100 protein-coding genes, 1 other RNA gene, 2 pseudogenes and 1 riboswitch (1 of these 104 running past the window's edge) are annotated in these 115,343 nt (G+C 52.7%); of the genes and pseudogenes, 76 read left to right on the forward strand and 27 right to left on the reverse strand.

Translation table 11 applies throughout. The features are described from left to right. Nucleotides 1-305: 305 nt before the first annotated feature. Nucleotides 306-686 (reverse strand): annotated as a pseudogene (locus tag CX651_RS01400) (transposase); the annotation flags it as partial. A gap of 609 nt (nucleotides 687-1,295) precedes the next feature. Here CX651_RS01400 and CX651_RS01405 point away from each other — a divergent pair. From CX651_RS01405 to CX651_RS01415, 3 genes are read left to right on the forward strand one after another with little or no spacing between them, the layout of a single operon-like run. After that, on the forward strand, nucleotides 1,296-2,513 hold the full coding sequence (locus CX651_RS01405) for a DNA cytosine methyltransferase (protein ID WP_101052915.1): 1,218 nt from the start codon (nucleotides 1,296-1,298) through the stop codon (nucleotides 2,511-2,513). After that, a complete protein-coding gene (locus CX651_RS01410; protein WP_101052917.1) occupies nucleotides 2,510-3,565 on the forward strand; it encodes a DNA cytosine methyltransferase in 1,056 nt (351 codons plus the stop codon). Before CX651_RS01405 ends, CX651_RS01410 begins: the two co-directional genes overlap by 4 nt. Next, entirely contained in the window at nucleotides 3,555-6,749 is a 3,195-nt protein-coding gene (locus tag CX651_RS01415) for a type ISP restriction/modification enzyme (RefSeq protein WP_101052919.1), read from the forward strand. Before CX651_RS01410 ends, CX651_RS01415 begins: the two co-directional genes overlap by 11 nt. Nucleotides 6,750-6,839: 90 nt before the next feature. Here CX651_RS01415 and CX651_RS01420 read toward each other — a convergent pair whose 3' ends face one another. The 3 genes from CX651_RS01420 to smpB all read right to left on the reverse strand — a co-directional run bounded on the left by CX651_RS01420 (nucleotide 6,840) and on the right by smpB (nucleotide 9,440). Next, entirely contained in the window at nucleotides 6,840-8,090 is a 1,251-nt protein-coding gene (locus CX651_RS01420; protein WP_101052921.1) for a site-specific integrase, read from the reverse strand. A gap of 394 nt (nucleotides 8,091-8,484) precedes the next feature. Beyond that, nucleotides 8,485-8,839: a transfer-messenger RNA gene (gene ssrA, locus CX651_RS01425) on the reverse strand. A gap of 115 nt (nucleotides 8,840-8,954) precedes the next feature. Continuing rightward, entirely contained in the window at nucleotides 8,955-9,440 is a 486-nt protein-coding gene (smpB, locus tag CX651_RS01430; RefSeq protein ID WP_025009743.1) for an SsrA-binding protein SmpB, read from the reverse strand. A 208-nt stretch (nucleotides 9,441-9,648) separates the two neighbouring features. Here smpB and CX651_RS01435 point away from each other — a divergent pair, with 208 nt between their 5' ends. Both CX651_RS01435 and CX651_RS01440 read left to right on the forward strand, forming a co-directional pair. Next, entirely contained in the window at nucleotides 9,649-10,086 is a 438-nt protein-coding gene (locus CX651_RS01435; RefSeq protein ID WP_101053103.1) for an SRPBCC family protein, read from the forward strand. Then, nucleotides 10,076-10,411 (forward strand): RnfH family protein, encoded by a 336-nt coding sequence (locus CX651_RS01440; protein ID WP_100145313.1) that lies wholly within the window; start codon nucleotides 10,076-10,078, stop codon nucleotides 10,409-10,411. The genes CX651_RS01435 and CX651_RS01440 overlap by 11 nt, the downstream gene beginning before the upstream one ends. An 83-nt stretch (nucleotides 10,412-10,494) precedes the next feature. On the opposite strand, the gene CX651_RS01445 is transcribed toward CX651_RS01440, so the two are convergent. Next, entirely contained in the window at nucleotides 10,495-10,992 is a 498-nt protein-coding gene (locus CX651_RS01445; protein ID WP_101052923.1) for an outer membrane protein assembly factor BamE, read from the reverse strand. Between the two features lie 483 nt (nucleotides 10,993-11,475). On the opposite strand from CX651_RS01445, the gene CX651_RS01450 reads away from it, so the two are divergent. Further along, nucleotides 11,476-13,245, forward strand: coding sequence for a monovalent cation:proton antiporter-2 (CPA2) family protein (locus CX651_RS01450; RefSeq protein WP_101052925.1), 1,770 nt, complete (start codon nucleotides 11,476-11,478; stop codon nucleotides 13,243-13,245). A gap of 386 nt (nucleotides 13,246-13,631) precedes the next feature. Here the strand turns inward: CX651_RS01450 and CX651_RS01455 are convergent, their stop codons facing one another. Continuing rightward, nucleotides 13,632-14,918, reverse strand: coding sequence for a citrate synthase (locus tag CX651_RS01455; protein ID WP_101052927.1), 1,287 nt, complete (start codon nucleotides 14,916-14,918; stop codon nucleotides 13,632-13,634). Nucleotides 14,919-15,330: 412 nt separating this feature from the next. On the opposite strand from CX651_RS01455, the gene sdhC reads away from it, so the two are divergent. The 10 genes from sdhC to CX651_RS01505 all read left to right on the forward strand — a co-directional run bounded on the left by sdhC (nucleotide 15,331) and on the right by CX651_RS01505 (nucleotide 26,202). Continuing rightward, nucleotides 15,331-15,726 carry a succinate dehydrogenase cytochrome b556 subunit gene (gene sdhC / locus CX651_RS01460; protein ID WP_025011017.1) on the forward strand — a complete coding sequence of 132 codons (396 nt, stop codon included), beginning with the start codon at nucleotides 15,331-15,333 and terminating at the stop codon, nucleotides 15,724-15,726. Next, complete coding sequence (sdhD, locus tag CX651_RS01465; RefSeq protein WP_025011016.1) at nucleotides 15,720-16,067, forward strand: succinate dehydrogenase, hydrophobic membrane anchor protein; 348 nt, start codon at nucleotides 15,720-15,722, stop codon at nucleotides 16,065-16,067. Before sdhC ends, sdhD begins: the two co-directional genes overlap by 7 nt. After that, on the forward strand, nucleotides 16,068-17,834 hold the full coding sequence (gene sdhA, locus CX651_RS01470) for a succinate dehydrogenase flavoprotein subunit (protein ID WP_101052930.1): 1,767 nt from the start codon (nucleotides 16,068-16,070) through the stop codon (nucleotides 17,832-17,834). It begins immediately after the preceding gene. Between the two features lie 12 nt (nucleotides 17,835-17,846). Further along, on the forward strand, nucleotides 17,847-18,554 hold the full coding sequence (locus tag CX651_RS01475; protein WP_101052932.1) for a succinate dehydrogenase iron-sulfur subunit: 708 nt from the start codon (nucleotides 17,847-17,849) through the stop codon (nucleotides 18,552-18,554). Between the two features lie 193 nt (nucleotides 18,555-18,747). After that, the gene (gene sucA, locus CX651_RS01480) at nucleotides 18,748-21,570 is read left to right on the forward strand and encodes a 2-oxoglutarate dehydrogenase E1 component (protein ID WP_101052934.1); all 2,823 of its coding nucleotides are present in this window, start codon (nucleotides 18,748-18,750) and stop codon (nucleotides 21,568-21,570) included. A gap of 30 nt (nucleotides 21,571-21,600) precedes the next feature. Next, the gene (odhB, locus tag CX651_RS01485) at nucleotides 21,601-22,794 is read left to right on the forward strand and encodes a 2-oxoglutarate dehydrogenase complex dihydrolipoyllysine-residue succinyltransferase (protein ID WP_101052936.1); all 1,194 of its coding nucleotides are present in this window, start codon (nucleotides 21,601-21,603) and stop codon (nucleotides 22,792-22,794) included. A 77-nt stretch (nucleotides 22,795-22,871) separates the two neighbouring features. Further along, the gene (gene sucC, locus CX651_RS01490; protein ID WP_025888715.1) at nucleotides 22,872-24,038 is read left to right on the forward strand and encodes an ADP-forming succinate--CoA ligase subunit beta; all 1,167 of its coding nucleotides are present in this window, start codon (nucleotides 22,872-22,874) and stop codon (nucleotides 24,036-24,038) included. After that, nucleotides 24,038-24,910, forward strand: a complete 873-nt coding sequence (gene sucD / locus CX651_RS01495; RefSeq protein WP_025011011.1) for a succinate--CoA ligase subunit alpha — start codon at nucleotides 24,038-24,040, stop codon at nucleotides 24,908-24,910. Before sucC ends, sucD begins: the two co-directional genes overlap by 1 nt. A 505-nt stretch (nucleotides 24,911-25,415) precedes the next feature. After that, entirely contained in the window at nucleotides 25,416-25,829 is a 414-nt protein-coding gene (rnk, locus tag CX651_RS01500; protein ID WP_039032728.1) for a nucleoside diphosphate kinase regulator, read from the forward strand. Nucleotides 25,830-25,920: 91 nt separating this feature from the next. After that, nucleotides 25,921-26,202 (forward strand): hypothetical protein, encoded by a 282-nt coding sequence (locus CX651_RS01505; RefSeq protein ID WP_101052938.1) that lies wholly within the window; start codon nucleotides 25,921-25,923, stop codon nucleotides 26,200-26,202. Between the two features lie 54 nt (nucleotides 26,203-26,256). On the opposite strand, the gene fur is transcribed toward CX651_RS01505, so the two are convergent. Then, nucleotides 26,257-26,688 carry a ferric iron uptake transcriptional regulator gene (gene fur, locus CX651_RS01510; protein WP_025011008.1) on the reverse strand — a complete coding sequence of 144 codons (432 nt, stop codon included), beginning with the start codon at nucleotides 26,686-26,688 and terminating at the stop codon, nucleotides 26,257-26,259. A gap of 260 nt (nucleotides 26,689-26,948) precedes the next feature. Here fur and cobB point away from each other — a divergent pair, with 260 nt between their 5' ends. The 3 genes from cobB (at nucleotide 26,949) to CX651_RS01525 (ending at nucleotide 30,548) form a co-directional block, all read left to right on the forward strand. Further along, nucleotides 26,949-27,683, forward strand: a complete 735-nt coding sequence (gene cobB, locus CX651_RS01515) for a Sir2 family NAD+-dependent deacetylase (RefSeq protein WP_101052940.1) — start codon at nucleotides 26,949-26,951, stop codon at nucleotides 27,681-27,683. Next, nucleotides 27,683-28,162, forward strand: coding sequence for an AAA family ATPase (locus CX651_RS01520; protein ID WP_101052942.1), 480 nt, complete (start codon nucleotides 27,683-27,685; stop codon nucleotides 28,160-28,162). Before cobB ends, CX651_RS01520 begins: the two co-directional genes overlap by 1 nt. Before the next feature lie 352 nt (nucleotides 28,163-28,514). Beyond that, entirely contained in the window at nucleotides 28,515-30,548 is a 2,034-nt protein-coding gene (locus CX651_RS01525; RefSeq protein ID WP_101052944.1) for a multiheme c-type cytochrome, read from the forward strand. A 112-nt stretch (nucleotides 30,549-30,660) separates the two neighbouring features. Here the strand turns inward: CX651_RS01525 and bioA are convergent, their stop codons facing one another. After that, nucleotides 30,661-31,977: an adenosylmethionine--8-amino-7-oxononanoate transaminase gene (bioA, locus tag CX651_RS01530; protein ID WP_101052946.1), complete on the reverse strand. Its 1,317-nt coding sequence runs from the start codon at nucleotides 31,975-31,977 to the stop codon at nucleotides 30,661-30,663. Nucleotides 31,978-32,152: 175 nt separating this feature from the next. Here bioA and bioB point away from each other — a divergent pair, with 175 nt between their 5' ends. The 4 genes from bioB to bioD are packed head-to-tail and all read left to right on the forward strand — an operon-like array spanning nucleotide 32,153 to nucleotide 35,879. After that, nucleotides 32,153-33,217 carry a biotin synthase BioB gene (gene bioB / locus CX651_RS01535; protein ID WP_101052948.1) on the forward strand — a complete coding sequence of 355 codons (1,065 nt, stop codon included), beginning with the start codon at nucleotides 32,153-32,155 and terminating at the stop codon, nucleotides 33,215-33,217. A 1-nt stretch (nucleotide 33,218) separates the two neighbouring features. Further along, nucleotides 33,219-34,364, forward strand: coding sequence for an aminotransferase class I/II-fold pyridoxal phosphate-dependent enzyme (locus CX651_RS01540; protein WP_229839738.1), 1,146 nt, complete (start codon nucleotides 33,219-33,221; stop codon nucleotides 34,362-34,364). Beyond that, complete coding sequence (locus CX651_RS01545) at nucleotides 34,361-35,152, forward strand: methyltransferase domain-containing protein (RefSeq protein WP_101052950.1); 792 nt, start codon at nucleotides 34,361-34,363, stop codon at nucleotides 35,150-35,152. Before CX651_RS01540 ends, CX651_RS01545 begins: the two co-directional genes overlap by 4 nt. A 37-nt stretch (nucleotides 35,153-35,189) precedes the next feature. Continuing rightward, nucleotides 35,190-35,879, forward strand: coding sequence for a dethiobiotin synthase (bioD, locus tag CX651_RS01550; RefSeq protein ID WP_101053107.1), 690 nt, complete (start codon nucleotides 35,190-35,192; stop codon nucleotides 35,877-35,879). A gap of 47 nt (nucleotides 35,880-35,926) precedes the next feature. Here the strand turns inward: bioD and pepE are convergent, their stop codons facing one another. After that, nucleotides 35,927-36,637 carry a dipeptidase PepE gene (gene pepE, locus CX651_RS01555; protein WP_101052952.1) on the reverse strand — a complete coding sequence of 237 codons (711 nt, stop codon included), beginning with the start codon at nucleotides 36,635-36,637 and terminating at the stop codon, nucleotides 35,927-35,929. Between the two features lie 287 nt (nucleotides 36,638-36,924). Between pepE and htpX the strand changes: the two genes are divergently transcribed. Further along, entirely contained in the window at nucleotides 36,925-37,791 is an 867-nt protein-coding gene (htpX, locus tag CX651_RS01560) for a protease HtpX (RefSeq protein WP_039032737.1), read from the forward strand. A 304-nt stretch (nucleotides 37,792-38,095) separates the two neighbouring features. Next, nucleotides 38,096-38,443: a tetraheme c-type cytochrome CctA gene (cctA, locus tag CX651_RS01565; protein ID WP_039032738.1), complete on the forward strand. Its 348-nt coding sequence runs from the start codon at nucleotides 38,096-38,098 to the stop codon at nucleotides 38,441-38,443. A gap of 100 nt (nucleotides 38,444-38,543) precedes the next feature. Here the strand turns inward: cctA and CX651_RS01570 are convergent, their stop codons facing one another. Then, a complete protein-coding gene (locus CX651_RS01570) occupies nucleotides 38,544-39,284 on the reverse strand; it encodes a cytochrome b/b6 domain-containing protein (protein WP_101052954.1) in 741 nt (246 codons plus the stop codon). 374 nt (nucleotides 39,285-39,658) lie between these two features. Here CX651_RS01570 and CX651_RS20060 point away from each other — a divergent pair, with 374 nt between their 5' ends. Further along, complete coding sequence (locus tag CX651_RS20060; protein ID WP_224868273.1) at nucleotides 39,659-39,790, forward strand: helix-turn-helix domain-containing protein; 132 nt, start codon at nucleotides 39,659-39,661, stop codon at nucleotides 39,788-39,790. Here the strand turns inward: CX651_RS20060 and CX651_RS01575 are convergent. Further along, nucleotides 39,787-41,541, reverse strand: coding sequence for a M61 family metallopeptidase (locus CX651_RS01575; RefSeq protein ID WP_101052956.1), 1,755 nt, complete (start codon nucleotides 41,539-41,541; stop codon nucleotides 39,787-39,789). The two genes, CX651_RS20060 and CX651_RS01575, sit on opposite strands and share 4 nt — an antisense overlap. Nucleotides 41,542-41,780: 239 nt before the next feature. Here CX651_RS01575 and hinT point away from each other — a divergent pair, with 239 nt between their 5' ends. The 11 genes from hinT to CX651_RS01630 all read left to right on the forward strand — a co-directional run bounded on the left by hinT (nucleotide 41,781) and on the right by CX651_RS01630 (nucleotide 50,409). Then, nucleotides 41,781-42,137, forward strand: a complete 357-nt coding sequence (hinT, locus tag CX651_RS01580; protein ID WP_101052958.1) for a purine nucleoside phosphoramidase — start codon at nucleotides 41,781-41,783, stop codon at nucleotides 42,135-42,137. Continuing rightward, the gene (locus tag CX651_RS01585) at nucleotides 42,134-42,634 is read left to right on the forward strand and encodes a PaaI family thioesterase (RefSeq protein WP_028780462.1); all 501 of its coding nucleotides are present in this window, start codon (nucleotides 42,134-42,136) and stop codon (nucleotides 42,632-42,634) included. The genes hinT and CX651_RS01585 overlap by 4 nt, the downstream gene beginning before the upstream one ends. Then, complete coding sequence (locus CX651_RS01590) at nucleotides 42,631-43,083, forward strand: PaaI family thioesterase (protein ID WP_039032743.1); 453 nt, start codon at nucleotides 42,631-42,633, stop codon at nucleotides 43,081-43,083. Before CX651_RS01585 ends, CX651_RS01590 begins: the two co-directional genes overlap by 4 nt. Nucleotides 43,084-43,100: 17 nt before the next feature. Next, complete coding sequence (locus tag CX651_RS01595) at nucleotides 43,101-43,490, forward strand: YcfL family protein (RefSeq protein WP_093983145.1); 390 nt, start codon at nucleotides 43,101-43,103, stop codon at nucleotides 43,488-43,490. Nucleotides 43,491-43,637: 147 nt separating this feature from the next. Further along, a riboswitch (TPP riboswitch) is annotated at nucleotides 43,638-43,747 on the forward strand. 55 nt (nucleotides 43,748-43,802) lie between these two features. Then, the gene (locus CX651_RS01600; RefSeq protein WP_101052960.1) at nucleotides 43,803-45,959 is read left to right on the forward strand and encodes a TonB-dependent receptor; all 2,157 of its coding nucleotides are present in this window, start codon (nucleotides 43,803-43,805) and stop codon (nucleotides 45,957-45,959) included. A 63-nt stretch (nucleotides 45,960-46,022) separates the two neighbouring features. Further along, the gene (locus tag CX651_RS01605) at nucleotides 46,023-46,283 is read left to right on the forward strand and encodes a hypothetical protein (protein ID WP_025887126.1); all 261 of its coding nucleotides are present in this window, start codon (nucleotides 46,023-46,025) and stop codon (nucleotides 46,281-46,283) included. Nucleotides 46,284-46,286: 3 nt separating this feature from the next. Next, entirely contained in the window at nucleotides 46,287-46,937 is a 651-nt protein-coding gene (gene pnuC / locus CX651_RS01610) for a nicotinamide riboside transporter PnuC (protein ID WP_025011200.1), read from the forward strand. Further along, a complete protein-coding gene (locus CX651_RS01615) occupies nucleotides 46,934-48,040 on the forward strand; it encodes a phosphotransferase (RefSeq protein WP_101052962.1) in 1,107 nt (368 codons plus the stop codon). The genes pnuC and CX651_RS01615 overlap by 4 nt, the downstream gene beginning before the upstream one ends. 52 nt (nucleotides 48,041-48,092) lie before the next feature. After that, on the forward strand, nucleotides 48,093-48,932 hold the full coding sequence (locus CX651_RS01620; protein ID WP_101052964.1) for a DUF6279 family lipoprotein: 840 nt from the start codon (nucleotides 48,093-48,095) through the stop codon (nucleotides 48,930-48,932). Between the two features lie 216 nt (nucleotides 48,933-49,148). Next, a complete protein-coding gene (locus tag CX651_RS01625) occupies nucleotides 49,149-49,760 on the forward strand; it encodes an HvfX family Cu-binding RiPP maturation protein (protein WP_101052966.1) in 612 nt (203 codons plus the stop codon). A gap of 100 nt (nucleotides 49,761-49,860) precedes the next feature. Continuing rightward, complete coding sequence (locus CX651_RS01630; protein ID WP_101052968.1) at nucleotides 49,861-50,409, forward strand: NAD(P)H nitroreductase; 549 nt, start codon at nucleotides 49,861-49,863, stop codon at nucleotides 50,407-50,409. A gap of 67 nt (nucleotides 50,410-50,476) precedes the next feature. On the opposite strand, the gene CX651_RS01635 is transcribed toward CX651_RS01630, so the two are convergent. Both CX651_RS01635 and CX651_RS01640 read right to left on the reverse strand, forming a co-directional pair. After that, nucleotides 50,477-51,214, reverse strand: coding sequence for an oxygen-binding di-iron domain-containing protein (locus CX651_RS01635; protein WP_101052970.1), 738 nt, complete (start codon nucleotides 51,212-51,214; stop codon nucleotides 50,477-50,479). 12 nt (nucleotides 51,215-51,226) lie between these two features. Beyond that, nucleotides 51,227-51,835 (reverse strand): chemotaxis protein, encoded by a 609-nt coding sequence (locus CX651_RS01640; protein ID WP_101052972.1) that lies wholly within the window; start codon nucleotides 51,833-51,835, stop codon nucleotides 51,227-51,229. Nucleotides 51,836-52,174: 339 nt separating this feature from the next. On the opposite strand from CX651_RS01640, the gene CX651_RS01645 reads away from it, so the two are divergent. After that, entirely contained in the window at nucleotides 52,175-52,798 is a 624-nt protein-coding gene (locus CX651_RS01645) for a 2OG-Fe(II) oxygenase (RefSeq protein WP_101052974.1), read from the forward strand. Between the two features lie 81 nt (nucleotides 52,799-52,879). Here the strand turns inward: CX651_RS01645 and CX651_RS01650 are convergent, their stop codons facing one another. Continuing rightward, on the reverse strand, nucleotides 52,880-53,767 hold the full coding sequence (locus CX651_RS01650; RefSeq protein WP_101052976.1) for a LysR family transcriptional regulator: 888 nt from the start codon (nucleotides 53,765-53,767) through the stop codon (nucleotides 52,880-52,882). A 251-nt stretch (nucleotides 53,768-54,018) separates the two neighbouring features. Here CX651_RS01650 and CX651_RS01655 point away from each other — a divergent pair, with 251 nt between their 5' ends. The 13 genes from CX651_RS01655 (at nucleotide 54,019) to CX651_RS01715 (ending at nucleotide 69,300) form a co-directional block, all read left to right on the forward strand. After that, complete coding sequence (locus CX651_RS01655; RefSeq protein ID WP_101052978.1) at nucleotides 54,019-55,275, forward strand: adenylosuccinate synthetase; 1,257 nt, start codon at nucleotides 54,019-54,021, stop codon at nucleotides 55,273-55,275. A gap of 310 nt (nucleotides 55,276-55,585) precedes the next feature. After that, nucleotides 55,586-56,200 (forward strand): GNAT family N-acetyltransferase, encoded by a 615-nt coding sequence (locus CX651_RS01660; RefSeq protein ID WP_101052981.1) that lies wholly within the window; start codon nucleotides 55,586-55,588, stop codon nucleotides 56,198-56,200. A gap of 44 nt (nucleotides 56,201-56,244) precedes the next feature. Beyond that, nucleotides 56,245-56,700, forward strand: a complete 456-nt coding sequence (locus CX651_RS01665; protein ID WP_101052983.1) for a GNAT family N-acetyltransferase — start codon at nucleotides 56,245-56,247, stop codon at nucleotides 56,698-56,700. 55 nt (nucleotides 56,701-56,755) lie between these two features. Then, nucleotides 56,756-57,160, forward strand: coding sequence for a hypothetical protein (locus CX651_RS01670; protein WP_101052985.1), 405 nt, complete (start codon nucleotides 56,756-56,758; stop codon nucleotides 57,158-57,160). A 50-nt stretch (nucleotides 57,161-57,210) separates the two neighbouring features. Further along, complete coding sequence (locus CX651_RS01675; protein ID WP_101052987.1) at nucleotides 57,211-57,618, forward strand: hypothetical protein; 408 nt, start codon at nucleotides 57,211-57,213, stop codon at nucleotides 57,616-57,618. A gap of 271 nt (nucleotides 57,619-57,889) precedes the next feature. Further along, nucleotides 57,890-58,570, forward strand: a complete 681-nt coding sequence (locus CX651_RS01680; RefSeq protein ID WP_025887136.1) for an ABC transporter ATP-binding protein — start codon at nucleotides 57,890-57,892, stop codon at nucleotides 58,568-58,570. Then, on the forward strand, nucleotides 58,560-59,633 hold the full coding sequence (locus CX651_RS01685) for an HlyD family secretion protein (RefSeq protein ID WP_101052989.1): 1,074 nt from the start codon (nucleotides 58,560-58,562) through the stop codon (nucleotides 59,631-59,633). Before CX651_RS01680 ends, CX651_RS01685 begins: the two co-directional genes overlap by 11 nt. Then, the gene (locus tag CX651_RS01690) at nucleotides 59,620-60,783 is read left to right on the forward strand and encodes an efflux RND transporter periplasmic adaptor subunit (protein ID WP_028780452.1); all 1,164 of its coding nucleotides are present in this window, start codon (nucleotides 59,620-59,622) and stop codon (nucleotides 60,781-60,783) included. Before CX651_RS01685 ends, CX651_RS01690 begins: the two co-directional genes overlap by 14 nt. Continuing rightward, a complete protein-coding gene (locus CX651_RS01695) occupies nucleotides 60,780-62,000 on the forward strand; it encodes an efflux RND transporter periplasmic adaptor subunit (RefSeq protein ID WP_101052991.1) in 1,221 nt (406 codons plus the stop codon). The genes CX651_RS01690 and CX651_RS01695 overlap by 4 nt, the downstream gene beginning before the upstream one ends. Beyond that, nucleotides 61,997-63,244: an ABC transporter permease gene (locus tag CX651_RS01700; RefSeq protein ID WP_101052993.1), complete on the forward strand. Its 1,248-nt coding sequence runs from the start codon at nucleotides 61,997-61,999 to the stop codon at nucleotides 63,242-63,244. Before CX651_RS01695 ends, CX651_RS01700 begins: the two co-directional genes overlap by 4 nt. A gap of 232 nt (nucleotides 63,245-63,476) precedes the next feature. Next, complete coding sequence (locus CX651_RS01705) at nucleotides 63,477-65,690, forward strand: DUF2157 domain-containing protein (RefSeq protein WP_101052995.1); 2,214 nt, start codon at nucleotides 63,477-63,479, stop codon at nucleotides 65,688-65,690. Next, nucleotides 65,690-66,208: a GDYXXLXY domain-containing protein gene (locus CX651_RS01710; RefSeq protein WP_198552036.1), complete on the forward strand. Its 519-nt coding sequence runs from the start codon at nucleotides 65,690-65,692 to the stop codon at nucleotides 66,206-66,208. The genes CX651_RS01705 and CX651_RS01710 overlap by 1 nt, the downstream gene beginning before the upstream one ends. Nucleotides 66,209-66,462: 254 nt before the next feature. Then, entirely contained in the window at nucleotides 66,463-69,300 is a 2,838-nt protein-coding gene (locus CX651_RS01715) for an ExeM/NucH family extracellular endonuclease (protein WP_101052997.1), read from the forward strand. A gap of 81 nt (nucleotides 69,301-69,381) precedes the next feature. Here CX651_RS01715 and CX651_RS01720 read toward each other — a convergent pair whose 3' ends face one another. Both CX651_RS01720 and folX read right to left on the reverse strand, forming a co-directional pair. Then, nucleotides 69,382-70,281, reverse strand: coding sequence for a TIGR01777 family oxidoreductase (locus CX651_RS01720; protein WP_101052999.1), 900 nt, complete (start codon nucleotides 70,279-70,281; stop codon nucleotides 69,382-69,384). A 46-nt stretch (nucleotides 70,282-70,327) separates the two neighbouring features. Further along, nucleotides 70,328-70,696, reverse strand: coding sequence for a dihydroneopterin triphosphate 2'-epimerase (gene folX, locus CX651_RS01725; protein WP_096141612.1), 369 nt, complete (start codon nucleotides 70,694-70,696; stop codon nucleotides 70,328-70,330). A gap of 67 nt (nucleotides 70,697-70,763) precedes the next feature. Between folX and CX651_RS01730 the strand changes: the two genes are divergently transcribed. Both CX651_RS01730 and CX651_RS01735 read left to right on the forward strand, forming a co-directional pair. Further along, nucleotides 70,764-71,843 carry an AI-2E family transporter gene (locus CX651_RS01730; RefSeq protein ID WP_101053001.1) on the forward strand — a complete coding sequence of 360 codons (1,080 nt, stop codon included), beginning with the start codon at nucleotides 70,764-70,766 and terminating at the stop codon, nucleotides 71,841-71,843. 27 nt (nucleotides 71,844-71,870) lie between these two features. Beyond that, nucleotides 71,871-72,797, forward strand: a complete 927-nt coding sequence (locus tag CX651_RS01735; RefSeq protein WP_025886757.1) for a class I SAM-dependent methyltransferase — start codon at nucleotides 71,871-71,873, stop codon at nucleotides 72,795-72,797. Here the strand turns inward: CX651_RS01735 and CX651_RS01740 are convergent. Together CX651_RS01740 and CX651_RS01745 are read right to left on the reverse strand one after the other, a co-directional pair. Continuing rightward, nucleotides 72,791-73,015 (reverse strand): hypothetical protein, encoded by a 225-nt coding sequence (locus CX651_RS01740; protein ID WP_025886758.1) that lies wholly within the window; start codon nucleotides 73,013-73,015, stop codon nucleotides 72,791-72,793. The genes CX651_RS01735 and CX651_RS01740 overlap by 7 nt on opposite strands. A gap of 562 nt (nucleotides 73,016-73,577) precedes the next feature. Further along, nucleotides 73,578-74,648 (reverse strand): alpha/beta hydrolase, encoded by a 1,071-nt coding sequence (locus CX651_RS01745; RefSeq protein ID WP_101053003.1) that lies wholly within the window; start codon nucleotides 74,646-74,648, stop codon nucleotides 73,578-73,580. 235 nt (nucleotides 74,649-74,883) lie between these two features. Here CX651_RS01745 and CX651_RS01750 point away from each other — a divergent pair, with 235 nt between their 5' ends. Continuing rightward, nucleotides 74,884-76,797, forward strand: coding sequence for a TonB-dependent receptor domain-containing protein (locus CX651_RS01750; protein ID WP_101053005.1), 1,914 nt, complete (start codon nucleotides 74,884-74,886; stop codon nucleotides 76,795-76,797). A 351-nt stretch (nucleotides 76,798-77,148) separates the two neighbouring features. After that, entirely contained in the window at nucleotides 77,149-77,661 is a 513-nt protein-coding gene (gene tadA / locus CX651_RS01755; RefSeq protein ID WP_101053007.1) for a tRNA adenosine(34) deaminase TadA, read from the forward strand. A 235-nt stretch (nucleotides 77,662-77,896) separates the two neighbouring features. Here tadA and mltF read toward each other — a convergent pair whose 3' ends face one another. Then, nucleotides 77,897-79,345 carry a membrane-bound lytic murein transglycosylase MltF gene (gene mltF, locus CX651_RS01760; protein WP_101053009.1) on the reverse strand — a complete coding sequence of 483 codons (1,449 nt, stop codon included), beginning with the start codon at nucleotides 79,343-79,345 and terminating at the stop codon, nucleotides 77,897-77,899. A gap of 290 nt (nucleotides 79,346-79,635) precedes the next feature. Here mltF and purL point away from each other — a divergent pair, with 290 nt between their 5' ends. The 6 genes from purL (at nucleotide 79,636) to ompW (ending at nucleotide 89,405) form a co-directional block, all read left to right on the forward strand. Beyond that, a complete protein-coding gene (gene purL, locus CX651_RS01765; RefSeq protein WP_101053011.1) occupies nucleotides 79,636-83,517 on the forward strand; it encodes a phosphoribosylformylglycinamidine synthase in 3,882 nt (1,293 codons plus the stop codon). A gap of 1,177 nt (nucleotides 83,518-84,694) precedes the next feature. After that, a complete protein-coding gene (locus CX651_RS01770; RefSeq protein WP_101053013.1) occupies nucleotides 84,695-86,269 on the forward strand; it encodes a cytochrome ubiquinol oxidase subunit I in 1,575 nt (524 codons plus the stop codon). A 16-nt stretch (nucleotides 86,270-86,285) separates the two neighbouring features. After that, nucleotides 86,286-87,425: a cytochrome d ubiquinol oxidase subunit II gene (cydB, locus tag CX651_RS01775; protein ID WP_101053015.1), complete on the forward strand. Its 1,140-nt coding sequence runs from the start codon at nucleotides 86,286-86,288 to the stop codon at nucleotides 87,423-87,425. 12 nt (nucleotides 87,426-87,437) lie between these two features. Further along, entirely contained in the window at nucleotides 87,438-87,551 is a 114-nt protein-coding gene (gene cydX / locus CX651_RS01780; protein WP_039032771.1) for a cytochrome bd-I oxidase subunit CydX, read from the forward strand. A gap of 61 nt (nucleotides 87,552-87,612) precedes the next feature. After that, nucleotides 87,613-88,227 (forward strand): nucleotidyltransferase family protein, encoded by a 615-nt coding sequence (locus CX651_RS01785; RefSeq protein WP_101053016.1) that lies wholly within the window; start codon nucleotides 87,613-87,615, stop codon nucleotides 88,225-88,227. Between the two features lie 497 nt (nucleotides 88,228-88,724). Further along, nucleotides 88,725-89,405 carry an outer membrane protein OmpW gene (gene ompW / locus CX651_RS01790; RefSeq protein WP_071475960.1) on the forward strand — a complete coding sequence of 227 codons (681 nt, stop codon included), beginning with the start codon at nucleotides 88,725-88,727 and terminating at the stop codon, nucleotides 89,403-89,405. A 100-nt stretch (nucleotides 89,406-89,505) separates the two neighbouring features. Here ompW and CX651_RS01795 read toward each other — a convergent pair whose 3' ends face one another. Further along, on the reverse strand, nucleotides 89,506-90,252 hold the full coding sequence (locus CX651_RS01795; protein ID WP_101053020.1) for an SDR family NAD(P)-dependent oxidoreductase: 747 nt from the start codon (nucleotides 90,250-90,252) through the stop codon (nucleotides 89,506-89,508). Nucleotides 90,253-90,369: 117 nt separating this feature from the next. Here CX651_RS01795 and CX651_RS01800 point away from each other — a divergent pair, with 117 nt between their 5' ends. The 11 genes from CX651_RS01800 to CX651_RS01850 all read left to right on the forward strand — a co-directional run bounded on the left by CX651_RS01800 (nucleotide 90,370) and on the right by CX651_RS01850 (nucleotide 102,868). Then, on the forward strand, nucleotides 90,370-90,783 hold the full coding sequence (locus CX651_RS01800) for a YbaY family lipoprotein (RefSeq protein WP_101053022.1): 414 nt from the start codon (nucleotides 90,370-90,372) through the stop codon (nucleotides 90,781-90,783). A 51-nt stretch (nucleotides 90,784-90,834) separates the two neighbouring features. Next, the gene (gene metA / locus CX651_RS01805; protein WP_101053024.1) at nucleotides 90,835-91,779 is read left to right on the forward strand and encodes a homoserine O-acetyltransferase MetA; all 945 of its coding nucleotides are present in this window, start codon (nucleotides 90,835-90,837) and stop codon (nucleotides 91,777-91,779) included. 634 nt (nucleotides 91,780-92,413) lie between these two features. After that, nucleotides 92,414-93,595 carry a thiolase family protein gene (locus CX651_RS01810; protein WP_101053026.1) on the forward strand — a complete coding sequence of 394 codons (1,182 nt, stop codon included), beginning with the start codon at nucleotides 92,414-92,416 and terminating at the stop codon, nucleotides 93,593-93,595. Between the two features lie 124 nt (nucleotides 93,596-93,719). After that, entirely contained in the window at nucleotides 93,720-95,213 is a 1,494-nt protein-coding gene (locus CX651_RS01815) for a CoA-acylating methylmalonate-semialdehyde dehydrogenase (RefSeq protein ID WP_101053028.1), read from the forward strand. Between the two features lie 123 nt (nucleotides 95,214-95,336). Then, nucleotides 95,337-96,494 carry an acyl-CoA dehydrogenase family protein gene (locus tag CX651_RS01820; protein ID WP_101053030.1) on the forward strand — a complete coding sequence of 386 codons (1,158 nt, stop codon included), beginning with the start codon at nucleotides 95,337-95,339 and terminating at the stop codon, nucleotides 96,492-96,494. 37 nt (nucleotides 96,495-96,531) lie between these two features. Further along, nucleotides 96,532-97,305: an enoyl-CoA hydratase gene (locus CX651_RS01825; RefSeq protein WP_071475957.1), complete on the forward strand. Its 774-nt coding sequence runs from the start codon at nucleotides 96,532-96,534 to the stop codon at nucleotides 97,303-97,305. A gap of 13 nt (nucleotides 97,306-97,318) precedes the next feature. Next, nucleotides 97,319-98,431 carry an enoyl-CoA hydratase/isomerase family protein gene (locus CX651_RS01830; RefSeq protein ID WP_096141349.1) on the forward strand — a complete coding sequence of 371 codons (1,113 nt, stop codon included), beginning with the start codon at nucleotides 97,319-97,321 and terminating at the stop codon, nucleotides 98,429-98,431. 41 nt (nucleotides 98,432-98,472) lie between these two features. Continuing rightward, entirely contained in the window at nucleotides 98,473-99,372 is a 900-nt protein-coding gene (mmsB, locus tag CX651_RS01835) for a 3-hydroxyisobutyrate dehydrogenase (protein WP_101053032.1), read from the forward strand. Between the two features lie 10 nt (nucleotides 99,373-99,382). Further along, nucleotides 99,383-100,138 (forward strand): SDR family oxidoreductase, encoded by a 756-nt coding sequence (locus CX651_RS01840; protein ID WP_025009790.1) that lies wholly within the window; start codon nucleotides 99,383-99,385, stop codon nucleotides 100,136-100,138. A gap of 370 nt (nucleotides 100,139-100,508) precedes the next feature. After that, on the forward strand, nucleotides 100,509-100,742 hold the full coding sequence (locus CX651_RS20065) for a hypothetical protein (protein WP_101053034.1): 234 nt from the start codon (nucleotides 100,509-100,511) through the stop codon (nucleotides 100,740-100,742). A gap of 68 nt (nucleotides 100,743-100,810) precedes the next feature. Next, a complete protein-coding gene (locus CX651_RS01850; protein ID WP_373296781.1) occupies nucleotides 100,811-102,868 on the forward strand; it encodes a S9 family peptidase in 2,058 nt (685 codons plus the stop codon). Between the two features lie 5 nt (nucleotides 102,869-102,873). On the opposite strand, the gene CX651_RS01855 is transcribed toward CX651_RS01850, so the two are convergent. Beyond that, nucleotides 102,874-103,272, reverse strand: a complete 399-nt coding sequence (locus tag CX651_RS01855; protein WP_101053036.1) for a MerR family DNA-binding protein — start codon at nucleotides 103,270-103,272, stop codon at nucleotides 102,874-102,876. Between the two features lie 190 nt (nucleotides 103,273-103,462). Here CX651_RS01855 and CX651_RS20070 point away from each other — a divergent pair. The 4 genes and pseudogenes from CX651_RS20070 to CX651_RS01870 all read left to right on the forward strand — a co-directional run. Next, a pseudogene (locus CX651_RS20070) lies at nucleotides 103,463-104,104 on the forward strand (heavy-metal-associated domain-containing protein); the annotation flags it as partial. 201 nt (nucleotides 104,105-104,305) lie between these two features. Then, the gene (locus CX651_RS01860; RefSeq protein ID WP_332871555.1) at nucleotides 104,306-106,513 is read left to right on the forward strand and encodes a heavy metal translocating P-type ATPase; all 2,208 of its coding nucleotides are present in this window, start codon (nucleotides 104,306-104,308) and stop codon (nucleotides 106,511-106,513) included. A gap of 279 nt (nucleotides 106,514-106,792) precedes the next feature. Further along, nucleotides 106,793-107,179: a hypothetical protein gene (locus tag CX651_RS01865; protein WP_101053040.1), complete on the forward strand. Its 387-nt coding sequence runs from the start codon at nucleotides 106,793-106,795 to the stop codon at nucleotides 107,177-107,179. 204 nt (nucleotides 107,180-107,383) lie between these two features. Further along, entirely contained in the window at nucleotides 107,384-108,976 is a 1,593-nt protein-coding gene (locus tag CX651_RS01870; protein WP_101053042.1) for an ABC-F family ATPase, read from the forward strand. Between the two features lie 412 nt (nucleotides 108,977-109,388). Here CX651_RS01870 and fhuF read toward each other — a convergent pair whose 3' ends face one another. The 6 genes from fhuF to CX651_RS01900 form a co-directional block, all read right to left on the reverse strand. Further along, nucleotides 109,389-110,216: a siderophore-iron reductase FhuF gene (fhuF, locus tag CX651_RS01875; RefSeq protein WP_101053044.1), complete on the reverse strand. Its 828-nt coding sequence runs from the start codon at nucleotides 110,214-110,216 to the stop codon at nucleotides 109,389-109,391. Continuing rightward, nucleotides 110,207-111,082 carry an ABC transporter ATP-binding protein gene (locus CX651_RS01880; RefSeq protein ID WP_101053046.1) on the reverse strand — a complete coding sequence of 292 codons (876 nt, stop codon included), beginning with the start codon at nucleotides 111,080-111,082 and terminating at the stop codon, nucleotides 110,207-110,209. Before CX651_RS01880 ends, fhuF begins: the two co-directional genes overlap by 10 nt. Beyond that, nucleotides 111,079-112,140, reverse strand: a complete 1,062-nt coding sequence (locus CX651_RS01885) for a FecCD family ABC transporter permease (RefSeq protein ID WP_101053048.1) — start codon at nucleotides 112,138-112,140, stop codon at nucleotides 111,079-111,081. The genes CX651_RS01880 and CX651_RS01885 overlap by 4 nt, the downstream gene beginning before the upstream one ends. Next, complete coding sequence (locus tag CX651_RS01890) at nucleotides 112,137-113,186, reverse strand: FecCD family ABC transporter permease (RefSeq protein ID WP_101053050.1); 1,050 nt, start codon at nucleotides 113,184-113,186, stop codon at nucleotides 112,137-112,139. The genes CX651_RS01885 and CX651_RS01890 overlap by 4 nt, the downstream gene beginning before the upstream one ends. After that, nucleotides 113,183-114,283: an iron-siderophore ABC transporter substrate-binding protein gene (locus CX651_RS01895; RefSeq protein WP_101053052.1), complete on the reverse strand. Its 1,101-nt coding sequence runs from the start codon at nucleotides 114,281-114,283 to the stop codon at nucleotides 113,183-113,185. Before CX651_RS01895 ends, CX651_RS01890 begins: the two co-directional genes overlap by 4 nt. Before the next feature lie 65 nt (nucleotides 114,284-114,348). Then, a protein-coding gene (locus CX651_RS01900) for a TonB-dependent siderophore receptor (protein WP_373296782.1) crosses the window boundary here: on the reverse strand, nucleotides 114,349-115,343 show its 3' end. Its footprint extends 1,162 nt past the window's final position; 995 of the gene's 2,157 nt are visible here — the last part of the coding sequence; its start codon lies beyond the right edge, outside the window — the gene reads right to left on this strand; the stop codon is at nucleotides 114,349-114,351.

The raw sequence follows: 115,343 nt of genomic DNA on the forward strand, positions 1-115,343 counted from the left end.
ACAGTGGCATGAGTGGCCGATGGGATGCCATGTGTGCGATGAAGGCCAAATATGGCGGTAAATGGTGCCGAGGTAAGCAACAAAGCCAAGCAATACATCCTCATTAACCTTAAACCCTTGGTGATTTTGCAGAAACAGGCTTAAGCCTGCCGCAGCCATGCCTGGCAACCGCAGTTTTTGTATGAAGCACGCAGATTACTCGTCTCAGAGAGCCTACTTCCAAAAATCCGTCGTTATTTATCAGAGACTGCCCCCTGCAACGAGCTTCTTTGCAGCTCAGAAAGTGTTTAGGATGTCCTGTATATCATGTTCAAGCCTGTGGCATCGATAACGACATGGGCAATCGGGCCATGACTCGGCGTTCGATAGGCAATTTTCACGGTTTTAGCTCGCTTGCTGAGGCAACTATAGTCCGGTGAGGTCAAGGGAACATCCATCAGCTCAAACAAGGAATTAATGACCCCCTCTGTGGCGCGCAACGACAAGCCAAAAACGCTTTTCAGCATCAGAGCGACTTCAATCGCATGGTCAGTAAACTGAAAACCGCGCCCCCGACCACCATGATGCTGATGGCATAACCAGCCCTTAATGGCTGCGTCATCCATCCAAAAGGTCAATGAACCGCGATTGCGCAAACTCTGGTTGTACTCAGGCCAGTTAATGATTTTGTGCTTGGCTTTACCCATGATGATGACTCTGTCAGTCTGTGCTGAAAGATCTGATCACCGGCGGCTGAAATGGTTCAAAAAGATTTAATCAACAACGCCCTCGGAGGTTACCAAAGGTCGCATAGTGGTCTGTCACACTGGATTCACTAGCTTCTCTCTGCGGATAGTTTTTCGGGTTGAACGACATGGTGAGCTCAGTTGGCTGTCGATTCTTGTTACGTCCTTGCATTTATCTTTCACAAAGCCATGATGGCCTATGCCCTGAATCAAAATGTATCGAGGGCTAATACTGGATTGTATCTGTGGGAGTGCCCTAATTTGTTGTGTTCACTCGCGTGCATTGCGCACTTTTAAGTTGACTAGACCGCTTATCAGAGGCACTATCCTGTCCGCACAAGTACGCACTTTTACTCACTGTATATATAAACAGATATGAATACTAAAAACAGAAAAATAACCGTTTTACTTGAAGAGTCACAATTTGAAAGGTTTGACTCTTATTGTGATAAAAATGGTTATAAAAAGAGCACCTTGATTTGCAAGCTCATAGGTGACTTTTTAGAAGCTAAAGACACAAATGGAAATCTCAAATCATCAATGCAGAAATCCTAAAGCAGAGCCAATTAAATGAAAGAAAAACAATACTTTGATGATGCGAAAAAGTGCTTGGAAAAGTGGAAACCTCTAAGTTCTTCTAATGACGAACATGAGATACAAGTTATAGATCTATTTTGTGGCGCAGGTGGCATGTCACTTGGGTTTGCTGCTCTAGCTCAAACAGAGGGCGTATTTAAAGTTATTGGAGGTGGGGATATCAATAAGGTTTCCTTGTCAACCTATAGCCACAACTTTAATGTGCCAGGGGTCGAAATTGATGTTCAGGAACTAGCATCAAGTGAAAATAAGTTAGAACTATTTCTTGAACAGTTAGATGGATATGACCCCTCAAAGAAAACAGTTTTAATAGGATGCGCTCCCTGCCAAGGATTTAGCGCTCATAGAAAGAAAAACTGGGACAATCCAGATGACAGAAACGGTTTAGTTGAGGCATTCGCAGAAGTTTGCAAGATGATACAACCGGATTGCGTAATAATGGAAAATGTACCTGAACTGCTATCTGGAAGATATTGGCACCACTTCGAAAATTTTCGAGATAAATTAACATCTCAAAACTATATTGTTAAGCAGGCAATTCATAATGCTGCTGCTCAAGGTGTTCCCCAAGAACGCTTTAGAGCGATCGTGATGGCTATGAAGTCTGATTTTTCATTACCTACAGACAAGCTAGCTCGGGGGAAATTTAAAACTGTTAGATCTGCTATCGGCCAATTACCGAGAGTAGAGGCTGGTAAGCCATGTGAAAAAGACTCTATGCATAAAAGCGCTTCACATAGGAACTCTACAATTGAAGTCATAAAGGCTGTGCCATTAGACGGTGGAAGTAGACCGAATGGAGTGGGTCCTAAATGTCTCCAGGATTTTAAGGGTTTTGCAGATGTCTATGGACGGCTTAGCTGGGACAAACCGGCAATTACAATCACCCATTACGCCAGAAATCCCGCTAGTGGAAGATTTGTTCACCCAGACCAGCATAGAGGTCTAACAGCACGAGAGGCGGCTCGCTTACAAAGCTTTCCTGATGGATTTGAATTCAAAGGTGGATTCGACGATATATTTAGGCAAATTGGAGAGGCTGTGCCTCCCCTGCTTTCGCTAAGCGTAGCATCCGTAACTCTAGCTAATTTCAGACGAGAAACATCACCTAGCAAAGATAACATTGTTGAACTGCCAGTTAACGACTCCTTTGCAGGCGTAATAGCCGGAATAAAAAACGGAACAAAATGAAAAAGTTTACTGCTATTGACGCTTTCTGCGGAGCTGGGGGGCTTTCCCTGGGACTTAAAAATGCTGGTTTTGAAATTTTGTTCAGCTTTGACAGTGACCCTCTCTGCATTGAAACACTAAAAGAAAACAAAAAGTATCATGATCATAAATGCTATTCTTTAGATGTAAAGGATTCACTAAATGATCGGGTTCTTAAAATTGTAAACCTCAAGAGAGGGGATCTAGACCTTTTAGCTGGAGGCCCACCATGCCAAGGATTTAGTATTCAAAGGACGGTGGGAGGTGATTTTGATGATCGAAATTTACTCGTGGACGATTACGGCGATTTAATAATTGAAGTATATCCAAAGTTTTTCTTACTTGAGAATGTAACAGGGATCGGTGGAAAACGCGGGCGTGAAATTCTGGAAAAGTTTAAAAAAAGAATGGAGAGCCATGACTATATATGCCATGAAAGAATTCTGGATGCTAAGGACTACGGCGTTCCTCAACGTAGGAAGAGGTATATTTTGGTTGGCGAGAGAACATCTTCAGATTCACACTTTTGTTGGCCGAAAGCAAATCAGATAAAAGTTAAAACAGTACGAGATGCAATTGCTCATTTACCACCTATTCCAAGTGATGGTAAGCCGCACCCTGATATTCCTATGCATAGAGCTGATAAGCTATCAGATAAAAATTTGGAGCGAATAAGGGCAATTAGTTCCGGTCAAGCTAGAGAGCACCTACCAAATGAGTTGCTGGCTGAATGTCATAAATTAAGTGCTGATAAAATAGGGCATAGAAATGTTTATGGAAGAATGGAATGGGACCTTGTGGCACCTACAATAACAGCCAAGTTTGACTCATTTACCAGAGGAAAGTTTGGTCATCCAGTTCAAGATCGGAGTATATCACTGCTTGAAGGAGCTTTGCTTCAAACATTTCCAGAAGATTATGTTTTTTTAGGAAATAAAATTCAGGCAGCAAGACAAATCGGAAATGCTGTCCCTCCATTATTGGCCGAGGTCATTGGTAAGGAAATAATAAGAGCACTAAAAAATGAGTTTTGACAAAATTACAGAAAGCTACTTAAAGAGCTTCCAAGAAGTCTGCAAGGCGACATATTCTTCTGGGGTTAACTCAATTGAGCTTGCATCACGACCAGTAGTTCATCGCTATATCGAATCGCTAATCAATCTATTTAAATCAGATTTCTCCGAGATCGTCATACATCATGATGTTAACTATACAAAGCATGATCGTCCTGATTGGAGACTGGAAGATCCAAGTACATTTGGCATTTATTGTTTTGGAGACCATAAATCTCTTTCGATCGACAAAGAGTTTTCACTAACTAAGTCTGAAAAAAAACAAATTGAGAGATACATAAGTCTTGGCAGACCTGTTTTTGTTTTTGATGGCCTGGAATTTTTGTTTTTTGAAAAAGATATAGAAAACCCAAAGAGAGAGCAGCTGATACCCAAACCTGCCAATTTAAGTTCTGACTGGGACAAGATATCTGCAAACCCTTCTGTTGAAATTGAATTTCGTAATCTGATTAACAACCCTGGCTATAGGCGGTGGACGGAATCACAATTAATCGAGCAGCTCGCTGTAAGAGCTAGAACGCTATCAGAAGAGTTAAAAGACCTACTGTGCGCACCAATAGGAAGTGGAGCATCGACTGCCGAAGAACATCTAATTGTAGCGTTACATAGCCTAAAAGGTATTATAGAAAAACATCATGACCCATCACTTTCAGATATAAACTCATGTTCCGATTTTATTGCTCAAGTACTAACCTTTGGCCTTTTCTATGCACATACAAGAAATCCGATTAATGAATCATCACCAAAGGAAAGAAGGGTTGCAATAGGCGAGTTTTGGAACTCATCAGCTACTGATGACGCGGCGTCTAAGCTACGCCCGTTTAAGTCAATAATTGACGAGCTATCGGGTGTAGTCAAAGGTCAAAATATACTATCTGATTGGTATGCAGAAGTATTAGGGGTTTTGGCTCATGCTGAATTCATGGGGACGGAAAAAACAGAACTTGACTTTCACGCTCTATTTGAGACATTCCTTGATAAGTTTGATTCAAGAACTAGATTTGACCGAGGAGCATTTTACACTCCATCAGTTCTCTCAAATTGGACTGTAGAGTTTACAAAGCAATTGTGCGAAAAACACTTTTCCGGCAACATCTTTGAAATTGCAGACAAAATAATTGACCCTTGCTGTGGTACTGGTAGCTTTTTAGAAGCTTTATTTCGCGAAAATAAGGAAGAATCTAACTGCAAATTAGTCGGTTTGGAAATACTTCCTGCACCCTACGCATTAGCTCACTATAGAATGTTCGAGGTTGAGAAACAGTTAAGCAGCAAATTAAATATTGAAATACTTCTTACAGATACGCTGTCAGACTATATATTGGACAGCGCCACTAGTATAGATGAAGGCTTTTCAAAAGAAAGAGAGCGAGCTGCAAGTAGCTGCAAACCTCCAATAAAGATTGTAATTGGAAACCCTCCATCATCTAATCATCCAGCCAATAGCGCTCCGAGAACTAAAATTGATTCCTTACTGAATGACTTCAGACCACCTAAGTCTGAAATAAGTGATAGACAAAATATTCAAAAAGCACTAAATAACGAAGCATTTCGCTTCCTTCGCTGGTGCTGCGAAAGAATACTTGAAAATGGTGAAGGTATAGTTTCATTAATCCTACCCGGAGCATTTACAAGAGCAATATCTTTTAAATATGCTAGAAAATGGATCGCTGAACAATTTGACCATATTTATGTTTTTGAAATTGATGGAGATGCGCGAACGAACGACGCAATCCAATCAATTTTTTCAGTATTACAAGGAAGAATGGTTTTGTTCTGTGTCAAAACCTCTGAGTCAGCAAACTTCAATTTGATTCATTACAAAGATATCACCGAAAAATCAAAAGGTGATAAGCTGCGTTTTTTACAATCAACTCTGGATATTGATACGTTAGATGTATTTAATGTATCAGAAGAAAGCTATGCCTTTGCCCCGTCAAAAAAATACCCCAAGGAGAAGTGGGCTAAATATTGGCCGTTGACTAAAACTTCATGCTCTGAAGGTATTTTCAAAGTCAAATGCTCTGCTGTCAAACTCGCTCCAAGTGCTATGCTCTTTCATACTTCGGAACCAATGCTTCTTAGAAGAACGCAAGAACTAGGAAATGCTAAAATTTCAAATAGTGTTCTTATTAAAAAATGGTTTTCCGGTCAAAAACGACCTCCCTCTTCAGCCAAATTAACCGTAGACGTGAAAAGCAAACTACTTAAAGCAGCACAGAACAAAGTTGTCAGTAGTTATAACTTTCGTCCATTTGTTTATGGAAAAGTATTAAATGATGACGATCTGTTTTCTGCGTTATCTGCAGCACCTGGTGGTGGTACTAGAGCTCGGCCTGAAGTAAGAAAAGCATTTATGGAAGGAGCTGTAGGAATCTCTTTTTCACCCTCTACAATCGACCTCGGTTCTACATTAACAAGGTTTTCTAGCTTCTCTTGGGCGCTTCCAGATAATGACATCGTAGCTCGAGGCAATGCTATGATATATTGCGACCAATTTTCATTTAGAACTAAAAGCGGTGACCTTGAAGTTTCATCAAATTTAAATCCGCGTGTAGAGTCTTTGTTTTATTTTTCAGAGAACGTCCAAAGATCAGCGCTTTACTATATATATGCTGTTTCAAGCTCATCTAGTTACTTAGATTCATTTGAGGGTGTACTTTATGGACCATCAAATCCTGTGTCACCACCAAGAATTCCAATTGCATCAGATTTACAGATTCGAAAGATGCTGACTATGCTGGGTGAAGAGCTCGCACTACTCGAGAATCCAGATTATTGTCCCGAACATTCAAGGACTTTGTCTCCTGTGCAGCCTATTCCTGCTAATTTTAGATTAAATAGGCATTCATATGATGCAAGCACAAACTCTTTGTTACTGATTGGAGAGCAAGGAACAATAACGATAGATAATGTTCCTGAATTTATTTTTGGTTTAAAAATTTCAGGTCATAATGTCGTTGACAAGTGGCTAAGAGAAAAAAATACCAACTACTTCCGTAAAGACTTTGGAAATATTGAATTAGAGGAGCTCATTAGTTTGCTTAACAGAGTTGAACTACAGTTTGGAGTTTTAAGTAAGATAGATCCAATTGTTGAAAAAATGATTTTGGATGACAATGTCATCACTTCAAGTCCACTTTGAAGTGTGAGACTGTGGAAGTAAACTTTTGTCCTTACACCTCGGTCAGGGCAACTTCGGCATCGTCTTTGTCTTCGTAAGTGTTGAGAAGTTTCATAAAGATTTCGGTACTGGATTCTTTGGAAGCGGACATAGAGCATCCCTAAAGTTCTTGATGAACCATTCACTGGGTTTGTTGCTGTAGTTTCCTTGTATGAGTTTGATGTTGTTGAAAAGGCGTTTACCACCTTTGGAGCGGATGTAGTCGACAAAGTCGAGGAATCCTATACGAAGTAGCTCATTATGGATAGGGATGGCTCGTACTGCGTTTGGTGTCTTTATGTATTGGTCATCGGTAGAGCGTTCAACCACAAAGCAATTTATCCCGCTTATTTGGCGTATGTTGCTTACTTGAAGTTGAGATATCTCCCCCAAACGCATACCACTATAGGCCGCGATAAGAGGTAGCCAGAAGTGGCTGGCATGTTGGATTTGTTTAGTCTTAACCCCTCTCTGCTCAACAAACAGCCGGTGTGAAAATATCTGCTTAGCTTCATGGTCTGTTATCGGGTCACGCTTAGCTATCTTTGCTGATTTAGGTGCCGGCAAGTTGTCATCCGGTAGCGGATTGCGTTCAATAAATCCCATGGATTCACACCAACGGAAGAACTCCCTGAGGCGATTCATATGATTGTTGGCTGTGGTTACCGAGATCCGGTGTGCGTCATTGTCTGTGAGGCAAGCCATCAAGCCTTTTGCTGTGATATCAGCTTGTGTTTTGCCTTTGGCTAACCGTACCAGTGTAGCCCTGAGTTCACGGCCCTGAGTGCGATTCAGGCTGCTTACTGGACCATCACCCAGGTGGTGAAGTGCGATGAACAACGAGTGTTCGTACTGTTTGATTGTTCTCATTTTCCAGCCTTTCAGCTGGTTTTCCGACAGGTAAGCGTCCATAAGCTCAGAGAGCACTTTTTCGGACGCCGGTTCAGTTCCCTGTTTGGGAGTTGGTTCTGCTACCTGTAGTAGTTCCTCAATGGATTCCAGTGGTTTGTTGTTCAATAATGCCTGATAGATGGAAGGCACCAAGTCACAAACTTTCCTTACTAGCTTATCGAGAGTAGGGGGAGACGGTGGAGAGCTGGTGGTATCTTCGAAGTAATCCTGAACCAACTGTTGAGACTGTGTCAGGTCATTGAGCCTAGACGCTTCTATTGCTTGGCTTTTGAAAAGATGTAGCAGATCTATCCATAATTCATATTCACTCATGGTTCTTGGCCTTGATTGCCAATCGGCCAGTTCCATACTGTGGTAATGATGGATTATCTTTCTAGCTTGATTTTTGATCGTTTCATAAGTAGATACCATCTGAGATTCCTCATGTGTTGACTTTGGGATGGTCTCAGGTCCCGAGAAGTAGTCATTGGGTTCAGTAGGCCCAGTAACTCCACCTAATGCGGTGGCAACATGATGTGTTCTCAAACAGTTACCGATCAAATCGGCAGTTCGTCTGCGAATGAAACTATTGAGTAGTACTGCCAACGTTCTAGCCTCTGTAACATCGGCAGTTCGAAGGGAAACTCTCAACGTCCTATTTATACGCCTATTCGGGAGTCGTTGTCTATACCACCAGATTGCATTTCTTTGATAAAGATAGGTGGGGAAAAGGGAAGCCATGTAGCACACTCCTGTAGCACAGAGGTGTCAGGCTTAGATAAGAAAAAAGGACTGAAACCTTAACGGAATCAGTCCTTTTGAGAGTTGGTGGAGGCGGCGGGACTTGAACCCGCGTCCGAAAAACCTACGCTCAAGGCGCTACATGCTTAGTCTCTCTTTTATTTAACCGGTTGAACTCCGAAAGACAGGATTCCAAACGGTGAGCCTGGTACTGTTTCGCGGTTCACCCCCAGACAAGGTTCCCTCGCTAGCACTATGTAAGGTGACCATCAAATCCACTGCCCATGTGCGAGACCTGTGGTAGATGGCTAGCGGCCTTAAGCTGCTAGAGCGTAGTTATCGTCGTTTGCAACTATAACTGTGCGGCTTTTTACGAGGCCAACCGCCCCTCGGCATGCTCCCGGAGTTTCGCGAATCCCGTCGAATCCAGAATCGCCCCCGTGATGTGTTGATTGTAACCTCTTTGCCACCTGCTTACCAAGGCTTTAATTAGCAAAGGACAATCACTTGCTGGTTATCCGTACAATTGGTGTGCGAAATAACAACAAATATCAGTTACTTGCTCTTCATGACCCGGGCTTTTTCGATAGCCCAGTCACGTTGTTTAATATCGTCGCGCTTATCGTGGGCTTTCTTGCCCTTACCCAAGCCTATCTCAACCTTGACCCAGGCACCTTTGCGCCAGTACATGGAGATGGGCACTATGGCGTAACCCTGCCTTTCAACCAAGCCGGCCAGACGGTCCAGCTCACGGCGATTGAGCAGTAGTTTACGCATGCGGGTTGGGTCGCAGACCACATGAGTGGATGCCGCACTGAGTGGGGTGATATTACAGTTGTGCAGGAAGGCTTCGCCATTTTTCAGCATGACAAAGCTTTCCGACAGATTCACCTTGCCGGCGCGGATGGATTTGACCTCCCATCCCATTAGGGACAGACCCGCTTCGAATTTTTCATCAAAGCGATATTCAAAGGTCGCACGCTTGTTCCGGGCAATGGTTGCCGGAGCGTTTGCGGATTTTTTTGCATTCTTCTTAGCCATAGGCTGGCTATTATACGCAGCAGCAGCCAATTTGGAATTGGCCTGGAAGAATATTTTGAGTTGTGGGCAGTAGCTTAGGGTTTTGTTGCTGGCTTTTTGAGCGCTTACAGAGGCAGGACTCATTGCGATGGAACAAAGGATGCGTTTTTTGACCGGCATGCTAAAATCCGGGTCTGTTTTTGAGTCAGCCAAGAGTATCAACCAACGGATGCCACAGATTTCCCGCAGTGTTCTGGTGCGTTACAGTGCGAAGCAGATGTACCAGCTAGTCAATGATGTTGAGTCTTATAAAGAGTTTCTCCCTGGTTGCGTTGGCGGCAAGGTGTTGGAGTTTGATGGTAAAACCATGCTGGCGTCGGTAGATATCAGTAAGGCTGGGATCAGCAAGACCTTTACCACACGTAATCAGGTGGTGGAGGGGAGGAGTATTGAGCTGCAACTGGAGAATGGTCCTTTCAAGCATTTGACCGGTCATTGGTATTTTACCGAATTGGCCGAAGATGCATGTAAGGTGGAGTTTGAGTTGAATTTTGAGTTCTCCAGCACTTTGGTGGGTATGGCATTCGGCAAGGTATTCAAAGAGCTGGTTACCTCTATGGTTACGGCTTTTACTCAAAGGGCGAAGGAAGTATACAGTGGCAAGTGAACAGGAAAAATTCAGTGTCGATGTCATTTATGCCTTACCGACACAACAGAAGGTGATCAGTGTTTCCGTGACGCCGGGTACCAGTTTTATCGAGGCTGTACGTCAGAGTAACATCCAGGCTTTTTTCCCTGAGATTGACTTGGAAACGGTGAAACTCGGAACCTTCAGTCGTCAGGTCAAACATGATGACGAAGTTGAACCCGGGCAGAGAATTGAAATCTATCGTCCTTTGATTGCCGACCCCAAAGAGGTTCGCCGTAAGCGTGCCGAGAAGGCTGCGGAAGAAGGGCGGATAAATAAAGTAACCGGCGCCAAAATAAGCTGAGTTACTTTGCTGAACCCAAGATCTTAAAAAAGCGCCTGTTGGCGCTTTTTTAAGATCTTGGGTTCAAGCTTAGGCCTAAGCCGTTACTTACGGTCCTGTTCGTGCTTGTTCATCTTGGTTGGATCCTGCTCTTCAACCAAAGGTTTTTCATCGCCGCGCTGCTGAGGGATCTGCGGCGTTAGCTCAGGGCTGTTGGCCATTGGCAGGCTACTTTGTTCCAGCGGGGTATTGAATTCATTGCTTAGTTCGTAATCCCCAGTGACCTTGGTCAATTGATCGCCGCTAAAGTGCAGGATCAGTTCTTTGTGGGTAATGCTGGCATCACGACCACTCTTGTAATGGTATACATAGTACCAGGTATCATCCTTGAAGCTGTCCCGCAGTACAGGACGCCCAAGCACAAATTCCACCTGTTCCTTGGTCATGTCGATGCGCAGCTTTTCCACTTGCTGAGGCTCCATATAGTTGCCCTGTGGAATATCAGGCTTGTACACCAGCCAGTCAAAGACACTGCAGGCACTGAGTGAGAGGGTGAGCGCACTGACGCTCAGCAGGGTAAGACTTTGCTTTTTAATTGACATTGAATGTGCTACTTCATGAAAAACTGTCGGCCATAATACCCAAGCCCAGCCCGTGCTGACAAGGGCTATTGACTTGGCGCTTGAGGCTTCGACAACATAAAAGTGACTTGGTTCGTCTCTCTGTTGCCAAATTGTTGTCTTGGTTCAAATTAACTCCCGGCAAATAGAATAAGTTGGGGCGGCGGCTGATTTTAGTTGTTTCAGTTAAATGGGTTCCAGTTAGACTGCCAAGAAATTTGAAATCGTTTTGCCGGCTTGCAATAAGCCTGCTGCATCATTGAAAACCATTTGTATTTAAAAGACTTATTTTTAAATAGGTTCAAAATTTCGGTTATCAAGGCCTATAAAGCTGGCTATACTGAAACTCCCGTGATAGGCCCGAGTCAAACTTGCTTTGGGCCATTTAGATCATCCATGCCTTTTATCCCTGTATATAAGTGTGGCAAACAACAGCCTTCTATTGCTATTTGTTAAGGAGTCTCGATGGAACAGGCCGGCATTTTTACCTCTGTGCTCATGTTTTTGCTCGCTGCCGTGGTGTTGGTTCCACTTGGCAAGCGCTTTGGTATAGGCCCCATACTTTCTTACCTCGCCGCCGGAGTATTGCTTGGACCGGGCGGTGTTGCTGTGGTTTCCGAGCCGGCTGCTGTGCTTCATTTTGCCGAGCTTGGGGTGATCCTCATGCTGTTTGTCATGGGGCTGGAGTTGACCCCAGGCAAACTCTGGGAACTTCGCAGTGCCATATTTGGCCTAGGCAGTGGTCAGTTACTGCTGTCCTGGGCAGCGGTCAGCGCTTTGGCATTCGGTGTCGGGCTTTCCATTGAAGCCGCTATCATTGTCGGTGCAGCTCTGTCGCTGTCTTCTACAGCATTTGCGGTGCAATTAATGAATGAGCAGCGACTGCTCACTACACCAGTGGGGCGTGATGCCTTTGGGGTATTGCTGATGCAGGATCTGGCGGTGATCCCCATGATGCTGCTGATTGCTTATCTGTCGCCAAGCGGCGCCGATCCGGCTCATCATGCCGTACCCTGGTATTGGACCTGTGTAGCTTTATTGGGATTTTTGCTGGTGGGTAAATATCTGCTTCCCAAAGTATTGCAGTTGGTGGCGGCCAGTGGGGTGCGCGAAGTGCTGACGGCGTTTTCGCTATTGCTTGTGATGGGCAGTGCGGCGTTAATGGCCTGGCTCGGGCTGTCGGCCGGTATGGGGGCGTTTTTGGCCGGTATCATGCTGGCCAACTCGGGTTATCGCCATCAGCTTGAAACCGATATTGAACCTTTCAAGGGTTTGCTGTTGGGGCTGTTTTTCATGGCCGTAGGCATGACCATGGATCTTGGCTTACTGCTGAAGGAGCCTTTGGCGTTGTTGGGGATCCTCTTTGGCATGCTGGCGGTGAAGACTTTGGTACTTATGTTGCTTGGGAAGTTTAGACACCATACCTGGCGCAGTGCCATGGTGTTGGGGTTGATCCTGGCCGAAGGCGGTGAATTTGCTTTTGTACTGCTTTCCCAAGCGCAGTTGTCAGGGCTTTTATCCGAAAAAATCAGCCAGATGTTGGTGTTGGCTATAGGTTTGTCGATGGCGATAACGCCTTATTTGTTGAAATTGTTCAGGCTGCTAGGCAAACCGGCAGAAGCGAGCCGTTTACCTGATGTGATAGAAGCGTCAGAAAGCGAGGTGGTCATCGCCGGTTTTGGCCGCATGGGACAGATAACCGGCCGTATTTTGGCATCCTCGGGGATCCCGTTTGTGGCGCTGGATAAAGATGCCCGCCATGTGGATGTGGTGCGCCAGTTTGGGGGGGAAGTGTATTTTGGTGATGCCAAGCGGCTCGATATGCTGTTTTCGGCCGGTTTGCCCAAGGCGCGGGTGATCCTGGTAGCGGTCAACAATGTGGAAGATTCATTGCAGATAGTGACTCAGGTGAAGACGCACTTTCCCCATGTAGCCGTGGTCGCCAGGGCCCGTGACCGTAACCATGCTTATCGTTTGATGAGTCTTGGAGTGACGTCGGTATTTCGGGAAACCTTCGGCTCGGCCCTCAGTGCCAGTGAAAGTGTGTTGCAAACACTGGGACTCAGTCAGGTACAAGCCAATGAGCGGGTGAAGATATTTGCCGAGCACGACAAGGCACAGGTTGAAGCCGGAGCCAAGCACAAGGACGATCTTAAGGAGCTTATTCGCTTGTCCAATAAGGGCAGGGCAGAGCTGGAGTCCTTGATGCGAGCTGATAAAGACAAGGGGCTATAATGGAAGGAGCGAACAAGTCCCATGTGTGGTCTGGGGCGGCTTACTAACCGGCAAGCTAAGCTCTACAACAGAGAACACCACGGGGAATTATTCGCATCTTTTTAAGCGTGGTCGGATAAATGAGAGCTTGTCTTACGTTTCTTGCTTGGATGTTTGATCTAGGTTTTGGGCAGTTTTTATTCGGCTTATGGTGAGTTTAGCTTTATAAGCCAGGTTCTATACCCAATCATCATTATCTCAAGCCTTATAGGAGTGACTGTTTCAAGCGCACAACAGGAAATTGAAGTGGTTGCAGTTTGCTGAGGATAAAGGGCTGATAGATATTAAAGAGGTACAAAAAATCCGATGACCAGAGGTCATCGGATTTGGACTTTAAACACTTAGATTTAACGCTTGTCCAGTTCCACGAAGTCGCGGGAAGTCGCGCCTGTGTAGAGCTGACGTGGACGGCTGATCTTGTGACCAGGCTGATCCAGCATCTCTTTCCAGTGGGCAATCCAGCCAACGGTGCGGGCCAGGGCAAAGATAACGGTAAACATGGAGGTTGGAATACCAATCGCCTTCATGATGATACCTGAGTAGAAGTCGACGTTTGGATAGAGCTTCTTGGAGATGAAGTATTCATCTTCCAGGGCGATACGCTCAAGTTCCATGGCAACATCCAGCAGAGGGTCGTTAACCTTGAGTTCGGCCAGCACTTCGTGACAGGTTTCACGCATCACTTTGGCGCGTGGATCGAAGTTTTTGTAAACCCTGTGACCGAAGCCCATCAGACGGAAAGGATCATCCTTGTCTTTGGCGCGTTCGATAAACTCAGGGATGCGATCCACAGTACCGATTTCTTCCAGCATACGCAGACAAGCTTCGTTGGCACCACCATGGGCAGGTCCCCACAGCGAAGCGATACCGGCAGCGATACAGGCAAATGGGTTAGCACCTGAAGAGCCCGCCAGACGCACGGTTGAGGTTGAAGCGTTCTGCTCGTGATCGGCGTGCAGGATAAAGATGCGATCCATGGCACGTTCCACAATCGGGTTCACCTTGTATTCTTCACAAGGTACAGCGAACATCATCGACAGGAAGTTACCGGCATAGCTCAGGTCGTTGCGTGGGTACACGAACGGCTGTCCTATGGAGTACTTGTAGCACATGGCGGCAATGGTTGGCATCTTGGAAACCAGGCGGAAGGCTGCAATTTCACGATGACGGGCATCGTTGACATCCAAAGAGTCCTGATAGAAAGAAGACAAAGCGCCTGTCACGCCACAAAGCATGGCCATTGGGTGAGCGTCACGACGGAAGCCTCTGAAAAAGAAGGCCAACTGCTCATGCACCATGGTATGAGTTTTAACTGTGTAGGCGAATTTTTCATACTCTGCCTTACTTGGCAGCTCGCCGTACAACAGTAGGTAACAGAGATCCAGGTAGTCGGATTCTGTCGCCAGTTGATCTATCGGATAGCCACGGTGTAACAATACACCCTGCGCACCATCGATATAGGTAATTGCAGATTCACAGGAGGCCGTCGCGAGAAATCCTGGATCAAAGGTAAAGTAGCCTTTACTGCCGAGTTTACTGATATCGATTACGTCGAAACCAGCAGTTCCTTGTTTCACTGGCAGTTCAATCGAGTCGTTCCCTGGTAATTCCAATTTGGCTTTTAAATCAGCCATACCCCGTTCTCCTTACTTCATTCTTATGTGAGTGCGGCATGTCAAACGGCCATTACTTTACAGCCAATCCAGATCACATTTCAATTTAAATAAGCGTTTAAATTCGTTAGACCATGGTATAGGTAAGACCAATTTCCCTGATAACACCAGCACTTATCCTGTAAAAAGGGCAAAAAAACAAAATTTGGATAATGTGATGTTTGTATTTGACATTTACGACGAGTATACTTGCTGCGGCTCGCAAGAGCTACAAACGGCGGGCTTGGTTAGCATATCACTAATTAACTAATTTTGTGTGTTGTCAACAAGTTAGCTTTTTGTTTCAACCTTCTATTGTGAAACCCTTCTCTGTGACTTCAGTCACAGAACTGTGTAAGAGCAAAATCGGTTCACATAACAAAAAAAATGCTCAATGGAGCTGAGTGAGCAGAACGTGAAAAAGCAAAGACCTGTCCATTTAGATCTGCAGACCATTCGCTTCCCGGCGACTGCAATTGTGTCCATTCTACACCGGGTATCCGGTGTCATCATGCTGTTCGCTGTTGGTATACTTCTCTGGTTGCTGAATGCCTCGCTGGCGTCGGCCGAGAGTTTCCAAGGCGTACAATCTCTGTTAGACAACTTCGTGGTGAAGTTTATCCTGTGGGGCATTCTGACCGCACTGGCTTATCATTTGCTGGGCGGCTTGCGTCACCTGGTAATGGATACCGGTCGTTGGGAAGAGTTACCTTCGGGTAAGGCATCGGCCAAGGCAGTATTTGTCCTGACCGCAGTGTTTTCTGTATTAGCGGGGATCTGGGTATGGTAACCAATGCAGCGAGTTTTGGACGCAGTGGTGTTCATGACTTCATCCTATTACGCGCAAGTGCTGTCATTCTGGCCGTTTACACTATATTCCTGGTCGGATTCGCAGCTTGCAGTTCACCTCTCACCTACGACGTCTGGCATGGGCTGTTTGCTTCACTGCCGATGAAAGTCTTTACTCTGCTGGCGCTGATTGCGTTGCTGATCCATGCCTGGATCGGTATCTGGCAGGTACTGACTGACTACGTCAAAAACGTAGCACTGCGTGGGGTTTTACAGTTTGTCTTTGTCGTGACCGCCTTTGCTTATCTGGCGTCGGGCATAGTAATAGTGTGGGGTGTTTAAGTGGCTATTCCAGTACGCGAGTTTGACGCTGTCGTGATTGGTGCCGGTGGTGCCGGCATGCGCGCAGCACTGCAGATTTCTCAAGAGGGCAAGAGCTGTGCGCTCCTGTCCAAGGTTTTTCCTACACGTTCTCACACGGTTTCGGCTCAGGGCGGGATCACTGTTGCTCTGGGTAATGCCCACGAGGACAACTGGGAACACCATATGTACGACACGGTAAAAGGTTCCGACTTCATCGGTGACCAGGATGCCATCGAGTACATGTGTCAGACTGGCCCCGAAGCGGTTATCGAGCTGGAGCAGATGGGTCTGCCATTCTCCCGCTTTGAAAACGGCACTATTTATCAGCGTCCTTTCGGCGGTCAATCCAAGAATTTCGGTGGTGAGCAGGCGGCCCGTACCGCGGCTGCTGCTGACCGTACCGGCCACGCTCTGCTGCACTGCTTGTACCAGCAGAACGTCAAGAACAAGACTCAGGTATTTTCCGAGTGGTATGCCTTGGATCTGGTTAAAAACGAAGACGGTGCCATCGTAGGTTGTACTGCAATCGAAATTGAAACCGGTGAAATTGTTTACTTCAAAGCCAAGGCCACAGTGTTGGCTACTGGCGGCGCCGGTCGTATCTTTGCTTCTACTACCAATGCTCACATCAACACAGGTGATGGTGTTGGTATGGCTGCCCGTGCCGGGGTTCAGCTGCAGGACATGGAAATGTGGCAGTTCCACCCAACCGGGATTGCCGGTGCCGGTGTTCTGGTGACTGAAGGTTGTCGTGGTGAGGGCGGTTACCTGCTCAATAAAGACGGCGAACGCTTCATGGAGCGCTATGCACCCAACGCCAAAGACCTGGCATCCCGTGACGTGGTTGCCCGCTCCATGATGACAGAGATTCGTGAAGGCCGCGGTTGTGAAGGTCCTATGGGCCCACACCTGAAGCTGAAGCTGGACCATCTGGGCAAAGAAACCCTGGAAGCGCGTCTGCCTGGTGTATGTGAACTGTCCCGTACCTTTGCTCACATAGACCCCGCCGATGGCCCAATTCCGGTTATCCCGACCTGTCACTATATGATGGGTGGTCTGCCAACCAAGGTATCCGGTCAGGTGATCCACAAGAACGCCGATGGTACTGAAGAAGATATCAAGGGTCTGTTCGCCGTGGGCGAAATTGCTTGTGTATCTGTTCACGGTGCCAACCGTCTGGGTGGTAACTCACTGCTCGACTTGGTAGTGTTTGGTCGTGCAGCCGGTCAACACCTGGGTAAAGCGCTGGATGAAACCGCAGATCCCAAAGCTGCGACTGAAGCCGATATTCAGAAGTCTCTCGAGCGCCTGAATCGTTGGGAAAGCAATAAAGACGGCGAAGATCCGGCGGTTATCCGTAAAGATCTGCAGATGTGTATGCAGCTGAACTTCTCGGTATTCCGTAGCGGTGATGCCATGGCCGAAGGCCTGAAAGAACTGCAGAAAATCCGTGAGCGTTTGGCCAATGCCAAGCTATCTGACAACTCCAGAGAGTTCAACACTCAGCGTATCGAGTGTCTGGAACTGGATAATCTGATGGCGACAGCTATCGCATCTGCTTACGCAGCCAACTTCCGTACCGAGAGCCGCGGTGCTCACAGTCGTGAAGACTTCCCTGAGCGTGATGACGCCAACTGGCTGTGCCACAGCCTGTTTGATCCAGTTAAGGAAACCATGTCCACCCGTGAAGTGAACATGGCGCCCAAGACACGTGAAGCCTTCCCGCCGAAGAAGCGTACCTACTAAGGAGTTGCGAAGATGAAATTGGATATTGCAGTTTATCGCTACAATCCTGATGTAGATACTAAACCCTACATGCAGGATTACAGCCTGGAAGTGACTGAAGGCACCGATATGATGGTGTTGGATGCCTTGCTCAAGCTTAAAGAGCAGGACCCAAGCCTGTCTTTCCGTCGCTCTTGCCGCGAAGGGGTTTGTGGCTCAGACGGCATGAACATGAACGGTAAAAACGGTCTGGCCTGTATCACGCCTGTGTCTGCCTTCAAGGGCAAAAAGATTGAAATCCGTCCTCTGCCCGGTATGCCAGTAGTGCGTGATCTGGTGGTTGACTTGAGTCAGTTTTACAAGCAATACGAGAAGATCAAGCCGTACCTCATCAATGATGAGAAGAAGCCGGCCCGTGAACATCTGCAGTCACCGGAGGAGCGTGCTCACCTGGATGGTCTGTATGAATGTATCATGTGTGCTTGTTGTTCTACGGCTTGCCCATCATTCTGGTGGAACCCGGACAAATTTGTTGGCCCCAGTGGTCTGCTGCATGCCTATCGCTTCCTGATAGACAGCCGTGATACTGCGACCGAGGAGCGTCTGAGCGAGCTGGATGATGCATACAGCGTCTTCCGTTGCCACGGCATTATGAACTGTGTGGATGTTTGTCCGAAAGGCCTGAACCCAACCAAGGCCATCGGACACATCAAGTCCATGTTGCTGAAGCGGGCTGTATAAATGCAAGACGACGAGCTTAATCCAATAATTACATAGGCTCGTGGGGAGTCACTTTCTCTGGGCAGAAAGTGGCTCTTTGTGTGTAAAGGACTACAAAAGGCCGTAACATCCGGATGTCCCAGGGGCGGCTGAGACCCTGCCTAGGCAGGGAAAATATGGCTAAGCACGTGTATCAAGTTTGAAAGGATAAGAAATGCACCAAGGCAGCATGAAAGCCTGGCTCGAATCATCTCACTTGAGTGGGGCGAACTCGACCTACGTTGAAGAGATGTATGAAGCCTACCAAGAAGACCCCACCTCGGTATCTGACGACTGGCGTGCGGTGTTTGAGCAACTCCCTCCCGTGAACGGTGCCTCTGCTGATGTACCCGAAGCTTCTCACTCCAAGATCCGTGACTATTTTCGCTCCCTCGCACAGGAAGGCCGTAGCAAAGGTACCAGCCGCGTGTCCGATCCTGATGTCGACGCCAAGCAGGTAAAAGTTCTGCAATTGATCAACGCCTACCGTTTCCGTGGTCACCAGAGTGCCAATCTGGACCCGTTGGAACTGTGGAAGCGCGACACAGTTGCTGAATTGGATCCGGCGTTCCACGGCTTGACCAGCGAGGACATGGAGCGGGAGTTCAACACAGGTTCTTTTGCTTATGGCGGTGATACCCTGAAACTGGGTGAGCTGGTGAAGGCGCTCAAGGCGACCTATTGCGGCTCTATCGGCGCCGAATATATGCATATTACCGATACCGAAGAGAAACGTTGGATCCAGCAACGTCTCGAACCTTCACTGGGTAAGGGCAGCTATGATAAGGCAGTCAAGACCCGGATCCTTGAAGGATTGAATGCCGCCGAAGGCATGGAAAAGTATTTGGGTGCCAAATTCCCCGGTGCCAAGCGCTTCTCCCTCGAAGGGGGCGACTCGCTGGTGCCCATGATGCGCGAAATTATCTATCGTGCCGGTGAAGCGGGTACTAAAGAGATAGTCGTGGGCATGGCTCACCGAGGCCGTCTTAACGTTTTGGTTAACATTCTGGGCAAGCGTCCTGCCGAACTCTTTGATGAGTTTGCCGGCAAGCATCATGAGACGCTGGGTTCAGGGGACGTTAAGTACCATCAGGGCTTCTCTTCCGATTTTGAAACGCCCGGTGGCAATGTTCACCTGGCATTGGCGTTTAACCCTTCACACCTGGAAATCGTTAACCCGGTAGTGATGGGCTCGGTGCGCGCCAGACTGGATCGCCGCGGTAGCGAAGATGGCCTGCAGGTCATGCCAATTACCATTCATGGTGACTCGGCCATTGCCGGACAGGGTATTGTGCAAGAGACATTCAACATGTCTCAGACCCGCGGCTTTAAAGTTGGCGGCTCTATCCGCATCGTGGTCAATAACCAGGTGGGCTTTACTACCTCCAACCACCAGGATGTGCGTTCTACCGAATACTGTACCGATATCGCCAAGATGGTGCAGGCGCCGATTTTCCATGTTAATGCCGACGATCCTGAGGCCGTGGCTTTTGTCTCTCAGTTGGCTGTGGATTACCGCAACACCTTCAAGCGCGATGTGGTTATCGAATTGGTATGTTATCGCCGTCACGGCCACAACGAGGCCGATGAGCCCAGTGCGACTCAGCCACTGATGTACGCCAAGATCAAGAAGCACCCAACGCCACGTAAGATCTACGCCGACAAGTTGATTGCCGAGAACAGCATTGCGGCCGACGATGTCACCGCCATGATCAATAACTATCGTGATGCGCTGGATCAAGGGGATTGTGTGGTCAAAGAGTGGCGTCCAATGACGCTGCACACTGTGGACTGGACTCCTTATTTGAACCGCGAGTGGGATGAGTCTTTTGAATCCGGCATGACCCGCGAACGTCTGCAGAATCTGGCCGACAAGATAAGTTATGTGCCGGAGAGCCATAAGCTGCACTCACGGGTTGCCAAAATATACAACGACCGCGTCGCCATGGCCAAAGGCGAGAAGCTAATGGACTGGGGCTTTGCCGAGACTCTGGCCTATGCCAGCATCCTCGAAGACAAGCAAAGAGTCAGGATCACGGGTCAGGACTCGGGTCGTGGCACCTTCTTCCATCGCCACGCCGTGCTGCACAACCAGAACGATGGCACGACTTATCTGCCGCTGCGCCATGTGGCCGAAGAGCAGGGCCCTATCGACATCACCGACTCAGTGTTGTCTGAAGCCTCAGTGCTTGCGTTCGAATACGGTTACGCCACAGCTGAGCCAGGCGGCCTGACTATCTGGGAAGCCCAGTTCGGTGACTTTGCCAACTGTGCCCAGGTGGTGATTGACCAGTTCCTGTCATCCGGTGAGCAGAAGTGGGGCCGTCTGTGCGGTTTGACCATGTTGCTGCCACACGGTTATGAAGGTCAGGGGCCTGAGCACTCAAGTGCTCGTCTGGAGCGTTTCTTGCAACTGTGCGCCAATCACAATATGCAAGTGTGTGTGCCTTCGACACCGGCTCAGGTCTATCACATGCTGCGTCGTCAGGTAGTGCGTCCAATGCGTCGTCCGCTGGTGGTTATGTCTCCCAAGTCGCTGCTGCGTCACCCGCTGGCAGTGTCTTCCCTGGACGAGCTGGCCAACGGTCAATTCCAGAACGTTATCGGTGAAATCGATACTCTGGATGCCGCCAAGGTCGATCGCGTGGTGTTCTGTAGCGGTAAGGTTTACTACGAGCTGCTGGAACGTCGCCGCAAAGAGAATATCGATAATGTCGCTCTGGTGAGGGTAGAGCAGTTGTATCCCTTCCCACACGAAGAGATGGCAGTTGCCCTGAAAGATTATCAGCATGTGACCGACTTTGTTTGGTGTCAGGAAGAGCCTCAGAACCAAGGTGCCTGGTATTGCAGCCAGCATCACTTCTGGGCAGCCATTCCAAAAGGTGCCCAGCTCAGCTACGCTGGCCGTGACGCCTCTGCAGCGCCGGCTTGTGGCTATCCTGAGTTGCATACGCATCAGCAGGAATCACTGATCACTAGCGCATTAAAACTGAAGTAATAGAAATTTATACAAAAAGGAAAGCTTTCCATGAGTATCGAAATCAAGGTACCTGTACTGCCCGAATCTGTTGCCGACGCGACTATCGCCACTTGGCACGTTAAGCCTGGTGAGCCGGTTTCCCGTGATCAGAACCTGGTTGATATTGAAACAGATAAAGTGGTGTTGGAAGTTGTAGCACCCGAAGATGGCCAGATCAGCGAACTGTTGTTCCAGGAAGGGGATACCGTCCTGGCCGAGCAGGTTATCGCCAACTTCGTTGCCGGCGCGGTTGCCGGTCAGGAAGTGAGCAAAGAGCAGGCCGAAGCCGCTGTGCCTAAGGCTGAAGAAGCCGCGGCAGAAGGCAACGATGCCCTGAGCCCATCAGTACGTCGCCTGATCGCCGAACACAACCTGGACGCGGCTCAAATCAAGGGCACAGGTGTGGGTGGTCGTATCACCAAAGAAGATGTGGAAGCCTTTGTTAAGTCAGGCTCTGCCAAGCCTGCCGCTGCTGCCACAGCACCTGTGACTCTGGCGGGCGATCGCAGTGAGAAGCGTGTACCTATGACGCGTCTTCGCAAGACTATCGCCACTCGTCTGCTGGAAGCCAAGAACTCCACCGCCATGCTGACCACCTTCAACGAGGTCAACATGAAGCCTATCATGGACATCCGTAAGAAGTATCAGGAAGTCTTTGAGAAGAAACACGGCATCCGTCTTGGCTTTATGTCTTTCTATGTGAAAGCCGTAACCGAAGCGCTGAAGCGTTATCCTGAAGTCAACGCTTCTATCGATGGCAGCGACATCCTGTACCACAACTACTTCGATGTCAGCATCGCCGTTTCCACGCCTCGTGGCCTGGTAACGCCTGTGCTGCGCGACACAGATACCATGAGCCTGGCCGATATCGAGAAAGCGGTTCGCGAACTGGCTATCAAGGGCCGTGACGGCAAGTTGACAGTGGAAGATATGACAGGTGGTAACTTCACTGTGACCAACGGTGGTGTGTTTGGCTCCTTGATGTCGACGCCTATTCTTAACCTGCCACAAAGCGCAATCCTCGGCATGCATGCCATCAAGGATCGCCCAATGGCAGTCAATGGCCAGGTGGAAATCCTGCCCATGATGTACCTTGCTCTCTCATATGACCATCGCATTATTGATGGTCGTGAGTCAGTTGGCTTCCTGGTGACCATTAAGGATCTGCTGGAAGACCCAACTCGTCTGCTGCTGGACTTGTAAGCGCCGCCAGACAATAACCTCGTGACTGGCCCTTCGGGGCCGGTTGGATTTAAAACGTAGTATACGGATAGATCATCATGAATTTGCATGAGTATCAGGCAAAAGCCCTATTTGCCGAATATGGTTTACCAGTGTCAGAAGGCTATGCTTGTGACACAGCTCAGGAAGCTGTTGAAGCAGCCGGTCGCATTGGCGGAAACATGTGGGTAGTCAAGTGCCAGGTGCACGCTGGCGGCCGCGGTAAGGCAGGTGGCGTTAAAGTCACTGGCGACAAAGAAGAGATCAGAGCCTTTGCCGAACATTGGCTGGGCAAGAATCTGGTCACTTATCAGACTGATGAAAAAGGTCAGCCGGTTGCCAAGATTTTGGTTGAAAGCTGCACTGATATCGCCAACGAACTCTATCTGGGTGCCGTTGTCGACCGTGGCACTCGCCGCGTCGTGTTTATGGCTTCTACCGAAGGTGGTGTGGAAATCGAAAAGGTGGCTGAAGAGACCCCTGAGCTGATCCACAAAGCCATTATCGACCCTATCACAGGTCCTCAGCCTTACCAGGCGCGTGACCTTGGCTTCAAGCTGGGTCTGAACCCAACTCAAATCAAGCAGTTCACCAAGATCTTTATGGGTCTGGCGACCATGTTCCTGGAGCATGACTTTGCCCTGCTGGAGATCAACCCTCTGGTGATCACCACCGAAGGCAACCTGCACTGTCTGGACGGCAAGATTGGCGTAGATGGTAACGCTTTGTTCCGTCAGCCAAAGATCAAAGACATGCATGATCCTTCTCAAGATGACCCACGTGAAGCCCACGCAGCCAAGTTTGAACTGAACTATGTGGCTCTGGACGGTAACGTAGGTTGCATGGTAAACGGTGCCGGTCTGGCCATGGGTACCATGGATATCGTTAACCTACACGGTGGCAAGCCAGCCAACTTCCTCGACGTAGGTGGCGGCGCGACCAAAGAACGTGTTGCCGAAGCCTTCAAGATCATTCTGTCTGACAGCAATGTGAAGGCCGTTCTGGTGAACATCTTCGGTGGTATTGTGCGTTGTGACATGATCGCCGAAGGTATTATCGGTGCAGTGAAAGAAGTCGGTGTGAAAGTGCCTGTGGTTGTGCGTCTGGAAGGTACCAATGCCGAGCTGGGCTCTAAAGTACTGGCCGAATCAGGTTTGGATATCATTGCTGCTACAAGTCTGACCGACGCTGCTCAGCAAGTAGTTAAAGCTGCGGAGGGCAAATAATGTCTGTTTTAATCAACAAAGATACCAAGGTTATCTGCCAGGGTTTCACCGGCGGTCAGGGTACTTTCCATTCTGAGCAGGCGATTGCCTATGGTACTCAAATGGTCGGCGGTGTGTCTCCAGGTAAAGGCGGCACCACTCACTTGGGCTTGCCAGTATTTAACACTGTGAAAGATGCTGTTGCCGCCACCGGCGCCACTGCATCTGTTATCTATGTACCTGCGCCTTTCTGTAAAGACGCTATCCTGGAAGCCATAGATGGCGGCATCGAGCTGATCGTATGTATCACCGAAGGTATCCCAACTCTGGATATGCTGCAGGTGAAAGTGAAGCTGGAAGAAACCGGCGTGCGCATGATTGGCCCTAACTGCCCAGGCGTTATCACTCCAGGCGAATGTAAAATAGGCATCATGCCAGGTCACATCCACAAGCCGGGTAAAGTGGGTATCGTTTCCCGCAGCGGTACTCTGACTTACGAAGCCGTTAAGCAGACTACTGACGAAGGTTTCGGCCAGTCTACCTGTGTCGGCATTGGTGGTGACCCAATCCCTGGTACCAACTTCATCGACGTACTGGAAATGTTCCAGAACGATCCTCAGACTGAGGCCATAGTGATGATAGGTGAAATCGGTGGTACTGCCGAAGAAGAAGCGGCGGCTTACATCAAGGCCAACGTCACCAAACCAGTGGTTTCTTACATTGCCGGTGTGACAGCACCAGCAGGTAAGCGTATGGGCCATGCAGGCGCCATTATTGCCGGTGGTAAGGGTACTGCCGCCGACAAGTTCGCTGCTCTGGAAGCCGCAGGCGTGACTACCGTACGCTCGCTGGCCGAAATCGGCAGCGCGCTGCGTGAGAAGACCGGCTGGTAAGCACAGTCGTTAAGCTCACAAAAGGCGCCGAGAGGCGCCTTTTTTATTGGCTGCTGTGATGAAGCTCTGATGCCCCCGGCTGGATATTTGATTGGGAAAAGGTTAGATTGGGGTCTGGTTATTCCTTCGGGGAGTCTTGGTGCATTAATGCGCTAAAAATATAAAAAATTCAAATTGTTATCAATCATCCCTCTTGGGGTTGTCGGTTTGTTGTTATCTGGAGCCGAGTAGTGGGCTGCGCCAAGACAGCCACTGACGCGGGTATCCGAGTCAACTCAGAGGGTTTGATGTCGTGTTAACACCATTTCAGCGCCGTATTGGTTAGCCCAATGCGGCGCTGAAGTGCAATTCGGGGGCGAAAGCGTCCGAAGATCAAGCTGAATTTGTCTGAAACGCCTGTCAGGCGATTTTCAGCGATTGGGTATTGGCGTCAACCCTCAATGGGGGAAGGGATGACCCGATGTGGGGCCGCTCAGGCGGCTTTTCTGAAAAGTAGAGGATTGCTGTGAGTACACAACCTAATATCGTAATTTCTGAAGTGGATATGGATCGCCTGGAGCGTTTGCTGGAGTCATTGCCGGCGAATGCCTTTCCCGGCCATCAAGCACTCGAGGCTGAACTGGAGCGGGCAGAAATCAGGCCATCCAAGGAGATGCCGGATAATGTGGTAACCATGAACTCTGAAGTTCGTTTTCGTATGTCTTCCTCCAATGAAGAGTTCACCTTGCGCCTGGTTTATCCAAAAGATGCCGATGGTAGTGCCGGTAAAATTTCGATTTTGGCACCTGTTGGCGGTGCCCTGTTGGGCTTGGCTCAGGGGGATGAAATCGAATGGCCGGGTCCGGGTGGCGGCATGGTGAAAGTGCGGATTGAAGAGATCATCTATCAACCGGAACGTTCAGGTGATTTTCACCGCTAGGCGCCGGAGCCGGTAAGGCTTTGGACGGACACGAGAGTGACAGATCTTTAGGTCATTCGAAATGCACCAACGACAGGGAAAGGAGATAAAGATGAAGCAGTACTTTGTCCACAATGGTTTTTCTGCCGGCAGCGGTAAATTACCGGCGGATCCACAGTTGATCAGTGAACATGATGCCGACAAGCTGATGCAGTTTGCCGGTCTGGAACCCAAGCATGTGAGTAATCTGACGCCTCCGGCGCAGTTTGCAGAAGAGGGAGACTGGTTATTTCGGCTTTTCGCCAATAATCGTTTCCTTTGTTATGCGGACCCGATGCTTTTCAATCATGCCTGCCCAAGGAAGAAGGGTGAGCCTTTGGCTTTGAATTGGTAATTCCAAGATTACCGACAATAAAAAACCAGCGCTTGGCGCTGGTTTTTTTAATTATCACTCTTGGCCGTGATCGCACTTGTCGTTGGTGCAGACACCATAGAGGTAGAGGCTGTGATTGGTGAGCTTGATATTGTGACGCATGGCAATTTCATGCTGACGACGTTCTATAAGGTCATCGGAAAACTCGATCACTTTGCCACAGCTCAGGCATACCAGGTGATCGTGATGATGTTGGGTGGAGAGTTCAAATACGGCTTTACCACTTTCGAAGTGGTGACGGCTGACAATACCGGCATCGTCAAACTGATTTAATACCCGATAAACGGTAGCTAAACCTATCTCTTCGCCGATATCCAGCAATTTCTTATATAAGTCTTCGGCACTGATATGCTGGTTTTCCGGTTCTTGCATCAGCTCCAGGATTTTGACTCGTGGCAGGGTGATTTTCAAACCCGCTTTTTTCAGCGCTTGATTTCCATCTGTCATGGCTAATCTCTTGATTGCAGAACCCTTGGTATTACACATAGGTTCGTCCGTGGATAATAGACCCCATTATATGTGTACTGTTCTAAAACTTAAACCTCTGATCCGGCTTTTGGTACTTCTGTGGGGCAACTTAGCTATAATCGGCATAATTTTGAATAAAAACAAGCAATTTAAGCATACATTTTGTATGGTTATACCAAGGCATAATTGCGCTGTTGAGTCGCTATTGGCAGGATGGCAGAAAAACAAAAGGATACCAGATGCATCGTCGAATCGTGATTTTAACCGGCGCCGGGATCTCTGCTGAGTCCGGTTTACGTACCTTCAGGGATCAAGATGGTCTGTGGGAAGAACATCATATCGAGGATGTGGCCACTCCTGAAGGTTATGAACGTGACCCTGAACTGGTTGAACATTTTTACAATGGTCGTTGGCAACAGCTGCACTCGGGCAATATAGAACCCAACGCCGCCCACACGGCGCTCTCTCGCCTCGAGCAGGAATTTGAAGGTGAGCTGCTTATTGTCACCCAAAACATAGACGATCTCCACGAGAGAGCTGGATCCAGGCGCTTGCTGCATATGCACGGTGAGCTTTCCAAGGGGCGTTGTCCGCGCTCGAGGCAAACTTTTACATTGCACGACCCCTTCGGGCCGGAGAATACCTGCACCTGCTGTATACCGGCGCAGCGATTGCGGCCTCATGTGGTTTGGTTCGGTGAAATGCCTCTGGGAATGGATAGAATTCACGATGCGCTGGATCACTGCGATCTTTTTATTGCCATTGGCACTTCTGGCACTGTCTATCCCGCTGCCGGTTTTGTCGACAGCGCCAATCATCATGGTGCGCTCACCGTTGAGGTCAATCTGATGCCGGCAGACAGACACAGCCAGTTTCAGATCCATTTGCAAGGAAAGGCCAGTGAGATGGTACCGCCATTGGTGGAGCGTATCCTTGCGGGTCAGTCTATTTGTAACCAAACCGGCCATAACTGATGCCTGAGCCCCGTACTATCGATGGTAACAGTCGCTTGGCGATCATCATGCGCGGTCTGCCCGGTAGTGGCAAATCCTACTGGGTTCGGCAGTTTATCCAGGAGCTATCTGTAGAGCTTGTACAGAGTATTACTGAAAAGGGCCTTTGCTCAACCGACAGTTTCTTTTATCGAAATGATCGTTATTTTTTCGATGCTGCGCGTTTAGCGGAATTTCATCAGCTTAATCTGAGTCGCTTCATAGAGGCGTTGGCAACGGGTGTGCCTGTGGTTATCTGTGATAATACCAACATGGCGCTGTGGGAGTTCGCTGCCTATCAAGCGGCTGCGAAGGCCTTGGGTTATCGGGTGCATATTCAGCAAATTGGCGATGTACGCAGCAAAACACATCTGCATGAATGTGCCAAGCGAAATAAACATGGTGTTAGTCTTAAATCCATTCAAAGAATGGCCAGCCAATTTCAAACAATTGAAGAATAACTTCTTGATGGAAATTAAAATGCCTGATTTCAGAAATTGCAATATATCGGTATAAAATGGTTCTACTAAAGAAATAGCCGAGTTGACTCTTATTTAAAATAAAGGCAGTGGTTAATATTGTTTTGTTTTTAAGGTTGTTTTAATAATTATATTCGTATTAATTTGTTTCCTTGTTATATCTTGTGTCTTTGGTCACTCTTTTGTTTTATTTTTGGTCATATTATTTCCGCGGGTCAGGATAGACCCCCTTAATCATTATTATAACTTTCGCTTAAGTTTCGGGAGTCGAGATTGTTCGCCATAAAATAACGGCCGAGCAAACAGTATGCCTGTGCTTGGGCAGGAGAGAAAGATGACCATATTGAAAAAGAAAAGAGTTGCTTTGATGGTGATGGCGATACTGCTTGCAGGCTGCAGTGATGGTGATGACGGTCGAGACGGTGCGCCGGGCGAGCCAGGGAAACCGGGGGAACCGGGAAAACCCGGGACAAATCCTCCTGTAACCCAATCGGTTGAAACCCAAGTTAAAGTGATTAATTACACTTTGGGCGAGGGGACAATTACCTACGAGTTCGAAGTGACAGATGAAAATGGTAATTTAATTAATGACCTTACCGATGTTCAGGCAAAAGTGGCTGCTTTGACTGCCAAAGGTTTTATTCTTAACCGGGACGAAAACCCTATTAATAATGTAGAGGACAATGTTCATATCGGTGGCGCAGTCACTCAGGCGACAGAAGGTGCCAAGTTAACTCAAGTTGATGATGGACATTATATATTTGAAGCGCCGATGGCGGGCGTTAATGCGGCTACTGAGGGTATTGTTTGGCTGCGTGTTGGCGGTAATGATGCCATTGCCCGTTCCAAGGCATTGGTTGTCAATAAGCCGGATGGTCAATTCAGCACTACCACTGAAGCCTGTTATGCCTGTCACGTGGATTACTCCCAGAGCCCACGTCGTCACGCCGGATATGTGGCTGAAGGCATGGACGGTGAAGTAGATTTTATTGCCGGCTGTTTGGTTTGTCATGGCTCAGTCAGCAAGACAGTGACCAACGATGAGGGATTCTCTATCGGTGGTTATGCCAGCAATACCTTATCCAAGATAGGTCATATCAATCACAGGGAGTTCAGCAAAGACTTCAGCGTGCTCAACTGCAGCAGTTGTCATACAGATGCGCCTATTAACAGCAACTTTACCGGCCCTGGTTGTATCGATTGCCATGGTAAAGAAGGAACCCCGATAGGCGATATAGTGCCTTCAAATGGCCTGGATTTCCGTGAGCTGCATGAGCAGAAAGCCGGGATCACCAAGTTGCAAGCGCTACGTGCGGCTTACACAGTTGAACTTTCTACCCCTGAATCCGATGGTGCCGGTGGTTGGTGTTCTACCATTAGTGTCAAGGATAATGAGGGTAATCTGGTCAATATCGGCAACAACTATAATGCCGACCCTGCCGACGCCGGTTATGTTGCCGCCAAGCCGATAGTCTATGCCGGCGCATATCTGCATGCCTATGACAACCATGGCCTGGTGGGCCGCCCGGGCGCCCGTAACTCAGAAACCAAGACGGACAATGCCGATGGTACCCGCACTGTGTGTTATGCGGCGGCCAACATAGCCGCAGGTTATGAGAATGCCGGTTATATGTTCTCGGCGCGGGTGACTTTCTCCAGCGAAGGTTGGCAGGCGTATGATGGCAAGGTGCGTGGTCAAACTCGCGATCGCATTCGTGCCAATGGTTATGACGGCTCCATGGGGGTCTCCTTCACAGCTTACTCAGATGTCGTCAATCCGGCCGATGGCAGCAAGATCTCCGGCTTTGATCGGCGTCAGGTGGTGGCCGACAGCAGCTGCATTACCTGTCATAACGATGTGACTGCCTTCCACAAGAACGGTGAGTTCGATAACGGTGGTAAGGGTTGTATCGCTTGTCACGGCAACGGAATGGCCCGTACCAGCGCCGATTATGGTGCCGGCTTCGGTCCCATGATCCACAGCTGGCACTGGGGCAAGGGGGCAACTGTCGGTGAAGTGGCTCAGGATGCCGATGGCAACTGGAGTCAGACAGGAAAAGCCAACGGCGCCGCAGCCATAGCTCCGGCCAGCAGTTGTGTGGCCTGTCACCAGGATGGCCTGTCGCTGGCCGCTGTGCCCAACCAGTATATTCTGGAGCCCGGCAGCAAGATGACCAGCCCGGTCACCGCAAACTGTTATGCCTGCCACACCAGTGATTCAGCCAAGGCGCATATGAGTCAAAATGGCGGTGATATCAGTGTGGATATCCCGGCTGTTGAGTGGTTCAAGCAGCCAAGTGCCGAATCCTGTGCGACTTGTCATGACACAGGCAGAACCTTTGGTATCGATAAGTACCATAAGTTCTAATTAGTGTTTTATTGAGTAAACATTCCCTGCAAGGCTTGGTTTACCTCAAGACAAAGCGGCTCATTTGAGCCGCTTTTTTTGCTGTCCTGAGTAGAGTTGAGGTGTTCTAGGCTCAGCCGTGGCTGACGAAGGCGCTGTCATCTGCTGCATGCTCGCTCGTCAGTGCGGCCACTTCCAGCATGGCCCGGCTCAGGCAGCTCAGCTCTTCTGCGCTGATACCATAGGGCGGCATGATATAGATGAGTTTACCAAAGGGGCGGATCCACACGCCACGGGCAACAAATTCGGCCTGCAGCGCCGCGGTATTGACCTGTCTGTGCATCTCCAGTACGCCAACGGCGCCAAGCACCCGTACCGCTTTGACTCCCGGCAGGGCCGCTGCCGGTGCCAGTTCCTGTTTAAGCTGAGTTTCAATGGCCTTGACCTGAGCTTGCCACTCACCGCTTGCCAGCAGGGCCAGGCTGGCGCGGGCGGCGCTACAGGCCAGAGGATTGGCCATAAAGGTTGGCCCATGCATAAATACGCCGGCAGGGGAGCTGTCTATGCCCGCCGCCACTTTATCGCTGCACAGCGTCGCCGCCAGACTGATATAGCCGCCGGTGAGCGCCTTGCCGACACACATGATGTCCGGTGCTATGTCGGCATGTTCGCAGGCAAACAGCTTACCTGTGCGCCCAAAACCTGTGGCGATTTCATCCAGGATCAGCAGCACATCGTACTTGTCGCACAGGGCTCTTGCCGCCTTGAGATAGTCGGCGCTGTAAAACCACATGCCACCGGCACCTTGCATTATGGGCTCGAGGATCAGCGCGGCGGTTTGCGTGCCGTGCTCGGCCAGCATGGCCTCGAGTCCGGCGATGTCATCTGCTTTAGCGGCTTCACCGAAGGGTGTGCTCGGCGCCGGGGCAAACAGTTGCCGGGCCACATTGTCACCAAACATGGTGTGCATGCCGCCCTCCGGGTCGCAGACGCTCATGGCGGCGAACGTGTCGCCATGGTAGCCCTGCTTGACCGTCATGATGCGGTTTTTCTCAGTCTTGTTTTGTCCTTGCCAGTACTGCAGCGCCATTTTCAGCGCCACTTCCACCGCAATGGAGCCTGAGTCAGCCAGAAACACCTTGGTCAGCGGCTCCGGGGTGATATTGATGAGCTGGCGACACAGTTCGATGGCGCTCTCATGGGTGATCCCTCCGAACATCACATGACTCAGGCGTTTGAGTTGCTCTTCCATGGCGCCGAGAATTGCCGGGTGGCTGTAACCATGAACGCAGGCCCACCAGGAGCTGGTGCCGTCGATAAGCTCACGACCATCCTCCAGCGTCAGGCGAACGCCCTCGGCGGCTTTGACCCCATAAACGGGTAGGGTGTGGCTCATGGAAGTGTAGGGATGCCAGATGTGCTGACGGTCAAAACAATAATCTATGCTCATATATTAACCAAAGGTAAACCTGTGCAACTGGTTGGCGTTGACAGTGAGAGTGTCGCGGGTATGCTAACGAAAATAATTCAGGCCTTCAAGCAGCCAACTGAACCCGGAACCCCGAAGGATTAATCGGCAAAATCGGCTTCAGCAACAAATAGATCAGACTCAGGTAACACAGAATATGTCCAATACAGAGCTGCGCCATGACTGGCGCCGCGAAGAGGTTGAAGCCCTCTTTGCCCTGCCTATGAATGATTTGTTGTTTCGTGCCCACAGCGTGCACAGAACCCATTTCAATCCCAATGAAGTTCAGGTCAGTCGTCTGTTGTCAATCAAGACGGGGGCCTGTCCGGAAGATTGCAAATATTGCCCCCAGAGCGCCCGCTACGACACAGGATTGGAAAAAGAGCGTCTGCTGGAGATGGAAAAGGTACTGACAGAGGCCAGAAGTGCCAAGGCCGCCGGTGCGACCCGCTTCTGCATGGGAGCCGCCTGGCGTAACCCGCATGAGCGCGATATGCCTTATCTCAAGCAGATGGTGCAGGAGGTTAAATCCCTGGGGATGGAAACCTGTATGACCCTGGGTATGCTCAGCGAAAACCAGGCCAACGAGCTGGCCGAAGCCGGGCTGGATTACTACAACCATAACCTGGATACCTCGCCGGAATACTATGGTGATATCATCACCACCCGCACCTATCAGCAGCGATTGGACACCTTGGCCAATGTGCGCGCCGCCGGTATGAAGGTATGCTCCGGCGGGATTGTCGGTATGGGCGAGCAGGCCACCGACAGGGCGGGCTTGCTGCAGCAGTTGGCTAATATGGAGCAACATCCCGACTCTGTGCCTATCAATATGTTGGTCAAGGTGGCCGGTACGCCGCTGGACAGCCTGGACGACCTGGATCCACTGGAGTTTGTGCGCACCATAGCCGTGGCCAGAATCATGATGCCTTTGTCACGGGTACGCTTGTCGGCCGGGCGTGAAAGTATGACAGATGAGCTGCAGGCCATGTGTTTCTTTGCCGGCGCCAACTCGATTTTCTATGGTTGCAAGCTGTTGACCACCACTAACCCGGAAGAAAATGACGATATGAGCCTGTTCCGCCGTCTGGGATTGACCCCGGAGCAGGGCAAGGCCGCCACGGTCGAGGAAGAGGGCGCCGAAATAGCCCGCGCCGCGGCCAAGGCAGAGGCTATCAATAACAAGGCTCAGGGACAGTTTTACGACGCCGGAGCCCTGTAACTTGACCTCATTGCTCGACAAAATGGCCCGCCGCCGTGAGGAGCTTGCGCGCGGCGGCTTGCTCAGGCAAAGATGCTGCTTCGCTGCAGCGCCCGGCCGTGAGCGACTATTACATCCTGTTGCCCAAGCCCAAGCCACAGGCAAACCATTGCTGGATTTTGCCGCCAATGATTATCTGGGCCTGGCCCGTCATCCCAAGGTCATCTCTGCGCTTGCCAAAGGCGCAGAGATCTATGGCTGCGGCAGCGGCGCTTCACCTCTGGTTTCGGGTTACAGCGAGGCGCATCTCAAGCTGGAACAAGGTCTGTGCCGGGCGCTCGGTGCAGAAGCGGCGTTACTGTTCAGCTGTGGTTTTGCCGCCAACACTGCGCTGATGAAAACCCTGTTTAGCGCCGAAGATACAGTGATTGCCGACAAATTGGTGCACGCCTCCATGATAGATGGCCTGCGCGACTCAAAGGCCAAAATACGGCGTTTTGCCCATAACGATATGGCGGCTGCCACAGCGCTTTTGGCCCGGCATCCCGGCAGCGCAGTGCTCACTGAAACCGTGTTCAGCATGGATGGCGACAGGGCGCCGCTCGGTAAATTGAGCCACTTGTGCCAAGAGCACGGCAGCCCGCTTATTCTCGATGATGCCCACGGCTTTGGTCTATTTGAGTCTTCATCCCTGCCTGTATTTGCCCGTTTGGTGACCTTTGGCAAGGCGCTCGGTGGTCAGGGCGCGGCGATTGTGGGCTCGCAGGAATTGATAGACTATCTGGTGGCCAATGCCCGTGAATATATCTATTCCACCGCGCTGTCACCCGCCTGCTGTATGGGGGTGCTCGAGGCTCTGGAGCTGATCCAGCAAGAGCCCTTGCTCGAGCGCCTCAACGCCAATATCGCTTTGTTTCGCCGTAGCTGCCAAGCGGCGGGGATCTCCTTGATGCCATCTGAGTCGCCAATTCAACCTTTGTTGGTGGGTGAGAGTGGCAAGTGTATGGCGCTGGCGGCAAGGCTTCTGGAACGCGGTTTCCTGGTGGGGGCGATTCGGCCACCCACAGTCCCCCAAGGCAGTGCCAGACTGCGTATTACCCTGAGCGCCGAGCACAGGGAGCAGGATATACTGGCCTTGGCCTCGGCACTGACGGAGCTGATAGCATGAGCAACATATGTCATCAGCCTCTGGCCAGTCGCTCAGGCCTGGTGCAATCCGTGCCGCTTGGTGACGTCGCCGGGCGCTTTTCCAAGGCGGCAAGCGCTTATGAGCGCCACAATAGGGTGCAGCGTCTGACGGCCGAAGCCTTACTTGACTGGGACGATTGCCCACACTCAGGAAAACTGCTGGATATAGGTGCAGGTCCGGGCACGGCTTTTGCCACGCTCGGCCCCCAAAGCGTGACCGCCCTGGATATCGCCAGCGGAATGCTCAAGCAGCTGAAGGGAAATTTCCCGGATTATCAGGCTGTTTGTGGCGATGCCGAGCAGCTTCCCTTTGGCGACAACAGCTTTGATGCGGTTTATTCCAACCTGGCGCTGCAGTGGTGCGGCGATATTCCGGCCGCCTTGGCGGAGATTTTTCGGGTCATGCGCCCGGGCGGCTCGGCGCGCCTTGCCATAGTGGCCCGGGGCAGTTTGCCCGAATTACAGACGTTGGGGCTGCGAGTCAAGGTGTTTGCAGCCGAGGATATGTTAGAGCAAGCGCTGGGCCAGCATCCCTGGCAGAGCTTGCACACGCAAAGCCGCACCTTCCAGTGCCACTTTGCCAATCTCAGGGAATTGCTTTACTCCATCAAGGGGGTCGGCGCTTCAGTCGGCGCCGACAAAAACTCAGGCGCCGGGCTCAAGGGAAAGGGTTTTTGGCATACACTTAACGGGCAGGCCGAGGTCCTTAGAACGGACAAGGGATTGCCGCTGACATACAGGATAGTAATGGTTCAGGCTCGAAAATAACCATTGATGTTTTGGCTGTAGGGGTAGTTCAGCGATGATTTTTTTTGTAACAGGTACAGATACCGACAGTGGCAAGACTCAGGTCGGAGCCGCTCTGCTGCATAAGGCACGAGTCGAGCATGGCTTGAAAACCTTGGGGGTCAAACCTCTGGCCTCGGGTTGCCATAACACTCCTTACGGGCTGAGAAACCCGGACGCCCTGGCCTTGATGGATGAATCCACTCTGAAACTGCAGTACGACAAGGTAAATCCTTTCAGTTTTGAGCCGGCGATTGCCCCTCATATTGCTGCCGCCGATCTCGGCCTGGATATCAGCCCAGAGGCGGTACTGGCGGCGCTGGATTTTACCCAGTTTGCCATGGCTGATTTCTGCCTGATAGAAGGGGCCGGCGGTTGGCGTTTGCCTTTGGGGGAGGGGCGTTTCTTATCGGAAGCGGTGCAGGGGCTGGCTCTACCTGTGATTCTGGTGGTGGGAATGAAGCTTGGCTGCCTTAATCATGCCGTGTTGACCCAGGAAGTGATCCGCGCCGATGGGCTTGAAATTGCCGGTTGGGTGGCCAATCGCGCCGAAGCCGATATGAGTCGCTTCGATGAAAACCTGACCAGCCTTAAAGACTTGATGCAGGCGCCGCTATTGGGAGTGGTGCCGCATCTGGCTCATCCCAGTGCCGAGGCCATGTCTCAGCACCTGGATTTGAGCCCTCTGCTGGCCAAAGTGCCCGGTTGAGCCCTGGAGTTAAAAAGCAGCAAGGCCCCGTAGGGCCGAGGGGTTTTTTAGCTCAATAGATTGGAAAGATCACTGCCTACAGGCACGGGGATCTCCTGCTCTACACCGCTGAACAGATAAGCTTCCTTATCTCCCAAAAGACTCAGTTTATTGTTCTGCAGTAACAGGGCGCTTCCTTCCTGGATGGCCAGTACCGGCGTCTTGGGATCGACACAAGTAAACTCAAGTAAACGCTGGGCTCGGGTTTCACCATTGTGACCCGGTGCCTTGTAGTTGCTGTAATGCGGATTGATTTGCAGTGGCAGCAGGCCAAGGGCACTGAATGACGGCGGCTCTATGATAGGCATATCATTGGTGGTACGTATGCTGAGGCCTGCAATATTTGAGCCTGCACTCCAGCCGATATAAGGTTTGCCAGCGGCGACTTCCTCTTTGATCAGATGCAGCAGATCGTAGCGGTACAATTCATGCAATAGGTGGAAGGTGTTGCCACCGCCAACCAGAATGCCGTCAGCATCGCGAATGGCTTGCTTGGGGTCGCCATGTTGATGAATAGAGGAGATATCCAGCCTCAATGGAGCCAGGCCATTAACCACGGCTTCCAGATAGTTGTCGTAGCTCATGCTGACACCGGCGTAAGGGATAAATATCCACTTGCGGGCTTTTTCTGCCATGGGCTCAATATAGGGCAGGGCATGTTCCAGGTAGGGGGTGTCGCCAGCGCGGGAGCTGCTGAGCAGCAGAGTATTTATTGTCATAATCGTCGCTGTCCTTCTGATTGATTTGCGTTGTTTGATGGTAACAAAAAGCCTTTATACTCAACAATCGCCACAGCTGTTTTTGGTCGCGTTAAAAAGCCGCACTTGGCAATTGATTAAGTTTGATTTAATCAAGTCTACCTAGACTGCTTCCTCTGCGTAGCCGGGGCGTTTGGGCAGGAAAGCTAAACAATAATTTACCTTTTTCCTCTTGAATTCCCGCCAGGTGGACATATTATGTCTGCAATGACGCAATTCCGGTACAAGGGTACCTTACAGGAGCTGATATGAAGCGTGTATTTCTATTGATTTTGACTAACCTTGCCATCCTGCTGGTGGCATCGATTGTCATGTCTATTTTGGGTGTCAATACTCAAACCATGGGTGGCTTGCTGGTGTTTGCGGCGATCTTCGGTTTCGGTGGCGCCTTTATCAGCTTGGCGATTTCCAAATGGATGGCCAAGAAAACCATGGGCTGTGAGGTGATCACTCAGCCCCGTGACAACACAGAGCGTTGGTTGCTCGAGACCGTAGCCCGTCAGGCGCAGCAGGCCGGGATTAAGATGCCGGAAGTGGCCATCTACCAATCGCCTGAACTGAACGCCTTTGCTACAGGCCCAAGTAAAAACAACTCTCTGGTCGCCGTGAGTACAGGTTTGCTTTACGGTATGAGCGCCGATGAAGTGGAAGCCGTACTGGCGCACGAAGTCAGCCACGTGGCTAACGGTGACATGGTGACACTGACCCTGATCCAGGGCGTGGTGAACACCTTTGTTATCTTCGCCGCCCGCGTGGTTGCCGGTATCGTCAATAACTTTGTTGCCAGCAACGATGAAGAGGGTGAAGGCCTGGGCACTATCGCTTACATGGCTGTGGTATTTGTGCTGGATATGCTGTTTGGTATTCTGGCATCCATTGTGGTGGCATACTTCTCGCGCATTCGTGAGTTCCGCGCCGACGAAGGTGCCGCTCGCCTTGCCGGTAAGAACAAGATGATTGCAGCCCTTGAACGTCTGCGCACCGGGCCGGAAACCGGAGCCATGCCGGCCAATATGTCGGCCTTCGGTATCAACGGTAAGCGTTCAATGACTGAACTTTTTATGAGTCACCCACCGCTTGAAAAGCGTATCGAAGCGCTGAGAAACCGCGGATAATTTAGCAATACTTTCTCTAAAGGAGACCTGTTGGTCTCCTTTTTTATGCGCTTGAAACGCTTATTGATACAGATGTTTATAGGTAAATGAAATGTAAAATTCCGTAATTAACCGATGGTTACATGATTCAGCGCACATTTTGCTTTTGCGCAAGTTGTTAAAGTGGCGGCGACTCAGAATTAGTTTGCCAATTGGCAAAAGCTTGGCTAAGTTAATCCAAGTCGTGCTATTTACTGATAGTGAGACAAAGGTCATACCTGACATAAGAACCTTTGCTCGACTGTCATCATCGGAGGATATTATTGTGAGCAAGAAACTCTTGAGTGTGTTGTTCGGTGCCGGTTTGGCCGCACTGGCCATGTCACCATCTGCTTTTGCAGAAGATCAGAAGCTGTCAGATTTCCACGCGGATATGGGTGGCTGTGAAAGCTGTCATGCCGATGGTTCACCTTCAGCTGACGGCGCCTATGAATTTGAACAGTGTCAGAGCTGTCACGGTTCGCTGGCAGAAATGGACGCGGTACACAAGCCACACGATGGTGCTTTGATGTGTGCTGACTGCCACGCTCCCCACGACATGAATGTAGGTCAGAAGCCTACCTGCGATAGCTGCCACGATGATGGCCGTACTTCGGAAAGCACTCTGAAGTAAGAAGCGCATATCGCTCGAATGACAACGCCGGCTTGATGCCGGCGTTATTGTTTCTGGCTTGCGCTTATCTCGAGCCCTGTATGGTGAGCCAAGATCTCTGTCAGTCTTTATCTACCGGCGTTGTTGGCAGATATTTATTGCCTGAAAACATAGCAGAAATAATACCGGGCTGACGCTTACGCTCGGCGTGGATCACTGCAACTATGTGCAGCAATATCAAGAGAAGCAACAGATATACGCTGTAGACATGTACTTTCCCTGCCAAGCCCTTGGCGCCCTTAATCGCTGCAGCTTTGTCTGGATTAACGCCTGTGTCATCATAGGGTTTGAGGCTGGCAGGCTCAACACCATCGGCGGCGATATATTCCTGAACCATGCCGCCCAGCGGTGGATAGAAGATGTCAGTACCGGCTCGCACCAAACCTGTCACCATAATCAGGGTCAGCAGACCAAACAGAGCGATGACCGCCAGTTTGCCCGCCGGATTATGGCCGAGATATTGTGGGTTTTCGCCTTTCTTGAGTGCTGCACGATAGCCTGCCAATTCCCCTTTTTTGGGGAGTAGTTTACCAAGACGGGCTTTGATAGGGCCGAATAATCCCCACAGTAATCTGAATGCCAGGTTGATGGCAAAGGCATAACCTATCCAGACGTGCAGTGTCTTCAGGCCGATTTTGGCGTCGAGACCACTGATCCCGAAGTCAGATTTGAACATCATTACCCCGCCGATGGTCATCATCAGCAGCACCAAAAGCAGGTTTATCCAATGAAAAAGGCGAGTAGGAAGATCCCAGGCCTTATAGCGAGACAGGCGCACTTCGCCCGCAGTATTTGTTTGCATATTTGATCCCCCAGATCTGTTTTACCCCTTTATGTTAACGTCTGTAGCGGCGCTTGTTCAGTTAACTCTTATTCATTTTGAGTTTTTGGTAGAGATCTGTGCTTCCATTTCAAGCAGTTGTCTATTTTGATACGCATGTTCCGGCTATGTAGGTTTCGAGTTTTTAGCTGAGGGCAGCCTAGGTTTAATGTGATGCATTGGCAGGGGGGGCCAGATCTGCTCTGTTGACGGAGCTGATGTCGACATTCTATTGTTGAATTTGGCTACAGTGGAGTCGGCCTTGGGCTATAAGATTCTTAGACAGGTCGCCAGGAATCGCGTTCACAAAGTGGCGTTACTGTATTATCCCGAAAAGGGTGGAGTATGAATGCCTGTTGTTGTCGTCTGCAGTCAAGACCCATCTTTATCGGATGTTTGGCAAACTGAATGTAAACAATCGAGCCCAGGTGATGGCCTGGGCCCAGCGTCACTTGATGGCCGATGTGGCCGAGAGTCAAGGCTCTTAACCCAGCCAGGCCTTGGCTTTGGCTGGATCGGTGAGCTTGAGTGACACAGTATCTATTGCCGCCGGGTTGATAGGCAGTTGGCCTGTCATCAGTTCATCACGGCGGAAGAAGTGCAGCTCCAGATTATCGCCGGGCTCATATTGTTGCAGTTCATTTTCAAATTGAGCGCCGACCTGCAGACCATTGGCGGCAATCAGCAGGTCTTGAGGCGCGAGCCCGGCGCTGTGAGCCGCGCTGCCGTTGGTCACACTCACAATCCTTAACCCCAGGGCTTCAGCCTTGTAGCGGGCTCCGAAGCCGATTTTTTGCCCCTCAACATCCCCGCCGCCCTGATCCTGAGCGCTTTGGGCACTGCGAAGCTGCATCTCGATTCCGAATTGCGCCAGCAGGGGCGCCAGTGGCAACTCTTGGGTATTATCCAGAAAGGCAAATTCTGCGCTGGCATCCCGGCCAAGCAGCTCCTCATAAAGGCGGCGATGAGAGTCATCTTCAGTGCCTATCCCCTGGCTGCCAAAGGCCTGCCACAGCTTTTGCATCAGGTTATCCAGTGTGTATTTTCCCTGGGTTTCCAGTCTCAGAGTCAAGTCCAGATACAGGGCAAACAAAGCTCCCTTGGTGTAATAGCTGACGATGGCGTTGGCGGCGTTTTCATCCTGTTTGTAGAACTTGGTCCAGGCATTGAAGCTTGATTCTGTCAGGCTCTGCAACTGCCTGCCCGGCATGCGATACACCCGGGTCATGGTCTGGGATAACATCTCCAGATATTGCTCATTGGAAATCCTGTTGGCTCTGAGTGTCATCAGGTCATCATAGTAGGAAGTGATACCTTCATAAGCCCACAGCTGACGGGTGTAGCTCTCAGCCTCCAGCGCATAGGGAATAAAGCTGGCAGGCTTAATGCGTTTGACGTTCCAGCTGTGGAAGTATTCGTGACTGCAGAGCGACAGATAAGTGCGGTAATCCTTGTTGACCGGCATCTCCATACTCAGCGGCAGATCCTTACGGGAGCAGTGCAGGGCGGTGGAGGCTCTGTGTTCCAGTCCTCCAAAGCCATTGCCCAATACCTGGGTCATAAACAGGTAGCGCTCAAACGGCGCTTCACCGAAGAGACGGATCTGGCTTTCGCAAATAGCCTTGAGATCGTCAAGCAGCCTGGGCATGTGGCAGCGGTGACGCCCGGTCAGTATCACATCATGGCGCACGCCACAGGCTTCAAAGCTGCCGTGGGTAAAGGTGCCCATCTCCACTGGATGGTCGATAAGCTCATCATAGTTGGCGGCGCTGAAACGGCCGAACTGCCACTCTTCACCTTCGGTTCGACTCAGGGTTGTTGCCAGCTGCCAGTTGGCTTCCTCTTTGGGAGGCTGAATTTCCAGCTCCAGCGGCTCAAGCTCTTTGCCGGCCACCGCCAAAAAGACGCTGCTGCCGTTGAAAAAGCCGTGGGTCTGATCCAGGTGGGCGCTGCGCACCGACATATCCCAGGCATAAACCGAGTAGCGCAGATGCAGCGACTCGGCATTGGAATCTATCTGCCAGCGCTGTTTGTCGAGCTGAGTAATGCTGAGCGGACGCTCCTGCTCATCAAAGGCTTTAAGATCTATGATATTGCGACAAAAATCGCGAACCATGTAGCTGCCCGGGATCCAGGATGGCAACCAAAGTTCTTGTCTTGGGGCTGGTGCCTGAATGGTGATTTTGACCTCGAACAGGTGAGCGTGGGGATCTATGGGGCAAATCTGATAACTGATCATCTGATATCCGTGTGAATCGTTGGCGAGTGCCGGGAGCCAAATTGGGTGCTATCCGGCTGAGCATGGCGACAATGCTGCCAAAAAAGCCAGGCTGCGGCAATTACTTGCCGAGTTTTAAATAGCTTGGGGTTCAAATCGCCGTGGCCGATTACATCTCCGGGCCGAATGGTATTATACTGCCAAGAACACAGAGGTTTGGCCCTTGGGCCGAGCCTGAACCGACACACCGGAGTGGCAAAATGGCCGAAGAAACCATATTCAGCAAAATTATCCGCCGTGAAATTCCCACGGACATACTGTATCAGGACGAACTGGTAACCGCCTTTCGGGACATCAATCCCAAGGCGCCCACCCACGTGCTGATAGTGCCCAATCATCTGATCCCCACGGTCAATGACGCCAAGGCCTCTGACGAGCAGGCCATAGGCCGTATGGTGACTGTGGCCGCCAAGCTGGCCACCGAGGCCGGGATCGCCGAGGACGGTTATCGTTTAATCATCAACTGTAATGAACATGGCGGCCAGGAAGTGTTCCACATCCACATGCATCTGCTTGGCGGTAAAGCCTTGGGGCCTATGGTGAGTTCAGCGTCATGAAAGTCAATCCGGAGTTTTTCCCGCTGACGACCCTGGCTACCCGTTTCGTCAACCAGTTGGCCCAGTGCCGCCGCCTCGGGCTCAAGGTGCATGAGGCCAGTGAGCACCATGTACTGATAGAATTGCCTTACAGCACCGAGCTGGTGGGTTACCCTGAAACCGGGGTTATTCATGGTGGGGTTATCACTACTTTGATGGATACTGCCAGTGGCTGTGCCGTGGTTTGTGCCATCAAGGACAAATATGGTTCGCTGGAGATCTCGCCGACTTTGGATCTGCGGGTGGACTATATGAAGCCCGCCGAGCCCCACAAGCCGGTGTATGGTTTTGCCGAGTGTTATAAGTTGTCATCCAGCGTAGCGTTCACCCGGGCCATTGCCTATCAGGACAGCATAGACGACCCCATCGCCCATGCGGTTGGCTCCTTTATGCGGATAAGCCCTGAAATGATAGGGGATACTTTCCGCAAGGCACTGATGGGTGAGGAGACGAAATGACAGATCCCAAGGCATCCCTGGATGTAAAAAGCATAGTTGCAAAAGTGACAGAAACCAATGATTTCAGTCACTTGCTTGAGCATGTGCCCTACGCCCGCTTTATTGGCATGTTGGTTGAAAGGTTTGGCGATGAACTGGTGTTTCGTCTGCCGGCCAAAGATGACAACATAGGTAACCCGGTACTGCCGGCCATTCACGGCGGGGTGATAGCCGGGTTTATGGAGATGTCGGCCATCATCCAGCTTATGGTGTTTATGCAAACCAGTAAGGTGCCCAAGGTAGTTGATTTTTCCATCGACTATTTACGTGCCGGTTATCATAAGGACAGCTTCGCCGAGTGCCGAATTACCCGTCAGGGACGGCGAGTGGCCAATGTCAATATCGACTGCTGGCAAACCAACCGCAAGCAGTTGATTGCAACCGCCCGGGCACACTTTTTGATTGATTGAGAATAAGGGATTGGCAGATGAAAAAAGTCTTGGTAATAGCAGCAACCCTGCTGGCTCTGGCAGGCTGCGCCAACCATACGGCCGGGGTGTATGCCAGCTCGACCGGTGAAAGCCGTATCGACAATAGCAGCTTTGCCCGCTCTGTAAGTGTCGGTGATCTTATGGCCAGAGGCGAGGGCGGCTTGCTCAGAGGCACAGCCACAATCAGCAGCAAAGTCGCTACCGATATGCGCATTCAATACAAATTCACCTGGTATGATGCCAGCGGCTATACCCTGGATGATGAAGGTGTGTCCTGGAAGTCGGTTAAGCTGCATGGTAAACAGCAGTTGCAGGTGAGCGCCGTGGCGCCGAATCCGACCGCCAGCCGTTTTGAGATCTATGTGCGCGAGGCCTTTTCAAACTAAAAGTTGAAACCTCGGCACCACTGCCGCCCGAGCCATTATTCCCGTTGAATGCTCAACACTCGGGAGTATTGGAGTGGGCGGTTTTTTTATGCCCTCGGGTACAATTTGGCAACCTGGCTCACTTTTGTTGGTAACTCGTGTATACTGGCCCGCGCCAAGGGGTGTTTACCGCATTGCGGTTGACTGAGATGTCGTATGACGAACCCTTAGAACCTGATCCGGCTAGTACCGGCGTAGGAATGGGCCACAATTCGTGCACTTTCAACTCGCTTTCTTATTGCCGGATCTCAAACAGTGAATATTTGAGGTCCTATGTCCAAGTTTACCGTACCTACTCTGCTTGCCAGCACCATTCAGATGTTGCTGTGGGCACCCGTTCATGCCGCCGATAATCCCGGCGTTGAAAATCAAGATGAGCAACAAGCCATGGAAGTGATAGTCGTCAGCGGCGACTTTCGTGGTCTGACGCTGGAAAAGATGCCCTCCAGCGTGACTGTTATCGACGAGCAGCGCATTGAAGATCAAGGCGCCGAGCATTTCGAAGACATGTTGGGTAACGTAGCCAACTTCAACTGGTCAGGTGCCAGCTCCCGGCCAAGATACTTCCAGATCCGCGGTGTAGGTGAGCAGGAGCAATACCAGGGAGCGCCCAACTCCTCTGTGGGCTTTATTATCGATGATATCGATCTCTCCGGGCTGGGCAGCGTTTCCAGCCTGTACGACCTGCAGCAGTTTGAAGTGCTGCGCGGCCCCCAGGGCACCCGCTATGGCGCCAATGCCCTGGCCGGTCTTATCTATCTCAAGAGCAATGATCCCACAGACGTGTTCGAGCACGGCGCCGAAGTCTCGCTCGGTAATGATAATCTGCAAACCTTTAGCGGCTTCAGCTCCGGCCCAGTGACTGATTCCGGCAAGCTGCTCTATCGTGTGGCGCTGCAGCAACACAAGCAGAACGGTTATCGCGACAACCTGTATCTGGGCCGTGACGATACCAATGAGCGTGATGAATTCAGCGGCCGTATCAAGCTGCGCTGGTACGCCACCGACAAATTGCAGGCGGACTTCACTCTACTGCATGCCGATTTTGACAATGGTTATGATGCCTGGACTTTGGACAATAACGGCTTCGATACCATTACCGATGCGCCGGGCGTCGACAAGCAGCGCACCACGGGATCCAGTCTCAAGCTGAGCTATACCGGCTTTGAGGCTTTTGAGCTGGTGTCCCTGTCAAGCTATGCCGCTACAGATCATCATCACGGTTACGACGGTGACTGGGCCAACCCGGATTACTGGGCCGGGAAAGAGTGCGGCGGCGCACCCTGTGAGTACGATTACACCTGGGATAAACGCGGCGAGCGGCGCACTCTGTCACAGGAGTTCAGATTCAGCTCTAACGAGGCCGGGCGGATTTTCGGCGGCAGCACAGACTGGCTGGCCGGGCTCTATTTTATGGATCTCGATGAGGACAATGATCTCTACTCTGAATACAACAGCTGGCCGGATGAAGTGCTGACTTCCCGCTACAGCGCCAGTAACTATGCGGTGTTTGCCCAGTTGGACTCAGATCTGGGGGCGGGCTACAGCCTGTCTATCGGTGCTCGTATTGAGCGACGTGAGAGTGACTACAGCGACAGCAATGGTGATGCCTTTAGCCCATCGGAAAATATGTGGGGTGGCCATATCGCCCTGTCCAAGGCGCTGGCTGAACACCATGAAGCCTATGTTCGGATAGCCAGGGGCTACAAGGCTGGTGGTTTCAATATGACGCTGCCCCAGGAGCTGGCCGACAAGAAAGAGTTCGATACCGAAATCCTCTACAACTATGAACTGGGGCTGAAATCCAGCTGGGCCGATGGCTTGTTGGATACTCGTCTGGCACTGTTCTTTATGGACAGGGAAGATCAGCAGGTAGCGGCCTCGCTGCAGGATCCTGTCGATCCCCAGCGCTTTATTCTGTTCACCGAAAACGCCGGCAGCTCCAATAACTATGGCGCCGAGCTGGAAGCCAACTGGTATCCCACAGATTCACTGCAGTTCTACACCAGCCTTGGGTATCTGCAGACAGAATACGGTGATTACCTGTATCAGGATAAATATGGCAACCCTGTGGATCTCAGTGGCCGGGAACTGGCCCACTCGCCGAGATGGACCTATAGTCTCGGCATGACCTGGCGCAATGACATGGGCTGGTTTGCCAACCTCAACAGCAGTGGCAAGAGTGCGTTCTACTACTCAGACAGCAATGATTCCCGATCTGAAGACTATCAGGTGGTCAACGCCAAGCTGGGATATGAGACCGAAAAGTGGTCGGTTTACCTCTGGGGCCGCAACCTGTTCGATGAAAAATACGGCGTGCGCGGTTTCTACTTCGGCAATGAGCCGGATCAGGACTGGGCCGAGAAGCAATATATCCGCTACGGGGACCCACGCCAGATTGGTGTGACCTTCAAGGTCAAATTTATCTGATGGCATAAGCCGTTGTCGGCCGGGGCGTGTAGCAGTGCCCCGGTTCATTACAGGAGATGTAAAATGAAGTTAACTGCCGAAATCAGCATGTATCCGCTCCACGATGAGTATCTGGAGCCTATTCAATGGTTTATCAAGCGCCTGGACACTTATGCCAACATAGAGAGAACCACCAATGCCATGGCGACACAGGTGTGCGGTGATTATGCCGAGGTGATGGCCATGCTGGCCACTGAGATGCAGGCAGCGCACGAGAAATTTGGCAAGGCGGTGTTTGTCTGTAAATTTATCGGCGGTGAGCTGAACTTGGGCCACAGGGAATAACCCATGAGTGAATTCTGGCACTGGCTCGCCGAGGCCGGCTCTCAGGCCCAGGGAATGGGCGCTTGGGAAGCGGTAGCCGTGGTATTGGCCTTGGCCTATCTGCTGCTGGCCATGAAAGCCAATATCTGGTGTTGGGCGGCAGCCTTTGCCAGCACTGCCATCTACACTGTGCTGTTCTGGAAAGTCGCGCTGCTGATGGAGTCAGTGCTCAACGTCTATTACATGGCGATGGCGTTGTACGGATACTGGCTCTGGCGCCGGGGTGGGGAAAACCATCAAGGAGTGGCTGTGACCTCCTGGCCCTGGCAGCGGCACCTGGTGCTGATTTTGTTGACTGGGTTGGTGTCTCTGTTTGTCGGTCATATGATGGCGACTTTCACTCAGGCAGCCTTTCCCTACCTGGATGCGGCAACCAGCTGTTTTGCTGTGATGACGACTTTTCTGGTGGCGCGCAAAGTGCTGGAAAACTGGCTCTATTGGGTGGTTATCGATCTGGTGTCCATCTATCTCTATTTAAGCAAGGGCTTGATGTTGACCTCACTCTTGTTTGTGCTCTACGTGGGGATGGCGGTAGCCGGATACTTTATCTGGCGCGCCAGAGCTCAGGAGTCCCGCGGTCGTGATTCCTCACAGCTTGAAAGCGGCGCGGCATGAAAGGCAAACCGCTGACAGCACTTGAAGCCAGTCTGGGTGAAGGTTTGAGCTGTGAGCTCAATGCCGCCCTCAAGCGGCTACAGTTGTGGCCGCTTGAAGGGGCCAAGCCGCTCACCCTTGGGCTAAGCAACCAAAACTGGCTCTTGCAGGCCGGTAGCGAGTCAATGGTGCTGAGAGTCAACTCCCCGGGCTCAGACCGTATCTGCGACAGAAACAACGAACTGGCATGTTGGCGGGTTGCCGAGAAGGCGAACCTGGCACCAGGGCTGATTTGGGTCAGCGCTGACAAGGGGTTATATCTGAGCCGCTTTATCGAACAAGCGCCGCAAGCCAACTGGCAGCAGTTACTCGCATCCAAAGGCGCGGCCGAGATCGCAAGCGCGGCTCAAAAAGCCTATGCAAACTCAAAGAACCTCTCTGGCCTGCCTGAGCACAAACATGAGCCTAGACATGATTCTAAACATGAGCCTAGACACGAGTCTAAACATGAAGGTGGCTCAGGCGCTGTATTGGGAGCCAAGCAAGGCAAATCACCTCAGGCCTTACTGCTGGAGTTGCTGCTGGGGCTGAGGGGCTTGCCGGCCCCCAAGCTCGAAATCAGTGTTGCCGAGCAGTGGCGCATCTATCTGGAGCGGCTCGATGGCATGGCTCTGAGCCGGGTGCAGCCTTCAAGCTGGCAACAGCGGCTCATGCAACTTCACTCGGCCCAAGGGTTATTCGAGCAGTGCAGCACTCGGCTGGAGGCCTGTCTGCTGAGGCCTCAGTATTGTCACAGGGATCTCAATCCTCATAACCTGTTGCTGGCCGAGGATGGACTCAAGTGCGTCGATTTTGAATATGCCTGCGCTTCCCACCCGCTGTTTGAGTTGGCCGGGGTGCTGTCATCCCATCAACTGAGCGCCGAGGGGCAACAGTGGCTCATCTATCACTATCTTGAGCAGCATCCGCATTTAACCGGCGATGCTCACCTGGCCGTGGCTGCAGCCGTCGATGTCTACTGGCTGTTTGCCTGCTGCTGGGCCTTGCAGATGGCCTGGGACAATCAGCAGCAGTCTTATCTCGACTGGTTTGATGACTTCTGGCATCTTGTAAAGCATCAATGAGTCAGGCAGGGAAGCTGTCGCCTGGCCTTAGCCAACTTAAAGTATTTAATGGATGAAACGCATTGTTATTGCCCTGGCGCTGCTTATTGCGCTCAGTGCCTGCTCCACCAAGGTCAGCTATTATTTCCTCGATTGGGCCATAGAGTGGCAGCTGGAAGATTATGTCACTCTCAACCGGCAACAGGAGCAGGCGTTTGACGCCATTCTCGACCCTTTTCTCGCCTGGCATCGCAGCCAGGAGTTACCCAGATACAGTGCCCAGTTAAAAACGCTGCAAACCGAGCTTGCCGATGGCACTTTAACGCCACAGAGTTGGCGCCATCATGTGGATATGGCAAGAGATCACTGGTTTCGGCTGTTTGCCCAGGTGTTTGACGATCTTTTGCCCCTTATCGCTTCTTTGAGTGACAAGCAGGTCGCCCAGGTGATAGCCAAACTGGAGGCCGATGAGCAGGAGCTGGTGGATGAATACAAGGACAAAAACCAGGAACAACTGATTGAAGATGCGGATGAACGGCTGGAGGAGCTGTTTGCCGATTGGCTGGGGCGTTTGAGTGAGCAGCAAAAGGCCCTGATCCATGAACACAATAGCCGCCGACTGGCGACCCTGGATATGTGGCTCGAGTATCGTCACGAGTGGCTCCGGCAGTTCAAACAAGCCTTGCTGCAACGCAGTGATTCTGACTTGTTGGCGCAGCGCTTGCGGCTGCTGATGACATCGCCCGATGAGCTCAAGTCAGATGTGCACAAGCAGAAATTGGCGCAGAACACGGAAAACTTCGGCATGCTGTTGTTGCAACTGCACCAGAGCCTGAGTGAGCGCCAGCAAAAGCACTTCAAGCGTAAGCTGGGCAACTTGATTGACGATCTGGATGAACTGAGTCAGGCATAGCCCTGAGCTTATGGGGTCGTAAAGCGGGTCTTTGGTCTGTAGAACGGGCATTGGGCTATTTGCCCGCGAACCACGCCTTGCATCCAGGCCCTTAAGTGGACGCAGAGCAGACATGGGGCTTGTTCGCACCTTTCTAAACTAAAGACTGAAATAAAATCGCTTATTGCCGGGTCAACTGCAGCATGACAGAAATACTCCCCGAATAAGGACGCTTTAATGCAAGTCATCATTCAAACCTATGCGGCATTTTTGAAATCACTGCGCCACTTCGATGGCCTGGCACCGTTGGCATTGCGGCTCTATCTGGCGCCGGTGCTGGTGCAGGCCGGTTACAATAAACTCAGCCACTTCAGCGACACAGCGGCCTGGTTCGGTAATCCGGATTGGGGGCTGGGCTTGCCCATGCCTGAAGTGATGGTGGCGCTGGCGGCCGGGACCGAATTTTTTGGTGGCTTGCTGCTTCTGCTCGGGTTGGCCACACGGCTGGTGGCTATCCCCATGAGTATTACCATGTTGGTGGCGGCCTTCAGTGTGCACTGGTCCAATGGCTGGCTGGCGATTGCCGATCCCTCATCCTGGCTCGCAAACGACAGGGTGATGGCTTCGGTGGAGAAGCTTGAGCGGGCCAAGGGGATATTGCAGCAGCACGGCAATTACGACTGGCTTACCAGTTCGGGTAACCTGGTGATCCTCAACAACGGCATTGAGTTTGCGATCACCTATTTCATTATGCTGTTGGTATTGCTGTTTATGGGCGGCGGTCGTTACACCAGTGTGGACTATTTTATTGGCCGTAAATGGCTACCCAAAACCGTTAATCTCGGCTGATTGTTGCTTAAAACAACTCGTCCCGGCTTATTGCCTCTGGCGATCCGGGGCGGATTTGGTATCCTGTGAAGTCATTGATATCTCAGCTGAGGATCGCGCATTGGACGCACTTACTCTTCTTCTTACCCGACAATCATGTCCACGACTGCAGGCTCCGGCGCCGAATGAAGCGCAACTGAAAATTATCCTGGATGCCGCGGCCAGAGTACCGGATCACGGTGGCCTGGCGCCCTGGGAGTTTATTATTGCTACCGGTGAAGGGCTCAATCGCCTGGCAGATATTTTTGTTGCAGCCGCCACAGCAGATGGTGCCGACGAGGGCTTTATCAACAAGGCTGCCGGTTTGCCGCTCAGAGCGCCTATGGTAATCACTGTGGTTGCCAAGACCAAAGATCATCCCAAGGTGCCTGAGCTGGAGCAGCAATTGGCAGCCGGCTGCGCCGTGATGGCGATGCAGCAGGCCGCATTTGCCCTGGGGCTTGGCGGAATATGGCGCACTGGCGCCTTTGCCTTTGACTCTACGGTCAACACGGCACTGGGGCTCGATGGCAGCGATCAGATAGTGGGCTTTCTCTATCTGGGCACCCCTGTGGTTGAAGCGCCGCTCAAAGCCACCAAAGAGGGCAGCGCCTTTGCCCGCTATCTCTGATAGCTGCCGGACACTCAATGGCGGAAAGCTTGCCATGGGCTAAGCTCATGGCATCAAGCTATTGTACTCAGTTGCCTACCGCAACCCCCACCTCCAGGCGCTCGAACCAGTCGAGAAACTCAGGTATCTGTTCGCCCCTGAATATCCGCCCGTGCTGCGGACATAAATAGTCCAGCTCCAGCTCTCTTATTCTGGCTATCCAGTCCTGCTTGGCGCGGTTGGAGGGCATCCATCTTTGATGGAAAAAGCGCATCTTCTCGGTGTGACGGCCAAAGTCATCGACAAACAGCCCGGCATCCGCGTCTTCCAGTGCCGCACCTATATCGCCCGACATCAGCACTTTGCCGATAGGGTCGTAGACATGAAAATTGCCAGAAGCGTGCAGATAATGCGCCGGGATAAACTGCACCTCTACGCCATCGAGCGTCAGCTTGTCGCCTTGATCTTTAATGGCCTGGTATTGAATATGCTCCATTCCGAAATGGCGGATGAAACCTTCCCAAATCCAGGGCGCGTGCAGCTGGGCCCGCTCCAGAGTCTGATCCCACAACCCCAGGGAGGAGATGATATCGGGATCCTGATGGGAGGCGAATAGATGGGTGAGCTGCTCTATGGGGATGTGACAAACCACATTGGCCAGCATGGGGGCAAATAGCTCTATGCCCCCCGGGTCCATCAGCAGAGCCTGCTCGGCAGTGACCAACATATATTGATTGGTGTCTATGATGCCGTCGGGTTTGTCCGGATCCCGGCCAAAATAGATCCATTTGTGGCTATGGGTTTCCAACAAGAGTTGGCTCTTCATCCCTGTACTCCCTTATTGTTCAAGTAATTGAATCGCCTTATCTACCTGAGTGCGGATCGCCCCGGCAGCAGCATCGACCCGGTTGGCAACATGGTTGAAAGTGGCCTGGTCGGCGGGTTTTATCCGGCAGGCTTCGATGCGGCACAGCGAGGCCAGCACTTTGGCGGTTTTCAGCTGCTGGCAGAGCTCTTCCAGTTGCAATTCAATATCCAGGCTCAGGTGTTTGCACTGTTGCTCAAGGGCCGTAAAGTGTTGGCTGTTCTTCTCCAGCGCCGGCGTGATACTGTCGCCATAACGGGCTTTACGGGCTTTCTCCCTGGCGCGGGCAAATTGCAGCATCGCCTTGCGGACTCGGGTCTGCTCGCTGGTCAGGCGGCTGATGGTCTGTGCCAGATGATTGATTCTCGCGGCTGAGTGGGTGGTGAAATGCGCCAGTTCGTCGATGGAGTGGGTCAGCGCCTTAAAGCCCAGCGCCATGCTGCCGGCGCGAATCGATGCCGCCTGGGCATTGCTGGCGATAATATTAATCTCTTTGCAGTGGCCCTGAGTCTTTTCCAGTTCGGCGGCTATGATGGCGGCACGAACATAGAACTGACGCGTTGGTTGACGTTCTGATCCCATAATTCACTGTTTTACAGTCATAATCCTGTTTGAGAGTATAGAAGATAATTAACTTCCCAACAGGCGCGAGCTGATTTTTCCCATCAATGGAGTCAAGCTACAACTCAAGCGCTTGAATTTGCACTCTGTTTAGCTTGAAGAGCCTCTTTGAGAATAGATGTTTAGTGTTGTAACTATATGAATTGAAAGTTTTATTTTGATTGTCAGCCCAAATCGAATGCTCTAGTATCCGCTGCTATCAGAATCGGCCCCTGCTTTATTCAAGTGGGGGCTTTTTAGGTTGTGGCTTTGTCAATAAATAGGCAACAACAGCCGCTGCATTTCAGAGAGGATACCCATTTGGTTTCGCTGTTAAACGATGAACTATTGGACAGGATTGCCGATGCACTTACGGACAAGGGATACATAGTGCTTGAGGATGTGCTGCCGGAGACATTGAGTAACGCATTGCTGGATAAGGTTAACCACTCGCCGGTAGAGAGCTTTCGCTGGGCTGAAATCGGCCGTGGTAATGAGCGCGTGCGCGAACAGGAGATACGTTCAGACAGGATCCGCTGGTTGAATGAACAACAACAGCCGGATGCCGACTATTTGGAATACATGGCCTGCTTGCGTCATGGGCTTAACCGGCGCCTGTTTATGGGGCTATTCGATTATGAAAGCCATTACGCCTTTTACCGCCCTGGTACTTTTTACCGTAAACACCTGGACGCGCTGCGGGGCAGTCGCAACCGGATCTTGACCACGGTCTTCTTCCTGAATCCCGACTGGCAACAGGGGGATGGCGGCGAGCTGATGCTCTATGAAGAAAACGATGTTCTGCTTGAGCAGATCCCGCCGAGAATGGGCACTCTGGTGATTTTCCTGAGCGAGCGTTTCCCCCATGAAGTACTGCCAACCCATAAAGATCGCGCCAGCATAGCCGGTTGGTTTCGGGTTGCCGGTAGTTATGAACTGCCATAAATAACACTACTGGCATGTTGCCTCTGGGCGGTATTTTTGAGCACAAGCTTAGTTCAGGGGCAGCAGGCTTATGCAGTAGCTTCAGCTAACACTCGGTGAGCGCAGAATCTCTTCATCTACCCAATGGAGCAGTTTCTTGATGGCTTTGGATAGCACCTGGTTCTGGCGCACTATGTAACCCAGGCTGGCGGAAGGGAAGCTGGGTAGTGGCGTCATGCAGGACTGCAGGTTGAGTTTGGGATGCAGGGCGAAGTCCGGCACTATAGCGATACCGAAACCGGCTTCGGCCCAATCTATTTGGGCATCCACGCTGCCCACTTCCATGATGCGGTATTCCGACAGTTTGAGCTCAGGTAGTGCCGGGTCAATCAGATCCCGGGTGCGGGTGTCGTGTCCCAGTAGTATTAAGGTCGGTGCTTCCTGCGGGCTGGAGACTTTTCCTCTTTGCCAGGCCTTGAGATCATTTCCCAAGGCGTACCATTTCACTTGTTTCAGCTCGGTAAAATGCAGCGGTTGACTCTCTTTTTGTGCCATCACAAAGCCAAGATCGGCCTTGGCGCTTTTTACCAGGTCTGCCGCTTGCGAGGAGGTGGTGTTCAGCAGTGTCAGGTCAATGCCGGGGAATTCGGCTTTGAACGACTGAAATGGACCTATCAGCAGCCATCTGGAAATAATATCGCTGGCGGCTATGGTCATGGTGCCCTGGCACAGATCATTGATGGCATTGAGATCGGCCTGGCAACTTTGCAGCTCCATCAGGGTGTTGTGTGCACTCTTTAGCAAGCGCTCACCGGCTTGGGTCAGCCGAAATGGATTCCGCTCAATCAGCTTTACTCGGGTGGTTTGCTCCAACTGTTTGATATGTAAGCTGACATTGGGTTGAGTCATATGCAGTTCATTGGCCGCCTTGCCGAAGTGTTCCAGGCGGGCCAGGGTGACAAAGGTTTTAAGCCAGTGGAGTTCGAGCATAACAGCCTCTTTGCGAGTTTTTTAAGCGGTACTTTTTAAGCGTTAGGGCAGGCGCTTTATGGTTGGCGGCTTGGCCTTGGTCTTAGTCATGGCCTTAATCATGGCCTTGGTCACGACAATTGCCCGCTATCTTCGATTCCGATGCAAAATATCCCGATATGGATTTCTTATCAAGCCAATAATGATTATTAATTTTTCTTATTTTTGCCGTGGTCATAGGATAGACAGGTTTTTGTTTAGGAGAACTGGAAATGTCGTCTATCGTTGTAGTTGGTGCAAACTGGGGTGATGAAGGTAAAGGCCGTATCGTGGACTATCTGGCAGATAGCGCGGCGGCGAGCATACGTTTTCAGGGCGGCAACAATGCCGGCCACACAGTTGTGAATGACTTTGGGACATTCAAACTGCATCAACTGCCTAGCGGCGTATTCAATCCAAGTTGCTTGGCAGTATTGGGCCCCGGCATGGTGATAAGCCCGGCGCCACTTTCCGAAGAGATTGCCGAGGTGAAAGCCGCCGGCGTCAATGTCAATCTGTGCATTTCCGATCGGGCGACTCTGTGCCTGCCAATCCACGCCATTGAAGATACTCTGGAAGAGGAGCGTCTTGGTGACGGCGCTTACGGTTCTACCCGCCAGGGCATTGCCCCGGCTTACGGTGACCGGGTAATGAAAAAAGGCATTCTGGTGGGTTGGTTGAAGCAGCCTGAAGTACTGCGTGAACGTATCCAGTTTATGCTGGACTGGAAACTGCCGCAGCTCAAGGCGCTGTATCCCTCCTTTGAATTTTCGCAAACCGCAGAAGAGATGACTGCCTGGTTGTTGGAAGTGTCCGCTCCTTGGCGTGATGCCATCTGCAACGTGAGCGAGCCGCTGAAAGCGCTGCAGGCAAAAGATGAAAACCTGCTGTTTGAAGCCCAGTTGGGCGCGGGTCGTGACCTGGTTTACGGTGAATACCCTTGGACCACGTCTTCCAACGTGACCGCCGCTTATGCCGGTCTCGGCAGTGGCTTACCGGCACTGCGCCCCGAGCGGGTGATTGCCGTAGCCAAGTCCTTCAGCTCATCAGTGGGAACCGGCACCTTGATAACCGCCATGGAAGAGCAGGATAACTTCCGCGAAGCTGCCAATGAGTACGGCGCGGTAACCGGGCGCCCTCGTGATATGGGCTATTTTGATGCCGTGGCCACCCGTAATGGTGTCGAGCTGCAGGCGGCCACAGAAGTGGCGCTCACTAAACTGGATTGTTTGAGTGGGATGCAGGATCTGAAAATCTGCATCGATTATCAGGGCGAACACAGCGAAAACCCGATTTGGCCACAAACTTCTGCCTTGGCGCCGGTTTACGAGCAGATGGAAGGTTGGAGTGAAGACATCACGGCTTGCCGCACCTTTGAGAGCCTGCCACTGGCAGCACAAAAGTACGTACAGCGGGTTGAAGAGTTGATGGGCGTGCCGGTGAAAATGATCTCTGTCGGCCCGGAGCGGGCGCAGATGATCCTGCGTTAACAAGGTTGCCCGTTTATGCCCAAGTCTCTCCGTGTGTGACATAGTCAAGGGAGGCTTGGGCATCACTATGCTAATTTCGCGCTTCATTTGGGTCATGCGCTTTCTCCGCTGTTAGCTATTTCCCCCTTCGCATTTCAATTTATTGCTGTCCCCTTTGAACTGACCTGCTGTTATCACTGTCTTTGTTTTTTTACAATCGTTTTGAAAGAAACTGTTTGTTAACATTTCTCTGGTTTAATGATTTATTCATGTTAGTCTGGTATTTAAACAAGCGTTAAATCATCATCTTGCATTATTAGGGAGGCAAATCATGGGACTGGAAGCATGCTTGACCGGAGAACATGTGATCCTCGAACCTTTGAGTCAGGATCATCTGCCGGCGCTGTCGTTGGCAGTCGCCGATGGTGAGTTGTGGCGCTTGTGGTACACCAGCGTGCCGCATCCGGATGAGATGAAAGAGTATATCCAGCAGGCTTTGGAAAGTGAGCAGCGCGGTGAGGCCTTGGCCTTTGCAGTACGTAGCCGCGATAGCGGTGCAATTGTCGGTTGTACCCGCATTTGCAACTGGGATCAGGCCAACCGCCGGCTGGAGATTGGATATACCTGGTATGCCAAGAGTGTGCAGCGCAGCGCCATCAATACCGAAACCAAACTGTTGCTGCTGGAGTACGCCTTCGAGACCCTGGATGTGATGGCGGTGGAGTTTAGAACCCATTTTCACAACCAGGCTTCACGGGAAGCCATCACCCGTCTGGGAGCCAAGCAAGATGGTATCTTGCGAAATCACAGGCTGCTCAAGGACGGCAGTGTCAGGGATACAGTGGTTTACTCCATCATTGACAGCGAATGGCCTGAAGTGAAACAAGGCCTCAAGGACAGGCTGGCATTTTACAGTGATCAGTACCATGCCGAACTCGCACAGTGAGTGAGCACCATTTAGGACATTATTGAATCGAAGGGAAATCATTCATGCTAAAGCAAGTTATTCGGGCACAGTCACAGGACGCCGAGATTATCTCACCGCTGTTTGATGAGTATCGCCGGTTTTATGGATATCCCAGCCAGCCCGAACTGGCGTTAAGCTTCATCAGCCAAAGGCTTAAGCGGGATGAATCCGTGATCTTTTATCTGCCGGATGAGCAAAACCAGGCCTTGGGTTTTGTGCAGCTCTATCCCGGCTTTTCTTCGCTGCAGGCGGCGCCGCTGCTGATCCTCAATGATATCTATGTCACTCAACATGCCAGGTGTGTCGGCATAGGTCGTGCGCTGCTCGATGCCGCGCTGAATTACGCCAAAGCACAGGGCATTGATGAATTGATCCTCGAAACCCAGCGTAATAACGTTAGGGCGCAGGCGCTCTATGAGTCCATTGGTTTTGTCCGGGACAATGAATTTTTCCACTACAGTCTGACCCTAAAACCTTGAAATTCATCAGGCACTAAAGTAGCTTGCCTTCATTGATATCAAGAGGATCACCAAGATGTCCCATAAAACTGCTTTGTCTGTCTTTGTCGCTATCGGCTTGTTTTCCAGTGCCAATGTGTTCGCCGGCCCCGCCGAAGAGGCCTTTAGCGCCGAGTTGCAGCAATGCGCCGCCTATTATCAAATAAGTTCTGAAGCCATAGGGGCAATGAATGCACCGCAGATGGCCGCCGTTGGAGGCAGGCTGAAACAATCCGCCAAGGACGCTGAGGCTTTGGCTGCCCAGTACAGTTCGGCGCAGGATGCCGAGAAAGGCGTGGCTGCGGCCCGTGCCGAAATGCTGGAAACCATGGGTAACAGCAAGAGTTTGGCTGGTTTGATGAGCCAATACAAAGACAGCTGCAAAACCATCTTGGCCGAGCCGCAAAAGCGCCTCGACTACTGGATAATGGCCAATATGTGATGCAATAAAATGCGGCCGCAGCCTGTCTCTTTGTCCAAGGGGGAGGCACTATGCTTTTGAGTCTGTTATTGGCCGCTTTTATCATCTTGCTCGCGCTTGCGATTGAGTCCTGGCCCAGGATCCGCTCTAAAGCCCGTGAACACCGGCAAGGGGCAGCTTGGGTACAGGAAAACCATGGCCGCGCCAGCGGACGTGAACAGCAAGACTGCTTTGCGGATCTCAGTTTTGCGCCCTTCTTGCTTACGGCTGCTCTGACCTTGATAGCCTGCGCATTTGAACTGATGCCGGCAACTTATGTGTTTGGTTTAATACTCTTTATTGTTCTCAACCTACTGCTCTTGATGGTCTGGCATCTCTATGACAGACTGCTTGGCGGGCAAAAAAGTGGCCAGAGCTTCTTGCCGCCGCTGCTTTACGGCCTCGCGGCCCTGTTTGCCTGGATAGGGGCTATGCCATAAGTCAGGCCATAAGTCAGGCCCTAAGCCCGATTCCAAGGCAAGAATTCATGAGCCCGGCCCGAATTACACCAAGAGGCGTTGCATCGGCCTCAAGCTGTTTGAGGCATCACAGCATTGGTTCTCGGGCGCTGAAATGTCAGCTTACAATTAGCTTGCGGCCCGGCGTTGGAATTTGGCATTAAATAGGGAACTTGCGCCTTTATCCAAGGTTCAAAGCTGCAGACAATAACAAGGAGTGGTTGAGCGCCGGTCGCAATACCCACCAAGAGCAATGATAAAGCTTCAACAACTTTGCAAAACCTATCAGATGGGCGACGCCTGTGTGCGTGCGCTCGATGAAGTCAGTTTCGACATTCAAGCCAATGAATTTGTGGCCATCATGGGGCCATCGGGTTCAGGCAAGTCGACGCTGATGAATATCATAGGCTGCCTGGATAAACCCAGCAGTGGCAGTTACCTGCTCAATGGCGAAGAGGTGGGACAACTGGATGATGATGCCTTGTCTGCGGTGCGTAACCGCCAGATAGGTTTCGTGTTCCAGAGTTTTCACCTCTTGCCGAGACTCACGGCGCTGCAAAATGTGATGCTGCCGCTGAGATACAGTCCTGAGGGGCAGGGCGATGAAACCCACGCCATAGAATTACTGAGGCGTGTCGGGCTCGGAGAGCGACTGGATCACAGACCCAACCAACTCTCGGGCGGTCAGCGTCAGCGGGTGGCGATAGCTCGCTCCCTGGTCAATCGCCCGGCCATTTTGTTGGCCGATGAGCCCACAGGGGCGCTGGACAGCAAGACTTCGCTTGAGATCATGGCGCTGTTTACCGAGCTGCATGCCGCAGGGCAAACCATTATTCTGGTGACCCACGAAGAGGAAGTGGCCGCTTACGCCCAGCGGGTTATCCGCATGCGTGATGGTTGCCTGCAGAGTGACAGGAGGGCTAATGCGGCCTGATTCTCTTTTACTGTTGAGCCTGGCGGTCTCTGGCCTGGCTTTTTCAAGCTTGGCTGTTTCAGAAATTGCTATACCGGCAACGGCTGCTGCCGGCTCGCCCTCTTCTTCATTCGGGGCGCCAGGGGGCAAGGGAGCGGATGCCAAGTCGCAGCCCGCCGCGCAGCTGCTACTGACAGGTAAAGTCAGTTCCGCCAAGTCGCAGACCTTCAGCGTCCCTAAGGCCGGTGATGCCTGGCGCTATCAAATTCAGTGGATGTTACCCGAGGGCTCTTTGGTCTCTTCCGGGCAAGTGGTGGTGGTGTTTGACAAGAGTCAGGTGGCCAACCAGATAGAACAGTTGGAAGCCAGCATGCTCAGGGTGTCGGCGCAGGAGCAGAGCCAGTCCATAGAGCTCAAATCCAAGGTATTGCAAGCCAGGTTCGAGCTGAAAAAGCAGTTACTGGAGCAGGAAAAGGCGCAACTGGTAGCGGCCGTGCCGGCAGATTTTATCGCTGCCAAGGAATACGCCGACAATCAGTTCAAGCTGCTGCAGCTAAATGCTGAGGTGACCAAGGCCAAGCAGGCTCTGGCCGAAGCCTTGGATACCGAGAAGGCGACTCTGGCACAGCTGAAGATTGACAAGGAAAAGGCGGCGCTCGAGCTGGCCCAGGCCTTCAAGGACTTGGACAGCCTGGAGCTGAAAGCCGAAATTGCTGGCCCCTTGCTGCTTGGGCGTGAGCCTTGGAGCAATAAAAAATTCGAGGTGGGGGATACGGTGCAAGTGGGGCGACAAATCGCCACAGTACCTGCTATGGAGGATCTGGAGGTGATCGCCTGGGTCAATGAGGTGGATGTAGATCGCCTGAAATCCGGGCAAGCCGTGACCATGCGTCTGGATGCGGAAATTGAGCGCGCCTTTCCCGGACAAATTGCCAGTATCGGTCGCCAGGCCATCAATCTACCGGCCTGGGGCCGCAGTAACTGGTTTGAAGTCGGGATCCGTTTCAAGGCGCCTGAGGATATCGCCATGATCCCCGGCATGAGTGTGCTGGTGGAAACCGGAGGCAAACATGAAGCGCTTTAGTTTAGCCTGGCTGGCACTGCTTGCGCTGAGCGCCTGCAGTGATGGGGTGAGCACTCAGGTGGTGCAAGGTCCCCTGAGTCAAAAAATAGAAGTCACCGGTGAGCTGGTGGCGGCCGATACCGTATCTTTAATGCCGCCTGTGATGCGGCGCATCTGGCAATACCAGGTCAAGCAGCTGGCGCCGGAAGGCAGCGAGGTGGAAAGCGGCGAGATGGTGGCTCAGCTGGATACCTCGGAACTGACCCAAAGGCTGTCGGTCAAATCGGCCGAGCTTGAGGCTACGGTGCAGGACTTGCAGACCTCCAAGCTGCGTAATGCCAAGAAGATGGAAGAGCTTAAGTTGCAACTGGCGGAGGCCAAAATGGAGTTGGACAAGGCCGAGCGTAAGTTTGCCCTCTCTGATGACACAGTGGCGGCGTTGGATAAAGAAAAGTACCAGCGTGACGCGGTGATCGCCCGTGACAAGGTGGCTCTGGTGCAGCAGCAACTAGTGCTTGAGGCCGAGAGCGCCCGGCAACGGGAAGCCATGCTCGACGGAGACCGGCAGAAGTTCGCCGCCGAAGTGGCGGCGCTGAAAAAGGGTATCGCCTCGATGACCTTGGTGGCGCCCCGTGCCGGTATGGTGGTCTATGGCAACGATCCTCAGGGCAACAAGCTCAAGGAGGGGCAATCTGTGTTTGCCGGTGATGTGGTGTTATCCATTCCTGATCTCGACAGCATGCAGGTCAATATGGCGATCCCTGAGGTAGAAGCCCGCAGAGTTAAACTGGGCCAGCAACTCAAGATCCGTCTGGATGCCAATCCTGATAAAGTCTTTACAGGAAAAATCAAAGAGTTGGGCGCGGTTTTTCGTAACAAAAGCCAGGAGGTTCCTCTGGTGGTGTTCGATGCGGTTGCCAGCATAGACGAGCCGGATACCGAGCTGATGCGCCCGGGAATGACCGCCAAGATCAGCATAGAAATTGCCGATGACAGCCAGCGGACTCTGGTGGCTCAGGATGCGGTGCATTACGAGGCCGGTCATCCTTATGTGCTGCTGGACGGGCTCTTGGGGGCTCGCAAACAGTCGGTGCGGGTTGGTGCCATGGGGGGCGATCAGGTTGAAATACTCTCCGGCTTGCAGGTGGGTGATGAGGTATTGCTGCCATGAAGAATCATTCGCTAATCGCTCTGGCCTTGATAACGCAGGCCTTGATAGCTTTGGCCTTGAGTGGCTGCCAACCGAGCGGCAACGATGGTGTGCTCACCATGACAGTCAGCCGCGGCGAGTTTCAGGTCAATATCCCCGCCAGCGGTGAGCTGGAAGCGGCGCAGTCCACTCCCGTTGTGGTGCCCACGGGGTTACGTGGGCCTCAGTCCCTGGCCTGGATCCAGAACAACTTTACTCAGGTCAAGGCCGGTGATGTGGTGGCCAGGCTCGATGATACCCGTGAGTCGTTTCGCTTGCAGATGGAAGCCTTCGACTTTGAGCGCCTGGCTCAGGATGCACAGATCCAGACAGAGAAAGATCTCACCTTGAGCCAGAGTTTGACTCTGGGAAGCAAGGTTACAGGTAATGAGCGGCAGTTGGCCGAGCGCTTTTTCAGTGAAGATGAGCGGGTCTACACCAAAATCGACATCATAGATCAGATGCGCAACAAGGAATATCTGGATGCCAAGCTGGACTATTTCCAGTGGGGCGGCACCCAGCACCAGGCGCAGGCCGATGCCGAGCAGGCGCTTATCAAGCTGAAACAGAAAGGCCATCAGGCCAAGATGGACAGGTATCAGGGCAATCTGTCACAGATGGAGATCATCGCGCCGCACGATGGGCTGTTTGTCTATCAGGCTGGCTGGGATGGCGCCTTTCCCGTGGTGGGTGACATGATCTGGTCCGGATTCCCCATAGGCATATTGCCGGATACTTCCGTGATGCAGGCAAGGGTCTATGTGCTTGAATCGGAAGCTGTGGGGCTCGCCATCGGCAAGCAAGCCACAGTGACTCTGGATGCCTATCCTGAGCGGCCTTTTAGCGGCACAGTGACTCAGGTCGATGCGCTGGCCAAGCCCAAAGACAGAGACAGCCCGGTGAACTATTTCCAGTTCACCATCAGCCTGGATCAAACTCTGCCGGCCATTATGCAGCCGGGAAGACAAGTGAATGCCAAGGTACAGGTGCTGGATCTCAATGATGTATTGACTGTGCCCAATCAGGCCCTGTTTCAAAAAGACGGCCGCTACTGGGTGTTTCTCAAGCAGGGCGGTGGCTTTGTGCGCCGGGATGTGACTCCGGGGCACAGGTCCCTCAACCGCACCGAAATTACCGCCGGACTCAATCCCGGTGATGTAATCGCCCTGACAACCCCACCCAAGAGGAGTCAGCTATGAGTTCGGTGATAGGGCTATGGCAAGGATTTGCCCAGGCGTTCGATGAGATGCGCCACCATAAGCTGCGTACTGCCTTGACGTTGCTGGGGATGATATTTGGTGTCGGCGCCGTTATAGCCATGCTCAGCGTCGGTGAGGGGGCCGAGCGTGAAGCCTTGAAGATGATTGAATCCATGGGGGTTCGCAATCTGGTGGTCAACAGCCGCAGCAATGACGGCGAGGCGCTGAAATCGATTCGTGAACACAGTGTCGGCCTGAGCCTGCGTGATATCGACAGTGCCAGAGACACCTTGCCTTTTATTCAGGATTGGGGCGCCGCCAAGGAAGTAAAAGTCTTCAGTCTGTTTTCCGCCGAAGGGCGCAGCGATGCCAGTGTGATGGGGGTGACTCCCAGCTATTTTGGGTTGACGTCGCTCAAGCTCAATGAAGGGCAGATTTTTACCGAGCAGGATCAAGTTTACTTTCGTCAGGTCGCCGTGTTGGGGCCAGAGGCGGCTCGCAGCCTGTTTCCCAAGGGCAACGCCCTTGGCAAGCACATCAAGATTAACCATCAATGGTTTACCGTGGTGGGTATCTTGGCCGATGCCAATCGCGGTAAGTCCAAAATCCAGGGCGTCAAGCTTGGGGGCGAGCGCAATCAGGTGTTTATTCCACTGTCGAGCGCCCTGAAAAAGATGCAGTTCAAGGCGCTTGAAGATGAGCTGGACATGATTAAGCTGTCGCTCAGGGAAGAGGTTGAGCCTTCGCTGGCGGCCAAGAGCCTGGATCATCTGTTGCAGCGCCGTCATGGCGGTGAGAAGGACTATGACATAGTGGTGCCGGCCGACCTTCTGGCCCAACATCAGAAGACTCAACAGATCTTCAATATCGTCATGGCCTGTGTCGCCGGGATCTCGCTTCTGGTGGGCGGCATTGGCATTATGAACATTATGCTGGCCACCATTTTGGAGCGCACCGCCGAGATAGGTTTGCTGCGGGCGCTGGGGGCCAGGCGCAAGGATATCGCCCGGCAGTTTTTGATTGAAAGTATCGCCATTTCGGCTACCGGCGGTCTGTTTGGCATAGTCGTAGGGCTGGGACTGGCGCTGCTTATTTCAACTGCGGCCGGTTGGCCTGTGGCTTGGTCTCCCTTTGCGATACTGCTGGCGCTCGGGGTTTGTATGAGTATCGGGGTCGGTTTCGGCCTCTATCCGGCGCAGAAGGCGGCCAAACTGGATCCCATTATTGCCTTGCAACGGGACTGACAGAGGTTTCTTTCGCCTCTGTCAGCGGCTTTGGCGCCAGGGCCGGCGCTCGTAAGGGCGTGTTCTGCAAAAGCGGCAAGGGTTAGACAGGTGCTTTATTGTCATTGTGTCGATCTTCCTCTGGATAGAAACTGTCGGCACACAGGCCCTGCCTACAACTCTGCTCATCTGTTTGATCTTGTGATTAAATATAGGAACTTAATTCATTCAAGGAAAGCGGGCAGGTCATTTCATGGATGCTTTGCAACAACACAGAGCCCGGGTCAAGCAGCAACTCTATCTATGGCATTCGCAACAACTTGTCTCGGGGGCTGCGTGGCGCAACGCCTTGGGATTACTGCCATCAGCCGGGGCCAAGCAGAGCCTGAGCTTTTTCAACCCTCTGCTGCTGGGTAGCGCTGCGCTCTGTTTTGTTTCGGCGCTTATCTGCTTTTTTGCCTACAACTGGGCTGCTTTGCCGCGCATGGGCAAGTTGGCGTTATTGGAAACCGGCTTGCTGGGCTGTTTGTTGTTGGCCTTTGCGTTGAGCCGACGGTTAAAGCCACCCCTTGCCGACAAGGCACAAGGCGCTTTGCCCTGGCTCCTGTTTGCGGCCTGTGTGTTTGTCGGCGTCTTGCTGGCCTTTATCGGCCAGAGCTATCAGCAAGGGGCTGACAACTGGCAGTTGTTTGCCGTGTGGGCACTGCTTATTTTGCCCTGGGTGGTGTTTTTGAAACTGGAAGCCGGTTATCTGCTGCTTATCTTGCTGTTGAACCTGGCCCTGTGCTTGTTACTGCAGATAACCTCATTGCCGTTTGCAGACCTGTTTAGCTTGCTGGGGGATGACAGGCTCGCTATCCCTTGGTCACTGTTTGCGCTTAATTGGCTGCTGCATCAATGCCTGCTTCGTTTTGCGCTGACAGACAAGCACGGCATCCCCCTCAGCGAGGTAACAAGCGGGCTGCTGAGTTGGAGCTTTTTGTTGTTGGCGAGTTGTTGGACGCTGTTCGACTCCTTGAGCGCACAGCAGTTTATTGCCGTCGTTCTCTACGGGGTTGTTGCCGCAGCGCTGATACGAGGCTATCACACAAGGCGTAAACTCTACGGCATGGCGCTCGGGCTTTTCGGCACGGCAGCGCTGTTTGATCTCTGGTTGCTGCGCTTGCTGTCTGAAGTACTTGATGGTGATGCCGTGGTACTGTTGTTTGCCCTGATGACGCTTTGTGTGCTGCTCAGTGCCTCAGTCGCCGCCTTGCTGCTAAAGCGCTTGCAGGCTGACTATCTGGCCACGGCACCAGAGCAACAGACCCAAAAACACAAAGATGCGACAGCCGGCACAGAGCCCAGGGAGGATGAGCAAATCGTCCCTAATGCGGGCAGCCTTTTCTGGCAACGGCTGCAGCAGGCAGGCATTGTCTCGGGGGATGTGGCACAAGAGACACCAGAGTTGCAAAGTCCCTGGTATCTCAAGGCGATGCTTATCCTGTTTGGCTGGTTAGCCGGGATCTGTTTGCTGGGTTTCATCGGCACCAGCCTGGCGTTATTGTTGGACGATATTCAGCCTGGGTTGCTGCTGAGCCTGGCGATGGCGGCATCTGCAGTGGCCTTTGGTTTGAGTCGAGGTCAAAGTGGACTGTTTATCTCTCAGTTTGCCTTGAGCTTTGCCGTGGCCGCCTTGGTGCTTTATGGCATAACCTTTGACGAGCTGCTGTTTGAAGTGGCTTCCTGGCGCTGGTGGTTGATGCTGGCCCTGGTGGCCTCGCTTCACTGGTATCTGCTGCCAGCTTATTTGACCCGGTCCAGTTGCGCGCTGCTGGCATTATTGGCCTTGATTGCGCTGCTGCAGACTCTTTCATTATTACCCTTGGTGACGCCGGCACTGCTACTGGGCTTTGTGCTGCTCTGGCGCCATGAGGCCGACTGGGGCAAGACACCGCTTCGCTGGCGCTCCCTTGCCATGGCCATGACCTTGGCGCTGCTCTTTTGTCAGACGCCGCAATTGGTTTGGCTGGAGGGAGTATGGGAGTTAAAGAGTTCCGGCATGAGCCTTGCTATGTTGCAAGGCGCGCAATGGTTACTTGAAGCTTTGCTGCTGTGGCAACTTTGGCGTTTTTTCGGCAGTCGAATGAACGCAATCCGGCATCAATTGGATGGGCGTTCGCAGGTGCTGTTGTTACTGGGACTGCTGTCGGCCTTGGTTTGGTTTTGGTGGATCCCCGGGCTTATCGCCGGCGCGTTGGTGGCGGTTTTCGGCTTTGTGCTGGCCGAGCGCTTGCTGCTCTGGCTCGGGGTCCTGGCTATGCCGGTTTACTGCGGTTATTACTATTACTCGTTGCAGCAAACCTTGTTGGAAAAATCCTTGCTGCTGATGCTGCTTGGCGTGAGTCTGCTACTGCTCTGGTTTGCGCTCAAGCCTTTGAGTGACAGGCCTGAGTGGCTGGCGGCGCAGAATGGAGGAGAGCAGTAATGAAACCCAAATTGACGCCAAAAATCATGGGGTTGTGTCTCATATGGGGGCTGCTTTGTTTGCTGGTCATCAACATTTCCGTGTGGCAGAAAGAGCAACTCTGGCAGCACGGTGAGCCCATTTTGCTTGAGCTGGCCCCGGTGGATCCCCGCTCGCTGATGCAGGGGGATTATATGCAACTCGACTATAAATTGGCCCGGCAACTGGCCAATGAGCTGCGCGCAAAAGGGCAGTTTCAGGACAATATGCAGGGCTGGCTCAGAGTGAGTCTCGACGAGCAGCAGCGCGCCGCTTTTGTGGCGTTGGAGAGTGATCCAGAGGCTCCTTTGTTGCAGCAGCAAAGACGCTTGCCGTTTAAAGTCCGTCAGGGAGAAGTGCAACTGGCGAGCCAGGCTTTTTTCTTTGAAGAGGGCCAGGCCGAGCATTTCAGCCAGGGGCGTTATGGCGAGCTGAGATTGGGCGCTGACGGGGAGCTGATGTTGGTGGGCTTGCGTGACAGTCAACTTAAGCCTCTTTGAACCTAAGAGTGGTAAGGCTGTGTTCATTAGACCACTAGAGTGACTTAGGATTTTTTACTTTTTACTCCAAGCTAACTCCTTGATAAGACTAATTAACTAACACTAAAGTTTGATAAATATTTTACATATTGCAACCTGGCTGTAACTTGTGGCCTTTATAGTGGCTGCTTCTCCGGATGCGGAGATGTGGAAATAACATTACTTATTGATAAATAAGAAAATCACTATAATCAGGATATATTTCAGGGGTCAATATGTTAACCAAGGCAAGTCTGCTTGCCCTGGCCGTGGGCAGTATTGCTGCCCAGGCTCAGGCGAGCGAGCAAGTGATCATTTCCGAGTATGTTGAAGGTTCAGGCAATAACAAGGCCATCGAACTTTTTAACGCCGGCAGTCAAGCTGTCGATCTCAGCCAGTATCAGCTGGATATCTTCTTCAATGGCAGTAGCAGCGCAGGCAGCAGCATTGCCCTGAGCGGCATGCTGGCCGCCGGTGGCACTCATGTATTGGCCGACAATGATGCCGACGCTGCAATCCTGGCATTGGCGCAGCAAACCAGCAGCGCCAGTTTCTTCAACGGTGATGATGCCCTGGTGCTGAGCCGTAATGGTGAGGTGGTCGACAGCCTGGGCCAGGTTGGGGTGGATCCCGGCTCCGAGTGGGGCAGCGGTGATGTTTCCACTCAAAACAATACGTTAAGGCGTAAGCTGGACAACTTGAGTGCGGATCTCGACCCCTTCGATGCGGTTGACCTCAGCGGTTGGGATGGTTTCGCCATCGATAATATCGACGACCTGGGGGCCTTTGGCGGTAATGCCGGCGAGCCGGGTGAACCGACAGATCCCGGTAATGGCGCCTTGGTTTGCGGCGATGCGGCTACACCCATTCATGCATTGCAGGGTAGCGGTGAGGCCAGTCCATTGGCCGGTGAAACCCTGGAAGTGGAAGCAATAGTCACCAGCAACCAGGAAGCGGGTCTCAAGGGATTGTTCCTGCAGATGGCCGATGCCGAAGCGGATGCCGATCCTTTGACCTCGGAAGGGGTGTTCCTGTACACAGGCAATAGCGCCAGTGGTTATCAAGCCGGCGACCGAATTCGAGTGCGGGCTCAGGTCACTGAATATCAAGGCCTGACTGAACTGACCAATGTCAGTGCCAAGGCCTTGTGTGCCACATCGCAACCTCTGCCGAGTGCAGCCAGAGTGAGCCTGCCGGTTAATGACAGCAGTGCACTTGAAGCCTTCGAAGGCATGTTGGTCAGCTTTGAGCAGCATCTTACGGTAAACGAAGTCTACAACCTTGGCCGTTATGGTGAGGTGTTGCTGGGTTCTAGCCGTCACTTTATCGGTACTCAGGTGGCCAATCCCGGCGCCGATGCCTTGGCGGTCACGGCAGCCAATGCCCTGGATTCCATAGTGCTTGACGATGGCCTGACGGCACAAAACCCGGATCCTGTTATCTATCCGGCCCCGGGTCTGAGCGCCGCTAACCCGCTCAGAGTCGGTGATACTGTCACAAACCTCACCGCGGTGATGCATTACGGCTTTGGCATTTACCGTTTGATGCCGGTCGATACCGTCAACTTTGTTGCCGCCAATCCCAGAGCATCCGAGCCTGAGTTGAATCGTCTCGATGCCTTGACAGTTGCCAGTTTCAACGTGCTCAACTATTTCAACGGCGATGGCCAGGGCGGCGGTTTCCCCACGTCCCGCGGCGCCGATACTCAAGAGGAATTTGAGCGCCAACGAGCCAAGATAATCGCGGCGATGAAAACCATTAACGCCGATGTCTTCGGTTTGATGGAAATCGAGAACGATGGTTTCGGCAGTAACTCGGCAATTGCCGATCTGGCCCGCGGTCTCAACGACGCCATTGGCACTGACAGCTATCGCTATCTGGCGCCACAGGTTAATCGTATTGGCAACGATGAGATCAGCGTCGGTATTTTGTATCGTCAGGACAGAGTCACCCCGGAAGGGGTTGCGGCGATTCTGGACAGCAGTAATTCGGCGCTGGATGACAATGGTCAGGTGTTGTTCAACGATGGCAAGAACCGTCCCATGCTGACCCAGAAGTTTAGCGTCAACGACAGTGAGGATAGCTTTGTGGTGGCGGTCAACCACCTCAAGTCCAAGGGCAGTGATTGTAATGCGCTGGGCGATCCCGACATGAACGACGGCCAGGGTAACTGTAATCTGACCCGAACCCGCGCAGCCATGGCGATAGGCCAGTTCCTGCAGGCAGAATATCAGGATGACAAGGTGCTGGTGATAGGGGATCTCAATGCCTACGCCAAGGAAGATCCACTGACAACCCTGGCCAATGCCGGTTACGCCGAGCTGTTTGGCGAGCTTGGTAAGCCTTCAGCATACTCCTATGTGTTCTCCGGTGAGTCGGGACAGCTAGATCATGCACTGGCCAATGAAGCCATGCTGGCCAATGTTCGTGATGTGACCGATTGGCATATCAATACTGATGAACCCAGGGTGCTGGACTATAACACTGAGTTCAAGACGCCGGAGCAACTGCAAAGTTTCTACAGCAACGATGCCTTCCGCTCATCGGATCACGACCCTGTGATCATCGCTCTGGACTTTGCCGCGGCCAATCAGGCACCGGTTGCCGAGTTCTCAGTGCAGCAAAATGGTGCCGCAGTGGCGCTTTCTAGCACTTCGAGTGATAGCGACGGTGAGTTGGTGAGCCTGGAGTGGGATCTGGGTGATGGCACTCAAGCCTTTGGCGAGCAAGTGAGCCATGAATACCAGCAAAGCGGTGTCTACCTCATCACTCTGACCGTGACTGACGACAAAGGTGCCCAGCACAGTGTCAGCCGTGAGGTAACCGTTGAGATAGCCCCTGAGCCGACCGAGCCTGTGGCGGTTATCCGTCATCTGGATCTCTGGCTGCTGCAGGTGTTTATCTCCGAGAGCTATGATCCTGACGGTTATATCAAAAAGCAACAGTGGCGCTTCAACGATGGGCGTAGATTCAACGGCCCGGTTGCCATGCGTATTGGCGGTCGTGCCAATGAAGTGACTTTGACCGTGACCGACAATGATAAGCAAAAGGCCAGCACTAGCCTTAGCTTCTAACCGCTTAAGACGAAAAACGCCCGCTGCAGCGGGCGTTTTTGTTGGTCAACTCAAAGGCTGTTTACCCTTTATCTGTTTTAGTTAGCGCTTGTTGAATAAGGCTTTCATCGCGTGATTGATTTCCGGGTAGTTGAATTCGAAACCATCGGCCTGGGCATGAACCGGTAATACAAACTGGCCTTCGGTCAGTAGGGTCGACATCTCACCCATTGCCAGTTGCAGTGCCAATGCCGGTGCCGGCAGACAAGCGGGGCGGTGCAGCGCTTTGCCGAGAGCCTTGCTGAAGTCGCGGTTGCTGACAGGCTGCGGCGCGGTGGCATTGTATATGCCGCGGCAGGCTTCATTTTCCAGCAGAAATTCAATAAGGCGCAGCAAGTCTTCGCGCATGATCCAACTCATTCCCTGACGACCATGGCCAATCGGGCCGCCAAGGCCCAGTTTGAAGGCAGGCAACATCTTGGCCAAGGCGCCGCCATCTTTGCCAAGCACTATGCCGATGCGAAAGATACAGACCCGGGTGAGTTCGGCAACCGCCAGGGCTCTTTGCTCCCATTGGGCACAGATCCTATGACTGAACTCATCATGGGGCGTGGCGTTTTCGTCTATGGGCTCCGGCCCCTGACGCCCGTAAAAACCCACCGCCGATGCGCTGAGAAAAACTTGGGGTTTCTTTTGGCTGTTGCGGACAAGCGTAGCCAACTGCTCTGTGATGTCCCAGCGGCTGTGGCAGATCCGCTGTTTCTGCTCATCGCTCCAGCGTTTGGCAACTATGGGCTCACCGGCGAGGTTGATGATGGCATCTATCTCCTCAAGCAGTCCGGGTGTTTGCAGCGAATCTATGTAACGGGTCTGTACCAGCGCCAGCTTTTGCTCGGCCGCCGCGGGGTTGCGGCTCAAAATAGTCAGCCTATGGCGTTTTGCCAGCCGCTGCGCCAGTTCTGAACCGATAAACCCGGTTGCACCTGTGAGCAGAATATTCATGCCTTCTCCCTGACTTATTGAATGTTTCTCCAGAGTATAGACTGGCTTACGCCGGTTTACGGTAGCTCAGCTGCAGTGAAACCGAGTCGGCATACCTCAAGGCATGGGGCTTGTCGATTTCAACGCTGGCGTACTCTACCCATTCATGTTCGCTGGCAATTTCCAGTACTTTCCCTGTGAGGTGCTCCAGCAGGGAGAAGCGGTTGTCCTCCACCAGGTTAATGATCGCCTTGGTAATGGTGCGATAATTGAGCGCGTGCTCCATATCATCACTTCTACGCGCCTTGTCGGCACAGTAATGGATGCAGACATTAATGATCACATCCTGGCGATTGTTGATCTCCTCTTCCTTGATACCGATAAAAGTGCGCAAGCGCAGGTTTTTAATGCGTATAATAGCTAATTCGGGTTTCATCATGTCACTACTTTTTGTTGTTGATGCAACGGCTGATTGTGACAGAGAACAACAAGGAATTTCAATTATGTCATCAGCCTATCGTCCGTCCATGGCGCTGAAAGGATTCGCTGTCATGGCCTGCCTGGTCATAGTGCTGGCTGGAATTAAGGCCGCCAGCGCCATAGTAGTGCCTTTTGTGTTATCGGCTTTTATTGCGGTTATCTGCAGCCCGGCCATCAATGCCTTGAGCCGTTATCGCGTGCCCCGCGCCCTGGCTGTATTTGTGCTGGTGGCGATTATTTTGTTGCTTGGGCTCTGGCTGGCTTCTGTGGTGGGCAGCTCCATCAACGAGTTTTCCCAGCAGTTGCCGCAATACCGATCGCAGTTGGTGGAGCAATTTGCCTGGATATTGGATAAGCTCAAGGAGCTGAATATCCACATCTCCAAGGACAAGGTGCTGGCCTATCTGGACCCCGGCATGGCCTTGTCTTTGACCACAAATACGCTTTCCGGCGTGGGCAATGTGATGGCCAACCTGTTTCTGATAGTGCTGACCATAGTCTTTATGCTGTTTGAGGCACAATCTTTGCCGCGTAAGGTGCATTTGGCGCTGGATGACCCTGATATGCGTTTGTCCCAGATTGAGCGTTTCTTGCAATCGGTGAACCAATATATGGTGATCAAGACCCTGGTCAGCCTGGCAACCGGTGTTATTGTCGGTGTCGGTCTGGCGCTGATGGGGGTGGATTATGCGCTGCTCTGGGGCGTAGTGGCCTTTTTGTTTAACTATATTCCCAATATCGGCTCTATTATTGCCGCTATTCCGGCTGTACTGCTGGCTTTTGTGCAGTTGGGCACAGCGGGTGCCGGCGCCGTTGCCGCACTGTATCTGGCGACCAACATGGTGATGGGCAATCTGATAGAGCCCAGATTTATGGGGCGTGGCCTCGGGCTGTCCACTCTGGTGGTATTCCTGTCGTTGATCTTCTGGGGCTGGCTCTTGGGCTCGGTCGGCATGTTGCTGTCTGTGCCGCTCACCATGATAGTCAAGATAGCGCTGGAATCGAGCCAGAGTGGCAGTTGGCTGGCAATCTTGCTCTCGGACGATGCCAGTATTGCCGTGCGGGAAAATGCCGATAAAGAAGCGGCAGCCGATGCCGAATAAAGGCAGAAATAAGAAGTTGAGGATTTCATGCAGTTATTTTTGGAAGCCATCACCGACCTGACACCAGGCGATGAGTGTGGCCGTTTGTTTCATGGTCGCGGTGGCCGTTATCCAGGCAGCGAGCACTTATGCCTGGATTGGTTTGCACCTGTGGTGTTGCTGACCGCCTTTAAACCACTGACGCCGGAAGAACTGGCGCTGGTTACCGAGCGTCTGCAATTACGCTGGCAAGCCTTGGGGCTTGCCCTGAATCTGGTCTATCAATACCGCGCCGCTGGGCAGACCCGCACCGAGCTCATTGCCGGCGAGATACCCGAGCCACATCTGGCCAGCGAGCTTGGCTGCCGTTATCAATTGCATCTGTTACGGGGCCAGAATCATGGTTTGTTCCTGGACATGCGAAACGGCCGCGAGTGGGTGATGGCCAACAGTGCTCAGCGGAAAGTACTGAATCTGTTTGCCTATACCTGTGCATTTTCGGTGGCGGCCCTCAAGGGCGGCGCCGATGAGGTGGTCAATATGGATATGAGTAAAGGGGCGCTCGCCATCGGCAAGCAAAACCATTTGCTCAATGGGCTTACTGCCGGCGCCCGCTTTCTGGGGCATGATATTTTCAAATCCTGGGGCAAACTTAAAAAACTCGGGCCCTATGACTTGCTGATAGTCGATCCACCCAGCAACCAAAAGGGCAGCTTTGTGGCAACCAAAGACTACCTGCGATTGCTGCGTCATCTGCCGCAACTCTTGAACCCGGGCGCCGAGCTGTTGCTCTGTCTCAATGCGCCTGAGCTGGACAGAGCGTTTTTGCAGAGCCAGGTCAGTGACGCCGCACCAGAACTTGAGTTTGTCAAACAGCTGGATAACCCACCGGCCTTTGCAGACCGGGATCCTGACAGGGCATTGAAGGTGTTGCTGTATCGCTATGAGGGAGAACCGGACTCGGATACTCAATAACTGAGGCGTTCAGAGATCAGGGATTGGCCGCCTTCTTCCAACAGGGCGGCTATGCCTTCAACATCAAAACTGCTCAAGCCGGATGCCTGATGCAATAGCCTGTCCTGGACATCCAAGGGCATCTGCATCCTTTCCATAAACATGCGCATTCCCAATATATCGCCACTGGCCAGCAGGGTGGCGAGGGTTCGTGCTTCAAAGTCGACAATATGATTCATGGCGTCGTCCTCTTGCTGATTTACGCTCCGGGGAGGCCTCCTTTAAGCAATAGCAGTTGCAGCGCCCGCCGCTAGACCCAATGTGTTTAAAAAATTTCGCCTCAGAACCCAGGGGCATATCAAACTGAAAGTCTTTCAGCACTTCCTACATAACCGGTGGATATTTGAGCCTTTAAAGGTGGTTTAAGCAGTTGGTGGTAACGAAAGTGAAAGTTTTCTGTAATTCCTTCTCTAGCCCTGTTATACTGGCGCCGCCTTAGGGGAAACACCCAGGGCTCCGAAAAGCCGGAATCGGGCATAAAGTGTCGTCGGGACCTGAACTTAACAGGAATCCAAGAAAAAGATACGCCCTGTACCCTACAGAATAGACTGGAGTTGTTATGGAAATTCATGAGTACCAAGATGCTTACTACCAACTGCAGGATGAAGTGATTGAATCACTTCCGGTAGAGAAAGACGAAGAAGCGTTTTTGGATTAAGCCTCAGCCAGGCAGCTCAAATCTTGAAAAAGCGGCAACCTCAGGGTTGCCGCTTTTTTTGTTGCCATTGAATTACGGATGAGTCATTCGAGGGTGGAGCCGGGGTAATAATGCTCGATAAGTTGGGTCAATATCCGCTGCTGTTGAGCAAGCTTTTGTCTTTGTGCCTGGCGCTGCAAGCCTTTGAGTGCATGATGCTGAGGCTTGATTTCAATACCCTGGCTCTCGCTCAAGCGCGTGAAGCGACTGACCACTTCAGTCACGCTGAAATCCTCGGCGAATATATCCAACTGTTGAGAGTGCATTAGCCAGCGAATACCTTGATAGACTCCTATGTGAGGCAGGGAGTGGTGATCTTCGTCACTGAAGAACTCGCTGTGAAATATAAGTTGCTGAGACGGCAGCGCCGACAGATGTTTGGCCAGCGCCAGATTTCGCTGTTTGTGGTAGTCATTGCGGCCAAGTCCTGGGGTGGTGGCCTGGTTACTTATCGCCATGTACAGGGGCTTGCCTGTTAGCTGGCCCTGAGTGAGTGCCTGCTCGAGCTCATCGGCATAAGTCGGGCTGTCGTACCAGAGACTGGCATCCAGCACCAGGTAAGCATTGAACATAGGCTGTTGCCGGCGCAGCGCCTCCAGTGCCAACAAGCCCCCAAAAGAGTGACCGATAAGCACAGTAGGGCCGGGCTGCCCAAGCCTGGTATTCAGCCAGGGGTTAAGTTCCTGGTCGAGAAAGTCGAGAAAAGCGCCGGCATTCCCCGATTGCTGATAAAGCGGCCCTGCGGGTCTACCACCGGGTAGTGTTTCCAGTTTCACCGGCGTGAAGTCCCGAATACGGTTACGGTTGATGATGCCGACTATGACGCCTTCAGGTATCGCAGGATTAACCCCGGAAGCCAGATAATCCAGCATGGGCGCAAGATGCTCAAATTGCTGCTCGGCATCCAGGATTACATATCGGGCAAAGCTCTTGCTGTGCCTGGCGTCCCAGTGTTTGGGAAGGCGCAGTAATACTTCCCGCGATTCTCCCAATATGTTGGAGTTCAGCGTCAGTCGCTGTTGTTTCCCGGCGGCTTCTTTATCCAGGCTTTGGGCGCTGCAGCCTACCAGCAGACCTAACAATAGCGTCAGAGGGATAAACAGTGATTTTTTCATGGAAATTTTTACTCGGTAAAGGTGACATTTTCAGCTTGAAATTCAGCCCTGATGGGCTTTTGAGTGGCCTGGCTCACATTCGCATTATTACATTGTAAATGATAACCAATATCATTCCTATGTTGTAAAGATTATGCTACTTTTTCGCGCCATGGAACCAGGGGCTTTACCTGGATTTACTCAAGAGCAATAACTTACAAGGCGCAATTGTTGCCGCGATAATCGGGGGAATAGAATGAAACTGGATAAGTGCCGCAAACTGCTTACCTTGAGCCTGGTCGCCATGGCTGTCAGTGGTTATACCCAGGCAGATGAAGGTGAAATGGAGCATATAGTCGTTACCGCCAGTGCCAAGGATCAGCAACTCAGCACTGCGCCTGCCTCAATCTCGGTGATCGATGCCGAAGCGATTAAGTTGATGCCGGTCAAAGATCTGGGGGATGTGCTGAGAAACAGCGTCGGCGTGAATGTGGTGACCAACGACTCGGGTCGAAACAGCATCTATATCCGTGGTATGGATGAAGACTATGTACTGATGTTGATCAACGGCAAGCGGGTTTCTTCTTCCAATGGTCTGTGGCGCGGCGGTAACTTTGACTTGACTGCTATCCCCATCGACGCCATCTCCCGGGTGGAGATTGTTCGCGGCCCGATGTCGGCTCTCTATGGTTCAGATGCGGTTGGCGGGGTCATCAACGTGATCACCAAGGCGCCAGATGATGACTGGCAACTGGTACTCGACAGCGAGTACAGTTGGATGCAGGACGGCGAGGGTGGCGATCGCAGTCGTACCAACCTGTTTGGCTCGGGCAAACTCACAGATAATCTGGGGCTGATGTTCACCGCAGAGGTGGCCGAGCAGGACGCCTGGCTGATGCCCGAACTGACCCCGGATCAGGACACCATAGAAGAGCGCAAGACTCGCAAGCTCTATGGCTCGCTCACCTGGCAGCTGGCAGACAATCAATCGCTGGACTTGGATTATCAATACGATAATGACAAGGTGCCCTTGACCACCTTTGCTGCCAATTCAAAGCGCGAGCAGAAGATAGAGCGCAACACCTTTGCTCTGACTCACAGAGGCGAGTGGAGCTGGGGTGGCACCGAGCTTTTGGCCAACCTGGAAAAGTCGGATATCTACGACTACAACAGCCGCTATTCGCTGCAGCCCCCTTTGGGACGCGACATCGAAGAGAAAAACACTACCTTCAGAGGCTCAGCCTTCTTTAACCTGTGGCAGCAGGACTGGACAGTCGGCGCCGAGTACTTTGAAACTGAAGTCGACGATCCTGTGCAATATCCACTTACCGGTGGTGACAGTGTTGAACAATACTCGCTGTTTATTCAGGATCAGTTCGATTTCCTGGATGATTTCACCCTGACCCTCGGCGGCCGCTACGAAGACAACGAAAAGTACGGCAGCCATTTCAGCCCCAGGGCGTATCTGGTTTACCGTGCTTCGGATGCATTGGTGCTCAAAGGTGGTGTCGGCACGGCATTCAGGGCTCCGGCACTGTTTGAATCATCTCCGACTTTCTCTTCAGTCAGTTGCCGCGGCGCTTGTACTGTAGTGGGCAATGCAGATCTTGAGCCCGAAACCAGTGTCAACTATGAGTTGGCAGCCTTGTGGAGTCAGCCTTCCTATGAGCTGTCTGCAACCTTGTTCCATAACAAGGTGGAAGATCTGATCACTGTTTCGGCTTGGGATGGCTCCAGCCCAAGCCGTACTTACTACAACGAATCCAAGGTGACTTTGCAAGGGGTAGAGCTGACCGCCAGCGTGGATATCACGGCGGATCTCGGCCTCAAGGCAAACTACAGTTATCTCGATACCGAGACAGGTGACGGTGATGAACTCACGGGGCGTCCACGCCAGAGTGCCAATGTGCAACTGGATTGGTATCTCACCGACGATTGGCAGCTGTATGTTGCCGGTAACTATTTCGGTTCATATCTGGATAGCAGTGCCGTGCGTCAGGATGGCTACAGCCGCTTCGATATCGGCAGCAGTTATCGGCTGAACGATCACCTGAAACTACGCGCCGGGGTAACCAACTTTACCGACGAACAACCGGCCGAGGAAGACACCAACAGCGATATGATACTGCAAGGCCGTGCCTTCTTTGTCGGTGTCAGTTTGAGTCTCTGAATACCTTGAATGATAATAGATACTCACTATCATAGGTCTTTTAGTTCAAGCCGTTATATAACGGCTTGAACTTTAGGGGATACGAGTTTGCTGCTTGGGTGTTAATTACTTTGTACCGGCCTTATTGTGGTAACAATTCGGGGTTGCTGTTCATTCATACGGACATGATCTGACAGGGATAGGTGTTTGTTGCTTATTCAAGAGAGATTGTCTGCCATATGTTTATTGTTTCATTGAGTTGGCTAAAAATGCTGCCGTTATAGGGCCAACAAACGGGTGAGTAGGTTAGGCTTAAACTTATAGCAGGAATCGTATTATACTCTGGCGCCGCACTGACGACGGACAGATAGAATGACAGAGAATCGCGACTTACATTGGATGCAGTTGGCCATGGAGATGGCGCAAAAGGCGGAAGCCCTCGGGGAAGTGCCAGTAGGGGCCGTGCTGGTCAAAGATGACCAGCTTATTGCCTGCGGCTGGAACCAGCCTATTGCCGCCAACGACCCCTGTGCCCACGCGGAAATTCTCTGCCTCAGGCAGGCGGGCAGTCAACTGGAAAACTACCGTCTGCTGGATACTACCCTCTATGTGACGCTGGAGCCTTGTGCCATGTGTGCTGGGGCCATGGTGCATGCCAGGGTGGGGAGATTGGTATACGGGGCTGCCGATCTTAAAACTGGCGCGGCTGGTTCAGTGTTGGATCTGGTGCGTCATCCCCTGTTCAATCACAAGTTGGCCGTCAGTGCCGGGGTGATGGAACAGGAGTGCAGCGAACAGTTGAGCGCCTTTTTCAGGCGACGCAGACAGGAGCAGAAGGCATTGAAGCAGGCAAGGAAACTTAATCTGCCTGCTGCAGAAAACTGAAGAAAAGTTTGTGACGGTTGAGAATGCGTTTGTGACGGGTTTTAACCAGGCTGCGGCGACGGGCCATTGCATTGTTAATAGTCTTTCTTTTCATAAGCTTACCTTAAGGTGTGTTCGTAAGTTTTTTGCATCAATGACAAGCTAACAGCTTATTTAAGCTTGCGCCAGCCCCAAAGGGCGGCTTGTGTATAAAAGCCAGACTGTTTGGCGCGAAAATGAGTGGTATGCAGGATTTTCAGTCGGGCTGGGCGCCACTGAGTTCGGTTGCTTCCTCGCTCTGTAGTTGCGCCTTAGCCTGGGTTTCTTGCTGGGCCTGTTCTTTAGCCAGCATTTCCTGCTTGGCTTGATTGTCTATCCACACTAGGGTGTCGTAGTAACGGCGAATACTGTCTACATAGTGCACCGCCTCGTTACCTCTGGCATAGCCATAGCGGGTATTTTGGTAGTATTTGCGCTTTTGCAGCAAGGGTAGTACCTGCTTGAGATCTTTCCAGGCGCTGGGATTAAGGCCTCTGGCCTGTGCCAGCTTACGGGCATCCTCCACATGGCCATAGCCTATGTTGTATGAGGCGAGGGCAAACCACATCCGCTCCTCCTCTGGAATAGACTCAGGCAGGCGTACCAAAATGTCGCTCAGATAGCGGGCGCCGCCACGGATGCTTTGTTCGGGATCGAGGCGATTCTCCACTCCCAACTGTTTGGCGGTTGCCAGCGTTAGCATCATCATGCCGCGCACGCCGGTCGGTGAGCGGGCCCTGGGATTCCAGTGCGACTCCTGATAACTGGTGGCGGCCAGCTTGCGCCAGTCGAGTTCACCGGCATAGGTTTCAAACAGATGGCGGTACTTGGGCAGCTTGCTGTCAACCGCGCGGATAAAGGCGCGGGTGTCGACATAGTCGAAACGTTTGACATGGCCAAAGTATTTTTCCACCAAGTGTTCCAGCGTGCCGTCTCTTTGTTCCTGGTGCCAGAAACGCAGCAGTTGGCTCATCAGCTGATCGCTGCCTCTGGGGGGCAACAGCCAGACCACAGCCTGTTGCTGCTCCAGCACCTGGCCGTATCTCAGCTCAGGCATAAAACGGCGATTGATATTAATGCTGGTGGAATCTGAAATGGTATAGCTGAGCTCGCCGCTGGCTATCATGCTCAGCAGCTCTTCATTATCTTTATCTGCAACCTGTTGCCATTCCAGGTTGGGATTATCTGTCTTGAGTCGGTTGAGGGTTTCCACAAACGACGAGTCGGCTATTACAGTGACAGGCGCATCCAGGGCGTTGAGATCTTTGGGGACAGGAGTGCCAGCGCGGTAGACCATCACCTGATTGACCCGATAAAGCGGCGGTCCGAGACGAAATTGCTGTCTACGACTGCGGGTATCCGACAGCCCGGCGGCAATCAAATCAATTTCATTTTGCTTTAGCGCCTGGTAAAGCTCACTGATATTGCCATAGGGCTTCATTTCCAGCGGCTTGCCGAGAAAGTCGGCAAAGCGCGCCGCCATCTCATAGTCAAACCCAGTGTTTCCTTGAGTAGAGGAGACAAATATTTGTGGGCCATAGAGGGTACCCACCCTGAGCTCTTTGATTTCTTTCACCGCCGGGGTTACCTGAGTTTCATCCACGACAGCTTGCCGGCAGCCGGCCAGCAAGATGATCAGGGTGAGAGTCGCGGTAATTCGTTTCATTATCTATCGGTAAAAGCCTTTAGTCTGTGGTTTGCTGCCGGGATAGGGCTTATCCCCTATGTCTGATATGTTTGTAAACAAATTCAATGAATTGTGTATTGGTTTTCGGCGCTGTTTCCTGCTGATTTAGGCGAAGGTTTTGCGCCGGAGGGTATATTACCCCATAGGATTACTTTATATCACAGGAAACACTGTTTTGAGCAAAGTCTGAGGTGATTTGTAGGGCGCATTTACCTATAATAGCGCCACCTCTGACCCTGTAATTATAAATAATAAGGTGATAAGACGTGATGGAGATCATCCGCGGAGCCCCCGCACTCTCGGCATTCAGAGTGCAAAAGCTGATGCAGGCCTGTGAAGTCGCCCAGCTTCCGGTAAAGCAAATCTATGCCGAATACGTTCATTTGGCTTATCTGAGCGAAGCGCTCAACCCCGATGACCAAGCGCAGTTGAGTAAGATTCTCACCTACGGTCCGGCCATCGAATCCCACGAACCCCAAGGCATTCTCCTTTTTGTTACTCCCCGTCCCGGTACTATTTCTCCCTGGTCATCCAAAGCCACCGACATTGCCCACAACTGCGGCCTCAAGCAGGTAAAACGCCTGGAGCGCGGGCTGGCTTACTATGTGGAATCCGACACACTGAGCGGCGAACAGCTCAAGAGCCTCAAGGCGCTGCTGCACGACCGCATGATGGAAGTGGTACTGGACAGCTTTGAAGCGGCCGATATGCTGTTTGCTCGCACTGAGCCCAAACCTTTTGTCAGCGTCAACATTCTCGGCGAAGGCCGCAGAGCGCTGGAAATCGCCAACCGCGAAATGGGCCTGGCGCTGGCCGACGATGAAATCGACTACCTGGTCACCAATTTCCTGCGTCTTGAGCGCAATCCCAACGACATTGAACTTATGATGTTCGCCCAGGCGAACTCAGAGCACTGCCGTCACAAGATCTTCAACGCCGACTGGACCATTGACGGCGAAGTGCAGCCCAAGTCGCTGTTCAAGATGATCAAGAATACCTATGAGAAGACCCCGGACTATGTGTTGTCGGCCTATAAAGACAACGCTGCGGTAATGACAGGTTTTGAAGCCGGGCGTTTCTTCCCCGACAGTGACGGCGTTTATCGTTATCACACAGAGCCGATGCATATTCTGATGAAGGTGGAGACCCACAACCACCCGACCGCCATCAGTCCCTATCCTGGTGCAGCCACCGGCTCGGGCGGTGAAATCCGTGACGAAGGCGCTACCGGCCGCGGCTCCAAGCCCAAGGCGGGTTTGACCGGCTTTAGCGTATCCAACCTCAAGATCCCGGGCTTTGTGCAGCCTTGGGAAGGCGACTACGGCAAGCCGGACCGGATTGTGACTGCCTTTGACATCATGATTGATGGTCCTCTGGGCGGCGCCGCTTTCAACAACGAATTCGGTCGTCCGGCCCTGCTGGGATACTTCCGCACCTACGAGCAGCAGGTTTGCAGCCACAATGGTGTCGAGGTGCGCGGTTATCACAAGCCTATTATGCTGGCTGGTGGCCTTGGCAACATTCGCGAAGAGCACGTACAGAAAGGGGAGATCTCCTTAGGCGCCAAGCTGATTGTACTGGGTGGCCCGGCGATGAACATTGGCCTTGGCGGCGGCGCGGCTTCCTCCATGGCGTCCGGCCAGTCCAGTGAAGATCTGGACTTTGCCTCGGTGCAGCGGGAAAACCCGGAAATGGAGCGCCGCTGTCAGGAGGTTATCGACCGCTGCTGGCAGATGGGCGATGCCAACCCAATCCAGTTTATTCACGATGTGGGCGCCGGTGGTTTGTCCAACGCCTTCCCTGAGCTGGTAAGCGATGCCGGTCGCGGCGGTAAGTTTGAGCTGCGTAACGTGCCTTCCGATGAGCCAGGCATGAGCCCGCTGGAGATCTGGTGTAACGAATCCCAGGAGCGTTATGTCCTGTCTGTGGCAGCCGAAAACCTCGATACCTTCGCCGCCATTTGTGAGCGCGAGCGCGCGCCATTTGCCGTGGTGGGCGAGGCGGTTGCCGAGCAGCACCTGAGCCTGAGCGACGAGCACTTTGACAACAAGCCTATCGACTTGCCGCTGGAAGTCTTGTTGGGCAAACCACCGAAGATGAGCCGAGATGTAGTGAGTCAAAAGGCGCAGTCTGCGGCGCTGGATGAAGCTTCCATTGATCTCGCACAAGCCGTTAAGCGGGTGCTGACTCTGCCAACTGTTGCCGACAAGAGCTTCTTGATCACCATAGGCGATCGCACGGTAACCGGCTTGGTGAACCGCGATCAGATGGTCGGCCCCTGGCAGGTACCTGTGGCGGATTGCGCCGTTACCGCCGCCTCGTTCGACAGTTATGTGGGCGAAGCCATGTCCATGGGCGAGCGCACTCCGCTGGCCTTGCTGGATTTTGGCGCCTCGGCGCGGATGGCCGTGGCCGAATCCTTGCTGAACATGGCCGGTGCCGATATCGGCTCACTGAAGCGCATTAAGCTGTCGGCCAACTGGATGTCTGCAGCCGGTCACCCGGGTGAAGATGCCGGCCTCTATGAGGCGGTCAAGGCAGTGGGCGAAGAGCTGTGTCCCGAGCTTGAACTGACCATCCCTGTGGGCAAAGACTCGATGTCGATGAAGACCGCCTGGGAAGACAAGGGCGAGCAGAAGGCGGTTACCGCACCTATGTCGCTGATCATCACCGCCTTCGGTGCGGTGCGCGACATTCGCAATACCGTGACTCCTGAGCTGCGTACCGACAAAGGCGAAACCGTATTGCTGCTGGCCGATCTGGCCAAGGGCAAGACTCGTCTGGGCGGTTCCTGCCTGGCGCAGGTGTTCGGTGAGCTGGGGGATATTGCGCCGGATCTGGATCAGGCAGCCGTATTGAAAGGTTTCTTCGAGGTGACTCAGCAGTTGGTGGCCGAGCGGAGTTTGCTGGCTTACCACGACAAGAGTGACGGCGGTCTGTTCACCACCTTGGTGGAAATGGCCTTCGCCGGTCACACTGGCCTGAAGGTGGATATTTCTGCGCTGGCCGGCAGCGCCCTGGCGCGCCTGTTCAACGAAGAGTTGGGCGCTGTGCTGCAGGTGAGCAAAGATCAAGCCGCCGAGATTATCAAGGCTTACACTGGTGCCGGTGTGGATTGTCATCCGATAGCAGAGCTGAGTGACGATGGCCGCATCCGTATCCAGGATCAAGGTGCTGAAATTTATAGTGCTTCACGTACCGAGCTGCGTAAGCTCTGGTCTGAAACCACCTATAGAATGCAGGCGCTCAGGGACAACCCTGAGTGTGCCCGTGAAGAGTTTGACCTCAAGCTGGATGAAACCGATCCCGGCCTCACGGTCAACTTAAGCTTTGATCCGGCAGAAGATGTTGCCGCGCCTTATATCCTCAAGGGCGCTGCACCCAAGATGGCGATTTTGCGTGAGCAAGGGGTCAACTCGCATATTGAGATGGCAGCCGCCTTCGAGCGTGCCGGTTTTGAAAGCCGCGATGTGCATATGTCGGATATCCTCAGTGGCCGTATCAGCCTGGAAGAGTTTCAGGGACTGGTGGCCTGTGGTGGCTTCTCTTACGGTGATGTACTGGGCGCCGGTGAAGGTTGGGCCAAGTCCATCCTGTTCAACAGCCGTGCCCGTGAGGACTTCAGCCGCTTCTTCGAGCGTGCCGACAGCTTTGCCCTGGGTGTTTGTAATGGTTGCCAGATGCTCTCCAACCTCAAGGAGATCATTCCGGGTACCGAGCATTGGCCGCACTTTGTCCGTAACCGCTCTGAACGCTTTGAAGCGCGTTTCAGCCTGGTGGAAGTGCAGCAAAGCCCATCGCTGTTCTTCAGCGGTATGGCCGGCTCCAGAATGCCGATTGCCGTTTCCCACGGGGAAGGGCGTGCCGAGTTTGCTTCAGCTGCCACCATGGCAGCAGCCGAGCAGAGCGGTACTGTGGCGCTGCGTTATGTCAACGGTAAAGGTGAGGTGGCCAGCTTGTATCCACAGAACCCCAACGGCTCACCCAACGGCTTATCCGGGATCTGTAGCCTGGATGGCAAAGTCACCATCATGATGCCCCACCCTGAGCGGGTATTCCGCACAGTCGCCAACTCCTGGCATCCGGAAAACTGGGGCGAAGATAGCCCTTGGATGAGAATGTTCCGTAACGCCAGAGTGAAGTTGGGATAAGGTTAAAAATCATCCCATAAAGGGTAAAAAAAGGCGGGTATTTATAACCCGCCTTTTTTATTTGACTTTTGTCCTACAGGAAAAGCTTCATATCATCAATAGCTTGCACTTTGTTCAATATATTCTTATGTGTTGAAGTGTCAAAATGTACGCTTTACAGCGCTTAGTAGGCTAAAGCCGGTCTAAGACGGCAATCTCTTTTCATTGGTTCCTGTTATGAAAAAGCCCCATAGGTAACCCTATGGGGCCGTTTTGCGCTAACAAAACTTCAAGACAAGCCTATATTCAACTGTGATCAGTACACCAATTGAGACTTATAAAGTTCAGCAAAAACAGGCTTGTACCAGTTAACCAGACGTTCGAAAAATTTTTTCATAGCAATATCTCCACACAAAGTTCAATCATTGTGCGCGGAGGAAGGTCTGCAGATATCGATATCGACCGACCTGAGCGTCTCCTTAACACAGGCTATATAGTAGTCAATTATATCGAGCTTATCAAACGAGAAATAATACATAATAAGATTAGTAAAACTAATGCCTTATTTGGTTGTGTTTTTTATCTATTTTATTTTTATTATTTTTTACCAATTAAAACAATTTGTTGACGTTATGTTTGTTTGGGCTTTAATTTTTATCGTTAGCATATTTAACTTGCAGATTTGTTAAAAAGTTTATTTTGCCATGTTTTTGTTTAAATTTTTCTGAAACTGCCAAAAAGTGAGGTTATGTTGTATTGCTGTAAAGTCTCTAGCATATTGCTTGTGGCTTGTCAAGCTGTTTTCTTGGTGCCTGTGTCCCTTACCGCAAAACCCAGCTAAAGGCCGGAGTTTGATTGATTTGCGTCAAATTCAAGTGGTATAAAATCAGGGCAAATCTTAGCTGAACTAATAGCGCAAGTGACTGATATTAAATAATTTGCAAATATTAGAACACTGGCAAATGCTGATGCTGATCGCATAAGTCTGCAAAAGCGTGATTCGCCTCTCGCTCTGGCTGGAAAAAGCCGATTTTTGAGCCTTTGGAAGGCAAGGGAGAGGCAAGGCGAATCATTTGGGTGGTTTATCCGGGTTTCCGGGTAGATAAGAAATTAATGAACTAAGCTATCCAACTCACCTCCTGCTGTCTTTGATGGGGATCTAAAGGCAGTGGGCGGAGCACCATGTAAGGAGTCACAAATGATAGTTGAAGAAGTCGTTGAGCTATCGCGCTTTCAATTTGCGCTGACAGCCATGTATCACTTCTTGTTTGTTCCTTTGACTTTGGGTCTTGCCTTTCTGCTGGCAATCATGGAATCACTTTATGTGATGACTGATAAGCAGATCTACAAGGACATGACCAAATTCTGGGGCAAGCTTTTTGGTATTAACTTTGCCCTGGGGGTTACCACAGGTCTGGCAATGGAGTTCCAGTTTGGTACCAACTGGTCTTATTACTCACACTATGTGGGTGACATTTTTGGTGCTCCTCTCGCCATCGAGGGTTTGATGGCATTCTTCCTGGAATCCACTTTCGTGGGTATGTTCTTCTTCGGTTGGGACAGATTCTCCAAGCGTCAACACCTGGCAGTAACCTGGTTGGTGGCCTTGGGAAGTAACTTGTCTGCGCTGTGGATCCTGGTTGCCAACGGCTGGATGCAAAACCCTGTGGGTAGCGTGTTCAACTATGAAACCATGCGCATGGAAATGACCAGTTTCGCAGACGTGGTACTCAACCCTGTTGCACAGGTTAAATTTGTCCACACTGTGGCCTCCGGTTATGTGGCTGGTGCCATGTTTGTTCTGGCTATCAGTGCCTACTACATCCTCAAGAAGCGTGACTTACCTTTTGCCCGCCGTTCTTTCGCTATTGCAGCTAGCTTCGGTATGGCTTCTATTCTGTCCGTTATCGTTCTGGGTGACGAATCCGGCTACAAGGTTGGTGAAGCTCAGCGGGTCAAGCTGGCCGCAATCGAAGCTGAATGGCATACAGAACCTGCTCCAGCAGCCTTTACTGCCGTTGGTTTCCCTAATCAGGAAACTATGCATACCGACTATGCCATCAAGATCCCATACGCCATGGGTATTATCGCCACTCGCTCTATTGATGAAGAAGTGACAGGTATCAAGGATCTGGTTGCGGAACACGAAGTTCGTATCCGTAACGGTATGAAGGCTTATGCTTTGCTTGAGCAGCTGCGTGCCGCCAAAGCCGACCCTGCTATTGAAGAAGACCCTGCGGTTCGCGCAGCCTTTGAAGAGCAGAAAGTTGATCTGGGTTATGGCCTGCTGCTGAAGCGTTACACAGACAAAGTGGTTGATGCCACCGAAGAACAGATTAAGGCTGCCGCGCTGGATTCTATCCCAAGTGTTGCACCACTGTTCTGGAGTTTCCGTATCATGGTTGCCCTGGGTGTTGTGATGTTAGTGGTGTTTGCTGCCGCATTCTGGCAGAGCACTCGTCACCAGATTGAAGAGAAGAAGTGGGTCCTCAAGGCCGCGCTTTACAGCTTACCTCTGCCTTGGATTGCCATCGAGTGTGGTTGGTTTGTAGCTGAGTATGGTCGCCAGCCTTGGACTATTTCAGAAGTGTTGCCGACCTTTGTGTCTGCATCCAGTCTGACCGTGAGTGATCTCTGGTTCAGTATCATCAGCATTACTCTGTTCTACACTGTGCTGCTGGTTATCGAACTCTTCCTGATGTTCAAGTTTGCGCGCCTGGGTCCCAGCAGTCTCAAGACCGGCCGTTATCACTTTGAAAAACTAGAAGCCTGAGCAGAGGGATTTCATTATGTTTGATTATGAAATAGTAAGATTTGTCTGGTGGTTGTTGGTTGGCGTTTTGCTTATTGGCTTCGCTGTGACCGATGGCTTTGATATGGGGGTTGGTGCCTTGTTGCCAATCCTCGGTAAAGACGACACTGAACGTCGGATCATGATTAACACGGTTGCTCCTCATTGGGATGGTAACCAAGTATGGTTGATTACCGGTGCCGGTGCTTTGTTCGCCGCCTGGCCAACTGTGTACGCCGTATCATTCTCCGGCTTTTATGTCGCCATGATCTTAGTGTTATTGGCGCTGTATCTGCGTCCTGTGGGTTTTGACTATCGCTCCAAGATAGAAGACCCACGCTGGCGCAAGAGCTGGGATTGGGCCTTGTTTGTCGCCGGTTTTGTACCGCCACTGATCATAGGTGTTGCCTTTGGTAACCTGCTGCAAGGTGTTCCGTTCAGCTTTGATGAATATATGCGTGCCCATTATGATGGCGGCCTGCTGGGTCTGCTTAATGGCTTTGGCTTGCTGGCCGGTCTGGTCAGTGCCTGTATGTTCATGATGCAGGGTGCTTGCTGGCTGCAGATGAAGACAGAAGGTGAGCTACGCAATCGCGCCGCTGCTGCCGCTCAGTTAACTGCTGTGCTGCTGATCGTGTTGTTCGGGGCTGCCGGTGTTTGGCTGGCTACCGGCATCGACGGTTATGTGGTGACTTCGGCTCTGGATACTAACGCAGTATCTGACCCAACACAGAAGACAGTTGAAGTGGTTGCCGGTGCCTGGTTGGCCAATTACGACAAGTATCCATTAACTATGTTGTTCCCGGCACTGGGCCTGTTGGCACCTGCCTTGGTACTGCTGACCAGCCGTTTCGGCCGTAGTGGTTTTGCCTTCCTGTTCAGCTCACTGGCCATTGCCGGTATTATCCTGACTTGCGGCGCAGCTATGTTCCCATTCGTGATGCCTTCATCACTGGATCCTAACGTCAGCTTGACCATGTGGGATGCTACTGCCAGCCAGATGGCACTGAACGTTATGACTTGGGTGGCAATTATCTTTGTTCCTATTGTGCTTAGTTATACTTGTTGGACCTACTTCAAGATGTATGGTCGCTTGAATCGCAAGCACATTGAAAACAACAGCGCATCACTGTACTAAGGAGCCTGAATTATGTGGTATTTCACTTGGATACTCGGCATTTTATTGGCTTGTTCTTTCGGCATCATCAATGCTCTCTGGCTGGAAAATACAGAGAACATGGATAGAGATACTGAAGATAAGTGATAGCTTGAGTTAAACTCAAAGGCCTCCGCTCTGCGGGGGCTTTTGTCTTTTTAAGGGGGCTATGGTGGCAAATGATAAGCTTGAGTCGAGAGGGCCGCAGCAGGTCAGCGAAACCGAGGCAGTCGAGCTGATCAAAAACTGGCTCAAGCAAGACAGGATGCGGATGCAGGCACTTGAGTGTGTTGCAAACCTTGGGCCTATTGATGCCTGGCTGGCGGCGGGGTTTGTTCGTAACCTGGTGTGGGACAAGTTGCACGGCACTGTATCCAGGCTCAGCGATATAGATGTGATCTACTATGAGCCAAACGACACCTCGGAAGTCACCGACAAGGCCTATGAGGCCAAGTTGGTCGCCGCGCTCGACTTACCTTGGTCGGTAAAGAACCAGGCCAGAATGCACCTCAAAAACAATCATCAGCCTTATGCTTCAGTGTCTGATGCCATGAGTTATTGGCCTGAGCAGCAAACCGCGTTGGCTGTCAGGTTGAGGGCAGGGGAGCTGCAACTGCTTAACCTATTCCCGCTCGGCCATTTATTTGCGCTGGAACTCAGCCCTAACCCCAAGAGCACTCCTGGGGTGTTTGAGAGTCGGCTCAAGGCCAAGAATTGGTTGGCAGACTATCCGTTATTAAAGAATCCGTTATTAAAAACTCCATTACTCGAAACATTGTTCTAGGCTCACACACTCAAACGCCTGTGGCTCCATTATTTTCGTTGAATCCCTCCTCACTTGAACAATTGGCTTGCCGTTATTGCAGATGAATATCTTCTGTCGAGTGGCCTCCATTTTTGATTTCTGTTCTCAAATATTCGTTGATCTCTCCGACATGTTTTAGTTGAAAGTACCGCTTAAAGAACATTTTTCAGCATTTATATCTGACACCAGTTGTTAAGTTTTGGTTGCTTTTCGCTTGGGCGCGTCTGTTCGAAAAATGTACTTTTATTTCACTTTAGGGATAGTGAAGTTTTGAGCTGGCTCACTTAATTTAAAGGTGCAATATCAATAAATCTTTAGTTTGTGTGATCTGTTTCGCGCTTGTGCTATCTCAAACTGGGTATCACTCGAAACGCTTGATGCAGATCAAAAATGTGAAGGGTTAAATCTGGCAGTGTGGCCTCAGTTGTTATGGATGTAATAAAAAACAAAGCGCTGTGTTGTCGCTACGGAGTGAGATGATGAAAAAAAATATCGTATCAGGATTGATTGCCGCTGCCCTTTTTTCCACTGTTGCTGCCCCTGCGCTGGCTCACAAGGCCGGTGACTTTATCGTTCGTGCCGGTGCCGTTGTAGTCGCCCCGGATGAATCCAGCCAAAATGTTGTTACCCCGGATCTGGGAAACCTTGGCACCTTTAGTGTGGACAATAACACCCAGTTGGGTCTGAACTTTGGTTATATGCTGACAGATAACTTTGGTATCGAACTGCTGGCCGCGACCCCATTCAGCCATGATGTTTCTCTCGGAGAGCTGGGCAAGATTGCCGAAACCAAACACCTGCCACCTACCTTGGTAGCCCAGTACTATTTCGGTAATGCCGAGTCCAAGCTGCGTCCTTACGTGGGTGTCGGTGTTAACTACACCAATTTCTTCGACAATGAATTTACCAATGATGTCGGTGGCAAACTCTCGGATCTGAGTATGAGTAACTCTTGGGGCTGGGCCGCGCAAGTGGGTCTGGATTATCAAATCAATGATAATTGGTTGGTGAACGCTTCAGTTTGGTATGCCGAGATCAGTACTGATGTTAAGTTCAACTATCACTATGGCACCAGCAATAGTGAAGTTGCTGCTGTGACTATCGAAACCGATATCGATCCTTGGGTCTATATGGTCAGCATAGGTTACACTTTCTAACGTCTTCCAAGCGCAAGCTCCCAACCCAAGAGCTCTCAACCATAAAAAAAGGCGCCTCCGGCGCCTTTTTATGAAAAACAATAAGAAGTTTATTTTATCTCTATTGCCCCTTGCGTTTCTTCACCTTCCAATGGCGGGTGTTATAGATGAACTCGGGCAGCAGTTTGGTGAGCCAGGCAACCGTCGCCCAGCGTTTGGTGACATAGACCCGGCGTTTGCCTTTTTGCAGGGCGCGGATGATTTGCCCGGCAACCACATCTACGGGTGATAACCACAGCTTACTTTGTTGCAGCGCAGCTTTATCCAGCAATCCCAATTGAATATCCGTAATGGTGATCGGTAGCTTGAGCCTTTGGGCATGCATGGACAACCCCTCGAGATAGTTCATTCCAAAGGCTTTGGAGGCATGAAAAGCCACGCTGGGGCCACCGCGAAGACCGGCAATGGAGTTGATAGCCGCGAGTTGGCCATAACCCTGTTCGCGAAACAGCCTGAAAGCTGTGTTGCAGACGGCGGCAAAGCCACGGACATTGACACTGATGATCTCATCTTCAAGCTGCCAGGGCAGATCCGGATGATAGGAGTTGAGTCCGGTATTGACCAACACCAGATGTGCCCCCCCCAACTGTTGCCAAATCTGTTCCAGCTCGGCTATCAAGGTTTGCGGTTTATCTATGTCCAGGCCAAACACTTGAGCCTCGGTTGCCAGGGTGGCGGCAAACTCTTTCAATGAGTCGGGATCCTGTGCCAGCAATGCCAGTTTAGTGCCTTCATCGGCCAGGCGGCGGGCTATTTCACGGCTGAGGAGTGAGCTGGCGCCCACAATAATCGCAGTTGCTTGTGTCATAAGGATATTTGAACTCAAAAATGGAGTCCTATGATAGGATTATCCTCACAGGTTCTCAATGATTAAACTTGGATGTATAGACATCCAGAAGTCTTTGTGTATGATTAGGAGCTAGCAATGAAAATGACAGGCAACTGGCTGCGCTTGCCAATGATGGCGGCCGTAGCAGGAATGATGGCACTCACAGGTTGTGCGACCCCGAATGCCACAGTCGAAATTGATGGCGATGTCTGGTACCGCGAGCGCATTGCCCTGCCACCGGAAGCCGTATTGACGGTTCAGGTTCAGGACGTTTCCAAGGCGGATGCTCCGGCAGAAGTGCTGGCGGTTATTCAGCGTGACAGCGTGACCAGCCCAACGCCTTTTAAGTTCATTCTTGCCCGGGATCAGTTCCAGAGTGGCCACAGCTACAGTGTCAGTGCCAGGATCACCCTCAAGGATGACTTACTCTTTATCAATACCCAGGCCTATCCTGTCAATATCGACAAGGTTGAGCCGGTATCCGTCATGGTGCAAAAGGTAGGGCGCTAACAGGTATATCAAGCCAAGCGCCTTGCCCTGAAAGTTCAGGAGAGGCGCTTTATGCCCGTAAGAATACCCGATAACCTGCCAGCCGCCGGCGTTCTTGAGTCGGAGAATATATTCGTTATGTCCGAGAGCCGGGCGGCGATGCAGGATATACGGCCGATGAAGGTGTTGATCCTCAATCTGATGCCCAACAAGATTGAGACAGAAACCCAGTTGCTGCGGCTGTTGGGCAACACTCCGTTGCAGGTGGATATCGACCTGCTGAGGATCCACGACAAAGAGTCGAAACATACGCCGAGCGATCATCTCAATACCTTTTACCGTGACTTTGAAGATGTACGCCATCGCAACTATGACGGCCTGATCATCACAGGCGCCCCCCTGGGACAGCTGGATTTCGAGGAGGTCACCTACTGGGATCATATCCGCGAAATTATCGATTGGTCACAGGAGCATGTTACCTCGGTACTGTTTCTCTGCTGGGCGGCCCACGCCGGTTTTTATCACCTATATCAACTCGAGCGTAAGATCCTCGCTGAAAAATGCTCCGGGGTTTATCAGCACAGGCGTATTCGCGCCCATGTGCCCTTAATGCGCGGCTTTGATGATGAGTTTTATGCTCCGCACTCCCGCTATGCCCAGATGGATGTGGATGAGCTTAAGGCGCATCCCGAACTGACAGTGCTGGCCGAGTCAGACCAAGCCGGTGCCTATCTGGTGATCAGTAAGGACAATCGCAACTTGTTTGTGATGGGGCATCCAGAGTATCGCAAGTCGACCCTTAAAGATGAGTACCAAAGAGATCTGGCGGCCGGGTTGGCGCCCAAGATCCCGCAAAACTATTTCCGCAACGATGACCCAGAGGCTGAAGCGATAGCTCGTTGGTATAGTCACGGTAGTCTGTTGGTGAGCAACTGGCTCAACTATTATGTCTACCAGTTGACCCCTTATGACTTATCGGATCTCAGTGCTATTACGCCCTGGGAACAGAGTAGCTGAGCCGCAACACCAAATGTTTTGTTGGCGGGAGTCGCAGTCTTGTGACTCAAGGAAGGTGCGAACAAGTCCCATGTGTGCTCTGCGCCGGCTTACGGGCCTGGATGCAAGGCGTGGTTCGCAGCAAATGGCCCGAGTCCTTTGCTAGAGGCACAACACAGCAGGCAGGCCTGTAAGCCACGCCCTTCGGGGCTTTCACAGCAACCGGCTCTCTGCGTTATCCGACTTCGCCAGGCCCCGGCATGCCTTCAGTCAGATGCCTTGAACGCCAATTGCTGTGTAAGCCAGAGTGCCACTAGGACTTATTGGCACCTTCCCTAAGTCCTAAAGGGCTTAGCTTATATCAAGCCAGATGGCGTCAGCCTCTACGGCTTTTGCTTCCTTAAACTGATATTTCCTTCTCTAATATTTTCTAAGCCGCAGTGTTTTGGCTTTCTTTCAGGGCACAAGCTGTCATCTTGCTGTAAATCCTCCCTGACAAAAATATCTATAAACGGAGCCTGTATTAGACTAATTAGTACTTGCCTTACGTTCGCGTAAACGTCAAAGTGGCAGCAACAGAGTGCAAATTTGCTGCACCTAACACCGCCGGCCTACTGTTGGGCCGGTGTTTGGGTGCCCAACAAGGGAGTCAACAATGAGTCGTCCTCAGGATATTGTTATCGTCGCCGCCAAACGAACCGCCATGGGCGGTTTTCAGGGCTGTCTTTCCACAGTGCCTTCTCCTCAGCTGGCGGCTTCCAGCATTAAGGCCTTGATGGAAACCACAGGAGTGAAGGGCGAACAGGTCGATGAAGTGCTGATGGGATGTGTATTGCCGGCTGGTCTGGGTCAGGCCCCTGCCAGACAGGCGGTTTTGGGGGCAGGTTTGCCCCAGTCTGTTGGCGCAACTACAGTCAACAAGGTGTGCGGCTCAGGGATGAAAACCGTGATGCTGGCGCACGATCTTATCAAGGCCGGCAGTGCCAATATCGTGATTGCCGGTGGTATGGAAAGCATGAGTCAGGCGCCGTATCTGCTGGATAAGGCTCGCGGCGGCATGCGCATGGGCCACGGCAAGGTGCTGGATCATATGTTCCTCGATGGGCTGGAAGATGCCTATACAGGGGGCGCCATGGGAACCTTCGCCCAGAAAACCGCCGACGATTTTGGCCTGACCCGTGAAGCCATGGACGCCTTCGCCCTGAGCTCACTGGAAAAAGCCAATGCAGCCATCACCTCAGGTGCCTTCAAGGAGGAGATAGTCCCGGTAACCGTAAGCAGCCGCCGCGGCGATACTCTGATTGATACCGATGAGCAGCCCGGCAATGCCCGCCCTGACAAGATCCCGGCGCTACGGCCCGCTTTTGCCAAAGACGGCACCATTACTGCCGCCAACTCCAGTTCGATTTCCGACGGTGCCGCCAGTTTGATGCTGATGAGCCGTGAGCAGGCCGAAAACCTGGGGCTGGCAGTGATGGCCACCATCAAGGGTCATGCTACCCATTCCCAAGAGCCGGCCATGTTTACCACGGCGCCCGTGGGTGCCATGCAAAAACTCTTGGCACAAACCGGCTGGAGCAAGGATGAGGTCGACCTTTTCGAAATCAACGAAGCCTTCGCCATGGTGACCATGTTGGCCATCAGCGAGTTGGGGCTGGATGCCGCCAAGGTCAACGTCAATGGCGGTGCCTGTGCGCTCGGTCATCCGATAGGTTGCTCCGGCGCCCGTCTGCTGGTGACTCTCATTCATGCGCTCAAGGCCAGAGGCCTCAAGCGTGGTATGGCATCGCTGTGCATAGGTGGCGGTGAAGCCACTGCCATGGCGATTGAGATCTGATATCCAGTCGGCCGCGACAGCGGCCGGCACCAAATTAAAGTAATCAACAAGACAGGACACGGCGCCATCAAAAGCAGCCACAAGAGCTGTAGGTGCGTCGTCCCACTACCTACAAGGAATTCTTATGAGCACACAAGTCAAGCACTACATAGATGGCGAATTCGTCAACGGTTCCGGCAGCAAGCAGATCAATGTTACCAATCCGGCCAATAATGAAACCATCGCCTTTATCAACTGTGCGACCCAGCCGGAAGTTGAGCGCGCCATCGCCAGCGCCAAGGAAGCCTTCAAGAGCTGGAAGGAAGTGGCTGTTTCCGAGCGTGCTCGGGTAATGCTGCGTTATCAGCACCTTTTGAAAGAGCACCATGATGAGCTGGCTACCATTTTGGCTCAGGAAACGGGTAAAACCTTTGAAGATGCCAAGGGCGATGTCTGGCGCGGCATCGAAGTGGCCGAGCATGCCTGCAACATCGCCTCCTTGCTGATGGGTGAAACGGTTGAGAACGTGGCCCGCAGCATAGATACCTACTCCTACACTCAGCCGCTGGGGGTTTGCGCCGGGATTACGCCATTCAACTTCCCGGCGATGATCCCGCTGTGGATGTTCCCGCTGGCTATCGCCTGCGGCAACACCTTCGTCCTCAAGCCGTCCGAGCAGGACCCAATGACGCCGCAGCGTCTGGTGGAGCTGTTCGAACAGGCCGGGGCTCCCAAGGGCGTGCTGCAGTTGGTTCACGGTGATAAAGCGGCGGTTGATGTACTGCTGTCTCACCCGGATATCAAGGCGATTTCCTTTGTGGGCTCTGTGGGCGTGGGTCAGTACATCTACAAGACAGGCACTGACAACCTCAAGCGGGTGCAGGCCTTTGCCGGTGCCAAGAACCACTGCGTGATCATGCCTGATGCCAACAAGCAGCAAGTGATCAATAACCTGGTGGGTGCCTCGGTTGGCGCTGCCGGTCAACGCTGTATGGCGCTGTCGGTCGCTGTGTTTGTCGGCGCCGCCAAAGAGTGGATCCCTGAGCTGAAAGAAGCCCTGTCCAAGGTGCGTCCCGGTCTTTGGGATGACAAGGAAGCCGGTTACGGCCCACTCATCAGTCCGGCCGCCAAAGAGCGGGTGCTCAAGCTTATCGCCGAGGGCAAGGCCGAAGGCGCCGAGTGTCTGCTCGATGGTTCCGACTGCACAGTACCCGGTTATGAGTCAGGCAACTGGGTTGGCCCGACCATGTTCGACAAGGTAACCACGGACATGAGCATCTACAAGGAAGAGATCTTCGGCCCTGTGCTCTGCTGTATGGAAGCCGAGTCGCTGGAAGATGCCATTGAGCTGGTTAACGCCAGCCCTTACGGCAACGGCACCTCTATCTTTACTGCCAGCGGCGCCGCGGCGCGTAAGTACCAGCATGAAATCGAAGTGGGTCAGGTGGGTATCAACGTGCCCATTCCAGTGCCGCTGCCATTTTTCTCTTTCACGGGTTGGAAGGGCAGTTTCTACGGCGATCAGCACGCCTACGGCAAGCAGGCGGTGCGTTTCTACACAGAGACCAAGACCATCACCAGCCGTTGGTTCGAGTCTGATATCGCCTCTGGTCCCAACATGACTATCGCCCTCAAGTAACAGTGTGAGCCCAAGGGCATCGGCAATGGCCGGTGCCCCTTTTTAATCGCAACAGTAAATAACAAGAGATCCGGCATCACCGGATCACCGCAAGACGCAGAGATCTGCGCACAGGAGTCAAGCATGGATTTCAATCTCAACGAAGATCAGCGCCAATTCGCCGAGCTGGCCCGCCAGTTTGCCGCCGATGAACTGGCCCCATTTGCCGCCAAATGGGATGAGGAGCATCACTTTCCCAAAGACGTGATCCAAAGAGCCGGGGAGCTGGGATTCTGCTCACTCTATTCTCCCGAGTCGGAAGGCGGTATGGGCCTGTCGCGTCTGGATGCCTCGATTATTTTTGAAGAGTTGGCCAAGGGCTGCACTGCCACCACAGCCATGCTGACCATTCACAACATGGCCACCTGGATGGTGACGACCTGGGGCCAGCAAAGTCTGCGGGCCGAGTGGTCTGAAGCGCTGACCACAGGCAGCAAGCTGGCTTCTTACTGCCTGACCGAACCAGGTTCAGGCAGTGACGCTGCTTCACTTGCCACCCGCGCCGAGCGCGACGGCGATGAGTATGTGATTAACGGCTCCAAGATGTTTATCTCGGGCGCCGGCGCCACCGAGCTTTTGGTGGTGATGTGCCGCACCGGTGAGGCCGGCCCCAAGGGAATTTCGGCCATTGCCATCCCGGCTGACGCCAAGGGTGTTATCTACGGCAAGGCCGAGGACAAGATGGGCTGGAACGCCCAGCCAACCAGACTCATTACTTTTGAAAACGTGCGGGTGCAGGTCAATCATCTGTTGGGTGAGGAAGGCCAGGGCTTTACCTTCGCCATGAAGGGCCTGGATGGCGGCCGCATCAATATCGCCACCTGCTCTGTGGGTACCGCTCAGGCTGCACTTGAGCGCGCCACTGAATATATGCATGAGCGCAAGCAGTTCGGCAAACCACTGGCCGCCTTCCAGGCGCTGCAGTTCAAGCTGGCCGACATGGCCACAGAACTGGTCGCCGCGCGGCAGATGGTGCGTCTGGCGGCATTTAAGCTGGACAGCGGCGATCCCGAAGCCACGGCTTATTGCGCCATGGCCAAGCGTTTTGCCACAGATATAGGGTTTGCCGTGTGTGACAGCGCGCTGCAAATTCACGGTGGTTACGGCTACATCCGCGAATACCCACTGGAGCGACATTTCCGTGATGTACGGGTACACCAGATCCTGGAAGGAACCAATGAGATTATGCGCCTTATCATCGCCCGTCGTCTGCTGGATGAGCATGCCGGCGAGATCCTCTAAGGCCAAACCCATTTAACCGAATTGCAAGGAGTCATTCATGTCTTTTTTGATTGAGCATATCGAAGGCCACACGGCTGTTCTGACCATCAACAATCCACCGGCCAACACCTGGACGGCCGAGAGCCTCAATGAACTGCGCCTCAAGGTGGAAGAGCTCAACAATGATCCCGATATCTATGCCTTGGTACTGACAGGGGAAGGGGAGAAATTCTTCTCGGCCGGCGCCGATCTCAAGCTGTTTGCCGATGGTGATAAAGGCAATGCCGCCACCATGGCACGCTGTTTTGGCGAAGCATTTGAAACCCTGAGCGCCTTTCGCGGTGTGTCTATTGCCGCCATCAACGGTTATGCCATGGGCGGCGGTTTGGAAGTGGCATTGGCCTGTGATATCCGTATCGCCGAAGAGCAGGCGCAGCTGGCATTACCCGAGGCCACAGTCGGTCTGCTGCCTTGCGCCGGCGGTACCCAGAATCTGACCGCTCTGGTTGGTGAGGGCTGGGCCAAACGGATGATCCTTTGCGGTGAGCGAATCGATGCCGCCAAGGCCCGTGAGATTGGCCTGGTGGAAGAGGTAGTTGGTAAGGGTGAGGCCCTGAGCGTTGCCATTGCGCTGGCGACCAAGGCTGCCAAGCAGAGCCCATCGAGCGTGACCGTTTGCAAGCAGTTGATCCAGGCCGGACGTAATATGCCAAGAGCTCAGGCGCTGCCGCTGGAGCGTGAGCTGTTTGTGGCTCTGTTTGACACCCAAGATCAGAAAGAAGGGGTCAATGCCTTCCTGGAGAAGCGCGCAGCCAACTGGAAAAACGCATAAGGAGGGCGGTGATATGAGTCATGAAGTGGTATTTCAGACCCTGGGAACCGCCAGCGGCAAGCTGATTGGTGTGGCCACACTCAATGTGGAAAAAGCACTCAATGCACTGAATCTCAACATGGTGCGTTTGCTGGCCAAGCAGTTAGCTGCCTGGAAACAGGATGAACAGATTGCCTGCGTGATCCTCGACGGCAGCGGCGATAAAGCCTTCTGCGCCGGTGGTGATGTACGGGCGCTGTATCAGGCGCAGCAGGCCAATCCCGGCAGTTACACCCAGGAAGCCCGGGTGTTTTTCGAAGAGGAGTATCGGCTCGACTTTCAGCTGCACACCTTCGGCAAGCCGGTATTGGTTTGGGGCGACGGCATAGTGATGGGTGGGGGGCTGGGGCTGATGATAGGTGCCAGCCACAGAGTATTGACCGAGCGTTCGCGCATCGCCATGCCTGAGGTCACCATAGGCCTTTACCCGGATGTCGGCGGCAGCTATTTTCTCGGCCGCATGCCGGGCAAGACTGGGCTGTTTCTCGGCCTGACCGCCTACAATATGAATGCGGCCGATGCCCGTTATACCGGCATTGGCAATCATTTTCTGGCCTCAACGGATAAAGAGCGCATGCTCGATGCCATGGCGACGGTGAACTGGGGCAATAACACCAGTCTCAACCAGCAGAAGCTGCATGATCTGCTCAATGAACTGGAAACCCAGAGTGAAGAGCGTCCCGGCAGCAGTCGCTTGAAGGGCCATCAGGCCCAGATTGATGAGCTGATGACCGGAGATATGGCCGAAATTCTCGCCAAGATGCAGGCCCTGGAAACCCAAGAGAGTTGGTTGCAGCGTGCCCGTGACACCATGCTGAGCGGCAGCCCGCTTAGCTGGGCGCTGGCCTACGAGCAATCAAGGCTTGGGACTGACATGAGCCTGGCGGATTGTTTCCGCTTCGAGCTGGGGCTCAGCCTCAACTGCTGCGCCATAGGTGATTTTTGTGAGGGTGTCAGGGCGCTGCTTATCGACAAGGACCGTAATCCCAACTGGCGTTACGGCAAGGGCAAGATAGCACCGCAAGATGCGGTATCTGCCTTGCTCGAGTCACCATTTGAACATGAACACCCATTAGCCGATCTGTAACAGATGCCGGCAAACAAGATTCCAACAGGGAGAGCAAACAGATGACAACAGTGGCTTTTATTGGTTTGGGCAACATGGGTGGGCCGATGGCGGTTAACCTGATCAAGGCCGGGATGACTGTTCGGGTATTCGATCTGGTACCGGCGGCGATGCAGAGCCTGGCAGAGCAGGGAGCTATAACGGCCCAGAGCGCCTGTGGCGCAGCGGCGGGTGCCGATGTGGTGGTAACCATGTTGCCGGCCGGCAAGCATGTGCGTAGCCTGTACCTCGGCAGCGAGCAGCAGCAAGGGCTGCTGGATGTTGTGGCCGAGGGGACCTTACTTATCGATTCATCTACCATAGATGCCGACAGCGCCCGCGCTGTGGCGGCTGCATCGGCCGCCAAAGGGCTTGAATTTGTTGATGCGCCGGTTTCCGGTGGCACCGCTGGGGCCGCGGCCGGTACGCTGACCTTTATCTGCGGCGGCAGCGACGCAGGTTTTGCCAAGGCTAAACCTGTTCTCGAGTGCATGGGCGCCAATATTTTCCATGCAGGCGGTGCCGGCGCCGGTCAGGTTGCCAAAATTTGCAACAACATGCTGTTGTCTGTCTTGATGGTAGGTACCAGCGAGGCACTGAGTCTGGGGATAGATAATGGTTTGGATCCCAAGGTGCTGTCAGATATCATGAAAGTTTCGAGCGGCGGCAACTGGACCTTGGAGAAATACAACCCCTGTCCCGGGGTGATGCCAAGCGTACCATCGTCCAATGACTATCAGGGCGGGTTTATGGTGGATCTTATGGTCAAGGATCTCGGCCTGTCCCAGGAAGCAGCGCTGTCCAGCCAGTCGAGCACTCCCATGGGCGCACTGGCGCGCAGCCTCTATGTCAATCATGCCCGCAAGGGCAATGGTCGTCGCGATTTTTCCAGTATTTTTGAACAATTCAAGCAAGAGAAATAAGGATAACCCAATGGATGTAAAAGGTAAGGTAGTCGCCATCACAGGTGGAGCCGGTGGACTGGGTCTGGCGATGGCGCAGGAGTTGGCCGCAGCCGGTGCCCGTCTGGCGCTGATCGATGTGGATCAGGACCGTCTGGAGCAAGCCTGTGCCCTGATGGGCGAGACCGAAGTGCAGGGTTATGCTGTAGATATCACAGATGAAGAAGATGTGATGGCAACCTTTCAGTACATTCTGGAAGATTTTGGTCAGCTCAATGTGCTGGTAAACAACGCGGGTATTTTGCGTGACGGCATGCTGATCAAAGCCAAAGAGGGCCAGGTGACAGACCGTATGTCGCTGGAGCAGTTCCAATCGGTTATTAATGTAAACCTGAGCGGCAGTTTCCTCTGTGGCCGTGAAGCCGCCGCCGCCATGATAAGCTCTGGCCAGGAAGGGGTGATCATCAATATCTCCAGCCTGGCTCGAGCCGGCAATGTGGGGCAGAGCAACTATGCCGCCTCCAAGGCCGGTGTCGCTGCCATGGCGGTGGGCTGGGCCAAAGAGCTGGCGCGCTACAAGATCAGGGCCGCCGCTGTTGCCCCCGGGGTTATTGCCACCGAAATGACCGCCGCCATGAAACCGGAAGCGCTGGAGCGTCTGGAGAAAATGGTACCGGTCGGCCGTTTGGGTGATGCCGCTGAAATCGCCTCGACAGTTAAATTCATCATTGAAAACGACTATGTCAATGGCCGGGTATTTGAAATTGACGGCGGTATCCGCCTGTAATTCAATGCGTTGAGATCAAGGCCAAAATAGATATCATCCCTGTTCTTTACCGCGTTTTAAACAAGGACAGGGATGATGTTTTCTTCCTCCACCAGGCTGGGGCGTTTAACGCTCTTTTGCCAAGCTGGGTTGCAGCTCCATGTGAACGACGGCGATAAGTTGGTGAATATCTTCTCTGACCCCATGTACTTCTGGCCAGTGAGCGGGATAAAACTGGTGAACGTGCCAGGTTCTTGCAAAAGTTATCATTCTGCAATTGTGAGGGGGAGATACTTGTCCGCTTTGTATTACAGACGTTGACAATTCTTGTCCCGGATTGAACAATCTCCCTAATAAAAGTTAAAAGTACCAGAGGTAACGACACTCACCCATGCATTGGTTGGAGAAACAGATTAAGCGCCTGCTTTTGCTGGTGGGAATCGCGGGTGTCATGGTAATCTATTTTGGATTCTTCTATCTGCTTCTCAGCGGTCGCTCCACTGAACCCATCACCTGGTACTATTTGCTTTCACCTTGGATCTGCATCTTTTTTGGATTATCCAGTTTGCAGCAGTACAGGGTGTTGCAGTGGTTCTTTGCCAGATATAAAAATAAGAAAAAATAAGAAAACACAAGACTTACGTTGTAGTAGTTTCAACCTGCCTGTGGGTGGGTGTTGGGGGAAACGAAACCATGATTTTCAATCCCGGAAAGCAAATTTTGGCCGTAGCGCTGATGGTGTTAGTGCTGCAGGGGTGCGGTCAACCTGCGCAGGAGCAACAAGCCCTTGCCGACAATGAGCAGAGGATTAGCGCGGCTTATGGCAGCTGGGTCTCGCCTTTGGGGGCCGCCGAAGTCTACGGCAGTGCCTCGGCAATAGGTGAGCTGCAGAGTGTTGGTGATGCGATTTATTTCTCGGAATCCAGCCCGGCCGAAGGCGGCAAGGTGGGGATCAAGCGTCTTGAAAAAGATGGCAGCATTACCAGTGTGGTGGCGCCGGCCTTTGGTATCGGCAGTCGGGTTCACGAGTATGGCGGTGGCGACTTTCTTGGTATAGGTCAGAGCCTGTTTGTCACCAAGGGGCAGGATCAGCTGTTTTACCGGATAGCGCCGAATCAGGAGGCGCTGGCTCTGACTCCCAATGGCACCCGTCACGGGGAATGTATCTCTTACCCCAAGGGCTCACGGATTATTTGTGTTCGGGAAGATCATCGACAACCGGGTGAGCCCAAGGCCAGTTTGGTGACCATTAACCTGAATTTCTCCGGTGAAGGGGATATCTTTGTCGATGGGCACGACTTTATCAGTTCTCCGGCAATCAATGCCGACAATACTCAGCTTGCCTGGATCACCTGGGAACATCCCAACATGCCTTGGGATAATACTCAGTTGTGGCTTGGGGATCTCAATCGCAAGGGGCAGTTGACTAACATTCGCCAAATCGCACCCGAGCGCAAGGGCGCACTGATGCAACCCCTGTTTAGCCCAAACGGCGTGCTCTACTTTATTGCCGACTATGACAACTGGTGGAACCTCTATCGACTTGATGCCAAAGGCGATATTGAACAGGTTACCCAACTCAAGGCTGAAATCGGCGGCCCTGCCTGGAAGTTGGGGCAGCACGCTTACGCCTTTGAAAATGAAAATACCCTGATAGCCAGTTTCAACAAGGAAGGGGATGCCGGATTGCTGCGACTGGATCTGCAGACCGGGGTTATTGAAGTGCTGGCTGCCGACTTTGCCGATATCAAACAGGTGGTGCAGGGGGCCGACGGGGTTTATTTCGTTGGCAATAGGCCAACACCCGAGCGCGGCATCTACAAGGTTTCCGGCCGCGGCACAGAACTTGTGTATGCACCTAAAATTTGTGGTCTGGATCCCAGATACATCTCCCGCGCCGTCAATGTTGAGTTTACCACCAAAGGGGGAGACAAGGCTCACGGCTATTTTTATCCGCCGGTAAATGGTGATTACCAACCTCTGCCGGATACCCGGCCGCCTCTTTTGATGATGTTGCATGGTGGGCCGACCGCTAGCGCAAATAGGGCATACGACAGCGCCATTCAATACTGGACCAGCCGCGGTTTTGCCGTGTTTGAGCTCAATTATCGCGGCAGTACCGGCTTTGGCCGCCAATATCGCCAGAGCCTCTATGGCAACTGGGGCAAGGCAGATGTTGAGGATGCTGTCTGGGCTGCAGGTTTTTTAGTTGACCAAGGCTGGGTCAATGCTGAGAAATTGGCTATCCGCGGCGGTAGTGCCGGTGGCTTGAGCGTGCTTTCAGCCTTGGCTTTCCATGATAAGTTCAAGGCCGGGGTGAGCTATTTCGGGATCAGTGATATCGAGGTGCTGGGCAAGGAAACCCATAAGTTTGAGTCAAGATACCTGGATCAACTGATAGGCCCTTACCCGGAAATGAAGGCTGTGTATCGTGAACGCTCGCCCCTGTACCACCTGCAGGGGTTCAACGAACCTTTGCTGTTGTTGCAAGGGCTTGAAGATAAGGTGGTGCCACCGAGTCAGTCGCAGCATATCTACAAGGCGCTGAAAGACAAGGGCGTACCCACGGCATTTATCGGCATTGAGGGGGAAGGGCACGGCTTTCGTCAGCCCCATAACAAGATACTGGCGCTGGAATCTGAGCTGGTGTTCTACGGCATGGTGTTTGATTTCACCCCGGCGGGCACGCTGCCGACACTGAAGCTGGACAATGCCGAAGCCTTGGCGCGGCCCGGACAACAAGTTGAGTGATAGCTTCAGGCCTGTTTGGTTTCGCTGGACAGGCCATCTATGATGGCGCATTCAGACTGATTGCCGCCGCGGCATTGAGATACCAGTTCGCTCAGTTGGGCATGCAGCGACGCCAGTCTGGCCATCTTGTCTTCCAACGCCTGCAGGTGCCCTTTGGCCAGACGTTTGACATCCTCGGCGCAGCGCTTGGGATTGTGTTTCAGTTGCAACAGATCCCGGCATTCATCCAAGGTAAAGCCCAGCTCGCGGCAGTGCTGTAAAAACTTGAGCGCCTCGATTTCAGCGGTCCGATACTCACGATATCCATTGTCGCCTCTGTGGGCCTCAACCAAGCCTATGTCATGGTAATAGCGGATACTCTTGATACTCAGACCAGTTGCCTTGGCCACTTCGCCTATTTTCATCGCTGAACTCCTGCCCTGTTGGGACTTTTGTGGGCTATTTTGTCGCGCCGCAAGCGCATTGTTGAGAGTCAGAGCACCTTTTATCTCACGGATGATTTTTCGAGCTTGACTCTCCCGTTACTGGAGACTTTAACCTTTATCTCAGTGTTGAGCCAGCCTCGCTTGCGAGGGGCAAAGAGGGGAGTTTCCAATGGACCAGATACAATTCACCATAGCGAATATGAAGTGCGGCGGCTGCGCCCGCAAGATAAAGGCCCTGTTCGCCGATGATACCGGCGTAGAAGCCGCTACCGAGGTGGCCGATAAGTCGTTGACGCTGACATTCGCCCCGGACGCAGAGCTCACCCCCGCCGCGGCGCTGGCGAAACTGAAAGACGCAGGTTATGACGCTGAGCAGGCCGAGATTGCGGCTACCGGCGCCGGTGACAGCGCGCAAAAGCCCAGCCCTGAAACCCCTGCCAGCTTTAACTTCCATGTTGCCGATATGAATTGCGGCCACTGTGAGAGTAAGCTTCGCAGGGCGCTGGCTGATGAGCTTGAGGTAGACGTTGACCTTAAAGGCAAACAGCTGCGGCTGAAAAGTCACAAGAGCGCGGCCGAACTGGCCGAATTGATAACGGGCGCAGGCTTTACCCCGCCAACGCTGGAACCTGGCAATACAAGTGAGCCGGAAAACTTCCACTTTTATGTTGGCGATATGAGCTGTGGCCATTGTGAGACCAGTATTCGTAAGGCGCTCAGCGATGAAGCCGAGGTGACAGTCAATCTGAAACAGAAACGGCTTGCAGTGAAAAGCCATAAAACCGCCGCCGAGTTGACCGAGCTGTTAAAGGCCGCTGGGTTTACCGCCGAGCCTTGGCGCGATGAGCATGCCGAGGCTGATACCGAGACTGAGACTGAGACTGAGACAGAAGCTCAGGCTGACGCTTTGAAACCGGCAGTGGCCGCAACTACAACTGAAGCTGAAACTGGCAAGCATGCCGATAAAGCAGTCAAGCAGAAGGCCGCCACGGCTCACCCTGCCAACCCCACACTGCTGTTTGTGCCGGATATGAGCTGCGCCAGCTGCGTGGCCAAGATAGAAAAAGCCTTTGCCGCCAAAGAGGTCGAGGCCAGAGTCAACTTGGCCGACAAGCAGGTGAGCGTGGCCGCAGGTTTGCCAGTGGCTGAAGCCGTTGCGCTGCTGCTCTCGGCCGGGTATCGCGCGGAGCCAATAACCGACGCCGCCAGTGCCATGGCCGACAAGGCCGAGCATGATGCCAGGGAATACCGCACCCGGATCAGACAGGCCATCGCCGGTCTTGGGCTGGGGATCCCCTTGATGATCTGGGGTCTGGCCGGTGGTGACATGATGATCCACGATAGCCAAAGCCAACTTATCTGGGGCGCCATGGGGCTGCTGACCTTGTTGCTGCTGGTTACCACCGGGGGGCACTTCTTCAGTGGTATGTGGCGCTCACTCAAGGCCAGGAGTGCCAACATGGATACGCTGATCGCCCTGGGTACGGGCACAGCTTGGCTTTACTCCATGCTGGTGGTGCTTATTCCCGGCTTTTTCCCCGACGGCACCCGTCATGTGTACTTTGAAGCCAGTGTGATGATCCTCGGCTTGATTAACCTTGGGCATGCATTGGAGCTGAGAGCCCGCGGCAAGACCAGTGAAGCGGTGCAGAAGCTTATTGGCCTGCAGAGCAATACGGCCATCAAGATCACCGAAAACGGCGATGAAACCGTGGCCATAGCGGCGCTGGTGGTGGGTGACAAGTTGAGACTGCGCCCGGGTGACAGAGTGGCGCTCGACGGTGAAGTGCTTTCAGGCAGTTCGCTGCTCGATGAGTCCATGCTCACAGGCGAACCCATTCCCGTGGCTAAATCCGTGGGCGACAGTCTGAGCGCCGGCACAGTCAATGGTAACGGCAGCCTTATTTACCAAGTTACTGCCGGGCCTGCCGATACCCGCCTGGCGAAGATTATCGCCCTGGTTCAGGAGGCCCAGACCTCCAAGATGCCCATAGGGCGACTGACGGACAAGATAGCCGCCGTGTTTGTGCCTGTGGTGGTGGTGATTGCGCTGCTGGCGGCCATCATCTGGTATTTTGTCGGCCCTGAGCCCGCGTTGTCCCATGCGCTGGTGGTGCTGACCAGTGTACTGATTATCGCCTGTCCCTGCGCCTTGGGGCTGGCGACGCCTATGTCCATCATGGTATCTGTCGGCCGCGCCGCTTCCATGGGGGTGTTGGTGAAAAACGGTGAGGCACTGCAAACCGCCAGCAAGGTCAGCTGTGTGGTGCTGGATAAGACCGGCACCATCACAGAAGGTAAGCCCGCCGTCACTCAGGTGGATATTTTTGATGATGCCTTTGATGAGCGCGAGCTGCTGCGCGCTGTGGCCAGCCTTGAGCAACACTCGGGCCACCCCTTGGCGGCGGCGCTGCTGGATGCCGCCAAAGCCAAAGAGGTTGTGCTGACTGAGCCGCAGGGGTTTGACTATCGCCAGGGGCAAGGTCTGCTGGGGCAGTTTGAAGGCCGGCAGTGGGCGGTCGGTAATAGCAAGCTAATGGACGCACTGGGCATTAGGCTAACCGAGACGCACCAGGCAAGACTGGAGCAGGGGGCGGCGCTTGGACACACCCAGGTGCTGGTGGCCCGAAATAATCAGCTGCTGGCGTTGGTGGGGATCAGTGACCCAATCAAAGCCGATGCCAAAGAAGCCATGGCTGCGCTCAAGACCCAGGGCAAACGCTTGGTATTGCTCAGTGGTGATAACCAGGCCACAGCCGAAGCCGTGGCGCGTCAGGTGGGGATTGAGGAAGTCATCGCCGGAGTGTTGCCGGATGAAAAGCAATCCTGGGTCAATAAGTTTCAAGCGCAGGGTGAAGTGGTGGCCATGGTCGGTGATGGGATCAATGACGCCCCGGCGCTGATGGCCGCCGATGTCGGCATTGCCATGGGCTCGGGCACAGAGATTGCCATAGAGAGCGCCGACCTGACCTTGCTTAACCCTAGGCTGGGCAGCTTGGCCGGGGCATTTGCCCTGTCGCGGGCGACGCTTGGCAACATCAAGCAGAACCTGTTCGGCGCCTTTATCTACAATACTCTGGGGATCCCGATTGCGGCCGGGGTGCTGTACCCGCTGACAGGGATATTGCTGAGCCCTGTGGTGGCCGGCGCGGCAATGGCGCTGTCTTCACTGACTGTGGTGACCAACGCCAACCGCTTGCGGCGTCAGTCTTTGGATTAAGGTCTTTCAGCGTTTGAGCCGGGGAAATTGCCCCGGCTTTTTTATTGCTTTCTTATTTTATCACCTTGTTTTTCCTGTTTAAATAAGGGGTTTGCCTTTGCTCAGCACCAATGCTTGCCGAAAAACGCAGCCTGTGGTCACGGCTTGAGCCCTTAGCCTGTCAAAGCCTTTAGTCTATAAGAGCCTTTGGTCAATATAAGCTTGGGGCTGGATATCGCAGGCCAAGTGAGTCACAGCAAGGGCAACAGGGAACAAGAAAAAATGGGAAGGAGCTGGAAAATGCAATCCAGAAAATTAACCGCGGCAGCTAAGCTGAGTCTGCTAGGCGGCGCCTTACTGCTCAGCGCCATCTCTGTGTCTGCTCAGGCGGGCTGCGGCGAGAAAACCACTGAGTGCATAGTGCTCAAGGGTGACAGCCAAAAGACCCTGGAGTGTGAAATCACGGTTTGTGCCAATGTGCACTCATTTCTCAGTCGCTGGCAGTTGGCCGATGGCACCACGCTGAGCACGGATTACACCGATGACAGCGAGAGCATCACTATCAATGGTGAGCCGGGATATGCCTTGCCAGCGGATATTTTGCGCGCTGAACTTGGCTGTTACAGCACTTTTGCAACAAACAAGGCGGAAACTACCTTGGTGTGTGGCCGCGATCTGGATTTTTAATCTGCTTGCAGAAGATTTTTAAAGTCTTTTATAAACAGGTGGTTGCACTGCTTTATCTCGCTGGTTGCATGCGAGTTTGGTTGATAATTCACGCAGGAATGTTATAGTGCCCGGCTTTATTTACCCGGCCAATCACAGGCCTTGGGCTCTTGGACGCGGCTTTACATAGCCCGGTCCCGCATCTGGATATTTTGGAATCATACAGTGATAACGACAGCTAACATCACCATGCAGTTTGGCGCCAAGCCGCTGTTTGAAAACATCTCGGTTAAATTCGGCGAAGGCAACAGATACGGCCTTATCGGCGCCAATGGCTGCGGTAAGTCTACCTTTATGAAGATCCTTTCCGGTGAGTTGGAGCCAACCTCGGGTAATGTGTCGCTGGATCCCAACGAGCGTCTGGGTAAGCTGAATCAGGATCAGTTCGCCTATGAAGAGCACAGCGTTATCGACACAGTGATCATGGGTCACAAAGAGTTGTGGGCGGTGAAGCAGGAGCGCGATCGCATCTACTCCTTACCGGAAATGAGCGAAGAAGATGGCATAAAAGTGGCCGATCTTGAGATGCAGTTTGCCGAAATGGACGGTTATACCGCAGAGAGCCGCGCCGGTGAGTTGCTGCTCGGGGTGGGTATTCCGCTGGAACAACATTTTGGCCCCATGAGTGAAGTGGCACCGGGTTGGAAACTCAGGGTGCTGCTGGCACAGGCCTTGTTCTCTGATCCCGATGTATTGCTGCTCGACGAACCGACCAACAACTTGGATATCGATACCATTCGCTGGCTGCAGGAGATGCTTAACCAGCGTAACAGCACCATGATCATCATTTCCCACGACAGATACTTCCTCAACTCTGTCTGTACCCATATGGCGGATCTGGACTATGGTGAGCTGCGGGTCTATCCGGGCAACTATGATGAATATATGACAGCCGCCTCTCAGGCTCGCGAGCGCCTGGTGGCTGAAAACGCCAAGAAGAAGGCACAGATTGCCGAGCTGCAAACCTTCGTGGCGCGCTTCTCTGCCAACGCTTCCAAGGCCAAGCAGGCCACATCCCGTGCCCGTCAAATCGACAAGATCAAGCTGGATGAGATCAAGGCTTCCAGCCGGGTTAACCCCTACATTCGTTTCGAGCAGGAGAAGAAACTGTTCCGTAACGCTTTGATTGTTGAGAATATGAGCAATGGTTACGATGAGTTGCTGTTCAAGGATGTGAACTTTATCGCCGAAGTGGGCGAGCGTATCGCGATTCTGGGTGAAAACGGTGTGGGTAAGACCACCTTGCTGCGTACTCTGATCCACGAGTTGCCACAAAAGAGCGGTACCATTCAATGGTCTGAAAACCATCGTATCGGCTACTACGCCCAGGATCATGCCAGCGACTTTGAAAATGATATGAACCTGTTCGACTGGATGGGTCAGTGGCGTCTGGAAGGCGATGACGATCAGGCGGTGCGTTCAGTGCTGGGCCGTATGCTGTTCAGCGCCGACGACATCAAGAAATCTGTCAAGGTACTGTCCGGTGGTGAGCAGGGGCGTATGCTGTTTGGCAAGCTGATGCTGCAAAAGCCCAATATTCTGGTGATGGACGAACCAACCAACCACCTGGATATGGAATCGATTGAGTCGCTGAACAACGCCCTCGAACTCTATGAAGGCACCTTGCTGTTTGTCAGCCATGACCGCGCCTTCGTGTCATCTCTGGCCAACCGTATCATAGAGATAAGCTCTGAGCGCGTGACCGACTTCAAGGGCACTTATGATGAGTTCCTGGCCAGCAAAGGCATTGAAGCCTAAGTCTTTTATGGCGAGCTTGGTTTAACACCAAGTGAAAAAATCACAATAAACAAGGCCGGTTCATTGAACCGGCCTTGCTGTTAATGGCTTTAAACAGAAGCACGCCGACTTATTCTCCTGAGGCATCAAGCATCTGGGTGCGGATCAAAGGTCTGCGACCATTGCCTTCTTGAGTAGCAACACCACAACAATATCATTTGAACTTTATAACCGATTCACTCGAGTCGTTTTTGTTCATTGATTTCCAATAGTTCAATATGAGTCGCTGAAGTTAGCTAAGGTTTAGGTATACAATCGTCGGCTTTCTTGCCCATGATTGGCTTTGTGTGGCCTTTCGTGATTGGGGGCCAATATTTAGTTGCCCCTATTGAAATACTCAGGTGATAACCACAAAAAGGTATTTAGCCGTAACCTAACCGCAGGCCTTTTGCCCTTTGCCTTTGCGGCCATCTTTATCCAGCGGGCAATCGGCGCACATTTGGGTGCAGGGAAGCTTGTGCCGCAGGCAACAGGCGATACGCGGGCTTTGTTGCTGCTTGAGCCTTAACTTACGCCAAAACGGATGGGCAATCGGTGCAACATAGGTACGTGACTGCAGCTCAGCTTGCTCGAACATCTCTCTTATCAATTGTTGTTGCCAACTGACGGGGAGTGACAACTCACCCAGATACCAATGCACAATATAGGCTTGATGGCTGAAGTGCAGCTTTGATGGCACTGGGCCCAGCTCTGCCAGGCGCTCGACAATGGGAATGAGCAACTGCTCGAGTAAGCTTTCCCAACTGGCAAGTTGCCCGGCGGGAGCCGGATGGTTGACATCTGCATCAAGCAGCAGATAGAAGGTTTCCGCCCGGCCGTTATCAAAAGGTTCAAGGTACCAGTTGCCACTGCAAGCTGCAGCCGCAGTGGCGCGGTTAAGTGCGCTGCCGGGCTGACTGGCAAACAACCACAGCAGCAGGGGTGGCAGTTGCAGGCCGAAAAACCACTGGCTCCACATGGAGTGCAAGGCCCGGGCGTCTATCTCGGGCTTTGTGGCACAAGTCGTGGACACCTTGGCTTGATAACTCAGGGCAAATTGCTGCAGCAGCGCCGGGTAATGTGCCTGGCTCAAGACTGAGTTCAAGCTGATGGCTTCTTGGGGTAACTGATCCAGACTCTCTATGGCCTTGAAGTGTTCGCCATAGAAGGCGGCTTTTTGTGCCAATAGTTGGTTGAGCTCGCTGGCAATACTCATTCCCATGACGGCAGTCCTCCGGTGGCAGTGTTGCTCGAATCCTCCCCGCCATGGCGCCCGGCGGCTCTGGGATTTACTCTGGGTCTGGGGATAATCATCGGGCAGTTGGCCTCGGGATCTGTGATTATGCTGGCATTGATATCGAACACCTGTTCCAGCAGGGCCTCGGTCAACAGTGACTCAGGCGCGCCGCCTGCAATCAACTTGCCATCACGCATCAACAGCAAGTGATCGCCGTAGCGCAGAGCCTGGTTGATGTCGTGCAGCACCAATACCAAGGTGCGGCCCTGATCCACCAACGCTCGGCAAAAGTCGAGTACTGCCAGCTGGGCGCGGATATCGAGAAACGAGGTGGGTTCATCGAGCAGCAACAAGTCGGTTTGCTGCGCCAATACCATTGCCAGCCAGACTCGCTGTTGCTGGCCGCCTGAGAGCTCGGCCACCGGCCTTTGTGCCAGTGTGGTTAACCCTGTGGCGGCCAGGGCTTGGGCAACCGCCAGTTCATCTTGCTCTGACCATTGGTGCCACAGGCTCTGATGAGGGTAGCGGCCGCGACTGACCAGCTCCTGCACATCTATTCCTTCCGGTAATTCAGGCTTTTGCACCAGTAGTGCCAGCTCCCTGGCTCTGGCCTTGTTGCTCAACTGCGCCAAGGGGGTTTGACCCAAGATGACCTGGCCGCGTGTAGGCGGCAGTACCTGGCTCAAACACTTGAGCAGGGTCGACTTGCCACAACCATTGGGGCCAAGGATCACCGTCAGCTTACCCTTGGGGATGGCCAGGTTCATGGCGCTTATGATGGGCCGCTGGCCGTACTCGAGATAAAGCTCATGCCCACTGAGGGCAATGTCATAGTCAGGGTATTGGGTCATGATCTTTCTCCTTTCAGTCCCTTGGCCTGTTGCGGTTGTCCGCGGATTTCGCGGCTCAACAGCAGCGCCAGATAGGCGCCACCGATGAGGGCGGTCAATACGCCCACCGGCAGCCTTTGGTTGCCCGGCAGCAATAAGGTGAGGGTGTCGGCCCCGAGCAGCAACAGCGCGCCTATTAGCGCCGAGCGCAGCAGTGCCAATTGACGATTGCCAAAGCGGGCCAGATGCGGCGCCACCAAGGCGACAAAGGCCACCGGGCCGGCGCAGAGTACGGCTCCCAGGGCCAGCAAGGTGGCAAACAGCAGCGCCAGTGTTTGACTTTGGCGCACCGGGTTACCAAGCGCCTGAGCCAGTTCCTGGCCCAAAGCCAGCAGTGACAGACGGCGGGAGAGTAGCAACAGAGCGGGCAGCGCCAGCAGTAGCACTGAGGTTATCAGCAGCACATCACCCCAGGTGCGGTGTGCCAGACTGCCGGACAGATACCCCAGCATCTGCTGCGCCTGCTCTCTTTGCACCAGTGTCAGCACAAACTGCACCAGGGCGATGGCAAAGGCGTTGATGGCGATGCCCATCAATACCAGATTGCGGGAAAATTGCCATTGGCGTCCGAGCCCTGCGAAAAACAGCAGGAGCACAACCCCAGTGCCCAAGAGGGCGCCGGGCAGCAATGGCAGTTCCGGCAGCCATAATAACCAGAGGACGGCGCCGGCACTGGCTCCGGCATTGACCCCGAGAATATCCGGGCTTCCCAGCGGGTTACGGCTCAGGCTTTGAAACACGGCGCCGGAGAGCCCCAGCGCCATGCCTGCGCCGAGGGCGCACAGGGCCCTTGGCAGGCGTGATTGCCACAAAAGCCAGTTTTCATAGTCGGAGGCTTCGGCAAACAAGGCCTTGGCAAGGCTCACCGGCGCCAGGCCCTGATGTCCCAGCATCAGGCTAAGTAGCAGTGCACCGCCAAGCAGGATCATGGCCAGCAAGGCGGTCCTTATGGCGCCGGTGGAGGGGGCTATTAAGGTTATCGGGCCCCATTGCCAGATGGGAAAACGGGTTGGTTTCATGACGCCTCCTTCAGGTTTTGCCCACGGGCCATCAGGTACAGAAACGGCGCTCCCAGCAGGGCGACCATGATGCCGGTAAGCAGTTCGGCCGGCGGCATCAATACCCGCGCCAACAGATCTGCCAGTAACACCATGGCGCCGCCTATCAAAGCGGCTCCCGGTAATAGCAGGCGGAAATTGAGCGTCAGATAACGCCTGGCCAGATGGGCACTGGCCAGGCCGACAAAGGCCAGCGGGCCGACAATGGCGGTGGCTGCGGCGCACAGCAAGGTGGCACCCAGCCAGGCGAGCTGCCCCTGCCAGCCCTGTGAGGCACCGAGCGCCTTGGCGGTATGACTATCCAGCAGCATCAGATTCAGCGCCGGCGCCAGCAGCCACAAGAGTGCCGCGGCGGGCAGCAGATAGGGCCAGAGCGCATGAAACTCCGGCCAGCCCAGCCCGGACAGGGAGCCCGCCATCCAATACCTGAAACCATCGAATAGCTGCGGGTTCAGCAGCACTCTGGCCTGGACATAGGCCCCGAGCACGGCGCTGATGGCGGCGCCGGCCAGGATCAGCCTGACCGCAGCGGATTGCCCCTGGGATTGCTGCGCCCTGGACATCATATACACCAAGGCGCTGGCCAGAAGCGCCCCGGGCAAGGCCTGCCAGAAGAGACTCAAACCCGCTGTTGCGCTCCATAGCCCCAGAGTGACCAGAGAGGCGCTGGCGCCGGCATTGACGCCAAGCAGACCGGGATCCGCCAAGGGGTTGCGGCACAGTGCCTGGATCACGCAACCGGCCATTGCCAATGCCATGCCGGCCAACATGCCGCACAGCAATCTTGGCAGCCTTGCCTGTAACACCAGCGACAGATGATCGTCTGCGGCCGGTTGCCAGAGCTTGCCCAGCATAGCCAGCGGTAGTGTGCGGGCGCCAAAGAGCAGGTTGGCCAATACCAGCAGCGCCAGCATCGTCAGCAGCCCAAGCAGGGTTAAAGCGTTACGTCCAAGACGGCTCGGGGACTGGGTAGCTCCAGGTTGCAGAAAGATTTTTGGGTGTGTCATCCCGGCCTCCCGTTTTTATTCGATGGCGCGCCTGTATCTGCGCCAGCCTGTGTGTCTTGATGCCGGTATTGGCGAGGGTTTTCTTTTTGCTTTGCCAGGGTTTGTTGCAGTCGCGGCACCAGCTTGGGGATAGCCCATTTAATGCTCAGCAGCGAGCCGTAGGAGCTGGCCATCACCAGCGCCGGGTCGGTTATTGCCAGATACCGACCACGGCGCATGGCGGGCAGACGACGGATAACCGCCATGGCTTCTACCTCGGCTCTGGCCTTGTCCGAGCTGTACCAGCTGAGCAGCAGCTCGGCATCGTCCAGCATGTCGGCGTGCTCCAGTCCTATGTGGGCGGCGAAGTGGCCTCGGCTGGCATTGAGCCCAAAAAGTTGTGGCGGCAATACAAAACCCAGCGCCAACAGCAGATCCACTCTGGGATCGCCTGTGACATAAACCGAGAGATTGCCAACTCGACTGGCGGCATTGATATAGGCCAGGCGCACGCCATTGAACTCAGGATTTTCGGCGGCGACTCGGGCGATATAAGCCTGTTGCTGTTTCAAAAGTGCTTCGGCCTGCAGTTCTTTGCCGAGCGCCTTGGCTATCAGTTCCACCTGCTGCTTAACCGGTGTCAGCCAGGGTTTGTCCGGATAGGCGATGACGGGGGCCAGAGCGCTCAGCTGCAAAAAGCTTTCGCGGGTGATACCGGACTGGGGCGCCAGAATAAGATCCGGTTTCAACGCCAATAATCGCTCCACATCCAGTTCGGGGTAACTGCTGATGATGGCGGGCAGCGGCAGCTCTTGCGCTTCCAATGCCTGGCGAAACCAGGGCAGATAACCCTCTGCATCGCCGCCCCAGTAATGGGGTTCAATGGCGATGGGGACAACCCCTAAGGATAGGGTCCAGTCTTCGGCCCCGGCTCCCAGGGTCACCACTCGCTTGGGCGGCGACTCGATGCAGCTGGTCCCGTGGGCCGTGGTAATGCAAACCGGATAACCGTTTTGCAGCGGTGTTTGGGCTTTGGTTTGCTGAGGGTCATAACAGCCCGTCAGCCCCAGGCTCAAAAACACGATAAGCGCCAATAGGCGCCTTGCTTCACACAACATATTTGTTATTCGCCCCGCTGTGCGGGGCGCTCCTTATGATGGATAATTTCACGGCATAACGCGGCTCAGAAACGGTAGTCCAGGGTGACGCTGAAGTTACGCGGCGCGCCGTACTGGTATTGGTCATAGAAGCCGAGCTGGCTGTAATAGCTCTTGTCGAGGGCGTTATCCAGATTGGCCCTCAGGCTCAATTGTTCATTGAACTTGTATCTCGCCATTAACTTCACCAGGGCGTAGCTGCCTTGCTCCACTTCAACCTTTTTCCCGACCGGTTTTGAGACTTGGCTATAGATGCGGCTCTGCCAGTTGACCCCGGCGCCCAGCTGCAATCCGTGAAGCCAGCCATCAAATTCATAAGTGGTAAAGAGTTTGAGCTGCCGCTCCGGGTTGGTGGTGTTGATTTTTTGCCCTTGGGGATTTTCGGTATCAAACTGGGTGTAGCCCAGGTAAAGATCCCAGTTGTCATTGATGGAGCCGTTGACCTCAAACTCGAAACCTCGGGTCTTGGTGCCGTCGACACTGCGGTAGATGGGGATAGTGCTGTTGGGTAGGCTTTCGCCGGTTCGCTCACCAACATTGTCCTGACGTATCTCAAAGGCGGCCAGTGACAAGTCCAGCGCCTCATCGAACAGGCTGGCCTTGATCCCGGCCTCATAGTTGCTGCCCTTGATGGGGTCCAGGTAACGGCCATCGGCCTGAACCTTATTTTGCGGAGTAAAAATGTCCGTGTAGTTGGCATACAGGGCATATTCGTCGCTCAGGGCATAGGTCAGTCCCAGGTAACCGGTGAACTCACCATCGACCTCATAGTCATGTTTGGCACCAAAGTTATCCTGATCTGTCTCCCAGTTATCCAGGCGGCCACCGAGTACCATGGACAGGGCATCGGTCAGCTCAAGCTGGGAAGCGACATAGACAGACTGTTGTTTGGTTTCACCCCAGGAGCCGTAAAGCACCTTATCGCTCCATTGCGGTTTTGGGTAATCAAAGCCGGGTTGGCGGAAGTCTCCCAAAGGTGGCCTGGCGCCGAGTGCGCCATAGTAGGGATTGGCAAAATCCT

Source organism: Shewanella chilikensis (genome assembly GCF_002836945.1).
Classification (GTDB): Bacteria; Pseudomonadota; Gammaproteobacteria; order Enterobacterales; family Shewanellaceae; genus Shewanella; species Shewanella chilikensis.

Coding starts and splice junctions, on each gene's coding strand:
- sucA (WP_101052934.1), top strand. CDS start 18,748: ATGCACCAAGGCAGCATGAAAGCCTGGCTCGAATCATCTCACTTGAGT.
- CX651_RS01655 (WP_101052978.1), top strand. CDS start 54,019: ATGTCGTCTATCGTTGTAGTTGGTGCAAACTGGGGTGATGAAGGTAAA.
- CX651_RS20065 (WP_101053034.1), top strand. CDS start 100,509: ATGCATTGGTTGGAGAAACAGATTAAGCGCCTGCTTTTGCTGGTGGGA.
- CX651_RS01680 (WP_025887136.1), top strand. CDS start 57,890: ATGATAAAGCTTCAACAACTTTGCAAAACCTATCAGATGGGCGACGCC.
- CX651_RS01720 (WP_101052999.1), bottom strand. CDS start 70,281: ATGAATATTCTGCTCACAGGTGCAACCGGGTTTATCGGTTCAGAACTG.
- htpX (WP_039032737.1), top strand. CDS start 36,925: ATGAAGCGTGTATTTCTATTGATTTTGACTAACCTTGCCATCCTGCTG.
- sdhD (WP_025011016.1), top strand. CDS start 15,720: ATGGTAACCAATGCAGCGAGTTTTGGACGCAGTGGTGTTCATGACTTC.
- bioB (WP_101052948.1), top strand. CDS start 32,153: ATGTCCAATACAGAGCTGCGCCATGACTGGCGCCGCGAAGAGGTTGAA.
- purL (WP_101053011.1), top strand. CDS start 79,636: ATGGAGATCATCCGCGGAGCCCCCGCACTCTCGGCATTCAGAGTGCAA.
- CX651_RS01820 (WP_101053030.1), top strand. CDS start 95,337: ATGGATTTCAATCTCAACGAAGATCAGCGCCAATTCGCCGAGCTGGCC.
- CX651_RS01770 (WP_101053013.1), top strand. CDS start 84,695: ATGATAGTTGAAGAAGTCGTTGAGCTATCGCGCTTTCAATTTGCGCTG.
- CX651_RS01855 (WP_101053036.1), bottom strand. CDS start 103,272: ATGAAAATAGGCGAAGTGGCCAAGGCAACTGGTCTGAGTATCAAGAGT.
- CX651_RS01640 (WP_101052972.1), bottom strand. CDS start 51,835: ATGGGATCAGAACGTCAACCAACGCGTCAGTTCTATGTTCGTGCCGCC.
- smpB (WP_025009743.1), bottom strand. CDS start 9,440: ATGGCTAAGAAGAATGCAAAAAAATCCGCAAACGCTCCGGCAACCATT.
- CX651_RS01750 (WP_101053005.1), top strand. CDS start 74,884: ATGAAACTGGATAAGTGCCGCAAACTGCTTACCTTGAGCCTGGTCGCC.
- CX651_RS01445 (WP_101052923.1), bottom strand. CDS start 10,992: ATGTCAATTAAAAAGCAAAGTCTTACCCTGCTGAGCGTCAGTGCGCTC.
- CX651_RS01890 (WP_101053050.1), bottom strand. CDS start 113,186: ATGACACACCCAAAAATCTTTCTGCAACCTGGAGCTACCCAGTCCCCG.
- CX651_RS01670 (WP_101052985.1), top strand. CDS start 56,756: ATGTCCCATAAAACTGCTTTGTCTGTCTTTGTCGCTATCGGCTTGTTT.
- CX651_RS01435 (WP_101053103.1), top strand. CDS start 9,649: ATGCCACAGATTTCCCGCAGTGTTCTGGTGCGTTACAGTGCGAAGCAG.
- CX651_RS01600 (WP_101052960.1), top strand. CDS start 43,803: ATGTCCAAGTTTACCGTACCTACTCTGCTTGCCAGCACCATTCAGATG.
- folX (WP_096141612.1), bottom strand. CDS start 70,696: ATGAAACCCGAATTAGCTATTATACGCATTAAAAACCTGCGCTTGCGC.
- CX651_RS01570 (WP_101052954.1), bottom strand. CDS start 39,284: ATGCAAACAAATACTGCGGGCGAAGTGCGCCTGTCTCGCTATAAGGCC.
- CX651_RS01635 (WP_101052970.1), bottom strand. CDS start 51,214: ATGAAGAGCCAACTCTTGTTGGAAACCCATAGCCACAAATGGATCTAT.
- CX651_RS01740 (WP_025886758.1), bottom strand. CDS start 73,015: ATGAATCATATTGTCGACTTTGAAGCACGAACCCTCGCCACCCTGCTG.
- CX651_RS01620 (WP_101052964.1), top strand. CDS start 48,093: ATGAAACGCATTGTTATTGCCCTGGCGCTGCTTATTGCGCTCAGTGCC.
- CX651_RS01625 (WP_101052966.1), top strand. CDS start 49,149: ATGCAAGTCATCATTCAAACCTATGCGGCATTTTTGAAATCACTGCGC.
- CX651_RS01650 (WP_101052976.1), bottom strand. CDS start 53,767: ATGCTCGAACTCCACTGGCTTAAAACCTTTGTCACCCTGGCCCGCCTG.
- fur (WP_025011008.1), bottom strand. CDS start 26,688: ATGACAGATGGAAATCAAGCGCTGAAAAAAGCGGGTTTGAAAATCACC.
- CX651_RS01545 (WP_101052950.1), top strand. CDS start 34,361: ATGAGCAACATATGTCATCAGCCTCTGGCCAGTCGCTCAGGCCTGGTG.
- CX651_RS01450 (WP_101052925.1), top strand. CDS start 11,476: ATGGAACAGGCCGGCATTTTTACCTCTGTGCTCATGTTTTTGCTCGCT.
- CX651_RS01785 (WP_101053016.1), top strand. CDS start 87,613: ATGGTGGCAAATGATAAGCTTGAGTCGAGAGGGCCGCAGCAGGTCAGC.
- pnuC (WP_025011200.1), top strand. CDS start 46,287: ATGAGTGAATTCTGGCACTGGCTCGCCGAGGCCGGCTCTCAGGCCCAG.
- CX651_RS01660 (WP_101052981.1), top strand. CDS start 55,586: ATGGGACTGGAAGCATGCTTGACCGGAGAACATGTGATCCTCGAACCT.
- CX651_RS01895 (WP_101053052.1), bottom strand. CDS start 114,283: ATGTTGTGTGAAGCAAGGCGCCTATTGGCGCTTATCGTGTTTTTGAGC.
- CX651_RS01850 (WP_373296781.1), top strand. CDS start 100,811: ATGATTTTCAATCCCGGAAAGCAAATTTTGGCCGTAGCGCTGATGGTG.
- tadA (WP_101053007.1), top strand. CDS start 77,149: ATGACAGAGAATCGCGACTTACATTGGATGCAGTTGGCCATGGAGATG.
- CX651_RS01710 (WP_198552036.1), top strand. CDS start 65,690: ATGAAACCCAAATTGACGCCAAAAATCATGGGGTTGTGTCTCATATGG.
- odhB (WP_101052936.1), top strand. CDS start 21,601: ATGAGTATCGAAATCAAGGTACCTGTACTGCCCGAATCTGTTGCCGAC.
- CX651_RS01525 (WP_101052944.1), top strand. CDS start 28,515: ATGACCATATTGAAAAAGAAAAGAGTTGCTTTGATGGTGATGGCGATA.
- CX651_RS01665 (WP_101052983.1), top strand. CDS start 56,245: ATGCTAAAGCAAGTTATTCGGGCACAGTCACAGGACGCCGAGATTATC.
- CX651_RS01865 (WP_101053040.1), top strand. CDS start 106,793: ATGCAATCCAGAAAATTAACCGCGGCAGCTAAGCTGAGTCTGCTAGGC.
- CX651_RS01690 (WP_028780452.1), top strand. CDS start 59,620: ATGAAGCGCTTTAGTTTAGCCTGGCTGGCACTGCTTGCGCTGAGCGCC.
- fhuF (WP_101053044.1), bottom strand. CDS start 110,216: ATGGGAATGAGTATTGCCAGCGAGCTCAACCAACTATTGGCACAAAAA.
- hinT (WP_101052958.1), top strand. CDS start 41,781: ATGGCCGAAGAAACCATATTCAGCAAAATTATCCGCCGTGAAATTCCC.
- sucD (WP_025011011.1), top strand. CDS start 24,038: ATGTCTGTTTTAATCAACAAAGATACCAAGGTTATCTGCCAGGGTTTC.
- CX651_RS01810 (WP_101053026.1), top strand. CDS start 92,414: ATGAGTCGTCCTCAGGATATTGTTATCGTCGCCGCCAAACGAACCGCC.
- CX651_RS01695 (WP_101052991.1), top strand. CDS start 60,780: ATGAAGAATCATTCGCTAATCGCTCTGGCCTTGATAACGCAGGCCTTG.
- cydX (WP_039032771.1), top strand. CDS start 87,438: ATGTGGTATTTCACTTGGATACTCGGCATTTTATTGGCTTGTTCTTTC.
- cobB (WP_101052940.1), top strand. CDS start 26,949: ATGCATCGTCGAATCGTGATTTTAACCGGCGCCGGGATCTCTGCTGAG.
- ompW (WP_071475960.1), top strand. CDS start 88,725: ATGATGAAAAAAAATATCGTATCAGGATTGATTGCCGCTGCCCTTTTT.
- CX651_RS01405 (WP_101052915.1), top strand. CDS start 1,296: ATGAAAGAAAAACAATACTTTGATGATGCGAAAAAGTGCTTGGAAAAG.
- sucC (WP_025888715.1), top strand. CDS start 22,872: ATGAATTTGCATGAGTATCAGGCAAAAGCCCTATTTGCCGAATATGGT.
- CX651_RS01505 (WP_101052938.1), top strand. CDS start 25,921: ATGAAGCAGTACTTTGTCCACAATGGTTTTTCTGCCGGCAGCGGTAAA.
- CX651_RS01885 (WP_101053048.1), bottom strand. CDS start 112,140: ATGAAACCAACCCGTTTTCCCATCTGGCAATGGGGCCCGATAACCTTA.
- CX651_RS01700 (WP_101052993.1), top strand. CDS start 61,997: ATGAGTTCGGTGATAGGGCTATGGCAAGGATTTGCCCAGGCGTTCGAT.
- CX651_RS01880 (WP_101053046.1), bottom strand. CDS start 111,082: ATGACCCAATACCCTGACTATGACATTGCCCTCAGTGGGCATGAGCTT.
- CX651_RS01420 (WP_101052921.1), bottom strand. CDS start 8,090: ATGGTATCTACTTATGAAACGATCAAAAATCAAGCTAGAAAGATAATC.
- CX651_RS01735 (WP_025886757.1), top strand. CDS start 71,871: ATGCAGTTATTTTTGGAAGCCATCACCGACCTGACACCAGGCGATGAG.
- mltF (WP_101053009.1), bottom strand. CDS start 79,345: ATGAAACGAATTACCGCGACTCTCACCCTGATCATCTTGCTGGCCGGC.
- CX651_RS01675 (WP_101052987.1), top strand. CDS start 57,211: ATGCTTTTGAGTCTGTTATTGGCCGCTTTTATCATCTTGCTCGCGCTT.
- CX651_RS01475 (WP_101052932.1), top strand. CDS start 17,847: ATGAAATTGGATATTGCAGTTTATCGCTACAATCCTGATGTAGATACT.
- cydB (WP_101053015.1), top strand. CDS start 86,286: ATGTTTGATTATGAAATAGTAAGATTTGTCTGGTGGTTGTTGGTTGGC.
- CX651_RS01520 (WP_101052942.1), top strand. CDS start 27,683: ATGCCTGAGCCCCGTACTATCGATGGTAACAGTCGCTTGGCGATCATC.
- CX651_RS01840 (WP_025009790.1), top strand. CDS start 99,383: ATGGATGTAAAAGGTAAGGTAGTCGCCATCACAGGTGGAGCCGGTGGA.
- metA (WP_101053024.1), top strand. CDS start 90,835: ATGCCCGTAAGAATACCCGATAACCTGCCAGCCGCCGGCGTTCTTGAG.
- CX651_RS01815 (WP_101053028.1), top strand. CDS start 93,720: ATGAGCACACAAGTCAAGCACTACATAGATGGCGAATTCGTCAACGGT.
- CX651_RS01685 (WP_101052989.1), top strand. CDS start 58,560: ATGCGGCCTGATTCTCTTTTACTGTTGAGCCTGGCGGTCTCTGGCCTG.
- CX651_RS01585 (WP_028780462.1), top strand. CDS start 42,134: ATGAAAGTCAATCCGGAGTTTTTCCCGCTGACGACCCTGGCTACCCGT.
- CX651_RS01705 (WP_101052995.1), top strand. CDS start 63,477: ATGGATGCTTTGCAACAACACAGAGCCCGGGTCAAGCAGCAACTCTAT.
- CX651_RS01575 (WP_101052956.1), bottom strand. CDS start 41,541: ATGATCAGTTATCAGATTTGCCCCATAGATCCCCACGCTCACCTGTTC.
- bioA (WP_101052946.1), bottom strand. CDS start 31,977: ATGAGCATAGATTATTGTTTTGACCGTCAGCACATCTGGCATCCCTAC.
- CX651_RS01825 (WP_071475957.1), top strand. CDS start 96,532: ATGTCTTTTTTGATTGAGCATATCGAAGGCCACACGGCTGTTCTGACC.
- CX651_RS01415 (WP_101052919.1), top strand. CDS start 3,555: ATGAGTTTTGACAAAATTACAGAAAGCTACTTAAAGAGCTTCCAAGAA.
- CX651_RS01455 (WP_101052927.1), bottom strand. CDS start 14,918: ATGGCTGATTTAAAAGCCAAATTGGAATTACCAGGGAACGACTCGATT.
- CX651_RS01830 (WP_096141349.1), top strand. CDS start 97,319: ATGAGTCATGAAGTGGTATTTCAGACCCTGGGAACCGCCAGCGGCAAG.
- sdhC (WP_025011017.1), top strand. CDS start 15,331: ATGGAGCTGAGTGAGCAGAACGTGAAAAAGCAAAGACCTGTCCATTTA.
- CX651_RS01795 (WP_101053020.1), bottom strand. CDS start 90,252: ATGACACAAGCAACTGCGATTATTGTGGGCGCCAGCTCACTCCTCAGC.
- CX651_RS01730 (WP_101053001.1), top strand. CDS start 70,764: ATGTCATCAGCCTATCGTCCGTCCATGGCGCTGAAAGGATTCGCTGTC.
- CX651_RS01605 (WP_025887126.1), top strand. CDS start 46,023: ATGAAGTTAACTGCCGAAATCAGCATGTATCCGCTCCACGATGAGTAT.
- CX651_RS01800 (WP_101053022.1), top strand. CDS start 90,370: ATGAAAATGACAGGCAACTGGCTGCGCTTGCCAATGATGGCGGCCGTA.
- CX651_RS01410 (WP_101052917.1), top strand. CDS start 2,510: ATGAAAAAGTTTACTGCTATTGACGCTTTCTGCGGAGCTGGGGGGCTT.
- CX651_RS01590 (WP_039032743.1), top strand. CDS start 42,631: ATGACAGATCCCAAGGCATCCCTGGATGTAAAAAGCATAGTTGCAAAA.
- CX651_RS01715 (WP_101052997.1), top strand. CDS start 66,463: ATGTTAACCAAGGCAAGTCTGCTTGCCCTGGCCGTGGGCAGTATTGCT.
- CX651_RS01745 (WP_101053003.1), bottom strand. CDS start 74,648: ATGAAAAAATCACTGTTTATCCCTCTGACGCTATTGTTAGGTCTGCTG.
- CX651_RS01615 (WP_101052962.1), top strand. CDS start 46,934: ATGAAAGGCAAACCGCTGACAGCACTTGAAGCCAGTCTGGGTGAAGGT.
- pepE (WP_101052952.1), bottom strand. CDS start 36,637: ATGACAATAAATACTCTGCTGCTCAGCAGCTCCCGCGCTGGCGACACC.
- mmsB (WP_101053032.1), top strand. CDS start 98,473: ATGACAACAGTGGCTTTTATTGGTTTGGGCAACATGGGTGGGCCGATG.
- CX651_RS01595 (WP_093983145.1), top strand. CDS start 43,101: ATGAAAAAAGTCTTGGTAATAGCAGCAACCCTGCTGGCTCTGGCAGGC.